The organism is Pseudomonas paralactis (assembly GCF_001439735.1).
GTDB lineage: Bacteria > Pseudomonadota > Gammaproteobacteria > Pseudomonadales > Pseudomonadaceae > Aquipseudomonas > Aquipseudomonas paralactis.
Genome location: NZ_JYLN01000005.1, coordinates 287,741 through 403,083, shown reverse-complemented (window position 1 = coordinate 403,083; position 115,343 = coordinate 287,741). Strand labels below are relative to the sequence as shown.

Below are 115,343 nucleotides of genomic sequence, written 5' to 3'. Positions count from 1 at the left end.
GCAAGCCCCCTCCCACAGGTCCGGCGTCGCCCCCAAACCCCCATGACAGGTATGGGGAGCCATACTGATTTGCTCACCCCTACAATGGCCAAGTGGCCATTCTGAACAATGGCCTTTTGCCTAATCCGCTGTAGGACATGATCCACGTCAAAATCAGGTAAAAGAACCGCCGAACGGGGCCAAAAAACTCACCTTGTACTTGCGAACGAATGCTATTTTTAAATTCTTCGATGTCTGGACCAACGAAGGTCCTGACCCCTGCCGCGAGCTAAAGGAAGCGCTCAATGAACAAGGTGGGCAACATGAACAAAGTGACTTTCCCCAATGCGTGCCAGTTGATGCGCTGGCATTTTCATCCGATGGGCTTCGAGGGGAGTATGGACGCCCCCGGCAGCATGGTCGCCCGCCTGTTCGACCGGGCCAGCGGTGAAACATTGATCGCCATCGCCGGCATTCCTTGCGCCACGGTGATGAACGCCGCTGATGTGGAGCGCATCATCGAGGCGGTGGAGGATGAACTGGAGTGTTTTGTACCGCCGTTGTCGTTGCGGGCCTGAATAGTATTTGTCAGCCGTCGATTACCTGATGTGGGAGGGCCAAGTTCCCAGGTCTGTAGGAGCGAGCTTGCTCGCGAAAAACCCATAGGCGCCGCGTTTATTCAGCAAACAGGCGTTATCGTTGACGTTTTTCGCGAGCAAGCTCGCTCCTACACACATTAGGGCCAGCCCTCTCCATATTTAGCGGTGTGTCAGTTGAAGGTTCAGCGCTGATCGTCGAAAAACGATTTTTTGCCATCCACTCGCTCAGAGGCCCTGGGCACATTCACACCCTGGCCTTCCGGCTTTTCCACATACCAGTAGCAGTGGCTGATCGCTCGGGTAATACCGACGTAGGCCAGGCGCAGTATTTCGTCCTTTTGCGCATTGTCGTACGGCTCGCTGTCACCGTCCTTGCCCAGGCCCGCCATGCGGTAGACCTGGTTTTTGTAGGGCGAGCTGGTGAGATGTTGACAGTCCCCAAGCAGAAAAACGGCGTCGGCTTGCAGGCCCTTGGCGCTGTGGTACGTCAACTGCTTCAAACGGCGCTCGTGGATCGGCAAGCTCGAATCCACATTAACTACAGATTGAATATGCTCTTGAATCAATAAGTTATCGCTACTTTTTCGATACAACATCAAGACCGTATCCCCGCGTTGATAATGCTCCATCAACCGCTGGCCCAGCGCCGCATCATCCCGCTCCAGCACGCTGACCGGCACTAATACCTTGGGCTCGCCACTGGCCTTGGCCTTCTTGCCGGGGATCGCCGGTGCGCTGCGCACGATATGTTCGGCCGCATCGATGATGTGCTGGTGGCTGCGGTAATTCTCGCCAAGCATCACGCGGGTAGTGCTCGGTGCGACAAATTCCTGGTTGAACTCCATGAAGTACTTGGGCGAACTGCCGCGCCAGCCGTAGATCGATTGCCAGTCGTCGCCGACGCACAGCAAGGATGAGCGCTGCGCCCCACGCCCCACGTGCATGGCCGGGCCGCGACTGCGGATTTCTCGCAGGGTGGCACGGATCCACGAGACGATCTGCGGTGATACATCCTGAAATTCGTCGATCATCAGGTGCGACATCGGCCGCAGCAGCGGATCACTGAGCAGCTTGAGGTTCTCCGGGGTATTTTCGCCAAACAGGGAAAACATCCGGTTGTAGGTCATGATCGGCGGTGATTGATCGAGCAGGTGGTCTTCCAGAGCCTTCCAGAAAATGCTCAGGGCCTCAAAGAACAACCGATCCGGGTCATCCTTGGCGAACCTCATTTGGCCTACTGCTGTCGGCACGTCCAGCCCGAGGTTCTCGATAAACCCCGCCGCCATGACAAAACTGTCCAGCAGTGGCGCTGAAGCGAGTTCGCCCTTGACCTTGTAATCAAAGCCGGGCCCAGCCATTGCATCGCCGGCTAGACTGCTTAAAAGGCGCTTTGATGACTCGTAATTATCAAGCCATATCAATGGCTTATTACAGAAAGCTTGAAACAGGGTGCGCTTTACCGCCCACTCTGCGCGCACCGATAGTTTTGAGTTTGGCCGACTGATCCCGGCGTTTTCCCGTGCGTCGAAACCCAGTACTACCCAGGCATCCAACTGCGGGATATAGCCGTGGCAATGAAATTTGGCGCCGTTGATTTCAAAGGTTTGACGGCTGGGTTCGATGCCTTTGATCGGCCAGGCGCCTGCGCGGAACCACAGGTCCTCGATCAAGTCGCAGAGTTCTTCATCACGCTTGGCCGCCAACTCAGTCACGGCCATGCGCTTTTGCACGTCCGGATGATCGCGCTCCAGTTCCTTAAGCTGCAGACCCTGGCGAGCCAGCGGCGCAATCAACTCGCGAAAACGCGCATGATGCCCCTGCAAACGGTGATAACAGGCGTTCATATGCTGACGCTGGGCATCACTGATACGTAGATCGAAGGCGTTGCTATCGGCGTCTTCAAAGCCGCCACTGAGGTTTTCAAAGGCTTGCAGTCGTTCGAAACCCGGCAGGCTGCGCACCATCGGCAGGATGCGCGAGTGAAACGTACGCACAACGGCCTGGGCTTGTTTGATGTCAAGGGGTTGGCCCCACAGGCTCAGAATCTCCATGAGCTTGTTGATGAAGTCCTTGCGCGACTCGCGGGTAAACGTCACCACGGTCATTGAGCTCAGCTCAAAACCCAGGTAATGGGTAAGCAGCAGGATACGCAACACCAGGGAGGTCGATTTACCTGCGCCGGCGCCGGCAATCACCGAGGTCGAGGGCGTGTCGCTGAAGATCATCTTCCACTGCGCTGTACTCGGCTGCGCGTGAGCTGGCAGCAGGCGCGCCACGTCCGCCTTCATGCGCTTTTTCACATCGGCGGTGAGCGGCAAACGCCAATCGTCGAACAGGCTGTCGTCCACGCCGGGCGCTCGGTGCTCATCAGGGCGAAAGTCGCGAATCAACAGGACTTGCCGGCCCTCTTCAAGACCCTCTGCCTTGCCTTCGCGATACCCATATTCCACACCGGCTTCATGCCCATTGCGAAAACCGTCGGCTTGGCCATGCAGCCAGGAATACCGGTGCTGCGCGCGCAAACGGGTGAGGCCATGGCCGAACAGGCGCGCGGCCAGCCGCTTCAATAAGGGCATTTCAGCCAAGGGGCGCAGTTCTGGGGGCAGATCAGGCTTTTGTTGCGGCACGCGAACTCCTGCGATGAGCTTGGCTTTGACAAGGGCGTCATGGTCGCCGGAATCGGCGCTCAGTTCCAGCCAATTGCTTTACTGTCATGCAGTTAGGCGATGAAGTGAAAGTTGAAGCAGCTTTCCATGATCGAATTAATGGATAGGAATTAGGCATTTTTTACGCTTTTTATCGATCATGCACTGCTGGATGATGGGCTCATTCACAGGAGACGATCATGCTTGAACTTCGACCTTTCAATACCCTCGGCGGCGCCCATCATGGCTGGCTCGACGCCCATCACCACTTTTCATTCGCCGAGTACCACGACCCCGAGCGTATGCACTGGGGCAATCTGCGGGTATGGAACGACGATATCATCGCGCCAGGCAGCGGCTTCCCCCAGCACCCGCACCGGGACATGGAAATCATCACCTACGTACGCGAAGGCGCAATCAGCCATGCCGATAACCTGGGCAACAAAGGCCGCACCGAGGCTGGCGATGTACAGGTAATGAGTGCTGGCACTGGGATCGCCCACAGCGAGTACAACCTGGAGGCCACCCCGACCAAGATCTTCCAGATCTGGATTATCCCGAATGAGGCCGGTTTGCCGCCGTCCTGGGGTGCCAAGCCGTTTCCGCAAGGCCATCGAGAAGGCTTTGTAACGCTGGCCAGCGGTAAGGCGGGCGACAGTGAAAGCCTGCGCATTCGTGCCGATGCGCGCTTGGTGGCGGCGAACCTGAAAGCCGGGGAAAGCGCCGAATACAGGCTGGACAGCGGACGCCGGGCGTACCTGGTGCCGGCCACCGGCGTGATTGAGGTCAACGGCTTGCGAGCACAGGCCCGAGACGGGGTGGCGGTAGAGAGTGAGCAGGTGTTGCGGGTAACGGCGATAGAAGACAGCGAGATCGTACTGGTCGACCTGGCCTGATCTCAAGCCCTGTAGGAGCGAGCTTGCTCGCGAAAAACCCACCGTCGCCGCGTTTATTCAGGAAGCACGCGTTATCGTTGACGTTTTTCGCGAGCAAGCTCGCTCCTACAGAGGACAATAATGCTGAGTGTCAGTTATTGGGAAATTGCACCATCTACCAATACCTGCGCCTCTTCCACCAGTTGTTTGAGGTGCTCTTCACCAATAAAGCTCTCGGCGTAGATCTTGTAGATGTCCTCAGTACCCGATGGCCGTGCGGCAAACCAGCCGTTTTCGGTCATGACTTTCAAGCCGCCAATCGCCTGGTTGTTGCCCGGTGCGTGGCTGAGAATCTGCTGGATGCTCTCGCCGGCCAATTGGGTGGACGTCACCTGCTCCGGCGCCAGCTTGCCCAGCAGGGCTTTCTGCGCCGGGGTCGCCTTGGCATCGACGCGGATGGCAAACGGCTCGCCGAGCGCGTCGGTCAGGCCACGGTAGATCTGGCTGGGGTCCTGGCCCTTGCGCGAGGTCATTTCTGCCGCCAGCAAGGCCGGGATCAGACCGTCCTTGTCGGTGCTCCAGACCGTGCCATCTTTGCGCAGGAACGAGGCACCGGCGCTTTCTTCACCGCCAAAGCCCAACGAGCCTTCAAACAAGCCATCGGCAAACCATTTAAAGCCGACCGGCACTTCATACAGACGCCGGCCAATACGTGCCGCCACGCGATCGATCAGCCCACTGCTGACCACGGTCTTGCCCACGGCAGCATCGGCTCGCCAGTCAGGACGGTTCTGGAACAGGTAGTCGATGGACACCGCCAGGTAGTTATTCGGTGCCAGCAGGCCGCCGGATGGCGTGACAATACCGTGGCGGTCGTGGTCCGGATCGCAGGCAAACGCCACGTCGAAGCGTTCCTTGAGACCAATCAGGCTCTGCATGGCGTAGCTGGAGGATGGGTCCATGCGGATCTGGCCATCCCAGTCCACGCTCATGAAGCGGAAGGTGGAATCCACTTCAGTGTTCACCACCTCCAGGTTCAGGCGATAGTGCTCGGCAATCGCCGACCAGTAGCGCACCCCCGCCCCGCCCAATGGGTCCACGCCCAGGCGCAGATCGGCGCTGCGGATCGCGTCCATATCGATCACGTTGATCAGGTCGGCCACATAGCTGTTGAGGTAGTCATGGCGATGGGTGGTGTCCGCCTTCAGCGCCTGGGCATGAGTGATGCGCTTGACCCCGGCGAGTTTGTTGGCCAGCAGTTCGTTAGCCTTGGCTTCGATCCACTTGGTGACGTGGGTATCGGCCGGGCCGCCATTGGGCGGGTTGTACTTGTAACCGCCACTTTGCGGCGGGTTGTGCGACGGCGTAATCACAATGCCGTCCGCCAGACCGCTGGTACGGCCGCGGTTGTAGCAAATGATCGCGTGGGAAATCGCCGGGGTCGGCGTGTACTCATCGCCCTCAGCCAGCATGACGTGCACGCCATTGGCAGCCAACACCTCCAGGGCGCTGGCACCGGCAGGCGTGGACAATGCATGGGTATCCAGGCCAACAAACAGAGGCCCGGTGATGCCTTGGGCTTCACGGTACAGGCAGATCGCCTGGCTGATCGCCAGCACATGCCACTCGTTGAAGCTCAGCTCGAACGAGCTGCCGCGGTGCCCGGAGGTGCCGAAGGCTACACGTTGGGTAGAGATTGCTGCATCAGGCTGGCCGGTGTAATAGGCCGTGACCAGTCGCGGGATATCCACCAGCAACTGGGCCGGCGCCGGTTTGCCCGCAAAAGGACTGATAGTCATGCATAAACCTCGAAAAATAAGGATTCGGAAAAAATGACAGTTTACTCAGAGTTGGACTACTGAGCGATGTTATCGATCCCACAATCCGCAGAGAAGTTTCATACATTAACCGGTCTGTGCCTGGAGCAGCGCCTGAGCCAGCGCATCCAGGGCAATATCCAGATTGGGGTGGCCGCTGAATGTATGGCTCAAGCGCATATGCTGATGATGCAAGCCACTGAGACTGAACAACTCCCCCGGCGCAATCACGACCTGCTGGGCGAGCATGCGCTGGAATACCTGGCGCATGTCCACCGGTGCCACCGACTGCAGCCAAAAACTTGCCCCGGCGATCGGCATTCGATAGCTCACACGCCCTTGCAGACGGCCATCCAACCGATGGTTCATGGCTTGTGCCTGCTCCTGGAGACGCTGGCATAACGTCTGCAAGTGCTGATCCAGCCGCCCGCTTTCATATAGCCGAGCAATGGCGCGTTGCCGAATGGATGAGAGTCGAAATGAGCGCAGCAAAAACTGGCGCTGTAACTCACTGCCCATCTGCTGTGCCAGCAGATACCCAAACGGCGCTTCCGGCCCCAGCACCTTTTCGAACGAAGAAAATACAATCAGCCGCTGCGGGTTGACCAGGTTGCGCAAGGCCGTCTGCGACGACGCGAAGCTCAGCTCACCAAACGTGTCGTTCTCCAGCAGCCAACAGCCGTGCCGCTCCAGCAAATGCGCGACTTGCAGCCGTTCGGGTACGGTCAGTGTGTTCCCCGCTGGCATACTGACCACCGAGGACAGCAGCACAAGCTGCACCGGTTCGTGTTTGAGCAGGTGCTCGAACGCAGCCAGGTCGAAGCTGCCATCGGCGTGCCAGGGCAGTTCGATAACTCGCACGCCGGCGCTCTGTAACAGGCGCAAGACCAGGTAATCGCAGGGCGATTCAGCCACTACCACCGTGCCCTTGAGGCCGAGTGCGTCGATCAGGATTTCCAGTACGCCCTGAAGATCGGCGCCGATATACACCTCATCAGCCTGCCAGCAATGGGTGGGCGAGGAGGTATAACGGGCCGCTAATGCCGCGCGTAATTCCCACACACCACAAGGTTGCGACGGTTGCAGGTGGTGTGGATACCTGCGCACGAGCTGACGCTCCAACGCCAGTAAAGCGCCATCCAATGAGCCCAACAACGCCGGTTCATCGCCACTGAGTACCACCATGGTCGGGCGTCGCGCTGCCGCATACAGGCGCTCAAGCAGGTCGGCGTCCGCCATGGCCGGCGGGTTTGCCGCCACCGGCCAGGCGAAGTAGCCGGACTTGGCCACCGAGTAGACCCGCCCTTCCTTTTCCAGCAACGAATAAGCGTACTGAATCGTCGAGATCGACACGTTCATTCGTGTCGACAACTGACGCAACGACGGCAACTTGACCGGCGTCTCCAGGCTGACTTCGTTGATCAGGTTGATCATGTAGCGGTACACCGCCTGATAGGCAAAGTCAGCCTGGCGCTCTCCCCTCAGGTTCATCGCCGTTCACCAGTATCTATACGCCACTCCACGCCGCTAGCGCCCCGACACTTGGGCGGTCCGGGCCTCGGACCGGCTAAACAGTTGTTTGTGGATACCAGAGCCGTGCGCAGCCTGCAGCGGTCGCTTGCGATACAGGTGCTGCAACAACTCCAGCGGCAACCCACTGGTGTCGACCAGCCACTGATTCAGCATGTCCGCAGCAGGCTTGCCCTGCAGCGCCTTGTGCAGTTCGGGCAGCGCTACCAACATGCCCGGATGGCATTGACGCAAGAAACCCTCCAGCCGTTCGCCATGCTGAACGAAAGGCGCGAACAACAGGCAGGTCAACTGACTTTCGTCCAGACCAAAAAACTCTTGGCCGTAGGTGTTCGACAATACCCGCCCATCCGGGCTGGACGCCTCGGTGATCAACTCAACAGGGACGCGTCTGCGCAGCATGTAGTCTGCCGCCTGACGAACAAACCCTTCGACGCCGTGCTCATAGGAGAGCTCACGCAGGCATTGGGCCTGCAAGCCATACAAATGGGCCATGAGCAATGGATTTGGATAGGCCGGATGGCTGAACTGGAACTCGAACGGGTCGCGCCGGTGAGCCAGAAACTGAGTAAGCAGTGGCGCTCGGGCTACGTCGACATCGTCGAGCAGGTCGGCAATACCGATATAGGCCAGATGCCGGTGCCCGCCTCGGCCGGGACTCTCGGTGCCCGCATAGTGCTCGCCATAGAGGTCGCGGTAGCAGCCGACGCTCCATTCTTCCATGCGTGCAAACAACCCGTTGAGCGATGTCGGCTTGCCGGGCGCGAACGCGAGCCCGGTTGCCAGGGCATTTTTCTTCAGCCACGCGATGTACTGGCTTTGCTTGCGCACTGAATCGCCACTGACCACGGCGTGCACACCGCCGTTCCAGGTCGCGACCCGCTGATAGAAATCCCCAAGGGCCAGATACGCGTCGTTGCACAGGATGGCGCGGATGTCCCCGGATGTCAGGTGCCCTATCATCCGCATATTGCGCTGACTGACTTCACGCCCGGCACTGGACGCCGGGCGCTGATGATTAAAGGGCAATACCTCATGGTTTTCGACCATCAGCAGCTCCACCCGAGAATCGTCATGGAAGAACAACGCGCCATAGCCGTGATGCAGTGAATCAAGCGTTGCCTGAGTCATGCCCGGGTGCCGCAGCGTTGCCACGCGCAGATGAAAAGTCTTGGGGGCACGCCCGGCGATGCTCAATTGCGCCGCACGCAGCAGCGCCAGTGTGTAGCTGCTGACCTCGCCCCCGCCGTGAGCAATTAACACTTTGTAGTTGCCTACTTGTTCCATGCCCCCGGCCGCTACCACAATTCGCTGAATCAACAGTTGCAGTGCGGTACGTTCGTCACGCGTAAAGTGCCCGACCAACCGTTGCAGAACTTGCTGGTAAACATAGTTCATGGCTTGCTCATGAATAGCGCTCATCGTTCTACTACCTGAATTGAAATATTAGTTCCAAGCAATTATCAATTGTCGTTGCTTGACCCATTACATCTATAGGTTTGTCGTCAATTGCATCGTGCGAGGTTGATTCAACATTAGCACCCTGCAACAAATTTGCAGGACCGCTCACAGAAGCGGTCAATGGCTCTCTCAATGCTGAATCCTGTGCCTGCAAGGCTTCCAGCGCGGCTGGCTGTGAGCCTTAGGAATATTCTGACAGCGTCCTACACCACTCTTACTAAGCAACTAACGAAACGTCCGACGCATATTAGTTACCCGCTCATTGTGGGCTCAGGCAAAGCGACTGCGTATTTGTTTTGCACTTTTGAAAAAGCGACCCGTGCATCGTTAGTTTCATAGGTGCGAGACGTTAATGTCAGGTATTCAATCATTGCTCAATCCTTGAGATGACAGCGAAGACACAATTATCGGCACTCAAATAATGATTAACAGATACAGAACAACGCCAGAAAGCAGTTCAGATGAGCAGGCCACCTAACTTTATTGGCGCACACACAACAACGCCGCGCTGGATTTCAGGGCGGCGTAAGGAAAAAAGGTATTGTTTGCGGGGCGCGACACCCTCGCGGCGGCTCAACCCCGGTGCGGGTTAAGCCCTGTCAAATGGCGTATTTGCCTCATAGGCTCGGACGCCAATGTATTCATTTGCGAATAGTCCTACAGCTCAAACAGCTTCAACCTGCAACGCCACACGCTCGCGGCACGGGCATTCGTCCATGTACCGATGCGCTTCCACGAACTTACCGAACGGAAACACCGTGGTTTTCAGTGGGACAAGCACCCGGTCGGCAGTCAGCTGGTTGATATCACGCAAGGCGCGCTGCACTGCCACCTGGTCCTGGATGATGCCCAGCTCAGGTTTGCCGGTGAAGTTACCGATACAGTGCACGAAGAACTGAATGTTCTTCTGAAACGCCGCGCAGGCCGGGAACGGCGTCTGGTTACCACCTTGCAGGCCATACAGCACCAGGCTGCCACGCGGTGCCAGTACGTCACCGAGCAGCGACATCTGCGGGCCGCCCAAGCCATCGAACACCACATCCACGCCACGGTTATCGGTGATCTTGTTGATCTGCATAAGCAGGTCTTGCTCTTCGGTAACGATGACCTTTTCCGCCCCAAGGGACAGCAGGTATTCGCGCTCGGAGCTGTCTTTGGTGGCAGCAATCACCCGCACGCCCAAGGCCTTGCCCAGTTGCACAAACGATGGGCCGGAACAATGGCTGGCATCAGTCACCAAGGCAAACTGCCCAGGTTTGACTCGCGCCAGATCCATGTAGGCAAAGTAGGCAATCAACAACGGCGTGTAGTGCACACTGGCTTCAATCGGGCTCAAGACATCCGGGTAACGGGTCAGGGCCGAACGGGGCAGGACGATCTGCTCGCCGTACACCGGGTAATCATTGGGGCTCTCGGCCGGAAAACTGGCCACTTTATCGCCCACTGCCAAATCATCCACGCCGTCACCGAGGGCGACCACCACGCCAGCCATTTCATGACCAAGGCCCGAAGGCAGGCGTGCATGGGAGGACGCCAGGTTCTGGCGCCACAAAATGTCGTACCAGCTGATGCCAATTGCCTCGACACGCACCTGCACTTCGCCCGGTGCGGGCTGCGCGGCTGCATGCTCTTCGCATTTGAGCACCTCGGCCGGACCAAACTTGTGAAAACGGATCGTGCGGGACATCGCAAACCTCGTCAAAGTAACCTCTAATGCCATGAACTTTATCTGGGCTTTCCAGGTAAGACCACCGGTCGCCGTTAATAGTCGACATGCCTGTCATTGATTCCGCGAAGGAGGAGCACACCTCAACTATCGAAGGAAAAATCAATTAGCCGGTGCAGAGTACCAGCCTTTCCCCGTAAGATTCATGCCGGTCACGCGTCTGATAGAACCTCATGGGTTTCTGTGTGGCCGCTCACATCAAGTTTGCAGACTCTTCCAGGACACAAGATGAACCGTAACGACCTGCGTCGTGTCGACCTTAACCTCTTGATCGTATTCGAAACCTTGATGCATGAGCGCAGTGTGACCCGCGCCGCCGAGAAATTGTTCCTCGGCCAGCCGGCCATCAGCGCGGCCTTGTCGCGCCTGCGCGGGTTGTTCGATGACCCGCTGTTCGTGCGCACCGGACGCAGCATGGAACCCTCGGCCCGCGCCGTGGAAATCTTCGCCCTGCTCTCCCCGGCCCTGGACTCGATTTCCACCGCCGTCAGCCGCGCCGCCGAATTCGACCCGGCCACCAGCACCGCAGTGTTTCGCATTGGCCTGTCCGATGACGTGGAATTCGCCCTGCTCCCGCAGCTGCTCAAACGCCTGCGCTCCGAAGCCCCCGGCATTGTGCTGGTGGTACGTCGCGTCAATTACATCCTGATGCCCAGCCTGCTCGCCTCCGGTGAAATCTCCATCGGCGTCAGCTACACCGCCGACCTGCCCGCCAATGCCAAGCGCAAGGTACTGCGCCGCAGCCTGCCAAAACTGCTGCGCGCCGACAGCGTACCCGGCTCACTGAGCCTGGACGACTTCTGCTCACGTCCTCATGCACTGGTGTCATTCGCCGGCGACCTGAGCGGGTTTATTGATGAAGAGCTGGAAAAGCTCGATCGCAAGCGCCACGTGGTACTGGCCGTGCCGCAGTTCAACGGGCTGGGCACCTTGCTGGCGGGCACGGACATTCTGGCGACGGTGCCGGATTATGCGGCTGAAGCGCTGACCTCGGCGGGCGGGTTACGCGCGGAAGACCCGCCGTTGCCGGTGCGCTCGTTTGAATTGCATATGGCGTGGCGCGGGTCGCAGGATAATGATCCGGGGGAGCGGTGGTTGAGGTCGCGGATTCAGATGTTTTTTGGGGATCCGGATAGTCTTTAGGCGTCGTATGGCACTGATCATTACCCCAGCCATTAACCAAAAAACATGCGCAGCTCATGCTGACTGGCCGAAACCAGATAGCAAAAACGCACTTCAATCCAAGCACGAGCGCGCACAGGGCTCATCACTGAGCGACTAAACTCATGACGCACGACCACTCCCACCAACTGTCAGTACCAAGGTTCGCGCCACAAGCGTCCGAGTACCAAATTACGCTCGACTCATCTCTATTTCGTTCAATCCTGAGTTCATAACGTATCTCGGATACGGGGCAGATTGCCCTGGCCAGAATCATTGAGGCCGATGTTCCAATAGCGCGAATGAGCCCCACGCCATCAAATGGTGAGGCGACCTATCCAGTAACCCAGCGAAACTAACAGTGCGCCACCTAGAGCGGCAAATACGATCGCCAATCGATTGATAGTATGGGCTGATTGGAGTTGTGTGCGTAGCTTGGCCAAGGTTGATGATATATCTTCAAGAGCCTTGTTCTGATCGGATTGTATGTCACGCAATGCTAAGCCGGTGAGGTCTATCGCGGGGCACTCAGTGGTACTCGGCGTACTTTCCACTCCCCTCGCAGCCACCCAACCTTTGTGGCCCAAGAACGTGATAATTGCCGTAGCTCCGTAGGTCATGCCCATCACTGCTTCGGTCGCTGCAACCACTTTTCCGGCAGTTCCGGACGGTAGAATGTCACCGAAACCCAATGTAGTGAAAACGGCAGTGGAAAAATACAAGCTTTCCAGACTTGTATAACCACCCAGAAGGCTAAACTGATCACTTCCAGCGCTGGACAGCCCGTGCTTATAATAAAGCGCTGAAAATAAAAATATAAACAACAGCGCTATCATTGTAAAAAACAGAAAAACGATACTCCCTTCCCAAGCGGAAGGCCTAATAATAGAAAATATGAGAACAGCAAACAAAACATACAGCACAATTATCGCAGAATAACCACAAATCCAACTATCAACTAAACCTACCGTATAGAACGCCACCGCCAGTGCAACTCCAATCACGACCATAATGATAGACTGAACAATCTTTGATAATTCTCTATCTTTCAAATCTCTATCGGCTTTCTTATTTAACGCACAACCACTCATACTTCATTCCTTTTTATGTTTTTTCTAACCAAACGGCAATGAGCCGAAAGCGTCCATTTGCAATGGTAACCACGTCACCTGAGCCATACCAAGAAACCACTGGTTGTGCCCTCAGGGCTGGAGATGAATTATTAAGGCGTAACAGATCATTCAGTCCTTGGGTGCCTCCGGCGTAATCCATATATTTGGTTCCCCACATCCCCCATCCATAGATATCCGGGTGAAGTGGTCAATTCGCAGGACCAATGGAAAACACCCCTTACGGAGCACGCCTTAAAGACGCTAAATCAGCATTGCGGGTCTGCGAGTCGAGCAAGCAGCCGAGCCCTACCCCACAAAAGGATACCAAAGAGAAAGAGGAGACGCTTGACGTGGTGAAGTCTGGCCGCTGTCAGAATGCCAGTGAAGTGATGAGGCGAAGATCAGCGACTTGGCCAGCAGGCGAACGCCTGCTCAGAAAATCAGATCGCCCCCCTCCGAGCCAAGCTGGTTTATGCTCAGGTCATCCCAAAAATGGAACACAGCCCATGTTCGACCTCAACGAACTCTTCCTCTACGCCAAGGTGGTCGAGCACGGCGGCTTTGCAGCGGCCGGCCGGGCGTTGAACCTGCCCAAGTCAACCTTGAGTCGCAGGGTCGGCCAGCTTGAGGCAAGGCTTGGGGCGCGGCTGATCCAGCGCTCAACGCGCCAGTTTCAGGTCACTGATGTCGGCCTGGCTTACTATCGTCATTGTGTGGCGATGATTGCCGAGGCCGAGTCGGCAGAAGAGGTGGTGGCCTTCAACCAGTCAGAGCCGCGCGGCTTGATTCGTTTGAGCTGCTCTACCGCGCTGCTCAACTATTGGGTGGCGCCGATGCTGGCGCAATTCATGGCGCAGTGCGGCAACGTCGAACTGAATGTGAAGAGCTTTAACCGTAAGGTCGATGTGATTGCCGAGGGCTATGACATTGCCTTGAGCCTGTGTTTTCCGCCGCTGGAAAGCAGTGAACTGGTGATGAAACTACTGGGTAAGAGCACCCAGGTGCTGGTGGCGAGCGCGGCTTTTTTGCAGGACTATGCCCTGCCCTCGCAACCTGCCGATCTTGCCGCGCTGCCTACTGTGCATTGGGGCAACCCGATGCTTCAGTACCTGTGGGAGCTGACCGGCCAGGATGGCATGACGACGCAGATTCAGCACACGCCGCGCCTGGTCAGCGATGATGTGCCGACCCTCAAAGACGCCACTCTGGCGGGTGTAGGCATCGCCAACCTGCCGTGGGTGGTGGTCAAAGAGGACGTCGCCGCTGGGCGCCTGGTTGTCGTGCTGCCTGAGTGGCAACCCGCACATGGCGTTATCACGGCGGTGTTTCCATCCAGACGTGGGCTGATGCCGTCGGTGCGCGCCTTGATCGATTTTCTGGGTGAAGCATTCGATGCGCCTTAGGCAACAGTGTTTTGTCATCAAGGCCATTGATAGCTCCCTAACGAGACCCCTATGCTAGAGGGCTGAATCCTCGCTTATATCATTCCGAATGATAGTTACCTTTGCTTCATTCGATTCGTGACATACCGCCTCCCCGCGCATGATCCGCCCATCTCAAATACATTGGCGGATGCACTTCATGGAACAGTCACTCAAACTTTTACGCTTCCCCCTGGCGATTCTGGCCGTGGTGGTGATGAGCGCGTGCGGCAAGTCTCCCGAACAAGCGACCGCCATGCCCCCTGCCAAGGTCAGTGTGGCCAAGGTATTGGAACAGCCGGTCAACGAGTGGGACGAATTTACCGGTCGGTTGGAAGCCCCGGAAACCGTGCAGATTCGTCCTCGGGTGTCCGGCCAGATTGACCAAGTCGCTTTTACTGAAGGCGCTTTGGTCAAGAAAGGCGACCTGCTGTTCCAGATCGACCCGCGCCCGTTCCAGGCCGAAGTACGCCGCCTGGAAGCCCAGCTGGCTCAGACCAAAGCCGCCGCCACCCGCAGCGAAAACGAAGCGCAACGTGGCGAACGCCTGCGCCAGAGCAACGCGATCTCCGCTGAACTGGCCGACTCGCGTACCACCGCCGCCCAGGAAGCCCGCGCCGCCATGGCCGGGATCCAGGCGCAGCTGGACCTGGCCCGCCTGAACCTGAGCTTTACCCGTGTCACTTCGCCGATCAGCGGCCGCGTCAGCCGAGCTGAAATCACTGCCGGCAACCTGGTGACCGCCGACACCACCGCGCTGACCAGTGTGGTCTCCACCGACAAGGTCTACGCCTATTTCGACGCCGACGAGCGTGTCTTCCTCAAGTACACAGAACTGGCCCGTGAAGGCCGTCGTGGCGCAACCACACCGGTGTACCTGGGCCTGTCCAACGAGACCGGCAACCCGCACCTGGGTCAGATGAACTTCGTCGACAACCAGGTCAACCCGTCCACCGGCACCATCCGTGGCCGTGCGGTGTTCGATAACAGCAAGGGCGAATACACCCCGGGTCTGTATGCGCGCCTGAAGCTGGTGGGCAGCGGCACCTACTCGGCCGTGTTGATCAACGACGAAGCCGTCGGCACTGACCTGGGCAAGAAATTCGTGCTGGTGATGGACGGCGACAAGCCGGCTTATCGCGCGGTGGAATTGGGGCCCAAGATCGAAGGTTTGCGCATCGTGCGCAGCGGCTTGACCAAGGATGACACCGTGATCGTCAAGGGCCTGCAACGCGTGCGCCCTGGCTCACCGGTGGCGCCGGAAACCATCCCGATGGCCAGCAAGGAAACCCTCGCCGCCTTGGCCCAACAACGACAAGCGCTTGAAGCCAGCAACCTGGAGCAAGTAGCGCCGGAAAAACCCGCGCCCAAGCTCGCAAGCGTCGCGACTCCACGCGGTTAAGGGATACGACTCAAGATGAATTTTTCCAAGTTCTTCATTTCACGGCCGATCTTCGCAGCGGTGCTGTCGCTGTTGATCCTGATCGCCGGTGCGATCTCGCTGTTCCAATTGCCGATCAGCGAATACCCGGAAGTGGTGCCGCCGACTGTGGTGGTACGCGCCAACTTCCCGGGCGCCAACCCCAAAGTCATCGGTGAAACCGTAGCGGCACCGCTGGAGCAAGCCATCACCGGTGTCGAGAACATGCTGTATATGTCCTCGCAGTCCACCGCCGACGGCAAGCTGACCCTGACTATCACCTTCGCCCTGGGCACCGACCTGGACAACGCGCAGGTGCAGGTGCAAAACCGTGTGACGCGCACCCAGCCAAAACTGCCTGAGGAAGTGACGCGCATCGGTATCACCGTGGACAAGGCGTCCCCCGACCTGACCATGGTGGTGCACTTGACCTCCCCGGATCAGCGTTACGACATGCTGTACCTGTCCAACTACGCGATCCTCAATATCAAGGATGAGCTGGCCCGTCTGGGTGGCGTTGGCGATGTGCAGTTGTTCGGCATGGGCGACTACTCCCTGCGCGTGTGGCTGGACCCGAACAAGACCGCCTCCCGCAACCTGACCGCCACCGATGTGGTCACGGCGATCCGCGAGCAGAACCGTCAGGTGGCTGCCGGTGCCCTGGGCGCGCAACCTGCGCCGAGTGACACCAGCTTCCAGTTGTCGGTCAATACCCAGGGCCGCCTGGTCACCGAGGAAGAGTTCGAGAACATCGTGATTCGTGCCGGCGCCAACGGTGAAATCACGCGCCTCAAAGACATCGCCAGGGTCGAACTGGGCTCCAGCCAATACGCGCTGCGCTCGTTGATCGATAACCAGCCGGCCGTTGCGATTCCGATTTTCCAGCGTCCCGGCTCCAATGCCATCGACATCTCCAACGATGTGCGCAGCAAGATGGCCGAGCTGAAAAAGAGTTTCCCGGCGGGCATGGATTACCGTATCGCCTATGACCCGACCATCTTTGTACGCGGCTCTATCGAAGCGGTGGTGCACACGCTGTTCGAAGCGTTGATCCTCGTGGTACTGGTGGTGATTCTGTTCCTGCAGACCTGGCGCGCCTCGATCATCCCCTTGGTGGCGGTGCCGGTATCGTTGATCGGTACGTTTGCGGTGATGCACCTGTTCGGGTTCTCGCTCAACGCCCTGTCATTGTTCGGCCTGGTGCTGGCCATCGGTATCGTGGTGGACGACGCCATCGTGGTGGTGGAGAACGTCGAGCGTAATATCGAGCTGGGCCTGGAGCCGTTCCCGGCGACCGAAAAAGCCATGAGCGAGGTTACCGGCCCAATCATCGCCACGGCGCTGGTGCTGTGTGCGGTGTTTATCCCGGCCGCCTTTATCAGTGGCTTGACCGGGCAGTTCTACAAGCAGTTCGCCTTGACCATTGCGATCTCCACGGTGATCTCGGCGTTCAACTCGTTGACGCTGTCCCCTGCCCTGGCCGCCGTGTTGCTGCGCGGTCACGACGCACCCAAAGATCGTTTTTCCAAGTTCCTCGACAAGGTCTTCGGGGGCTGGCTGTTCCGTCCCTTCAACCGCTTTTTCGAAAAGGCCAGCCATGGCTACGTAGGCACCGTGCGCCGTGTGATTCGCGGCAGCGGTATTGCCTTGTTCGTCTACGCGGGTTTGATGGTGCTGACGTTCTTCGGCTTTGCCCACACGCCGACCGGTTTCGTACCGGCGCAGGACAAGCAGTACCTGGTGGCCTTCGCCCAACTGCCCGACGCTGCGAGCCTGGACCGCACCGAAAACGTGATGAAGCGCATGTCGGAGATCGCCCTTAAACAACCCGGCGTGGAAGCCGCAATTGCCTTCCCGGGCCTGTCGATCAACGGGTTCACCAACAGCCCGAACAGCGGCATCGTGTTCGTGACCTTGAAGCCCTTTGATGAGCGTAAAGACCCGAGCATGTCCGCCGGTGCGATTGCCGGTGCACTGAACGGTCAATACGCCAATATCGAAGAAGCCTACATGGCGATCTTCCCGCCGCCGCCGGTACAGGGCCTGGGCACCATCGGCGGGTTCCGCCTGCAGATCGAAGACCGTGGCAACCTCGGCTATGACGAGCTGTACAAAGAAGTGCAGAACGTGATTGCCAAGAGTCACAGCGTGCCTGAACTGTTCGGCCTGTTCACCAGCTACACCGTGAACGTGCCGCAGGTCGACGCCGCCATCGACCGCGAAAAGGCCAAAACCCACGGCGTGGCGATCAGCGACATCTTCGACACGCTGCAGGTCTACCTGGGTTCGCTGTATGCCAACGACTTCAACCGCTTCGGGCGTACCTACCAGGTCAACGTGCAGGCCGAGCAACAGTTCCGCCAGGACTCCGACCAGATCGGCCAACTGAAAGTGCGTAACAACAAAGGCGAGATGATCCCGCTGGCGACCTTTGTCAAGGTCAGCGACACCTCGGGCCCGGACCGCGTCATGCACTACAACGGCTTCATCACCGCAGAAATCAACGGCAACGCCGCGCCGGGCTACAGCTCTGGCCAGGCTCAGGCCGCGATTGAAAAACTGCTCAAAGATGAATTGCCCAACGGCATGACCTACGAGTGGACCGACCTGACCTATCAGCAAATCCTCTCGGGCAATACCGCGCTGTTCGTGTTCCCGCTCTGCGTACTGCTGGCCTTCCTGGTACTGGCCGCCCAATACGAAAGCTGGAGCCTGCCGCTGGCGGTAATCCTGATCGTACCGATGACGCTGCTGTCAGCCATTACCGGGGTGATCATCTCGGGCGGCGACAACAACATCTTCACCCAGATCGGCCTGATCGTACTGGTGGGCCTGGCGTGCAAGAACGCGATTCTGATCGTCGAGTTCGCCAAGGATAAACAGCAGGAAGGCCTCGACCCGCTCGCCGCGGTACTGGAAGCCTGCCGCCTGCGTCTACGGCCGATCCTGATGACCTCGTTCGCGTTTATCATGGGTGTGGTGCCGCTGGTACTGTCCAGCGGTGCCGGTGCCGAGATGCGCCATGCCATGGGTGTGGCCGTGTTCTCCGGGATGATCGGTGTGACCTTCTTCGGTCTGTTGCTGACGCCAGTGTTCTACGTACTGATCCGTCGCTATGTTGAGCGCCAGGAAGCGCGCAAAGCGGCCAAGGCCTTGAAGCTGGAGACACAGCAATGAGTGTGAAAGTATTCCTGCCGAGCCTGTTGGTGCTGGCGCTCGCCGCCTGTGCCGTAGGCCCGGATTATAAGACCCAGCAACTGGAGGCGGCCAATATCACGGCCGCCGCCGACACCAAGAGCTACGACCACGCCAAATACGAAGGCATCTGGTGGCAGCAGTTCGAAGACCCAACCCTCAACCAACTGGTAACCCAGTCATTGAGCGGCAACCGCGATCTGCGCGTGGCCTTCGCCCGCCTACGGGCGGCACGGGCCATCCGTGATGATGCGGCCAACGACATCATGCCGGTGGTCACCTCCCGCGCCAGCAGCGATGTGGGCAAGGGCCAGATTCCGGGGCAGACCACCAAGCGTGTCAACAGCGAGCGCTATGACCTGGGCCTGGACATGGCCTGGGAAGTGGATTTGTTCGGGCGCATCCGCCGCAACCTTGAAGCCAGCGACGCTGACCAACAGGTGGCCGAAGCCGACCTGTACCAACTGCAAGTCACCATGATTGCCGAACTGGTGGATGCCTACGGTCAACTGCGTGGAGCGCAACTGCGCGAACGCATTGCCCTGGACAACCTTAAGAACCAGCAGGAATCGCGCACCATCACCGTCAGCCTGCGCGATGCGGGCGTGGGCGATCAGCTCGACGTGGAACGTGCCGATGCGCGCCTGGCGGCGGTGGAAGCCAGCGTGCCGCAACTGCAAGCCGAACAAGTGCGCGAGCGCAACCGCATCGCCACCCTCCTCGGCCAGCGCCCCGACAAGCTGAGCGTGGACCTGAGCCCGAAAGACCTGCCAGCGATTGCCAAGGCGTTGCCGATTGGCGACCCTGGGCAACTGCTGCAACGACGCCCGGACATCCTCAGCGCCGAACGCAAACTGGCCGCCGCCACCGCACGTATCGGCGTGGCCAAGGCCGACCTGTTCCCACGGGTCAGCCTCAGCGGTTTCCTCGGCTTCACCGCCGGGCGCGGTTCGCAAATTGGCTCGGCTGCAGCGAATGCCTGGTCCCTGGGCCCGAGCATTACCTGGGCCGCGTTTGACCTGGGCAGCGTGCGTGCGCGTTTACGCGGTGCGAATGCCGAGGCCGACGGCGCCCTGGCAACCTATGAACAGCAAGTGCTGCTGGCCCTGGAAGAGTCCGAAAACGCCTTCAGCGATTACGGCAAGCGTCAGCAACGCCTGGTCTCGCTGATACGCCAGAGCGAATCCAGCCGCGCCGCCGCTGACCTCGCCGCGATCCGCTACCGCGAAGGCACCGTGGACTTCCTCGTGCTGCTCGATGCTCAACGTGAGCGCTTGGCGGCTGAAGACGCCCAGGCCCAGGCCGAAGTGGACTTGTATCGCGGCATTGTCGCGATCTACAAGGCCCTGGGTGGTGGCTGGCAGCCGGACACGGTCGTCGCCAGCAGCAAGTGATGTAAAGAGCTCCTTTGGTTGGTCGCATCCAGCCAATTTTTAGCCCTGCGGCTCATTCGGTCGCGGGGCTTTTTTTGGGCTAATTGGAAAGGTATAGACATCAGAGACTGTTGCATTCCCTCACCCGTCATTTCCGAATATCAGTAGAAGCCCTAAACAGGGATGCATTGCATTCAAGAAGCCCCTAGGGTTAGTTCCCGGGAATTGGAGGGTAAAAGATGGCAGTTGCGTGGACCACCGAAACTTCACAACCGTTTAAGGAGAAAGTAAGAACCGGTTGCGGTGGGTGTGGCGACGAGAGGATTATGTCAATGTAACGTGTGCTACTTATTGGAACAGGCTCGTAAAGAGCATCCTTGCTCAACGCATAACTTAGGGGGGGGGGGGTTAAACTACCAATTCTGGGACAGAGCCGGACGACTCTTGCGGCAAGGGTTCACGATCATAAGCGTCTATGCCGATTGCGGTGTTCACCAAACCCGTGTTTTTCATTAGGTTTACTACTTCTTTGGATGCGCCATTATTAGATCCAAGCTTAATTATGTTCTGAGTATTACGGCAACCACCATGCGCCAAATTTTTGAGTGTCACAATACCTTTACCCAATGCTTTCGATGGCAGCCCCGCCAAGGTTTTAACCCCCATGGCGGAGAGCTTGAATACAGACTTACCTGTACCATAAACAGCCCCTGGAAGATTAAACATGGACATCGTCATCTTGGCAAAATGCATCGCCTTGGTGAGGAGTGTTGCACCTTTCCCCAAACTACGGATAGCCCCCCCGACTACGAACAGCGCGCCGACAAGCTCTAATCCAAGCCCAATAAGCCCCATGACAAGACGCTTACGATCACCCGAGGCAATATCTTCTATGCTCCCTTTAAAAGGTACAAGGGTATTAATGACAAATGTTTCTACGCCATCAGCTATCATTTTAAACCTCTCATTAGCTGTAAGGCCTTTAGCGTTCTTCAGCAAATCCTCGCGATTGATCAGCAACTTTTCATCCTGTAGCACTTTAATAATTGCATTGGTTCGGATGGAGGAATAGGTATCTGGAACAAATTCGTCAACATCACTCGGTCGTTCGCGCTTGGCAAAGTACCCTTTTATACTAATATCTACAGGCAATGACGGAGCATCTTTCTTTGGCAGGGTAATCAAAAAACGAATGGCTTCATTGTTATTTTCGGCCATACGCTGGAACCGGGCGAGCAACTCATGGCGTTCTACGTAACGATTTTCCAATGGAAAAAACTCGTAGCACTTGGCGCCGAATTCATCTTTGGCAAATATAATCTGGCCTATCTTTTTCTGAGCCTCCTCTGCAGTAATGTCGTCATCCTGTTCCGAGGAGGCGCCGCATATAAATACCTCGCCGAATTCAAGCCTGCGCCTGTCTTCGACGGGCAACTCGCTCAGCTGCGTTTTCATCGCCGTGACATTAAGTGCTTCCAAGGCCGTAGTAGCCCTTGAAAACGGGATATCAAAAACACTTTCGATCGGTGTCAACTGCTTGATGTTCTGAACGAGCGCCTTAAACCTTGCCTTGTCCTTGGAATCCAGGAGCTCCCAGTCTGTCTTATCAACATTTTGCGCCGTCAAGACACCAGACAGGTATAACTCGCTGATGGAGTAGCCACCTGTCAACAACGTTTCAGTATCGGTTTTCAACAGGAGGCCAAGGAGTCCCGCTGTATACTTACTGGATCCCGAAGACATTATTTTTTTATATAAAAAATCAGTCTCCCCCGGGCATTTAGCTTCGAGCTCTTTATTGCCCAACTCGCTGCGGGTATTAAAATTTGATTTTTCTTTTTCGTATTCCGCTACTGCGCCACTGTACTCCTCCATGCGTTGACTGTATGCACTCAGCGCTCGCTGAACGCCAGTATCCGAGTAATTGTCATCGGCCTCCACCACCCCTATACCTACCGCCCAATCATAAATTGGCCCTGCACTGGCCACCGCCACTACCTCGTCGTGATCGGAGGACGAAACCGTCATGAAACTTCTCTGACAAATCTGATCCACCGACATATCACGGGAACTGCCTGGCGACACCATTTCCACCAGTGCGGTTTGAATACGTAAGTTCACGTGCGCCGATGTCCCTACTCGAATATCTCCTGCCCCCTTGGCCAAAAATTCCGGCGCACTGGTTGCCAACATCATATGGGTGATCAGTTCCGCCTCAATCGTTGGCAGCTTCGTGGTAGTGGCAAGATGCTGTGTAAGCTCAGCACGCACATTGCTCAGTGTTTTTCCTGTGTTTGAGACAGAATAGAGGTTGTAGCCAGCAATATAATTACGTTTCGAACCCAGTTCTGGATCAATGCAGAGCAAATCGCGACTCGTGATCAATTGTTGACGATACTCTGGGGACACACTCTTGATTAGCGACGAATCGTCTTGCAATACAGCAAGAATCGGCTCGCAGCGCCTCTGTCCTGCGCCTTGAGTCAATGCCTGGCTAATGAGTTCGTCGGCATTATCGCGGATGTATTCCTGGCTCTGGCCTGCCCAGGGTTTGGGTGAGCAATCAAGCAGTGTCAACTGTGGCGGTATGCTGGCGCCGGGGGCTGACCGGCGGACTCTGATACGTTGCTCCTCGCTCAGGGAGTCGGGTGATTGCTTATCTTCCAAAAAATTGCGGGCATAGCCGCCCATTGCGGGTTCTGGTGGCAGCGGGTTGAGTTTCCAGTTCAAGATGTTGCGCAACTCGCCGGCCGTATTGATAGCGGGTAACTCCTTCCACGTTGCAAACCGAAGCAATTGCCACATATCGCCGACTGATTGTTGTCTGATTATTTGTCCGGTTGTTTGCGATTGCTCAATGGCAGTGTTGAGCAGTTGCGCAAGCGTTGGGTGGGCCAGCACTGACTCCGTCACCTCATGCCACGGGCCAGATGCGCCGTTGGCGCATACCATAAACAGCCCATTCTCCAAACGAAACTTCGCATTCACATCTATCCCTTTCTCACTCAAGATGGGTGCCATCAGCGGGTCACGCATCAAGCGCTTCAATATTCTGAGCCCCGAGCGATTGGCAATGCCAAGTGACGACCCCGGTGCAATTTTCTGGGAAATCGCTCTGAGGTCGATGTCCTCGTCATCTGGTTTGTCCTTGAGCTCATTGAGCAGCGTCTTTATCAATGCGCTTTCATTTTCTACATCCATAAACTCACGCTCTGCCAGCGCGCGCATTTCAGGTGAGCGCAGGGGGTCATCCTCCGGAAAACCGTTGGCTTTGAGTGCTTCTTCATCGGCCTTGTTGATCGGCCAGCGTACGCCGTAGAACGCCGCGATCTCAGCGGGAATAACCCTGGATCCGGGCATGCTCAGATCCTTTCCATGCGGATCAAGCATGGCAGCACTGGCGATCACTTGCCGTCCGATCGGCCACCAACCACTGCCATCAGAAGGGGTAAACGTAGTGATTTTGCCGGAATACTCTTTTACCGTCAGGGTGGTCCCCACTATGTGGAGCCTGGGCGCCTGGAAATTTTGCGCGCTGATCCACGCCTGCATGGCCGGCGAGCTCAACGCTTTATCAAAACGGCCTCTCCACTGGGCAAATGACGACTCCGGCGGCAAACGTTGAAAGCTCCAGTCGTCCTGGTGACTATCTGCCAGCATGGTGGCCAGTTCAGTGTCAGCTTCAGCGGTTGTTTTAACGGCAACAACTGGCTTGCCCGACTCAGGGGTTGACGTCGCCAGGTTCAGCTCAGCGGGAGGCGGATTTGATGAATACAAGCGCGGACTGTTACGTAAATCAGCAGAGGATAAGCTCATTAAAGTACTCCAGAAAAAAGGAGCCTAATGGTCTGAAAATCACGTATCGCAACGAGATAGGCTTTTTCCGAGGCCGCGTGGATCAAGTGTATGTACGAATTTCCTCCTGCGGGTCATTGCATGAGCCTGCTTCACAAAGGCGGCAACGCGTCACTCAGGATCAAGCTGCGGTAGTGCCCCGGGTTTGAACCGGACCATTTGCGAAAGGCTTTGTAGAATGAGCTGACATCAGCAAATCCAAGACGCGCAGCAATTTCAACAAAACTGATATCGGCCTCGGCAAGCCAGACAATCGCCAACTCCTTGCGCACGCTATCCTTAAGCCCCTGATACGTCTGGCCTTCATCTGCCAGCCGGCGACGCAGGGTCGACGCCGAAATACACAAGTTGGCGGCCAAGCCTTCAGTTTCCGGCCACGTATCGGCAGGCATATGGCGCAGATCATTTTTGATGCGATTGGCCAGGCTCGTCGGGTCGCGGTACTTGACCAGTATGTTGGCCGGCGCGTGTGCCAGGAACCGCTTGAGTTCTTCCGGGCTGCGCTTGACCGGCAGGTCCAGGCAGTCAGCGGAAAAGATCATGCGCGTGCGTGGCCGGTCGAAGCGCAGGTTGTCGGAGAACACCACACGATAATCGTCGCAAAACTCCGGTGGCGGGCAGCGCAGTTCAATGGCGAGGATCGGAATCCGCCGACCCGCCAGCCAACAAGCGACGCCGTGGACGATCATCCAATAGGTGAAATAGGTAAACGCGCGTTTAGGTTCGGGTTCGAGCAAGACGACTTCCGCGACGCTCTGTTGGCGAATCAGTTGGGCTGGCATGTGCTCCAGCATCAACGAGAGAAAACCCAGGCCGGTTTCAAGGCCCGCCGCCAGGTTCGGTTGCGCCATGGCTGCACGGCACAGAAACGCCAAACTGCCGGATTTGAGCGCGCGCGGGTCCATGCCAAAAAACTCATCGTCCCTGCGCCGCGCCAGCAAACGCCAAAGGCGCGCGTAGGCCGCGGCCGGGACACGGGCGTCTAGCTGTTCAAGCAACGCAGGGTCAATCCCGACTTTGCTCAATGCCTCAACGGTGGGCGCTCCAGGCGCACAGCTTTGCAGCAAGGCTTCGCGCACAAGATGGATGGAGATGGTGTCTTTTTCTGACATGGGGGTGTTGGCCAATCCGACGTGTACCTACGTGGCCTGCATCATAAGGGCGGTTGCGCTTCGCCACCACTGTTCAGCCCACGTTCAGCAAAGGTCAATATTTCTTGTTTAGCAATGAGTATCATTATGTTACAACTTAGCTTCCTAACTAGTTACGCCCCGGTGCCCGATGCTCGTTCCTTTTTTAATCATGCTGCGCGAAGGCATTGAAGCCGCCTTGATCGTTGGCATCATCGCCAGTTACTTGCAGCAGACCGGGCGCGGCCAGTGGATGCCCGCCGTGTGGATCGGCGTCTTCCTTGCCGCTGCCCTCGCTTTGCTGGTCGGTGGCGGCCTTGAGTTGGTCAGCGCCGAATTCCCGCAAAAGCAGCAGGAATTGTTCGAAGGCATTGTAGGCCTCGTCGCCGTGGGCATTCTCAGTTCCATGGTGTTCTGGATGCGCAAGGTGGCGCGCTCAATCAAACACGCGTTGCATGAGTCCCTCGACCATGCACTGGCCGGCTCCCGGCACCAGGTATTCGCGCTGATCGCCATGGTGTTCTTTGCCGTGGCCCGCGAAGGGTTGGAGACGGTGTTCTTTCTGCTGGCGGTGTTCCAGCAGAGCGAAGGCATGGGCGCGCCGATAGGTGCCCTGCTCGGCCTGGTTCTGGCCATTGTCATAGGCTTTCTTATTTACTCCGGCAGCATGCGCCTGAACCTCGGCGCGTTTTTCCGCTGGACCGGCTTGTTCATCCTGGTGGTGGCGGCCGGCATTCTCGCCAATTCGGTGCAAGCGCTGCATGAAGCCGGTGTGTGGAACCACTGGCAAACCGTGCTGTTCGATTTCAGCGCTGCGTTGCCCATGGACAGCCCGTTGGGCTCGGTACTGGCCGGCATGTTCGGTTACCAGGAAGCGCCAACCGTCAGCACCCTGGGTGCCTATGTGATTTACCTGGTGGTGGCCCTGGTGATGTTCTTCCTGCCCGCAGCCCCCGCCAAGCCCGTCGCCACGACTTCTTCCGTTTCCAGCCAGTAAGGACCGTCTCTTGTCCAAACCAACCCCTCAATCGGCCCCACCCTCCCGCGCCTTGCGTTGGGGTGTGGCCGGCTCGGTGGTGGTGATGATCGCCGCCGGTGGCCTGTTCTACTACGCCTCACAATTGGCCGCGACCAAGCGCCAGACCAACCACAATGAAATCGCGGTGACCATCCACGCCCACGCCTGCGAGCCCAACGCCCTCACCGTGCCGGCCGGGCGTGCAAGCTTTCGCATCATCAACCGCTCCGATCGCGCAGTGGAGTGGGAAATCCTCGACGGTGTGCTGGTGGTCGAGGAACGGGAAAACATTGCGCCGGGCCTGAGCCAGGTGATCAACGCCAACCTGTTGCCCGGTGACTACGCCATTACCTGTGGCCTGTTGAGCAACCCGCGTGGCACCTTGCATGTCACCCCCACCGCAGCGTCCGACGCCCAGGCCAAAGCCAAGCCGTCGATGGTGGCGTTTATCGGCCCATTGTCGGAGTTCCGTGTGTACCTGAGCGGCCAGGGCAGTGCGCTGATCAAGGCCGTGACGGCGCTGCAACAGGCTATCGACGCCGGTGATCTGGCCCAGGCGCAGGCCCTGTATGTGCCAGCCCGTGAGGCATATCAGCGCCTGGCGCCTGCCTCTCAACGCCTGGCCGAACTGGATAACGCAATCAACGCCCGCGCCGACTACTTCGAAAAACGTGAGCAGGACCCCGCTTTCAGCGGCTTTCACCGCCTCGAATACGGCCTGTTCCAGCAGCACAGCCTCGACGGCCTGGCGCCGGTCGCGCAACGGCTGGTGGCCGACGTCACCACGCTCAAGCAACAGTTGCTGGCGCAATCGCTGCCCCCGGAGCAACTGGTGAGCATTGTAGTGCGCAACCTCAACAGCCTGGCGCAGGTACGTGCCAGCAGCGGCGAAGAGGAGCGCTACAGCCATATCGACCTGAACGGCTTTGCCGCCAACCTGGACGTCGCTCGTAAAGTGGTCGACCTGATGCGCCCGCTCCTGGGCAAGTCCGCAGCAGGCTTGTTGCCCACTATCGACAGCGCGCTGAATGCCTTCGACGCCCAACTTGCTGCATTCAAAGTCGGCAATACCTATAGCACCTACGACAGCATTACCGCCGATCAGCGCCAGCAGATCGCCGACAAGGCCAAGGCACTGGCCGCCGCACTCGATGGAATCGACCCCGCCCTTGGCCTTTCCGGCCTGCAGTGAGACGAACACATACATGAGTGATTCAGAACAGCTAAACCTTGGGCGCCGTCGTGTACTGCTGGGCATGGCCGCCACCGGCGCGGCCATCGCCGGAAGCACCTTGACCTGCCCGGCCATGGCCGCAGCGGCCGAGCAAGTCACCAGCGCACCGCGCAGTGACAAGACCCACGACCACCAGGCTTTTTTCGGTCAGCATCAGAGCGGCATTGTCACCCCGCGCCCGGCCTGCGGCATGGTGGTGGCCTTCGACGTACTGGCTAGCGACCGTGAGGATCTGGAGCGTTTGTTCCGCACCTTGAACGAGCGCATCGCATTCTTGATGAGCGGCGGCACCGTGGCGCAGGTCGATCCGAAACTGCCGCCCACCGACTCCGGCATCCTCGGCCCGGTGGTTACGCCAGATAACCTGACCATCACCGTGTCGGTCGGCGAATCATTGTTCGATGAGCGCTTCGGCCTCAGCGCCGTCAAACCAAAGCGCCTGAGCCGCATGGTTGGCTTTCCCAACGATGCATTAGAGCCGGCGCAGTGCCATGGCGACCTGAGCCTGCAGTTCAGTTCCAACACGCCCGACACCAACATCCATGCCCTGCGCGATATCGTGAAAAACCTGCCCGACTTGCTGCTGGTGCGCTGGAAACAGGAAGGCAGCGTGCCGCCCCAGGCCCCGGCCAAGCCCGGCGAACCGGCACAGAGTGCGCGTAACTTTCTGGGCTTTCGCGACGGTTCGGCCAACCCCAACTCCAACGACGCCAAGGCCATGGACCAGATCGTCTGGGTGCAACCGACCAGCGACGAACCGGCCTGGGCGGCCCATGGCAGTTACCAGGCCGTGCGCATCATCCGCAACTTTGTCGAGCGCTGGGACCGCACCCCACTGCAAGAACAGGAAAGCATCATCGGCCGCGTCAAACCTACCGGCGCGCCCATAGATGGTCAGCATGAAACCCAGGTGCCGGATTACAGCAAAGACCCGCACGGCAAGTTGACCAAGCTCGATGCGCACATCCGCCTGGCCAACCCGCGCACCCCGCAGACCCAGGCCAACCTGATCCTGCGGCGGCCGTTCAACTACTCCAACGGCGTCAATAAAAATGGTCAGCTGGACATGGGCCTGTTGTTCATCTGCTATCAGGCTGACCTGGAGAAAGGCTTTATCAGCGTGCAAACGCGGCTCAACGGCGAACCTCTGGAGGAATACCTCAAGCCGGTCGGCGGCGGCTATTTCTTTACCTTGCCCGGCGTCACCGGACCTGAGGATTTCATCGGGCGCACGCTGCTTGCTGCAACGCACTCACCTACCCCTGCCAAGACCTGAACACACCAGAGCGGAATGCACCCCATGAAGAAGTCGTCTATCGCGTTGTCGTTGTTAATGAGCCTATCCCCGCTGGCAGCCTTCGCCGCTACCGCGCCGCTCGACCTGGTAGGCCCGGTATCGGACTACAAGATCTACGTCACCGAAGAAATCGGTGAACTGGTGACCCAGACCCAGGCGTTTACCGACGCCATCAATAAAGGCGACCTGGCCACCGCCAAGAAGCTCTACGCACCGACCCGCGTGCACTATGAAGCCATCGAGCCGATTGCCGAGCTGTTCAGCGACCTTGACGCATCCATCGACTCGCGGGTCGACGACCATGAAAAAGGTGTGACGGCCGAAGACTTCACCGGCTTTCATCGGATTGAATATGCACTGTTCGCGCAGAACTCGACCAAGGGCCTGCAAGCCCTCACCGCCAAGCTCAATACCGATGTGAACGATCTCAAGACGCGGGTCGATGGCCTGACCTTCCCGCCGGAAAAAGTCGTCGGCGGCGCCGCGGCGCTGTTGGAAGAAGTCGCTGCCACCAAGATCTCCGGCGAAGAAGATCGCTACAGCCATACCGACCTGTATGACTTCCAGGGCAACATCGACGGCGCAAAGAAAATCGTCGATCTGTTCCGTGGCCAGATCGGACAGCAGGACCAGGCTTTCCTGGCCAAGGTCGACAAGAACTTCGCAACCGTCGACAAGATCCTGGCCAAGTACAAGACCCAGGATGGCGGCTTTGAAACCTACGACAAGGTCAAGGACAACGACCGCAAGGCCTTGGTAGGCCCGGTCAATACCCTGGCTGAAGACTTGTCGATGCTGCGCGGCAAACTGGGTTTGAACTAAAGATTACCGTGCAAAAAAACACCCAGGCCCTGTTGAAGAGCCTGGGTGTTTTTTTGCCTGCGCGATAACGACTACAAAATGCGGTAGAGCAAACGCTCGATGCGCACTCGGCTGACTCGACGCAGGAACTTACCCACTGCCGGCGGGTAATCCACCAATGTCTGCAATTGCTGATAGCCCTGGATGCGCGTGGTGTGCTGGAAGATCTGCGCCAGCTCGGTACGCCGCGGCTCCAGCCATTGGCCTTTGGGGTCGTCGATCAGCAAACCGTTTTCCAGATCGAGGCGAAAGGCCCTGGGGTTGAGGTTGTTGCCGGTCAGCAAGGTGTAGCGCTGGTCAACCCACATGCCCTTAAGGTGGTAGGTGTTGTCGCCATCGCGCCATAGGTGCAGGTTCAACTGGCCGCTGTCGATCATCGGCTGGTGGCGCTTGGCGAAGCGCCGCAGACTGATCTCATACAGATAAGGCAAGGCTGCGATCACCTTGAACGGCTCGCTGGGCGGAATATAGAAATCGTTGGCGGTCTTGTCGCCGACCACGATGTCGATCTTCACCCCTCGCGCCAGAGCGCGGTTGATCTCGCGGGTCACCGGCAACGGCAGGTTGAAATACGGTGTGCAGATGGTCAGTTGCTGCTGGGCGCTGGCGATCAGTTCCAGAATCACCCGGCTCAGGGGGTTGTTCTTGCCGACGCCGAGCAACGGGCTGACCGAGAGGTGACCATTGGGCAACTGCCCTGCGGTAGTGTCGTAGGCCGCGTGCTTGAGACGGCTGCGCAGGTCGCCGATATCGTTGCGCAGGCTGCGGGTGGTCGGCGGGTTGGGCAGGTCCAGGCGGTGCACGGCCTTGGAGGCCACCAGGCCGTGCTCGATCAGGTGTTGCATGGAGTCGGCGAGCACTGGGCTGTGGATCAGGTGGTAACGATCGAAGCGGTACTTGTCGAACTTGTGCAAATACACATTGTTCAGACTGGCGCCGCTGTACAGCACGCTGTCATCGATCACAAAGCCCTTGAGGTGCAACACGCCAAACAGCTCGCGGGTTTGCACCGGCACGCCATACACCGGCACTTCGCTGGCGTGGCTTTGCGTCATGGCCTGGTACCAGGCGCTGTTGCCCGGCTGCTTGCCGGCGCCAATCAAGCCGCGCTGGGCGCGCAACCAGTCGACCATGACCACGATGTCCAACTCCGGCCGTGCAGCCTTGGCGGCGTGCAGCGCGTCGTAGATCTCCTGCCCCGCTTCGTCGTGTTGCAGATACAACGCAACGATGTAGATGCGACGCGTCGCCTGGGAGATTTTTTCCAGCAGGCAGCGACGATAGGCATCGGCGCCGGACAACACCTCGATGGCCTCCGGGGACAGCGGGAAACCGCGCAGTTTGGGCAACAGGGAGCGTTTGAAGAACGACGGCATAGGGCTCGCAATGGGTCGAATCCGAAGAGGTCCAAAGCTTACACCATGGGACTGCTCAGGTCTCGCCGCACGGGATGGAAAAAGTCGGTTGGCCAAGAAGAACGATCGTTCTACTGTAATAAGCATGAACGACATAACCCGCGACATTATCCTCGACGTCACCGAAAAACTGATCTATCGCCATGGCATTGCCGCCACCGGTATGGACCTGCTGGTAAAAACCGCCGGCGTGTCGAGAAAAAGCATTTATCGCTATTTCGCCAACAAGGATGAGTTGGTGATTGCCGCCCTGCAGCGCCGCGACGAACGCTGGATGCAGTGGCTGCGCGGCGAAGTGGAGCACAGCGACGACAGCGGCGAGCGCCTGCTGGCAGTGTTCAGCGCCCTGAAGGGCTGGTTCGGTTCCGCGGATTTTCGTGGCTGCGCCTTTATCAATACCAGTGGCGAAACCGGCGACGCTCAAGACCCGGTACGCCTGCTGGCCAAGGCCCATAAACACAAACTGTTCGAGTACGTACTTGAACTGTGTCAAGCACATGGCACCCCCGATCCGCAACGGCAGGCCGCGCAACTGCTGATCCTGATCGACGGCGCCATTACCGTTGCCCTGGTCATGGGTGATTCAACGGCTGCCGATAATGCGCAATGCATGGCGCGAACGTTATTGGGGCTTTGAACACTCGGAACCGGCAATTTCGTACTAACCCTACTGTTTACAGGAGCCACCCCATGTCAGCACATGCAGAAGTTCGCCCGCCCCTGCCGCCCTTTACTCGCGAGTCGGCCATCGAAAAAGTTCGCCTGGCCGAAGACGGCTGGAACTCCCGCGACCCGGAACGGGTGTCCCTCGCTTACACCCTGGACACTCAGTGGCGTAACCGCGCCGAATTCGCGCACAACCGCGAAGAAGCCAAGCAGTTTTTGAGCCGTAATGGGCCAGGGAACTGGATTATCGCTTGATCAAGGAGTTGTGGGCGTTCACCGGCAACCGCATCGCCGTGCGCTATGCCTATGAGTGGCATGACGACTCCGGCAACTGGTTTCGTTCCTACGGAAATGAAAACTGGGAGTTTGATGAGAACGGCCTGATGGCCAACCGCTTTGCCTGCATCAACGACAAGCCGATCCAGGAAAGCGAACGCAAGTTCCACTGGCCGCTGGGACGTCGACCGGATGATCACCCTGGGCTGTCGGACCTGGGCCTGTAGCTCTCTTACCCTCTGTAGGAGCGAGCTTGCTCGCGAAAAACCTCAACGATAACGCGTGCTTCCCGAATGAACGCGGCGCCTATGGGTTTCTCGCGAGCAAGCTCGCTCCTACAAAAAGCGATTACCGAAAGGCATCAGTCCTGATTTAGCCCGACCCGATACAACACTCCGTTATCCTCATCCGTCAGCACATACAGAAACCCATCCGGCCCCTGCCGCACATCACGTATCCGCGCTTTCAACTCGCCCAACAAGCGCTCCTCGTGAACCACCCTGTCACCGTCGAACTGCAACCTGATCAACTCCTGGGTGCCCAGTGCACCGATAAACAGGTTGTGCTGCCACGCTTTGAAACGGTCGGCGTCGTAGAACGCCATGCCGCTGATGGCCGGGGACTTCTCCCAGACATGATGAGGTTGAACCGTACCTTCTGCCGTTTTGCCCTTGGCTTCGGGAATCGGTAACAGGGAATAGTTGATGCCGTGGGTCGCCAGCGGCCAACCGTAATTCTTGCCGCGCTCGATGATGTTCACTTCATCACCCCCACGTGGCCCATGTTCGTTTTCCCAGATTGTGCCGCTCCACGGGTTCAGCGCCAGGCCCTGTGGGTTGCGCTGGCCGTAGGACCAGATTTCGGGACGTACACCGGGTTGACCGACAAAGGGGTTGTCATCGGGTACGCGGCCATCCGGATAGATGCGCACCACCTTGCCTTGCAGCTTGTCCAGGTCCTGGGCGGTCGGGCGGTCGTTGTTCTCGCCCAGGGTCACGAACAGGTAGCCGTCACGGTCGAACGCCAGACGCGAGCCAAAGTGGTTGCCGGTAGACAGTTTGGGCTCCTGGCGCAGGATCACCTTGAAGTTCTCCAGGCCGCTCAAGTCGGCAGACAGGCGCCCACGTCCCACGGCGGTTCCGGCTTTGCCATCCTGGCCGCCGCCTTCGGCATACGACAGGTAAACCATACGGTCCTGTTTGAAGTCGGGCGACAACGCCACATCCAGTAACCCGCCCTGCCCTTTGGCCCACACTTGCGCAACCCCCGTCAACGGCGCGGAAAGCTTACCGTCGGGGCTGACAAATCGCAGGTGGCCGGGGCGCTCGGTGACCAGAAAGCCCTGCTGATCCGGCAGAAACGCCAGGGCCCATGGATGATCCAGGCCTTTAGCGATCGGCGTGACGGTGATGCTGCCTTGTTCGCTGGGGAATTGCTGGCTATCGGCGGCGTAAACGGTGGTCAGCGGCAGCAGCGTGGCAACACATGCGGCCGCCAGTAGAGTTTTGCGTAGCAACATAAGGCGAAGTCCTTACCGGCGATTGCCGTTGGCATCATAGGTGGGTGCTTTGGTTTCGGTGGCCGGGCGACTGGGAGCCACGTCGCGCTTGGGATATGTATTGCCGACCCCACGGTTTTCCACGGTCGGCCGCGGGCTGGTGGGCGCAGTCTGGATACCGCGTACCGCCGGCGCGTTGGGCTGGGTGCCCTGCATGCTGTTGGGGTTGGCCCGGTGAATCGGGCTGTTGTTGGTGTCATATTGGCCCGGCAGGTTTTGCGCCTGGGCCCAGGGCGCCAGGGCCAGGCCCAGCGCGAGTACTGCAAGATGACGTACATAACCATTCATGACGAAGCCTCTCTATGCCGAGTACTACGTGCGTTCGATAACACGCTACGCCATGGGTTCGGCTCGCGACACTAAATAGTTTTTCAGCAGGTGTAACACGATCTGTCCGAGTATCTGCCCGCCGAAACTTTTGCCGCGGCCTGCGAGTCACCAGAACAGGCTCACTGTTTAAGGAATCGAAGTTATGCCACGGGCAATCTGGAAAGGTGCCATCAGTTTCGGTCTGGTTCATATCCCGGTGTCGCTGGTCTCGGCGACGTCTTCCCAGGGCGTTGATTTCGACTGGCTGGACAAACGCAGCATGGACCCGGTCGGCTACAAGCGCATCAACAAAACCACGGGCAAGGAAGTCACCAAGGAACATATCGTCAAGGGCGTGGCCTTCGAGAAGGGCCGCTATGTGGTGCTCAGCGAAGATGAAATTCGCTCGGCCCACCCCAAGTCGACCCAGACCATCGAAATCATCGCGTTTGTCGCCAGCGACCAGATCCCCCTGCAGAACATCGACACGCCCTACTTCCTGGCCCCCGACAAGCGCGGCGGCAAGGTCTATGCGCTGCTGCGCGAAACCCTGAAAAAAACCGGCAAGGTCGCCCTGGCTAATGTGGTGCTGCACACCAAACAGCACCTGGCCGCGCTGATGCCGCTGGAATCGGCTCTGGTTCTGGTAATGCTGCGCTGGCCCGCCGAGGTCCGCAGCCTGGACGAGCTGGAGCTCGGTGCCGATGTCACCAAACCAACCCTCGCCAAGGGCGAATTGGACATGGCCAAGCGCCTGGTTGAAGACATGAGCGCAGACTGGCAACCCGACGAATACCGCGACAGTTTCCAGGACAAGATCATGGCGCTGGTGGCGAAGAAGGCCAAGGCCGGCAAGATCAAAGACGTGGAGTCGAGCGAAGACAGCGAAGAGCGCAAATCCGCTGACGTGATCGACCTGACCGAACTGCTCAAACGCAGCCTGGCGGGCAAACCCGCGGCGAAAAAAACCGCCGCGAAGAAATCCAACAAAAAGGCCTCTTGAGCCTGCCATTGACTGGAGACTGCCATGGCAAAGCCCCTGAGCGAATACAACCGCAAACGCGATTTCAAGATCACCGCTGAACCCGCCGGCAGCTCACCCGCCAGCAAGCGCAAAGCCTCGGCGTTGAGCTTCGTGATTCAAAAGCATGATGCGCGCAACCTGCATTATGACTTTCGTCTGGAACTCGACGGTGTGTTGTTGAGCTGGGCGGTGCCCAAGGGGCCCAGCCTGGACCCAAGCCAGAAGCGCCTGGCGGTCCACGTTGAAGACCACCCCCTGAGCTATGGCGGTTTCGAAGGCAGTATTCCGGCCGGCCAATACGGCGCAGGCGACGTAATTGTATGGGACCGAGGTATTTGGCAACCCCACGACGAGCCGCGCAAAGCCTATGCAGCCGGCAAGCTCAAGTTCACCCTGGTAGGTGAAAAACTTGCCGGGGATTGGACCCTGGTACGCACACGGCTCAAGGGCAGTGGCGATAAGGAACAGTGGCTGCTGATCAAGGAAAAAGACCAGCAGGCACGCCCGGCTTCTGAATACGATATCGTCGAGGCCGAGCCTGCCAGCGTGCTCAGCGACGCGGTGGTCGGCAAGCCCAAGGCCTCCGCCAAAAAAAAGGCCGCGCCAAAGGCCAAGGCCCCCACGCAAGTGAGCGCCATACCTGACGAATTCGCCCCGCAGTTGGCAACCCTGGTCGATCGCGCCCCCGAGGGCGATTGGAGCTACGAGATCAAGTTCGACGGCTATCGCATTCTGGCGCGCATCCGTGACGGTGAAGTGCGCCTGTTCACCCGCAATGGCCACGACTGGACCGAACGCCTGCCGCGCCAGGCCAAAGCCTTGCAAGCCCTCAAACTCAAGGACAGTTGGCTTGATGGTGAGGTGGTCAGCCTCAACGGCGAAGGCTTGCCGGATTTCCAGGCGTTGCAGAATGCCTTCGATATCGGCCGCAGCCTGGACATTGTTTACTACCTGTTTGATGCGCCCTTCCTGAACGGCCGTGATCAACGCGAGGACCCGGTCGAAGAACGTCGGGCTGCTCTTAAATCGGCGCTCGCCGGCAGCAAAAGCAAACTGCTGCGTTTCTCCGAAGCCTTTGCCGCCAACCACCGTGATATTTTCGAAAGCGCCTGCGACCTGGCGCTCGAAGGCGTAATCGGTAAGCGTGCCGGAAGCGCCTATGTATCCCGGCGCAGTGCCGACTGGATCAAGCTCAAATGCCGCCTGCGCCAGGAATTCGTAATTGTCGGTTACACCCGCCCCCAGGGTTCGCGCAGTGGGTTTGGCGCGCTGCTTTTGGCGGTCAACGATGAAACCGGGCTGGTGTATGCCGGTCGTGTGGGCACGGGATTTGATCAGGCCGCGTTGAAATCCATCTACGCCAAGCTCACGCCACTGGAGCGTAAAGACTCACCCTTGCAAAAGCCGTTGACCAGCGCCCAGGCCCGTGGCGTGCATTGGGTTGAACCGCGCCTGGTCGGTGAAGTGCAGTTTGCCGAATGGACGCGTGAAGGTGTGGTGCGCCAGGCCGCCTTCGTAGCATTGCGCACCGACAAGCCAGCAGCGCAAATCATTCATGAACAGCCGCGTGCGGCCAAGTCGGTCAAGGCCGCGAAGACGCAGAAAGTCGGTAAAGCCGGTAAAGCGGTGAACAACGTGAAGATCACCCACCCCGATCGCATCATCGACAAGCACAGTGGCACGCAAAAACAGCAGTTAGCGCAGTTCTATGCCGACATCAGCGAATGGATCCTGCCATTCCTGCGCGGCCGCCCCGTGTCGCTGCTGCGGGCGCCCGAAGGCATCGAAGGGGAGCAGTTTTTCCAGAAGCACTCCGAGCGCATGGCCATTCCCCACATCAAGCAACTGGATCAGGCGCTGGATCCCGGCCATGCGCGCCTGATGGAGGTGGACAGCGCAGAGGCGCTGGCCGGTGCCGTGCAAATGGGCACTGTCGAGCTGCATACCTGGGGCGCCACCACGGACAAGATTGAAACCCCTGACCTGTTCGTTCTGGACCTTGACCCGGACCCGGCCCTGCCCTGGAAGTCCATGCTGGAAGCGGCCGAGCTGACCCTGTCGGTGCTCGATGAACTGGGATTGCAAACCTTCGTCAAGACCAGCGGTGGCAAGGGTTTGCACCTGATTGTGCCGCTGGCACGGCGCGATGGCTGGGACGCCGTCAAAGCGTTCGCCAAGGCCATTGCGCAGTTTATGAGCCAGCAACTGCCCGAACGCTTTACTGCCACCAGTGGCCCTAAAAACCGCGTGGGCAAGATCTTTATCGATTACCTGCGCAACGCCCGGGGTGCCAGCACCGTCGCGGCGTATTCCGTGCGTGCAAGGCCGGGCTTGCCGGTATCAGTGCCGGTCAGTCGAGAAGAATTGAAAGGATTGCGTGGGGCCCAGCAGTGGACGGTGGCGAACCTGCATGAGCGTCTGCACGGGTTGAAGGGCGACCCGTGGGCCGGCTATGCCAATCGGCAGAAGATCAGCAAGAAGATGTGGGACAAGCTGGGCGCAAAACCACCGCAGTGATTCGCGCCCGGCAAAGGGTTTAGATAAGAATAAAGATCAGTGCCAGGCCCGCGAAAATCGCCCACTTTTCCAGGTAGTAGCGCGTGCGATTACGCTTTTTGAGCTCTTTGCCGCGCAGGCGAATCTTGTACAAGCGGGTAAAGGCGCGGTTGAGGCCGCCCGTCTTGTCGCCATCATCATTGGGCGAGCCCGCAGCGGCCATCACATTGCGACTGAACCAACGGTTGAACGCCGCCGCCCAGCGGTACTTCATCGGGCGTTCGATATCGCAGAACAGAATGATGCGGTTCTGTTGGGTGGTGTTTTCTGCGTAGTGAATGTAGGTCTCGTCGAACATCACCGGCTCGCCGTCGCGCCAGTAGTAGCTCTCACCATCCACATTGATGTAGCACCCTGGGTCGTTGGGCGTATCCAGACCCAAGTGATACCGATAGGAGCCCGCATACGGGTCACGGTGACGCACCAGCTTGGAGCCCGGTGGCAGTTCGGCGAACATCGCGGCCTTGATCGCACCGATGCCTTGCACCAACTCAGTGGTGCGTGGGCACAGCTTCATCGCCGAAGGGTGGCTGTCACCGTACCACTTGAGGTAAAAACGCTTCCAGCCCGACTTGAAAAACGAGTTGAAACCCACGTCGTTGTACTGGTCCGAACGCTTGATCTCCCCTGCCCGCATCAGGTTCTGGCCTTCCTCGCGGATCTCTTGCCAATGTTCCTGCAAGGGGCTCAGGTCCGGAAAATCACTGGGTGAAAGAAAGGGACGGCTGGGCTGCCTGGAGAACAGGTACAGGAAACAGTTGATCGGCGCCAGGAACGTCGAGTGGTCGCTAAGCTGGCGACCCAGCTTATGTCGCACCCGACCGCGCAGGTGTACATACGCAATGGAGGCAACGTAGAGAGCAACAATGATGAGTTTCAAGGGATTCGTCACAAGTCAGGGAGAGAACAGGCTGCTCCTGCGGGCCCACAACGGCCGAGGATGGATATGCAGCACCTGAAATCACAATTCACGTACAGGTGACACGCCAGGCCTGGCGACCTTGCGGCGTGTAACCATTGGCCGTTATTTAGCCATACTTTGTAACCAAAGGTTAACTAAGAATTGTGAAAAGCTGTCTACTGAGTGTGCTGGGGGCGGGAACAGGCGGGCTTGTGTGCCCGCCTGTTTGAAGGCTTTACTGCGTTATTGCGGGGCGTCCTTACCCTCGCGGCGGGGCAAACTGGCGTCTGCCAACGCGGTATAGGGGACCACCTGGCTGCGACTGCGGATGAAGTGGCGGATCAGCGCGATCATCAGACCCAGCAACAGGCCGCCGACCAAACTCAACGCAATGACCAGCGGCTTTTTCGGCTTGATCGGCGCCAAAGGCTCCTGAGCGCGGCGGTCGATCGTCACAAGCTTCAGGTTGCTCATGTCGATGTTCAAGCCACGCAGCCTGGCGACTTCAGCACGAAGCGGCTCGACATCCTGCAAGAAGATGTCCTCATTACCACGCTTGCGCAGCACCTCGACTTCGCGGTTGCTTTCCAGCAGTTGCAAATCCTTGCCGATCTCGGCAATGCGCGGGTTGGTGAAGTCATCACTGGTGCGCTGTTGCAACGCGGCACGCTCGGCTTCCAGCGCCTCGGTGCCCATGAAGTACAGCGGGATCTTCTGATTGTTGACCTCTGTGCGCATGACCTGGCTGGAACCACTGCGTGTGGAGTCCGCCATGGAAGACGGCGTCGTCGGCGTACGGATGCCCATGGACTTGGCAATGGAAATGGCTTCCGCCAGCTCGGCCAGGCGATTGGTACGCTCCATCTTCATCTGCAGGCGCAGCGCGCTGAGCTCATCCTGCAGTTGGGCACGCTTGAGTCGGTCAGCCTCAAGCAGCTTGGCGATCTTGGATTCCTTGTCGGTATCGTAGTTGGAACGGGCAGCGTCGATCTTGCCCTTGAGCTCGGTCAGACGGTTGTTGACGATGACTTTGAGGTCAGCGCCCACCTGCTGACGCTCGGCGGCAATGGCGTAATCCACAAAGCCGTTGAGGATGGCGACACCGTCGACGTCGGCCGGGTATTGCAGCTCCAGACGAATATAGCTGCTCAGCGAATCGGATTTTTTGGGGTCGGGCAGAATCAGGTTGACGGAATTACGGTTGAACGCCTCAAAGCTCTGCTCAAGGGTCTGCCCTGGTTTCTTGAACGCCTTGAACAACTCTTCATGGTCCTTGAAGAACCCCAGGCGTGCATCATAGGAATCCAGCTGAGCGCCCACTTTGAGCAGCGCATCGGCAGGCGGCAACTTATAAACTTCTGAACGATTCAAGGCGTCTAGCTCGTTGATTGCCGCAGGCCGTAACACACTGCTGACTTCATACGTCTTGGGTGCCAGGAACGCATACCCCGCCCCTAATACGCCTGCAAGAAGCGTACAACCGACTACCAGCTTTTTTTGCCGCCAGATGGCGTGAAACAATTCAAACAGATCAATTTCATCGGAAGCTACGGAAGGCGGAAGCGGGGAAGTGCGATTCAAAATAAGAACACCTTAAAATAATACTAAAAGGCCATCATTCTCAGAAGCCTGAATGACTTCAAAAATCAGGGACAACGCCCTTGATACGCCGGACCAGTGGCGATGTGACCACTTCGCCAGCTGAAATATCCCACGATGTCGGGGATTATTTCGATTTTTAAGTCGTCGCGTAGTACAAACGTCGCAACCCTGTGGGAGCAGCGTCGTTGCAAGCGTAGTCAATACAACATGAAAATGCTGTCAAATACCTGTCCTATAAAGAAAAAAACTTAGCGCGCTGTTAGTTGCGAACACTTCTCTTCTACAAAAAGGAACTTGTATGTCACCGCTTTCAACCTCGGATCTTCAAGCCCTGCAAGGCACTTGGGAGCAAACAGCTCTTGAAGACAGTGGCGTTCTCAACCCTGCGGACATTCACAGTGCCCCCGGGGCCTTGACCACAATTATTGAAGATCGCTTCGAAGTCACCACGGTAAGTGGCGAAATATTGCTCTCGGGTCGGTTCGTGCTGGACGCCGGCACGCATCCCAAAAGCATCACCTGGACGGACGACATGGGTGACGATGCAGGCAAGCAGCTCCCCGCCAGTTACCGGCTGGACGGCGATGACTTCGTATTTATCGCAGCGGATGAAGGCATGCCCAGGCCCACCGTGTTCAGCACCGGCCCCGGGCAAACCATGCGCACCTTCGTACGGCGCTTGTAAGAGCGAGCTTGCTCACGAAAAACTCACAGACGCTGCGTTCATTCAGGCAACACGCGTGATCGTTAACGTTCTTCGCGAGCAAGCTCGCTCCTACAGTGAATCACTTGGCCCGCCCTCTCCTCGCGGGCCTTTTTTGTGTGCGCAAACCTTGATCAGCTATCACGCCTGATCGCTGTCATGGTAAAGCACAGGGGCAGTTGCGCGGCCTGATGCTCATATTGATCGTAGAGTTCTTCCCGGTTGGAATGCGGGTATTCCTGCAAATGAGCGATCTGCAACTGCGCTGCGATAGCCCCGCTGACCACACTGCCCAGGGTATGTACATACCAATAGGAGGTCGGCCCGGGCCGCTCGTCCTTCCCTTCATAGACAATGGCCTCCTGCAGCACAAAGGGTTCACGCTGGAAGTAAGAACTGGCAGGCAGCATCGGGTTGCCCCCACAGGGGTCAAACACCTCAAGAAAGGGATGGGTTTCGTACATGACCAACGTACCGCCGGGCTTCAGCACACTGGCGACCTGGCGCATGAACAACGCCACATCCGGCATCCAACCCAGCACGCCAATGGTCACCAGGGCAATATCGAACCGTGCCTGCAAACGATCGGGCAAATGGTGGATATCGGTCTCAATGAACTCAGGGCTGTGTGGCGAGACCTCGGCCAATTCCCGCGCCTGTTCAAGAAACGCCCGGGATTGATCAACCCCCACCACCGAACGGGCGCCCAAGCCATACAACGAAAGGCTTTCGCGTCCGTTGTTGCAACACAATTGCACCACGTCCTTGCCCACCACGCCCACCTCTTGCAGCAAGGTGGTGATGGTCGGGTCAAGGCAGGAAAAATCAGGCGCGGCTACCGAGGCCACCAGTGCCGCCCAGGTCGCGGTATTTTTGTGCAACCCGGCGGATTCGTCCCAAGCGTTTTTATTGCTGGCGATCGCCTCTTGCGCTGAGGGCATGTCCATTGCGTCTCCAGAAAGTCAATACAGCGAGCTTAGGAACATAAGCCAAATATCTGCCAGATAAAACCCGCAGTACCAGCGAAACTTATGGCCAAGCCTACCGGTCATTAAGCCATCGCGTGTTCAGCCCCTGAACGCCGCTCTTGAAGGTCGCACTGTGGCCCATCATTCAGATCTGCGTACCGCCCTTTCCCTGGACAGCCTGAACTTCTTCCTCGCGGATGTTCGCGACGGTCTCGGGCCGTATCTGGCGATCTACCTGCTGGCGGTCCATAAATGGGACCCGGCCAGTATCGGCGTAGTCATGACCCTGGCCGGTATCGCCGCCTTGATCACCCAGGGCCCGGCGGGTGCGCTGATCGACCGAACCCGCAGCAAGCGTGCAGTCATCGCGATTGCCGCGCTGCTGGTCACTGGCAGTTGCCTGATACTGCCCTTCGTCAGTTCATTTGGCTGGGTAGCGCTGACCCAGGCCGCCAGCGCCGTTGCCGCATCGGTATTCGCCCCGGCCATTTCTGCCATCTCTCTTGGTATTACCGGCCCCCGTGCTTTCACTCGGCGTACCGGGCGCAACGAAACCTTCAACCACGCCGGCAACGCCGTGGCCGCACTGCTGGCCGGGGGCCTGGCGTATCTGTATGGGCCGGTGGTGGTGTTTTACCTGATGGCGTTTATGGCAGTCGCCAGTGTCATTGCGGTCAGTTGTGTTTCTGGCAAGGCGATTGATCATGAGGTCGCCCGTGGCTTCGATCCCGCCCATCACAGCGACCACGAGCAGCCATCGGGCCTGACCGTCTTGCTGGCTAACCGCCCGTTGCTGCTGTTCGCCGTCTGCTGCGCGCTGTTTCACCTGGCCAATGCCGCGATGCTGCCACTGGTCAGCCAGAAGCTGGCGCAGATCAACCTGCAGATGGCCACGCCCCTGACCTCAGCCTGCATTGTCGCCGCACAGTTGGTCATGGTCCCGATCGCCTGGCTGGTCGGGCTCAAGGCAGATATCTGGGGGCGCAAGCCGCTGTTGCTTGCCGGTTTCCTGATACTGCCGCTGCGTGGCGTACTCTATACCCTGTCCAGCGACCCCTACTGGCTGGTGGCCGTGCAGATGCTCGACGGTATCGGCGCCGGCATTTTCGGCGCCCTGTTCCCGGTGATCGTCAAAGACCTGACCCAAGGCACCGGGCGCTTCAACGTCAGCCTGGGCGCCCTCTCCACCGTATTCGGCCTGGGCGCGGCACTCAGCAACAGCCTGGCCGGTTTCGTGGTGCAGCAAGCTGGCTACAACGCGGCTTTCCTCACGTTGGCGGCGGTTGCAGCCGTTGCCTTGATGCTGTTGTGGCTGGCCATGCCGGAGACCTTGGCAAAACCATCCTTAGCTCGCCATACAACTGTCGCCTGACATATGCGACAATGCGCGCCAAATTCCAACACACACCCCAAATTTTCCGCTCAGCGACCGGGTTTCGTGCCTTGATGTCGCTGTTGACGTATGCCTGAAGGCACCTGCCGTCACGCTCGCAACCCATTGATAGGTAAAGTAATTGATCTCCACAGCTAACATCACCATGCAGTTCGGCGCCAAGCCGCTCTTCGAGAACGTCTCGGTCAAGTTCGGCGCCGGCAACCGCTATGGTTTGATCGGTGCCAACGGTTGCGGCAAGTCGACCTTCATGAAAATCCTCGGTGGCGACCTCGATCCGTCCGGCGGCCAGGTGATGCTGGAGCCGAATGTGCGCCTGGGTAAACTGCGCCAGGACCAGTTCGCCTACGAAGAATTCACCGTGCTCGATACCGTGATCATGGGCCACGAGGAACTGTGGAAGGTCAAGGCTGAGCGTGACCGCATCTACTCGCTGCCGGAAATGAGCGAAGAAGACGGCATGGCCGTGGCCGAGCTGGAAACCGAGTTCGCCGAAATGGACGGCTACACCGCCGAATCCCGCGCCGGTGAGTTGCTGCTGGGCCTGGGTATTCCCCTGGAGCAGCATTTCGGCCCGATGAGCGAAGTCTCTCCAGGCTGGAAGCTGCGTGTATTGCTGGCCCAGGCGCTGTTCTCTGACCCGGAAGTGCTGTTGCTCGACGAACCGACCAACCACCTGGACATCAACACCATCCGCTGGCTGGAAAACATCCTGACCCAGCGCTCCAGCCTGATGATCATCATCTCTCACGACCGTCACTTCCTGAACAGCGTGTGCACCCACATGGCTGACCTGGACTACGGCGAGCTGCGCCTGTTCCCGGGCAACTACGACGAGTACATGACCGTGGCGACCCAGTCCCGCGAGCAGTTGCTGTCGGACAACGCCAAGAAGAAAGCGCAGATCTCCGAGCTGCAATCCTTCGTCAGCCGCTTCTCGGCCAACGCCTCGAAAGCCAAGCAGGCCACATCCCGTGCCAAGGCGATCGACAAGATCCAACTGGCTGAGGTCAAGCCTTCGAGCCGTGTGAGCCCGTTCATCCGTTTCGAGCAGAACAAAAAGCTGCATCGCCAGGCGGTCATGGTCGAAAAGATGGCCAAAGGTTTTGACGGCAAGCCGCTGTTCAAAGACTTCAGCTTCCAGGTTGAAGCCGGCGAGCGCGTGGCGATCATCGGCCCCAACGGTATCGGCAAGACCACCCTGCTGCGCACCTTGGTCAACGAGCTGACCCCGGACGCCGGCAGCATTAAGTGGACCGACGCCGCCGAGCTGGGCTACTACGCCCAGGACCACGCCCACGACTTCGAAGACGACGTGAGCCTGTTCGACTGGATGGGCCAGTGGACCCAGGGCGAACAAATGATCCGTGGCACCCTGGGCCGTATGTTGTTCTCCAACGACGAAATCCAGAAGTCGGTCAAAGTGATCTCCGGTGGTGAGCAAGGTCGTATGCTGTTCGGCAAGCTGATCCTGCAAAAGCCGAACGTGCTGATCATGGACGAGCCGACCAACCACTTGGACATGGAATCCATCGAGGCGTTGAACCTGGCGCTGGAGAACTACCCGGGCACGCTGATCTTCGTCAGCCACGACCGCGAGTTCGTATCGTCCCTGGCCACCCGCATCATCGAGTTGAGCCCAAGCGGCGTGATCGACTTCAGCGGCACCTATGACGACTACTTGCGTAGCCAGGGTGTGGTGTTCTAAGAACAGCACTTAGCTGCAAGCAAAAGCCCTGTCCCTGTGACAGGGCTTTTTTGCATACGCTCTACTACTGTAGGAGCGAGCTTGCTCGCGAAAAACCTGAGGACGCCGCGCAGAATCAGGCAACCCGCGTTATCGTTGACGTTCTTCGCGAGCAAGCTCGCTCCTACAGTAATGCGGGATATGCCATGATGCTTTACCGCCCGCCAGCGATTGAGTACTCATGCCTGCCGCCCCCTCCTCCCTGTCGATCACCCTGCAGATCGTTTCCATCGTTTTCTACACCTTCATTGCCTTTATCTGCATCGGCCTGCCGATAGCGGTGATTCCAGGCTATGTGCACGAGCAACTGGGTTTCAGCGCCGTGGTGGCCGGGGTGACCATCGGTTCGCAGTACCTTGCCACACTGCTCAGCCGTCCGATGGCCGGGCGGATGTCGGATAACGTCGGTACCAAACGCGCGATCGTGCTAGGCCTGGCCGGCATTCTGATCAGCGGTGTACTGACCTTTATCGCCACGCTGCTGGAAAGTCTGCCGAGCTTGAGCCTGGGTATTCTGATCGCCGGTCGCCTGTTACTCGGCGTGGCCCAGGGCCTGATTGGCGTGGGTACCATCAGTTGGTGCATGGGCGCCGTGGGCACTGAACACACCGCGCGCTCGATCTCCTGGAATGGCATTGCCTCCTACGGCGCCATTGCCATTGGTGCGCCAGTCGGCGTGGTGATGGTGGCGGAGTATGGCTATACCAGCCTGGGAATTGCCCTGTCAGTGTTGGCGGGGTTGGGGCTGGTGCTGATCCGTAATAAGCCTTCAGTGCCGGTGGTGCGCGGTGAGCGGCTGCCGTTCTGGGCAGTGTTCGGGCGCATCGCGCCGTTTGGCACCAGCTTGTGCCTGGCGTCGATTGGCTACGGCACGCTGACGACCTTCATTACCCTGTATTACCTCAATCGTGGCTGGAGCGGCGCGGCGTATTGCCTGACGGTATTTGGCGTGTGTTTTATTCTGTCGCGCCTGCTGTTCATTTCTGCCATCAGCCGCTTTGGTGGTTTTACCGCCGCCATCGCCTGCATGAGCATCGAAACCCTGGGCCTGGCGCTGTTATGGCTGGCACCGTCCACCGGCGTCGCCTTGATCGGTGCGGGGTTGACCGGCTTTGGCCTGTCACTGGTGTACCCGGCACTCGGCGTTGAAGCCATCAAGCAAGTACCGGACAGCAGCCGAGGTGCGGGGCTGAGTGCCTATGCGGTGTTTTTCGACCTGGCGTTGGCGATTGCCGGGCCGTTGATGGGCGCCGTGGCGTTGAACCTCGGCTACGGCTGGATTTTCTTCTGCGCCGCGTTGCTGTCGGTCAGCGCACTCGCCCAGACTGTGCTGCTCAGGCGCCGCGCCTACTGATCAGCCGTTTGCAGGCCGGCACGCGTTGCCTCACCGAGGGTGCGGCTGAAAAAGCGCCCGGCCTCGGAGACCATATCGCGGTGAATCCCTTCGCGATCGACGCCATCGGCATCAGTGCAGATGCCCGGCATTGTCGCCAACTGATCACTGTCGCACGGGGCCATGAATACAAAGTGCCCTGCCCCGGCCAGCAACTTGAAGTCCGGTGGCTCTGGCAGTTTGCGCGCCAGGGCGGCGGCGTTTTTGTCCACCGCTACCAGTTGGTCGCCATCGCCGCTGTACAGCAATACCGGTACGTGCACGTCAGCCAGGGTGTGGCGGCCAAACATCAGGCTCAGTGGCGCCATCAGCATCAGCGCATGGATGCGTGGGTCCGCCTGGGGCTGCAAGTCGTCACGGTCGACCACCAACTCACCCTTGGTGGTGCAGGCATCGCGGTCCTGCGGGCGTTGCTGGCAGTATCGCCGCAGACGCTCGAAATCCGGCTTGGCGCCCGCCAGGATCAGCGCGGTTTCACCTCCGGCGGAATAACCGATGACACCAATCTGATCGACATCGACGAAGGGCGACAGCATCGGATCGGCAAGGGTCGCGGTGATCGCCTGGGAGATCTGGATTGGCCGGCCATATAGATTACTCACGGTGCCCAGGCGGCTGTGGTCCTTATAGTTGTCGCCGGGGTGCAGGACCGCCACCACCACAAAGCCCTTGCGCGCCAATGAGGTCGCCAGATCGTGCAAGGCCAGGGGCGTGCCGGTGTTGCCATGCGACAGCATCAGCATGGGAAAACGGCCGATGGCGACCTTGGCGTCTTCACTGGCCGCGACCTGATAGGCGCCCAGTGGCGTGGTGCGCTCGGTATCGGTGGAGGGGTAAAACGCGATGGCCTTCATCGGCTGCGAATCCAGCGGGTCAAGCACACTCATGCGATGAAACCCCACACTCCAATGCGGGTGCGGTGCCGGTGCGGCGTGCACTGAAATCAGGCCGCCAAGCAGCGAAAGAACCAGAACAGCACTAAGACGCATCATGGGGATGTCCACCTTTGCTGCGTAAGAACCGGCATGTCGAATAAACGTCCAGGTATCGGCTCCATATCTGCAGAATCTGGGCCACAAACGAAAAAACTCCGTATTCCGCTCGCGCTCAGGCGATCAGAATACAGAGTTTAGGCGCCCGGCTTCAGAATGAAACCGAGCAACGGCTTAATTTACACAAGCCTTACGCCGCGGCGAACAACTGTTGGTTGATACGCACGTTGGCATCGCTCAAGGCCTTGCTGCGCACTTCATCACCGTAGGCCAGGCCTTCAGCGCGAACGATTTCAATGTTGGTGATGCCGAGGAAGCCGAACAGCAGTTTCAAGTAGCCTTCATGGGCGGCGCCAGACGCCTGGTCTGCGTGCAGACCACCGGCGGTGGACACGATAATCACCTTCTTGTTACCGCACAGGCCTTCAGGGCCGGCTTCGGTGTAGCGAAAGGTCTGGCCGGCGACCGCGATCCGGTCGATCCAGGCTTTCAGCTGGGTAGGAATGGTGAAGTTGTACATCGGCGCACCGACCACGATGGCATCGGCGGCGAGGAATTCAGCCAGCGACGATGCACTCAGTTCAGCTTCGTGCTGTTGCGCGGCGTCACGCAAGTCGGCCGCGGTGCCCAGTGCCCCCAGGGTCGCGCCGGAGAAGTGGTTGATGCCTTCACTGGCCAGGTCACGGTAAGTCACCTGCACGCCCGGTTCAGCCGCTTGCCATGCCTTGACCACACCGGCACTGAGTTGGCGGGAAGCGGAGTTGTCGCCGAGGATGCTGGAATCGATATGCAACAGTTTCATGGTGGATCTCCGAGGTGGGATCGACAGTGGCGATCAGATGGTGGTGATGCTACGCATGAAACCAATAGTCGATAAGTCATCTGAAATGCGATAGTTTGTCCCACTGACAGGACAATAGGCCGACCATGCAAGACCTCAACGATCTCTACTATTTCGCCAAAGTCGTCGAAGCCGGCGGTTTCGCCGCAGCGGGCCGGCTGCTGGGGATTCCCAAATCCAGGCTGTCGCGGCGCATTGCCGAGCTCGAAGAACGCCTGGGCGCGCGCCTGTTGCAGCGCACCACCCGGCAATTGACCCTGACCGCCGTGGGTGAGCGTTACTTGCGCCATTGCCAGGCCATGCTGTTGGAAGCGGAGATGGCCGACGAGGCCGTGGCCAGCATGTCCAGCGAGCCGCGTGGGCGCCTGCGGGTCAGTTGCCCGGTGGGCCTGGCCCAGCAGATTCTGCCGGAATTGGTGGCTGGATTTCTTGCTGCACACCCGTTAGTGCAACTGGACATGACCCTGGTCAATCGTCGCGTCGATCTGGTCGCCGAGGGCATTGACGTGGCGTTGCGCGTACGCGAGCTGGGTGATGAAGACCCGTTGCTGGTGACCAAACGCCTGCGCCAGGCGCATACCGTGCTGGTCGCCAGCCCCGGCTTTATGCGTGATCGGCAGGTCGAAACCCTGGAAGACCTCAAACAACTGCCCATACTCGGCGCACTGGAGGCGGATCGCATGGTGCATCAGCGCATCATTGACCCGCAGGGTAACGCTCACGAACTGGTCATGGAGGCTCGCCTGGGCATCGAGGACTTTATCGTGCGCAAGACCAGCGCCTTGCTCGGCGTCGGCTTCACCGTACTGCCGATGATGTACTGCGAAGAAGAACTGGCCAGCGGCCGCCTGGTGCAACTGCTGCCGCAGTGGTCATTGCCAGGTGGCTGGTTGCAGGCCGTATACCCGCATCGGCGCGGCGTGCTGCCGGCCATCCGCGCGTGGATCGACTACCTTGAGGAAGGCTTCAAAGGCTGTGGAGATCGACTGTTATGAGCATGACCGAAGCACAAGTGGCCGCGTTCTGCCTGGCCCTGCCCGGTACGCGCGAAGACTATAAATGGGGCGGCGTGCGGGTGTTCTCGATTGCCGGCAACAAGATGTTCGCCTTGCAGAACCTGCGCGGCGAGTCGCTGGCGTTCAAGGTCGACAAGGAACTATTCCTGGGCCATGTCGATCGCCCCGGCATCCACCCCGCACCGTATCTGGCGCGGGCACAGTGGATCATCATGAATACGCCCTACCCGCTGGGCGCCGACGAGCTGCGTGGTTTGTTGCAGCGCTCCCACCAACTGGTGGTGAGCAAACTGCCCAAGCGCACGCAGGTCGGTTTGTTGCTAGAGGATTGAAAGCAGCGTACCGCCGAGGAACAGCTGGTCCAGCCAGAACACCTGATGCAGCAGCACGATCACCCAGAACAGCACCTGGTAAGACACCTTGCGCGTCTTGTGCCGAAACACCTGCTGGGCAATCAACGCCCCCGGCCAACCGCCTGCCAGCTCGACCGCGTGCAGAATGTTTTCCGGGGTGCGCCAGCCTTCGGTCTGCGCCTTGCGCTTGTCGCTCCAGTACAGGAAAAACGCCACCACGCTGACCACGCCGTAGGCCATCAACGGGATCACCGTTTCCCCGCGATACCAAAGCAGCGCCGAGCCCAGCAGTGGCGCGGCACACAGCAGCACAAAGATCAGCGCCTTCAGGCGCGGATGCTGAATGCTCATGGCTTGACCGCGGTCCAGTCGATCCAGCCGAATTGCCAGGTCGCCAGGATGACCAGGCCAAAGGCAATCCGGTACCAGGCAAACACCGCGTAGCTGTGGCTGGCGATGAACTTGAGCAAGCCCTTGACCGCGATCATTGCGAAGATGAACGAAGTGACAAAGCCAATGGCGAACACTGGAAAGTCCGCCGGCTGGAACAAATCGCGGTACTTGTAGCCCGAGTACACCGCCGCCCCGACCATGGTCGGCATGGCCAGGAAGAACGAAAACTCGGTAGCCGTCTTGCGCGACAGGCCGAACAACAGGCCGCCGATGATCGTTGCACCTGAGCGCGAAGTGCCTGGGATCATCGCCAGGCACTGGGCCAGGCCGACCTTGAGGGCGTCTTTCCAGGTGATGTCATCCACCGTTTCAGCACGCACGGCATGTTGACGGCGCTCGGCCCACAACATGATCACACCACCGACCACCAGGGCAGTCGCTACAGTGATCGGGTTGAACAGGTAGTGCTTGATCAGGTCGGCAAAAATCACCCCCAGTACCACCGCCGGCAACACAGCGATGATCAGGTTGACAGTGAAGCGCCGGGCCTTGGGCTGGGTCGGCAGGCCGATGACCACATCGAGGATCTTGCGGCGAAACTCCCAGACCACCGCCAGGATCGCGCCCAGCTGGATAATGATATTGAAGGCTTCGAAACGCTCGCCGCCGAAATTGATCAGGTCGGCGACGATGATCTGGTGGCCAGTGCTGGAGATCGGCAGGAACTCCGTCAGCCCCTCGACGATGCCGAGAATCAATGCCTGTATGGCGGTCCAAAAATCCATGCTCTCTCCAAAGGTCATGCGCGTGGCATGCCTCTTAGTCTTTTTTAAAGTTCACTGACGACGAGCGCACTCAAGCGCCCGCAGTTGATTCTCAACGCCGGTCTGCAAAAATTCCGTGAAAAATCAGGCAGTACTCAGGTTTTTCGATTCCGGGCCGAAAGCCTATCAGACACGCCGGAAATCTCGAAGCAGCACCACAATTATAAAGAGCATGGAGTGACAGGACGATGAACAGTTTGCGCAGCATGTCGATCAGCCGCCGCCTTTGGCTGATCCTGATAGTCGCCGTGTTGATGCTGCTGGCCTTGGGGGTGCTGATGCTGAACCAAATCCACGGCGAACTTTACCAGGCCAAACGCCAGCAGACCCAGCACGTGGTGCAAACCGCCAGCGGCGTGCTCGCGTATTACCAGAACCTGGAGAAAACCGGGGTACTGACCCGCGACGCCGCGCAGCAGCAAGCCCTGAGCGCGGTGCGTGGCCTGCGTTACGATCACGATGACTATTTCTGGATCAACGACCTCACCCCCGTGATGATCATGCACGCGGCCAACCCCAAACTCGATGGCCAGAACCTCTCGGCGATTCGTGACCCGGATGGTTTCGCCGTGTTCAATGAGTTCGTGATCCTGGCCAAGGCCAAGGGCGCCGGCATCGTCAACTATCGCTGGCCGAAACCGGGCGCCGACGCACCGGTGGAAAAAACCTCCTATATCCAACTGTTCGAACCCTGGGGTTGGATTATCGGCTCCGGCGTCTATGTGGATGATGTGCAGGCCGAGTTCAAAGCCCAGGTATGGAAAGCCTCGGCGATCGGCCTGGGCATTGCGCTGATGATGGCCGTGCTGGTGGTGCTGATCGCCCGCAGTATCGTGCAGCCGTTGCAGGCGGCGGTGAATGCCATGGGCAATATTGCCAGCGGTGAAAGCGACTTGACCCGCAGCCTCGACACCCACGGCAGCGATGAGCTCACCCAACTGGCCCGCCACTTCAATGGCTTCACCGCCAAGTTGCGCCAGGTGGTCGGCCAACTGCAGGCGTGCGCGAACGCACTGGGCCAGTCATCCACCGAGTTGGGCCACAACGCCAGCCAGGCCCACGACCGCAGCCAGCAGCAATCGCAGCAGATGGAACTGGTGGCCACCGCCATCAACGAAGTCACCTACGGCGTGCAGGACGTGGCCAAGAACGCCGAGCACGCAGCCAGCGAAATGCGCGATGCCCAGGCCCAGGCGCAACAGGGCCAGGTGAATATCGACGGCAGTTTGCAGCAGATCGATCAGCTCTCCAGCACCATCAACCAGGCCGTGGAGGTGATCCGCACGCTCTCCAGCGAAAGCACGCAAATCGGCGGGGTACTGGAAGTGATCCGCTCCATCGCCGACCAGACCAACTTGCTCGCCCTCAACGCCGCCATCGAAGCCGCCCGTGCGGGTGAGCAAGGCCGTGGGTTTGCGGTGGTCGCCGATGAAGTGCGCCTGCTGGCCCAGCGCACGCAAAAATCCACCGCCGAAATCCAGGTAATGATCGAGCGCCTGCAAGGCCACTCGGAAGCGGCGGTCAAGGTCATCAGCGACAGCCACAGCGCCTCGCAACTGACCATCGAACAGGCCGGCCAGGCCGGTGCCAGCCTCACCGCTATCGGCCAGGCCCTGCACAACCTCAACGGTTTGAATGCGTCGATTGCCAGCGCCACCCTGCAACAGGCCCATGTAGTAGAAGACATCAACCAGAACGTCACCCAGGCGGCCGGGTTGTCCCACAGCACAGCGCTGGCGGCGGAGCAATCCAGCGTAGCGAGTGCGCAGTTGCGGGGCTTGAGTGAACAGCTTGACGGGCTGTTGCGTCAGTTCAGAATCTAGCACTGGGCAAATTGTAGGAGGGGGCTTGCTTAGCCTCATGTAGGAGCGAGCTTGCTCGCGAAAAACGTCAACGGTAACGCGTGCTTCCTGAGTAAGCGCGGCGCCTCTGGTTTTTTCGCGAGCAAGCTCGCTCCTACACAGGGCATGGCGCAAGCCCCCTCCCACATTTGTATTGCTGTGTTTTGAGGATCGGTGAGCTCTGGGTACAATCACCGCCCTCTCCCACTCTCCCAAGGATCCACCATGTCCGGGCTTGAACTGTTCGCCGCCGCCCTGGGGGTGATCGCTGTGTGGCTGACGGTCAAACAAAACCCTTGGTGCTGGCCCATCGGCCTGGTGATGGTGCTGCTCTATACCTGGGTGTTTTTCGAGGTCAAGCTCTACTCCGACATGCTGCTGCAAGTGGTCTACGCCGCCTTGCAAGTGTATGGCTGGTGGCAATGGACCCGTGCCGGCGAGGTAAAACAGGGCCGTCAGGTCACCAGCTTGCGGGCGCCTGCGATCATGGCCAGCCTGGCGGCGGGCGCGGTCGGCAGCCTGTTGCTTGGCGCCGCCATGGCCCACTGGACCGACGCCGCCCAGCCCTGGCTCGACGCGGCCCTCACCGGTTTCAGCCTGGTGGCGCAGATGTGGATGGCGCAAAAACGCGTGCAGTGCTGGGCGCTCTGGATTGTCGTTGACGTGATTTTTGTCGGCCTTTTCCTCTACAAAGGCCTCTACCTCACCGCCGCGCTCTATGCATTGTTTACCGTGATTGCCGTACAAGGCTGGCGCGAATGGCGCGCCGACCCGGCGTTGCACGCATGAAGGTGGTGGTACTGGCAGGCCCCGAATCCAGCGGCAAAAGCTGGCTGGCTGCGCAGCTGCACGCGCACTTCGGCGGGTTGATGGTGGGTGAATACGTGCGGCATTTCATCGATCACCATCAGCGTGACACGAGCCTGGCGGATATCCCCGCCATCGCCCAAGGCCAGTTAGCCTGGGAGGATGCCGCCCGCGCCAAATGCCCCGCGCTGCTGATCCTCGACACCCACCTGCTGACTAACAAGCTCTGGAGCCAGACCCTGTTTGGCGACTATCCCGGCTGGCTTGATGACGAGCTGCTCGCCCGGCATTACGACCTGCACCTGCTGCTGTCCCCCGAGGACGTGGAATGGAGCGCCGACGGCCAGCGCTGCCAGCCTGAACTGGCCGATCGCCGGGCGTTTTTCCAGGCCAGCCTGGAGTGGATGCAAGAGCATCAACAGCCGGTGGTGGTGATTCGCGGGGATTGGGAGCAGCGTCGCCAGGCGGCATTTTCCGCAGTAGAGCAGTTGCTCAAGCGCTGACACACTTCCCCTGTGGGAGCGGGCTTGCCCGCGAATGCTCTGTATCAGCTAGCACATGCATAGACTGACCCACCGCTTTCGCGGGCAAGCCCGCTCCCACATTTTTTACCGTACCAGGCTTTAGTAACCCAACGACAACCCCGTATTGCGCCGTGGGTCATTGGCCCCATAGAAGCGGTTGTTACCCACCGGCTTGCCATCCAGAGAAGGCGCACCGACCAGGATCGCGGCCAAATGGTTGGCATCTTGGGGACCTGCAAACTTATGGCCCCAGCTTTCCAGGATCTTCTGGGTGTCCGGGCTGACGGCGAACGTCTCAAGGTTGGTGGTCTCGGGCATCCATTGCTGATGGAAGCGTGGCGCGTCCACCGCTTCCTGGATATTCATCTTGTAGTCGATCACATTCAGGATGGTCAGCAAGGTCGCCGTGATGATGCGACTGCCGCCCGGCGTGCCGACTACCATCACCGCCTTGCCGTCCTTGGTGACGATGGTCGGGCTCATCGACGACAGCGGCGCCTTGCCCGGTGCGATGGCGTTGGCTTCACCCTGGACCAGGCCGTACATGTTCGGCACGCCAACCTTGACGGTGAAGTCGTCCATTTCATCGTTCAAAATCACCCCGGTCTTGCTCGCCATCACCCCGGCACCAAACCAATCGTTGAGGGTGTAGGTCACCGAGACCGCGTTGCCCCATTTGTCGACGATTGAATAGTGAGTGGTGTTGTTGCCTTCATGGGGCGACACGCCCGGTTTGATCGCCTGGGAATCACCGGCCTTTTGCGGCTCGATGGCGGCACGCAGCTGGGTGGCGTAGTTCTTGTCCAGCAGATGCTCGATGGGGTTCTTCACGAAATCCGGATCGCCGAGGTAGCTGTTGCGGTCCACGTAGGCATGGCGCATCGCTTCAATCTGGTAGTGCAAGCCCTGGGCCGAGTGATAACCGAGGTCGGCCATCGGGTAGCCTTCGAGGATGTTCATAATCTGGCAGATCACCACGCCGCCCGAACTGGGTGGCGGCGCCGAGACCACATGGTAGCCACGGTAATCGCACTCGATGGGCGCCAGTTCGCGGGTCTTGTACTTGTCCAGATCCGCCTGGGTGATGATGCCATTGCCGGCCTGGCTGGAATCCACCAGGGCCTTGGCCACCCAACCTTTATAGAAACCGTCGCTGCCCTTGGCAGAGATTTCCTTGAGGGTCTTGGCCAGGTCTTTCTGTACCAGCTTGTGGCCCACCTGCAAGGGTTGGCCGTTGTGCAGGAAGATCCCGCGCAAATCCTGGTCTTTCTCGAATTCGCCGGTGGCCGTGTGCAGCAGGTCGATATCGCCCTGCTCCAACTCGAAGCCGTTTTCCGCGAGTTTGATCGCCGGGGCAATCACCTGGGCACGCTTGAGAGTGCCGTATTTGCTCAGGGCCAATTCCATGCCGGAAACGGTGCCCGGCACGCCGACCGCCAAATGGCCTTTGGCGCTGAGGCCCTCGACCACGTTGCCGGCCTTGTCCAGATACATGTCGGCCGTGGCCGCCAATGGGGCTTTTTCGCGGAAGTCGAGGAAGGTCTTGCGCCCGTCCGCCAGCTGCACGGTCATGAAGCCGCCACCCCCGAGGTTGCCCGCCGCCGGGTACACCACCGCCAGCGCGTAGCCAACGGCAACGGCTGCATCCACTGCGTTACCGCCGGCCTTGAGCACATCCACGCCGACATGGGTGGCCAGATGCTGGGCCGTCACCACCATGCCATTTTCACCGGCCACCGGGGCCTGGGACGCGGCTTGTACACCGTTGACCGTCAACACCAACGCGGTGGCGATCAGGGTACGGCTGAAAGGTTGGTATTTCATCCATGGCTACTCTGGTTATTGAGATGCACCAAAATAGCCCCTCCCCGATTCAATCCCCAGTGCAGTGGCGTTTTTGTTACAGAACTTGTCGGTCATGGAACGGACTGGCAAAAAAACGGTGGATAGATCCAACGTGGCAGGGAGCAAGCCCCTCCCACATCTATATCGTTAATGGCGCTAGAATCAGCGCCACTTTTTCGCCGCCGCTTTGATACGAGCCTTTTTCATGAGCTTTGATTTCGACACGATCCACCCACGCCTCGGTACCGGCAGTACCAAGTGGAGCCGTTACCCGCAAGACGTTCTGCCGATGTGGATCGCCGACATGGATATCGCCGCACCGCCCGCTGTGTTGCAAGCCCTGCGCACGCGCCTCGACCAACAGATTCTGGGCTACAGCGTGGCTGGCCCGGATGTGCGCGAGGCCATCATCGCGGACCTTTGGGCCAAGTACGCCTGGCGCGTGCAACCCGAAGAACTGCTATTCCTGCCTGGCGTCGAGCCTGGTTTCAACATGGCCCTGCACGCATTCGTTCAACCCGGCCAGGCGGTGGTGCTGCAAACCCCCAACTACCGGCCGATTCGTCTGGCTCCCGGCAACTGGAACCTGCCGCGCATCGAAATGCCGTTCGAGTTGATCAACGGCGAATACGTCACGCCAATGCCCGCGATGCGCCAGGCATTGAGCGGTGCCGGTGCGTTGCTGCTGAGTAACCCGCACAACCCCATCGGCAAGGTATTCCCCCGCGAAGAACTGCTGGCCGTGGCCAACGCCTGCCTTGACAGCGGCGCGCTGATCATCAGCGACGAGATTCACGCCGAGCTGTGCTTCGATGGTCGTCGGCATATCCCCACCGCCAGCCTCAGCCCCGAGATTGCCCAGCGCACCATCACGCTGATGTCGGCGAGCAAGGCGTATAACGTGGCCGGTTTGAAGACCTGCTTCGCCGTGGTGCAAAACGCCGAGCTGCGCGAGCGCTTCACTAACGCGCGCTGCGGCATGGTCGACAGCGTCAGCCCCCTGGGTCTGGAAGCCACCCGCGCCGCCTACAGTCAATGCGGCGACTGGCTCGCTGCGCTGTTGCAGTACCTGCAGGCCAACCGCGACTACCTGCTCGATGCGCTAAAGACCCGCCTGCCTGGCGTGGTGATGCACGCACCGCAAGGCACCTTCCTGGCGTGGCTCGATTGCAGTGCATTGGGCCTGGATGACCCGCAACAGTTCTTCCTGGAACAGGCCAGGGTCGGCCTGAGTGCGGGGATTGAATTTGGCGATGACAGCCAACAGTTCGTGCGCCTGAACTTCGGTTGCCCAAGGGCGATGCTGGAGGAAGGTATACAGCGCATGGAACGTGCCTTGCGCCAGCGCTGACTTGCCCAGCGAAACATTCGTGGGAGGGGTAAGCAATCCCCTCCCACATTATTCATTCACAACTTGGCGATGGACACTTCCGTCGACTTAACAAAGGCAATGACTTCACTGCCCACCTTCAATTCCAGGTCACGTACCGAGCGCGTCGTAATCACCGAAGTCACAATGCCGGACGCCGTCTGCACGTCGATTTCCGACACCACTTCCCCCAGCAGAATTTCCTTGATGACGCCTTTGAACTGGTTGCGCACGTTGATCGCTTTGATGGTCATGTCGGCTTTCCTTTTGGCTGTTGGGTCAATCCGCACGAATGCGCAGGCCCCCAAAATGCGCTTCGCGAGATAACATTAAAAGGAATAAATAACTATTTATCTATTCCTTTAGGATATATGAGAGAAATAACCTTCCATGCCCACCTGACCGGCGCCTCAGGTTTGACAGCGACTTATGACCGCACATCTTGTGCGTTGACCAACCTTGTTACACACCATATAGTGTGCCCACAAACAAAACAGACCACTACATAGTGTGCAGAACCGGTATATACCGACCACACTCAGCGCAGTATTTCAATGCCTGGTAGCCTGCAAATCGCACATTTTTTGGACGGGTTGAACACCGTCAGAACAGATCAGAAGGGAGTATTTCAATGCTGAGTTGGGATGAAGTCGACAACGAAGACACCGGTGCAGCGGTGATCAAAGGCGCCAACGCCGGCCATGCAAGCGAAGCCAACATGGACCGTCTCGACGGTGCCGGCGCCGCTGCTGCCCTGGAGGCGCGCAACGTGACCTCCAACGACTCCGCCGCGATTATCCGCGCCAAGGCTGCCCTGGACAAACTCGACGTTGCCGAAGGCCTCGCCGAGCTGGAAGGCGCCTCCGCCCGCGTCGCCGTTGACGAAAAACGCATGATCAACTGCCGCGCCGACCTCAACCAACTCGTGCCCTTCAAGTACGACTGGGCCTGGCAAAAATACCTCGACGGCTGCGCCAACCACTGGATGCCGCAAGAGGTCAACATGACCGCCGACATCGCGCTGTGGAAAAACCCTGAAGGCCTGACCGACGACGAACGTCGCATCGTCATGCGCAACCTGGGCTTCTTCTCCACCGCCGACTCCCTGGTTGCCAACAACCTGGTGCTGGCCGTGTACCGCCTGATCACCAACCCGGAGTGCCGCCAGTACATCCTGCGCCAGGCCTTCGAAGAGGCGATCCACACCCACGCCTACCAGTACTGCATCGAATCGTTGGCCATGGATGAAGGCGAGATCTTCAACATGTACCACGAGATTCCATCGGTCGCCAAAAAGGCCGCCTGGGGCCTGAAGTACACCCGCTCGATCTCCGATCCGAAGTTCGAAACCGGCACCGTTGAAACCGACAAGGAACTGCTGCGCAACCTGGTCGCCTACTACTGCGTGCTGGAAGGCATCTTCTTCTATTGCGGCTTCACCCAGATTTTGTCCATGGGCCGCCGCAACAAAATGACCGGCGTGGCCGAGCAGTTCCAGTACATCCTGCGCGATGAGTCGATGCACCTGAACTTCGGTATCGATGTGATCAACCAGATCAAAATCGAAAACCCACACTTGTGGGATGCCGAGATGAAAGAAGAAGCGACCCAGATGATTCTGCAGGGTACGCAGTTGGAGATTGAATACGCTCGCGACACCATGCCGCGTGGGGTGTTGGGCATGAATGCGGCGATGATGGAGGATTACCTCAAGTTCATCGCTAACCGTCGTCTGTCGCAGATCGGCTTGAAAGAAGAATACCCAGGCACGACTAACCCGTTCCCGTGGATGAGCGAGATCATGGACTTGAAGAAAGAGAAGAACTTCTTTGAGACCCGTGTGATCGAGTATCAAACCGGCGGTGCGTTGAGCTGGGACTGACGTAACCCTGTAGGAGCGAGCTTGCTCGCGAAGATCTCAAGAGCGCCGCGTTCATTCAGCATGATCGCGTTATCGTTGACGTTCTTCGCGAGCAAGCTCGCTCCTACAGTCAACGGTTTCAGTTCGACACCTGCTCCAGGAAAATCAACTGCAACGGCTCGCTGAGCAAAGTGTCCGCCGTGGCGGCAAAGCGCTGGAAGTATGGCGTAGCAAAATGCTCATCCAGTGCCGCCTGGTTCTTGAACGCCTCGCGCATATAGAACGTTCCGGGCTCATCACGCCGCTCGAACAACACGTAATCCAGATTGCCAGGTTCGGCTCGTGTCGGTTCGATCAGGCTCAATAAGCCGGCTTTGAGAGCGTGCTGTTGGCCAGGCTTGGCCTTGAGTACGGCGAGGGATACCAGGGGTTTGTGCATGGCGATGTCTCTTTGAGTGGGTTGACTGGAACAGCCGGCAACAGCGGTGAACATCACGGCATACAGCCAGGGTTTGATCGGAGTTCTCATGGGTGTCGCTCGCAATGGATTGAAGCCATCGTTGCCCACTTGGCGACAAAGAAACACCGACTAAACACGCTTACACTTTCTTCAAAGGCTTGAAAATGCCGCACTCCATCAAGACCCCTTGCGTCGGCCTGTGCTCCACCGTCTACGGTGACCTGATCTGCCGGGGCTGCAAGCGCTATCACCACGAAGTGATCCAATGGAATGGCTATAACGCCGAGGAAAAACAGGCGGTGTGGCTGCGTCTGGAGCAATTGCTGGTGCAGGTGATGGCCAGCAAGCTGGAAGTTTTTGACGCGCACTGCCTGCGACAGCAGTTGGAGGCGCGCAAGATACGTTTTATGCCGCACCAGTCGCCATATTGTTGGGCATACCAGTTGATCGCACGGGGGGCGCGGGTGATTTCCAGGCTGGATGCCTATGGGTTGGCGCTGTTGCCGGAGTTTCGTGAGCGCCACCTGGCGGATTTGCGCGATGCGATAGATCGGGAGTTTTTTCTGCTGTCCGAGGCGCATTACGAGCGCTATATCGCCCCGGTTTTCTTGAAAGAGTCATTCGGCCCGGCGCTGATTGCCACGCGCTAACTGACGCCCCACGATCCAAATGGGCAGTGTCGGGTAGATAAGCGTCGACTATCAGGCCGTCATCGCAGCATGGGTATCTACACAACTTTTGTAGCCACCGCCGACGGTAACCACGATGCGAAGCGAGCCGCTTTTGATCTGCTTTTGATCTGCTTTTGATCTTAGGCGCCCCGTCAAACCACGCTGGCCGGAATTCGACAGGGATTTGGGGGGTAAACCGGCAGGGATGCCGGTTTAGCCGCCCCGCGCCATGGATGGCGCGTGGCGGCGGCCCCCCAAATCCATGGCGGATTACGGGCACACCGAGCCTAAGCGAGGTGCCGAGTGGTGGGGCAAGAGCGCTTTGCTTACTTTCGCGCTTTTCGAAAGTGAGCCGCCGTCAGGGCGGAACCCTAAGTGGCCGTTACCGCAGGAATGGATATGTACTCGATCTGATCCAACATCCTGACCGGCTGCCAGGCCGCCATCGGGGGCAAGCCCCCTCCCACAGGTCCGGCGCCGCACCAAAGAGTTGTGTAGATACCTATGGTCATCACAAGCAAGCCAGTTCCCACCCAATTGTGTTTAAAATGCCGCCCGCCCGATGACTGACGCACAACGATGAACCCAGACGCACTCGCTACCCTGCATGCCCACTTGCTGACCGCCCTGGCTGATGCGCCGGCGGAAACCCGGCGCCTGTTCCATGGCCGTGGCCGGTGCTGGCCGGGCCTGGAACAACTGACGGTGGACTGGCTGCAAGGGGTGGTGCTGGTGGCCTTGTTCAAGGAAACCGAGCAACTGCAAGCCCTCAAGCAGACGCTGCTGCACATCGATTGGGCCGCTTTCGGCGTGCGCACTGTGGCCCTGCAACACCGCTACCTGCCGCAAAGCACCACCGAATGGCTGGTGGGCGATGCCATCGATGAGCTGACCATCACCGAGGGCGGCCTGCGCTACCTGATCGACCTGGGCAAAAAGCAGAACAGTGGGCTGTTCCTCGACATGCGTTACGGGCGCAACTGGGTACGCGAACAGGCCAAGGGCCAGCGCGTGCTGAATTTGTTTGCCTATACCTGTGGTTTTTCGGTAGCCGCCATCGAAGGCCTCGCCGACCATGTGGTGAACCTGGACATGGCCCGGGGCGCCCTCGGCCGTGGCCGCGACAACCATCGCCTGAACGGGCATGACCTGGGTAAAGTCACTTTTTTGGGCCACGACCTGTTCAAGTCCTGGGCCAAGGTCACCAACAGCGGCCCATACGATCTGGTGATCATCGACCCGCCGTCGTTCCAGAAAGGCAGCTTCCTTTTGACCAAGGACTACCAGCGCGTGCTGCGCCGCTTGCCGGACTTGCTCACCACCCAGGGTACGGTGCTGGCGTGCATGAACGATCCAGCCTTCGGCGAAGACTTCCTGATCGACGGCGTGACCCGCGAAGCACCGGGCCTGCGCTTTGTGCAGCGCCTGGACAACCCGCCGGAATTTCCCGATGTTGATGCGCAAAGCGGGTTAAAGGCCCTGGTGTTCCGTCAGGGTTGATGCCGAATCGTCCTACGCTTGCTACGCTTACGCAGACACCGGGCGGTGAACCTTATCCCCCCCTTCCCGGTCGATACCTGCATTCCCCGGCCAGACTCGACGGCGCTACGTTGTCGGCTGCCCCGTTTGACCTTTTGGAGAACCGCCCGTGATATCGACCCTGCATGTAGCCAGACTCAAAGCCTGGGGCGCCCACGGCTTTACCGCCACCGGTGTGGTACTGGCCTTTCTGGCCACCCTGGCGCTGCTGGAAAACTCCCCCAAGGCGTGCCTGCTGTGGCTGGGCCTGGCGCTGGTGGTGGATGGCGTCGATGGTTCGCTGGCGCGACGGCTGAATGTCAGCACGGTATTGCCCAGCTTTGACGGCTCGGTTCTGGACCTGGTGATCGATTACCTCACCTATGTGTTTATCCCCGCACTGTTTATCTACCGCTATATCGACCTGCCGGAATTCACTCACCTGTTTACGGTGTCGGTGATTCTGGTGTCTTCGCTGTTCTGCTTTTGCAATGTGAACATGAAGAGCAAGGACAACTACTTCGTCGGCTTCCCCGCCGCCTGGAACGTGGTCGCCCTGTGCGTGTACATCATCCAGCCTGACGCCTGGGTCACCTTGCTGACCGTGATCGGCCTGGCCCTGCTGACCGTGACACCGATGAAGTTTTTGCACCCATTCCGGGTCAAGCGCTTCATGCCGATCAATATTGCGGTGACTACGATCTGGTTACTGTGCAGCTTCTTGATGGTGGTGGACTATCCCAACACCAACCCGTGGACGTTCGGATTGTGGTCGCTGATGTCGGCGTATTTCCTGGGTATTTGCATTTGGCGCACGGCGCTGGAGTGGCTGGGAACCCACAAATAGCCAAACGGGTACAGCTTGCCCGAATGCCTGTAGGAGCGAGCTTGCTCGCGAAAAACATCAACGATAACGCGTGGTTCCTGAATAAACGCGGCGCCTATGGGTTTTTCGCGAGCAAGCTCGCTCCTACAGGCGCTAGCGCCAGCCGCCTCCACACTTGGTTCTGCGTGCATTCGGCAGGTAAGATGGCGGCCTTCGCATAGCGCACCTCCAACAATAAGCCCTGCCCATGCCCTTCGAACTCAGCGTTGACCTCGCCACCCTGGCCATCCTGGCCGTCGTTGCCTTTATCGCCGGTTTTATCGACGCCATCGCCGGCGGCGGCGGGCTGCTGACCACTCCGGCTCTGCTCACCGCCGGTATGCCGCCGCACCTGGTACTGGGCACCAACAAACTCAGCTCCACCTTCGGCTCGGCCACCGCCAGTTTCACCTTTTACCGGCGCAAGCTGTTCCACCCGCGCCAATGGGTGCACGCCATCGTCGGTACATTGATCGGCGCGCTGACCGGTGCGGTGGTCGCCCACTACCTGCCCGCCGAAACCCTGAACAAGATGCTGCCGGTGATCGTCTTTGCCTGCGGGGTGTACCTGTTGTTCGGCGGTACGCCAAAGGCGCCGGTGGATGCCGAAGCACCGATCAAGAAGAAATGGCAGGCCACCCAGGGCTTTGGCCTGGGCTTCTACGACGGCGTGGCCGGGCCTGGCACCGGTGCCTTCTGGACCGTCAGCACGATGCTGCTGCACCCCATCGACCTGGTGAAGGCCAGCGGCGTCGCGCGCAGCATGAACTTCGTCAGCAACGCGGCGGCGCTGACGGTGTTTATCATCAATGGCTCGGTAGACTGGATCGTCGGGCTGGCGATGGGCGTGTCAGTGATGTGTGGCGCGTTCTTTGGCGCACGCAGCGCAATCAGCGGCGGCGCCAAATTCATTCGCCCGGTGTTTATCACCGTGGTGCTGGGCCTGACCGTGCGCCTAGCCTGGCAGCACTGGTTCAGCGTGGCCTAAGCGGCGGGCCACATAGAGATCGATCAGGTAACGCGCAATCGAACGTGACGCCGGCAACGGCGGCAGTTCGTGGATGTTGAACCACTGCGCATCCTCGATCTCGTCGGCCTGGGGCACGATGTCGCCACCGGCATACTCGGCGTGAAACCCCAGCATCATCGAATGGGGGAACGGCCAGCACTGGCTGCCCATGTACTGGATATTCTTCACTTCAATCTGCACTTCCTCGCGCACTTCGCGGATCAGGCAGTCTTCGGCCGATTCACCAGGTTCGGCAAAGCCGGCCAAGGTGCTGTAGACCCCTGTGACGAAGCGTGGCGAGCGCGCCAGCAGAATCTCGTCGCCACGGGTTACCAGCACGATCATGCTCGGCGAAATCCGTGGGTAGCTGCGCAGGTCGCAGGGCGCGCAGTGCATCGCCCGCTCCCGCGGGACCTGAACCATGGCCTGGCCGCAACTGCCGCAAAAGCGATGCTCACGCGCCCAGGTACCGATCTGCGCGGCGTAGCCCAGCACTCGGTAGAGGGTGTGATCGCCCTGTAGCATGAAACCGCGCAGCCCCTGCCAACTGCACTCCGGCACGTCGACAGCGCTGTCCAGTTCCAGCAAATACACCGGTTCACCATCGAGGTGGCCGATGCCGTGTTCAGCGAACACCGGCAGGTCCTGGCGTTTAAGCCACGCCCGAGGGAACAGAGGACCGTTGGCGTCGTGCAAAAAGCCCTCACGGCTGCGGGCCACGGCCCAGCCGCCGACGGCGTCGTTATCCAGCAGCGTTGTGGTAATCCAGCCTGGGGTCATATCAATCAATCCACGAATTCGGGTTTCTGCTTGCTCATATGGGCCGCAATGGCCACGCGCAAGTCGTTGGATTGCAACATAGCCGAGTTCCAGGTGGCAACGTATTCCAGGCCATCATTGACTGTGTGGTCACGCATGTAGCTGATCATGGCTTTGGTGCCGGTCACGGCAATCGGCGACTTGGCGGCGATTTCATGGGCAATTTCCATAACGCCGGCCAGCAGGCTGTCCTGATCGGCATACACACGATTGACCAGGCCGATGCTGCGCGCTTCTTCAGCGCAGAACTGGCGACCGGTGTAGGCCAGCTCACGCAACATCCCGTCGCCGATGATGCGCGGCAGGCGCTGCAGGGTACCCACGTCGGCGGCCATGCCGATGTCGATTTCCTTGATCGAGAACTGCGCGCCCTCGGCCGCGTAGCGCATATCGCAGGCGCTGATCAGGTCGATCGCCCCGCCAATGCAATAGCCCTGGATCGCCGCGAGTACCGGCTTGCGGCAATTGTCGACCGCATTGAACGAGGCTTGCAGCTCAAGGATCTTGCGCCTCAACAAGCGTGCATTGCGCCCCACATCCTTGCTGAACTCATTGGCTATCGAGGCCAGCATCATCAGGTCGATACCCGAGGAGAAATGCTTGCCCGCACCACTGAGCACCACGGCGCGCACGGCATCGGTATCGTCGATCCACTGGAAGATGTCGATGATTTCGGTCCAGAACGCCGCGCTCATGGCGTTGATTTTTTCCGGACGGTTGATCTGCACATGGGCAACGTTGCCGCTCAGTTCAACGACAAAGGCTTGGTATTCGGACATGGCAGTGATCCCTGACTGGCGATTGAGAAAGGCCAGACTATATCAAGGGTGCGCCACGGCGCATCGGCCAAAAGCGGGACTGGCCACGGTGAGGGAAAAGCCGCTGGATAAAACCCGGTGCACAGGCCATCCTTTGCGCTTTAAGCCGCCCTGTCAGCGGCGCTCGACGTTTTAAGGATATGCCATGCACACCCAACCCCTCGCTCCCGCCGATTTCGACTTCATTGACGCCACCTTGCTCAAATACGGCGAAGACCATTCGGTGCTGAACATGGCCGAACTGGACGGTTATTTCACCGCCCTGGTTTCCAGCCCGGCCAAGGTAGACGTGGCCGAATGGTTCCCGGCGATCTGGGGTGGGCAAAACCCTGAATGGGACAATATGGACGAGGCCCAGGCTTTTCTCGAACTGTGTGTACGCCATATGAATACCCTGGCCGCGCAATTGGCCACTGACTCCCAGGCATTCAAAGCCCGTTTCGATGAAACCGACCATCGAGACCAGGCGGTGACGCTGGCTGAAGAATGGTGTTTTGGTTACGTGCGTGGCGTGACGATTGGCAACTGGCCGCAACTGCTTGCTGAACAAGCCGAGCAACTGGAGAAAATCACCGGGTGCGCCGAACAGGACAATTTCGAGCTGCCGGCGGACCTGGATGTAAACGCCCATCAACAGCAGGTCAGCGAAATCGAACCGGCTGCGCGGGCGCTGCATGACTACTGGCTGAGCCAGCGGTAAGGCGGGCTTGCCCTTGTAGGAGCGAGCTTGCTCGCGAAAAACTTACAGGCGCCGCGTTCATTCAGCAAATACGTGTTTTCGTTAACGTATTTCGCGAGCAAGCTCGCTCCTACATTTGAATCGGAGCACATGTCAGAAAATTCACGCAGATCACCTGCTCGCTCGACAAGCATGGCGTGTTTGCCTGATTATTCGGGTCCGCACGTCGGCCACTCCACGCCACCTCGCCTTGACCAGGAGCCTTGTACCTTGAGTTCGCAAAAAACCGTGACCGTTACACCGCCCAACTTTCCTCTCAATGGCAAGGTCGCGCCCCCCGGCTCCAAATCCATTACCAACCGTGCCCTGTTGCTGGCGGCATTGGCCAAGGGCACCAGCCGCTTGAGCGGTGCGTTAAAGAGCGATGACACTCGCCACATGTCGGTAGCCCTGCGTCAGATGGGGGTGAGTATCGATGAGCCAGACGACACCACCTTCGTCGTCACCAGCCAGGGCTCGCTGCAATTGCCGGCCCAACCGCTGTTCCTCGGTAACGCCGGGACCGCCATGCGCTTTCTCACCGCCGCCGTGGCCACGGTGCAAGGCAGCGTGGTACTGGACGGTGACGAGTACATGCAAAAACGCCCGATTGGCCCGCTGCTGGTCGCTCTCGGCCAAAACGGAATTCAGGTCGACAGCCCCACCGGCTGCCCACCCGTGACCGTGCATGGCACGGGCAAGGTACACGCCAAGCGCTTCGAGATTGATGGCGGCTTGTCCAGCCAGTATGTATCGGCCCTGCTGATGCTCGCCGCCTGTGGCGAGGCGCCGATTGATGTGGCGCTGACCGGCAAGGACATTGGCGCCCGTGGCTACGTGGACCTGACCCTGGATTGCATGCGCGCCTTTGGCGCCCAGGTTGAAGCCGTGAACGACACCACCTGGCGCGTGGCCCCGACCGGCTACACCGCCCATGATTACCTGATCGAACCCGACGCCTCCGCCGCCACTTACCTGTGGGCCGCCGAAGTGCTGACCGGTGGCCGTATCGACATCGGTGTGGCGGCCCGGGATTTCACCCAGCCGGACGCGCAGGCTCAGGCCGTGATCGCCCAGTTCCCGAACATGCAGGCCACGGTGGTCGGTTCGCAAATGCAGGATGCCATCCCGACCCTGGCGGTGCTTGCCGCGTTCAACAACACCCCGGTGCGTTTCACTGAACTGGCGAACCTGCGCGTCAAGGAATGTGACCGCGTACAGGCCCTGCACGACGGCCTCAATGAGATCCGCCCGGGCCTGGCGACCATCGAGGGCGACGACCTGCTGGTGGCGAGCGACCCAGCTCTGGCCGGCACTGCGTGCACTGCCTTGATCGACACCCACGCCGACCACCGCATCGCCATGTGCTTTGCCCTGGCCGGGCTGAAAGTCTCGGGAATTCGCATCCAGGACCCGGACTGCGTGGCCAAGACTTACCCTGGCTACTGGAAAGCCTTGGCCAGCCTGGGTGTTCAATTGAACGACTGACACACAAACCTGTAGGCGCGAGCTTGCTCGCGCCTACAACTGAACCTTGCCGGGAGCGTCAATGAGCATTCGACAACCCTGCCCACCCGGCGCCTGTGTCTGCAACCGTGAACAACTGCTGGAAACTCCCGGCGCTGATCTGCGCATTCTTCAGTTGACGCGACAGCAGGAGAAAATCCTGCTCGATCGCCTCGAAAGCCTCAAGAGCCTGCAAGACCTGGAACACATGCAGCAGCGAATGTACGAGCAATTGGGCATCCGCGTGCATATTGCGCCGGGGCATACCGAGGTCAAGAGTATGCGCGGGATCCAGATCGTGATCGACGAGCTGCCGGGCATGTGCCGCAAGACTCGTCAATCGATCCCGACGGCGATCCGCCGCGGCCTGGAGAAACGCCCCGAGATTGCCTATCGCTTGCTCGATGCCCACGACCTGTTTCGCGACACCTGAATCAACCCGCAACCGTCTCGCGCTCGAATACCCCCTGCCCTACAGCTCTGGCCGTTTGCAAATGCGCCTGAGCGCCCCCGCTTTCCGAGTCCAGCAACAGCTTGGATGTCAGCACCTGCGCCCCGCAGTAATCAAAGATGCCGTAGTCGATCTGGGTGTGCATGGCCTTGGCATAACCGTGTCGATCGAAGGCGCTGTCATCTGACCACCAATAGATCGGGAAGGCTATCACCAGCGCGTCGGCGCGCTCGATACGGGCCTGTTCAGCCAGCACATCGACCGGCGGGGTTGCATGAGCGCGGTGCACCCGATGGTCGGCAGTGGTGTAACGTGGTTCGAACCCTTCGGCGGCAAGGTCGGCAATTTCGAAGGTATGGCCGGCGGCGGTCAAACCGGCGCCCACCTGAGCCGCCACGCTATGGGTGAGCGATTGCGGGCAAGCGGGTCAAGTCGCAGGAAAACGCTCCTGAATGAACAGCTGGACCTTGCGCGTCAATTGATCCAGATGCCGGTCACGCTGTTTTTCGGCGTCCACCATGGCGCGCTTGCCGTGCTTTTGCAGTAGGTAAGTGTGGATCTGGCGCACTTCCAGCGAGCGATAAATCGCTGCCACATCCAACACGCCCATCAAGCCATCGGTGCCATAGTCCCGGGTGTTCATCAGTACTTGAGGGCCACGTGCGCCGCGCACTTGAAACCCCATGGCCTCGAATACCGGAACCTTCTCCACCGCGCAGGCCAGCTCGGCGTGGGGATAACGCGCCAGCACCTCGCCCAGCATTTTCGTCGCCACACCCTGGCGACGAAAGCCGGCCTGCACCGCCATAAAGGCAATGCCACAGGCTTGAGGATCGTCCTTGACCGGTAGATACAGGCAAAAGCCAACAACGGTTTCGTCGCGCATCGCCACAACCAGCTCGACGGCAATGCCCTTTTCGCCATTCAAGGCTTCAAGGTACAGGTGCACCTCAAAACCGATGGCGTACTGGTAGATGTTGTAGAGCAAGTTGCTGGGTGCCAGCGCGACGCTGCTGATGTCGGTGAGGTTGTCCACCACCATCTGCAGGATCTGGCTATTGACCGGTTCGGGGCACGGCGTGGTGTAACGGGTAAGGCTGAACATGCAAATTCCTGGAGTTTCGCGTCAAGGCAGCGGCGATTGTACCCGTTGCGGGCCGCTCATGGCCCGCACACCTCACGCAAACAAGCGCGCAGCCAACGATGTGCCAGGTCGGCATCCTGACGGGGGTGCCACAGCATCGCCACGGTGAAGGTGGGTACCGTGACCGGCAATTCGAAGCAATTTAGCCCCTGAGCCGCTGCGCTGATGTAACGCTGCGGCACGCTGGCGATCAGGTCGGTGTCGCGCGCCAGGGCGATGGCGGTGTTGAAGCCGGCGACCACGGTGCTGATCTGTCGAACCAGACCTTGAGCTTCAAGTGCAGCGTCGATCTGGCCGCGCTCCTGCCCACGCCGCGACACGTAAACATGCTGTCCCTGGGCAAACCGTGCGGCGCTGATCGGGCCGCGGCTCAGGGTATGGCCAGCGCGGACCACGCCTACCAGGCGGTCACGAAACAGCGCCTGGGTCAGCAGCTCGGGGCTGGCACCGGCATCGACCACGCCGATGTCCAGGTCGACGCTACCTTGACGCAACAGCACGCTGTCTTTGTCGCTTTTATTGACGAAACGCAAGCGCACGTCAGGCGCCTCCCGTGCGATACGCGCCAGCAAGGCCGGGCCGAAGCGTTCGACAAACTCTTCGCTGGTGCGCAGGGTAAAGGTGCGCAGCACCTCGGCCATGTTCAGGTCGTGAGCCGGACGCAGCACGGCGTGGGCATCCTGGACCAGTTGGCTGACCTGCTCGCGCAACTGCAGCGCCCGTGGCGTCGGCACCAGGCCACGACCGGCGCGTACCAGCAACGGGTCACCGGTGGCCGCCCGCAAGCGCGCCAGGGCCCGGCTCATGGCCGAAGGGCTCAAGCGCAGCCGCTGGGCGGCACGGGCGACGCTGCCTTCGGCGAGCAAAACGTCCAGGGTAATCAGCAGATTGAAGTCGGTCATGCAGGCTCCGCTTGCCTCGTGTGGGAGGGGGCTTGCCCTCGATGGCGGCCTAAGAGCCGACCTGGATGCTGGGCTTTGATCGAGTACATATCCGTTATTTGGGTAACGGCTGCTATGGGTTCCGCTTTTACAGCGGGTCACTTTGGAAAAGAGCCCCAAAGTAACCAAAGGGCTCTTGCCCCACCACTCGGCACCTCGCTTAGGCTCGGTGTGCCCGTAATCCGCCATGGATTTGGGGGGCCGCCGCCACGCGCCATCCATGGCGCGGGGCGGCTAAACCGGCATCCCTGCCGGTTTACCCCCCAAATCCCTGTCGAATTCCGGCCAGCGTGGTTTAACGGGGCGCCTAAGATCAAGATCAAAAGCAGATCAAGAGCAAGAGCGGCTCGCTTCGCATCGTGGTTAGCGTGGGCAGTGGCTACGAAAGTTGTGTAGATACACGAGGCGTTACGTGCAGTTATAACCTGCAACCCATGCGTCTTCCGCCATGTTAGGCCACGCCGTAGATTTGTGACAGTCGCATTCAGTCAAGGAAATGCTCATGTACACCTCCACGCGCGGCAGCCTCATTGCCTTGTCGCTCTCCATGCTGTTGGCCGCGTTGGGCACCAGCATTGCCAATGTCGGCCTGCCCACCTTGGCGCAAGCCTTTGGGGCGTCCTTTCATGCGGTGCAGTGGGTGGTGCTCGCCTACCTGTTGACCATCACTGCGGTGATCGTCAGCGCCGGGCGACTGGGCGACTACCTGGGCCGCCGGCGCCTGCTGCTGGCCGGGTTGCTGCTGTTTGCGCTTGGGTGCGCAGGGTGTGCGGTCTCGCCCTCCCTGCCCTGGCTGGTCGGCGCACGCGTGCTGCAGGGCCTGGGCGCGGCGATCATGATGGCGATGACCCTGGCGATGGTCGGCGACACGGTCAACAAACAAAGCACCGGCCGGGTCATGGGGCTACTCGGCACGATGTCGGCGCTGGGCACCGCCATGGGCCCCAGCGTCGGAGGCGTACTGCTCAGCCTGTGGGGCTGGCAGGCGCTGTTCTTGATCGGTATGCCCCTGGCCGGGTTGGCCGCCGCCCTCGCCTGGCGCTATTTACCGGTGGATGCCAACCGCCGCAGCGGGTCACCCCGCGATGCGTTCTGGACGCCTTTAAGTGATGCGGGGTTGCGCGCAGGCTTGATCATGAGCGCCCTGGTGTCGGCAGTGATCATGGCCACGTTTGTGGTGGGCCCGTTCTATCTGTCCCGTGGCCTGGGCCTGGAGCCTGCCTGGATGGGCCTGGCAATGGCAGTTGGCCCGGGGGTTGCTGCGATTACCGGCCTACCGGCGGGCTACCTCACCGACCGCCTCGGCAGCCAGCGCCTGACTCGCGTGGGGCTGGGTGTGATGCTGTGCGCAGCCCTGTGGCTATCGCAGGTAACCGGCCTTGCTACCTACCTCGCTGCGCTGATTGTGTTGACGGCGGGATACAGCCTGTTCCAGGCGGCCAACAATACCGCGGTGATGAGCAATGTTCCGGCGGCACGCCGCGGCACCGTGTCGGGCCTGCTGAATCTGTCACGCAACCTGGGCCTGATTTTCGGTACCTCGGCGCTCGGTGCGGTATTCGCCAGGAGCAGCCCTGATATCACTCACGCAGCGCCCCACGCGGTCGCTGCCGGCCTGCACATCACCTTTGCCATGGCAGCAGGGATGATCCTGCTGGCCAGCGTGATTGCCTGGAACCGCGCTCGCACGCGCTACCACTCGGAGCAAAAAAACTGACAGGCTAAAATCGTACCGACGCTTGGCCAATTCAAGAACTGAAGAAAAAAGTTCGGATCAACGGGTGCATGCAAGCACCTGGATCGCGCATCATGGGCACTTTCAAGTTCAAGGGTAACGTCCATGCGCGTTCTGTCATTGATGATGGGTCTTACGACGCTGGCCGCCACTACGGTGTTCTGCGCCAGCGCGATGGCGAATGAAGAAAGTCAGTTAGTCCAACAAATCAACCAATACCGCAGCCAGGTGCAACGCTGCGGTGACCAGGGCTCCCAGGAGCTGCCACCGCTGACCAACGACACACGGCTGGTGCTGCCGGCCTCCAATGTCGGCGATTTGCAGCAGTCGCTGGCGCGGGCTGCGTACCCGATGGTCAACGTGCAGGCCATCAGCCTGTCCGGGCCCAAGGATGCCGACGCTGCCATGAAGGCGGTGCGCGAAAGCTTCTGCCGGGTCGTACTGGACCCGCAATTTGTCGACATCGGCGTCAGCAACAGCGGCCAGGATTGGCGCATCGTGCTGGCCCGCCCGCTGCTGACCAGTGGCCTGGGCGACTGGCAGACCGAAGGCAAGCAACTGCTCAACCTGGTCAACGCCGCACGCGCCGAACCCCGCCAATGCGGCACTCAGGCCTTCAGCGCGACCACACCGTTGTCGTGGAACGACACCCTGGCCAGCGCGGCCAACAGCCACACGCGCAACATGGCCAACGGCAACTTCTTCGACCACCTGGACCACGACGGTCGTACACCTGGTGACCGCGCCGAGCTGGCCGGGTATATCGCGAAGAACATCGGCGAAAACATCGCTGCCGGGCTCGACACACCGCGCAAGGTGGTGGACGGTTGGCTGGCCAGCCCTGGCCACTGCGCCAACCTGATGAACCCGCAATTTCGCGAATTGGGCGCGGCCTACGCGATGGACCCCAAGAGCGATGCGGGCATCTATTGGACAGGTGTATTCGGTGCTCAATGACTTGGATACTCGCGCTGAACTGGTTGCGGTCAGACAGGTCTGTTGCTTGGCAACCTGACGTTTCAGGCAACCGTCGAACCGCGGTAGATAAGGTGTTGACCCCATGATGAATTGGCTGCAGGGCAGCAGCGATATGGCCGAGCGGGTCCGCCAGCATGATTGGGCCAGTACGCCCCTCGGGCCGCTGGAGCAATGGCCCGATGTATTGAAGACCACCGTCGCACTGTGCTTCGCTTCCAGATTTCCCCAGGCCATCGTCTGGGGACCTGAGTTGATTACGCTCTACAACGATGCATTCAGGCCGATCCTGGGCAACAAGCCCGAGGCGTTGGGCCGCCCGTTCAGCGAGGTGTGGCAGGAGGCGTGGAGCGAAATCAGCCCCATCGCCAGCGCCGCATTCGCCGGGCATGCCACCTATATTGAAAACTTCCCGCTGGTGATCAAGCGCAATGATGCGCCTGAACAGGCGTACTTCACTTTTTGCTACAGCCCTATCCGCGACCCCCAAGGCAACGTGGTGGGCATGCTCGATACGGTGACCGAGACCACCTCCACCGTATTCCTCGCCCGCCGTCTGGCGGTGCTGGACGCGATCGGCAGCGCCGTGACCAGTGCCACCGACGCTGAAGCCATCATGAAGTCGACCACCCAGCTGTTGGCGCATCACCTGCAAGTGTCAATTTGCGCCTACGCGGACATGGATGACGACGAAGACGGCTTCACCATCCGTGGCGACTGGGCGGCACAGGGCTCGCCCAGCATCATTGGGCATTACAGCCTGGCGGCGTTTGGCCAAGGCGCCGTGAGCTGTCTGAGCGCCGGTCAGCCCCTGGTGATTTGCAATAACCTCACTGAACTGCCCGCCGATGAAGCGGCAACCTTTCAGGCACTGGGTGTTACAGCCACCATCTGCGTGCCGCTGATCAAGGATGGGCGCCTCACGGCGTTGATGGCCGTGCATGACAAACAGCCGCGTCACTGGTCGTCTTATGATCTGGCTCTGGTCGGTGAAGTCACCGAACGTTCCTGGGCGCACATCGAACGCGTGCGCGCCGATGCCGCCGTACGCGAGGGCCTGGCGGCCTATACCGAACTTAACGCTACGCTGGAGCAGCGCGTGGAAGAACGTACCCTCGCGCTGGCCCAGGCCGAGGCTGCGCTACGCCAGTCACAGAAGCTTGAAGCCATCGGCCAACTGACCGGCGGCGTCGCCCATGACTTCAACAACCTGCTGACCATCATTCGTTCGTCCGTGGACTTCCTGCGCCAACCGAGCCTGTCGGAAGAGCGTCGCCAGAGCTACATGAGCGCCGTCTCCGACACCGTCGAGCGGGCCAGCAAGCTCACCAGCCAATTGCTCGCCTTTGCCCGTCGCCAGCCGTTGAACCCACAGGTGTTGGATGTCAGCCAGCGGGTACGCAACATCGGCGAGATGCTTGAAAGTGTCACCGGCGCACGTATTCATGTTCAGGTGCAGTTGCCCGATCAGCCGTGCTATGCACGCATTGACCCCAGCCAGCTCGAAACCGCGTTGATCAACATAGCCCTCAACGCTCGCGACGCGATGGACGGCCAGGGCACCCTGACCCTCAAGGTCGCCGCGCAGCAGGCGCTGCCGCGCATCCGTGGGGACGCCGAGTCGCGCCTGCCTTACATCACCATCTCGCTGGCCGACAACGGTACCGGTATTGCTGCCGACACTATCGACCGTATCTTCGAACCGTTCTTCACCACCAAGGCCGTTGGCAAAGGCACCGGGCTGGGCCTGTCGCAAGTCTTCGGCTTTGCCAAACAGTCGGGCGGTAACATCGATGTGGCAAGTACCCTAGGCCAGGGCACTGTGTTCACCTTGTATCTGCCACAAGTGGAAGGCGAAGCCGCCCCGCAGCAGGACGAACAGGAGCAACTTGCACCGCCGCAGGATGCTGCCCAACGGCATGTGCTGATCGTGGAAGACAACCTGGAAGTGGGACGTTTCGCCAGCCAGATCCTCAAGGATCTGGGTTACAAGACCACCTGGGCGACCAACGCCGAACAGGCACTGGCCCTCGCCGGTGGCGACGCGCAAGCCTTCGACGCGATTTTTTCGGACGTGGTCATGCCGGGAATGACCGGCGTTGCGATGGCCAAACTGCTGCGTGAGCGGCGTAAGGACCTGCCGGTGGTACTTGTCTCGGGCTACAGCGAAGAGCTGGCGGACAGTGGTTATGAAGGGTTCGAGTTCGTCGCCAAGCCCTACTCCGCCGAACAGGTCGCCAGGGCGTTGGTAAGGGCGATGTCCAATGATCCCCCCGCCACGGCCATTTGATGGCGGTTTTGAGCCTCAGCGGTGTTGATCATCAAACCCGGCGCGCTCATCGTTTTGGGCCGCGCGGGTTGAAAGGCTGTGTGTGCGCTCCATTTGCCGAGTCAGGCGAAAGGCTTTCTCCAGCGCGTCGGACAATTTACAGGTGGCCCCAACCACAAAAGACGAAAACACCAGCACCGCCAGGGCCACCCCCACTTGCATCGGCGCCGGCTGGAACAACAGCCACAGCGTACAGGGCAGCAGCACCAACGCCATTGAACTGAGGGTCATGTAGCGATAGGCCGAATAGCAGGACACCGCACTGACTGACATCCCTACGGTAAAGAGCATGACCAGCACCTGGGACACGCGATCGTCAACCGGCATCAGTGCCAGCGCCCCGCCGCCCCAGATACCTGCCGACACCATCAGTGTGATCCAATAACGTCGCTCCCAACGCGCTGGAGTGCGCTCGCTCTCAGGGCACCCAAACCACTGCACAAACAGGTGCAGACGCACCAGTGACGAGCACCCCAGCAGCACCAGCCATATCAGAATGATCCGGTGATCGAAGCGATCCCAGCACAGCCAGCAAAGCATGGCGGCACCCAGGTAACTGCCGAAGATGGCCGAAAACGACTGGCGAAACAGCTGGTGCAACCGGTCGGTTCGCACCTGCTGCTCGATGACGCGATCCTGATCTTGCCCATGCCCAAGGCTGTTCATGCAATGCGCCTGTGTCGAGTACGACGGCAAAGACGCCATTGTGGCACCTTGCCATTAGCGAGAACAACTGCGTCCGGCAATCCAGCGCCCCTACGCTCCCTGCGGGCGCAGAATCAGCACACCCAGCGGCGGCAGGTTCAACGACAGCGACACCGGTTGCCCATGGCGCGGCTCATCCTGGGTGAACACCTCTCCCCCATTGCCAAAGTTGGAACCGGCATAGGTGTCCGCATCGCTGTTGATCACCTCGCTCCAGCGCCCGGCGAACGGCACCCCCACCGCATAGCCTTCACGGGGCACCGGGGTGAAGTTGGCAACCACCAGCACCGGCCGGCCGTCCTTGCTCCAGCGCAGCCAGGCGTAAACACTGTTGATTGCGTCGTCGCCAATCAACCACTGGAAGCCTTGGGGCGCGTCATCCTGTTCATGCAGCGCCGGCTCTTCGCGGTACAGGCGGTTCAAATCGCCCACCAGCTTCTGCACGCCACGGTGCTCGGGATATTGCAGCAGGTACCAGTCCAGTTGCTGGTCGTGGTTCCATTCGCGCCACTGGCCGAATTCGCAGCCCATGAACAACAGCTTCTTGCCCGGATGCATCCACATGAAACTCAAATAGGCGCGCAGGTTGGCAAACTTCTGCCAGCGATCACCGGGCATCTTGTCGATCAGCGAGTGCTTGCCGTGCACCACTTCATCGTGGGAGATCGGCAAAATAAACCGCTCGGACCAGGCGTATACCAGGCCGAAGCTCAGCTCATTGTGGTGATGGGCGCGGTATACCGGGTCTTGCTGAATGTAATGCAGCGAGTCATGCATCCAGCCCATGTTCCACTTGTAGTTGAACCCCAGGCCACCTTGTTGGGTAGGCTGGCTGACTCCCGGCCACGCCGTGGACTCCTCGGCGATCACCAGCGCACCGGGCGCTTCCAGGGCGACCACGTCGTTCAAGTGCCGCAGAAAATCGATCGCCTCCAGGTTCTCGCGCCCGCCATGGCGGTTGGGCACCCACTCGCCGGCCTTGCGCGAATAATCGCGGTACAACATCGAGGCCACCGCATCCACCCGTAGCCCATCCACATGAAAATGCTTGAGCCAGTGCAGGGCCGACGCCAGCATAAAGCCGTGCACTTCCGTGCGGCCCAGGTTGTAGATCAGCGTGTCCCAATCCTGGTGAAAGCCTTCCAGCGGGTTGGCGTACTCGTACAGTGCCGTGCCGTCGAATTGCGCCAGGCCGTGGGTATCGGTGGGGAAATGCGCCGGCACCCAGTCGAGGATCACACCAATATCCGCCTGGTGACAGGCATTGACGAACCAGGCGAAGTCCTCGGGCGATCCAAAGCGCGCACTCGGGGCGAATTGTGACAAGGCCTGATAGCCCCAGGAACCACCGAAGGGGTGCTCCATGATCGGCATCAGCTCGATATGGGTGAATCCCAATTGCTGCACGTAGGGGATCAAGCGCTCGGCCAGTTCACGCCAGCCATACTGGCGGGCCACCTCGCCGACCTCGTCCAGCTCGCACTGCCAGGAGCCTACGTGCAGCTCATAGATCGACAACGGCGCCGTGGCTTTCTGCTTGTCACCCCGGGCTTGCATCCACTCATGGTCTTGCCAGTCCACCTGCAACGGTGCGGCGACCCTGGAGGCCGTGTCGGGCGGCAGTTGGGTTGCCAACGCCACCGGGTCGGCCTTGAGCGGCAGGATCCCATGGGCACCCAGTATTTCGTATTTGTAGGCGGCACCTGGCTGCAAACGCGGGATAAAAATCTCCCACACGCCGGAGGGATGACGCAGGCGCATGGGATGGCGGCGACCGTCCCAGATATTGAAATCGCCCACCACCGAAATCCGCCGCGCATTGGGTGCCCACACCGCAAAGCGCACACCCTGAACGCCATCGACGCTGGTCACCTGGGCCCCCAGGCAATTGCCCAGGTCGCGGTGATTGCCTTCGGCAAACAGGTAAAGGTCCATTTCCCCCAGCAGCAATTGACTGAAACTGTAGGGGTCTTCGGTGATCTGTTCACCGCCGGCCCACTGGATTTTCAGCAGGTACGGCTGACGCGTGCTGAACTGCCCGACAAACAAACCGGGCACCTGGGTTGCGTCAAGGCTGCCTAGAACTTCGTTGCCCTCTCGGCTGAGCACTTGAACGCTCAGCGCTTCCGGCACAAAGGCGCGAATAAACTGGCCGCCCTGCTCGTCATCGTGAGGGCCCAGGATTGAAAAGGGATCCGGGTGTTCGGCGCGCACCAGCGCTTCGACGTCCCTGGACGCCGGCAATGCAGTCAACTTGGGCTGCAGCGGTTCTTTATGTGTAAAACTCATGACGTCTCCCCACCGCGTACAGGTTTCGATATAGGTGTAAGCCCGCTCAGTAAACCGTGCAGCCCTTGCAAGGGCACCGGCAACCAGGTCGGGCGATTTTCCGCTTCGTAGGCCACTTCGTACGCGGCCTTTTCCAGGCTGAACAACGTCAGCGCTGCGTCCTGGCCGTTGGCATCCTGCCAGTCATGCGCCAGTGTAGACGTCGCCGTCTGATAAGCCTGGGTAAATGCCTGGCGGGCTTCACTCAGGTAGCGGTCCGTGACGCGCTTGCGTGCACTGTTGGCTTGCGGCGTCTGATCCACTGCTTGCACATTCAGGGCCATGGCTGCCGCATAATCAAAGGAGCGCAGCACACCGCTCACGTCTTTATAGGGGCTGTGCTTGCCGCGCCGCTCATGCAGCGGTCGCGCCGGTTCCCCTTCAAAGTCGATCAGGTAAGCATCGCCCTTGACCACCAGCACCTGCCCCAGGTGCAAGTCACCATGGACACGAATCCGCAGCCCGCCGAGCGTGGCCTTCGCCAACGCCTGGACATGCCCGGCGATGGCTTTTTTGTTTGCCAGTAACTCACTGACCAACGCCTGGTCAGCGGGGTTCAACTGGCTTTGATGAAGCTTGAGCAATTGCAGGGCTCGTTCAATCTGCGCGCCGACATCCTTGGCCCAGGCCTGAGTATCCTTGGCCGTGGTGACTTCGGGTTTGAAGTCCTTGTCATCCGTTGGCGCACCCAGCACCCCATGCATTTCCCCCAGGCGCTGGCCGAGCGCCGCAGCGAAATCCGCCAGTTCGCCCAGGGCGTTGTAGTGCTGCTCCTGTTCAGAGATGGCCTCGGCCAGCTCGTCCCGGATCGCCCGCTCCAGGTTGTTCTGGGTCCAGGTCCAGGCATCACCCTGGTTGCTCAGATAGCCCTGGGCAATCATCAGCAGGTTGTCCTGCCCCTGCCCGTCGCGGCGGCTCATAAAGCCCAGCAATGGCGAGATATTCGGGTAACCCGCAGCGGTCAGGTAGGCGCTCATTTCCAGCTCTGGGTGTACCCCGGCGCTGACTTTGCGAATCAGCTTGAGCACCAGGCTCTCGCCCACCACCACTGAACTGTTGGACTGCTCAGCAGACAAGTAACGCACCGGCGATTCATGAGTCAGTTGCAGCCCGGCCAGGTGTTGCGTGGCCTCAAACCGCAGGTCGCCCTCACTGCAATTAAGCACGGTGCCCGCCTGCATGGCCTGGATGACTTCACGAATAAAAGGCTCAAGGCTGAAGGCATCGGTCACCAACCCGACCTGGCGGGTACGGCGCACTCGGGCCAGGGCCAATTGCTGGGGCAAGGCGCTGGTCGCTTGATCTTCGCCCAGAAAGCCCAACGGCAATTGATAACGGCTGACCTGACCGCCGCTGCTGACCTCGATTTCGCTAAGCAATACCGGGTGCTGCGGGTCGCCAAACCTTACGCCGTAAGCGATGTGCACACTGTCGATCGCCGTGTCTTTGCCGGCAAACCAGCGACGTTTGGGCAACCAGGCCGGCAATGAGGTTTGCTCCAGGCTGGTGCGGCAAGGGTCTTCGAGTAATTCTTCCATGCGTTTTTTCAGTACCAAAGTGGTGAAGTCGGGCATGCTCTGCGCCGGTTCCACATGCCAGCTCGGCATCTGGTTTTCCGTCGCCAGCACAAACCAATAGAAACCATAGGGCGCCAGGGTCAGCAGGAAATTCAGCTGGCCAATCGGTGGGAAGGCATTCCCACCGAGCATTTCCACCGGCACCATGCCGGCGAAGGCAGACAGGTCCAGCTCCGCCGCCTGGGCGCTGCGCGACACGTTGGCCACGCACAGGATGATTTCGGTGTGGCCGTCTTCCCCGGTGTATTCACGGGTGTAGGCCAGGATGCGTCGGTTGGTCGGCGAGAGCATTTTCAGGCTGCCACGGCCGAAGGCCTTGGACTGCTTGCGCACCGCGAGCATCCGCCGGGTCCAGTTGAGCAATGAATGCGGGTCCTGGGCCTGGGTCTCGACGTTGACCGATTGATACCCGTATTGCGGGTCCATGATCGGCGGCAGCACCAGACTGGCCGGGTCGGCACGGGAAAAGCCGCCGTTGCGGTCGATGGACCATTGCATCGGCGTACGCACACCGTCACGGTCGCCCAGATAGATGTTGTCACCCATGCCGATCTCGTCGCCGTAATACAGGGTCGGCGTGCCGGGCATCGACAGCAACAGGCTGTTGAGCAACTCGACACGGCGCCGATCGCGCTCCATCAGCGGCGCCAGGCGTCGACGAATACCCAGGTTGATTCGGGCACGGCGGTCGGCGGCATAGTAGTTCCACAGGTAATCACGCTCCCTGTCGGTGACCATTTCCAGGGTCAGCTCATCATGGTTACGCAGGAAAATCGCCCACTGGCAGTTGGCGGGAATCTCCGGGGTCTGGCGCAGAATATCGGTGATAGGAAAGCGATCTTCCTGGGCCAGCGCCATGTACATGCGCGGCATCAGCGGGAAGTGGAAGGCCATATGGCATTCATCGCCGTCATCGCCTTTGCGCTCACCAAAATACAGCTGCGTGTCTTCCGGCCATTGGTTGGCTTCAGCCAGCAACATACGGTCGGGGTAATGGGCATCGATTTCGGCGCGAATCTGCTTGAGGACGTCGTGGGTTTCAGCCAGGTTTTCGTTATTGGTGCCGTCGCGCTCGATCAGGTAGGGGATGGCGTCCAGGCGCAGGCCGTCGATACCCAGGTCCAGCCAATAGCGCATCACCGACAGTACCGCCTTCATGACTTGCGGGTTATCGAAGTTGAGGTCGGGCTGGTGAGAGTAGAAGCGGTGCCAGAAGTACTGGCCGGCGACCGGGTCCCAGGTCCAGTTGGATTTTTCGGTATCCAGGAAAATGATGCGCGTACCGTCGTACTTCTGGTCATCGTCCGACCACACGTAAAAATCCCGCGCCGCCGAGCCTGGCTTGGCCTTGCGCGCCCGCTGGAACCAGGGGTGCTGGTCGGAGGTGTGGTTGATCACCAGTTCTGTAATTACCCGCAGCCCGCGTTTATGCGCCTCGGCGATGAAGCGTTTGGCATCGGCCATGGTCCCGTAGTCGCTGTGCACGCCACGGTATTCGGCAATATCGTAGCCGTCATCGCGGCGTGGCGAGGGGTAGAACGGCAGCAGCCAGATGGTGTTCACGCCAAGGTCGGCGATGTAGTCGAGCTTGGCAATCAGCCCGGGGAAGTCACCGATGCCATCATTGTTGGAGTCAAAGTAGGATTTGACGTGAACCTGGTAAATCACCGCGTCCTTGTACCAGAGCGGGTCTTTGATGAAGGTGGCTGTCTTGGGTTTCTTCGCCATCGGGAACTCCTGAAAACACTAAAGTTCTGCAGACGGAATGCGCTCCAGTGTGGGAGCTGGCTTGCCTGCGATAACGGTCTGTCAGTACCTGAAATGGCGGACAAATCGCTATCGCAGGCAAGCCAGCTCCCACAGGGGATCTCCATCAGCCTGGGGAATGGGTGATGCGCCAGATCCCAAAGGGCATCTGCGGCTCTAGCCGTGTCCATTGGGTCTTGCCGTACCAGGTCCAACGATGGCCGTTCATCAAGTCTTCACCCTGGGTCTGGGCGTCATCCGGCAGGCCCATCTCCCACAGCGGGAGTTCAAAATGGGCTTCCTGAGCGTTATAGGGATCGAGATTGACGGCCACCAGGATGAAGTTACTGCCATCTTCGCTGCGCTTGCCGAAATACAGGATGTTGTCGTTCCAGGCGTTGTAGAGCTTCAGGCCCAGATGGGTATGCAACGCCGGGTTTTGCCGACGAATACGGTTGAGCTGCGCAATCTCGGCAATGATGTTGCCGGGGGCGGTGAAGTCCCGTGGCCGAATCTCGTACTTCTCCGAATCCAGGTATTCCTCTTTGCCCGGCACCGGCGCGGCTTCGCACAGTTCAAAACCCGAATACATGCCCCACAGGCCCGACCCCATGGTGGCCAACGCTGCACGAATCAGGAACCCGGGGCGTCCGGACTGGTGCAAAAAGCCTGGGTTGATATCCGGCGTATTGACGAAGAAGTTCGGCCGGTAGCATTCGCGCCACGGCGACTGGTTCAACTGCGTCAGGTACTCGCTCAACTCGGCCTTGGTATTGCGCCAGGTGAAGTAGGTGTAGCTCTGGGAATAGCCGACCTTGCCCAGGCGCGCCATCATCGCCGGTGTAGTAAAGGCTTCCGCCAGAAAGATCACCTCAGGGTATTTGGACCTGACATCACTGATCAGCCATTGCCAGAATGGCAGCGGCTTGGTGTGCGGGTTGTCGACGCGAAAGGTCTTCACGCCCTCTTCCACCCAGCCCACCACAATGTCGCGCAGTTCTGTCCATAAGCCCGGAATCGCATCCGCCGCATAGAAATCGACGTTGACGATGTCCTGATACTTTTTCGGCGGGTTCTCGGCGTACTTAATCGTGCCGTCGGGGCGCCAGTTGAACCAGCCAGGGTGCTGTTCAAGCCATGGGTGGTCCTGGGAGCACTGGATGGCGAAGTCCAGGGCAATTTCCAGGCCGTGGTCGGCAGCGGCCTTGACCAGGCGACGGAAATCCTCGCGGCTGCCCAGTTGCGGGTGAATCGCCTCATGCCCGCCCTCCGCGCTGCCGATGGCATACGGGCTGCCCGGATCATCGGGGCCGGCGGTGAGTGAGTTGTTCTTGCCCTTGCGATGGCTGCGGCCGATAGGATGGATCGGCGGGAAGTACAGCACGTCAAAACCCATGTCGTGGATCATCGACAAGCGCGAGTGCACGTCGTTGAATGTACCGTGGCGGGCCGGATCATCGGTGATCGAGCGGGGAAACAGCTCATACCAGCTGGCGAACTGCGCCGCCTCACGCTCTACGTCAATCGGGTAGGCGGGGCTGATGCTCAGATACGCGCGATGATCGGCCTGAGTCATCAGGTGTGCACTGTCTTCGTGCAGGAATAACGCCACCTGCTCGGTTTCCAGCAGGCCCGACAGTTCGTGGTGCAACAACATCAAACGGTCGCGCAATTCGTTGTCACTGCGCTCGGCAGCCTGCAACACCAGGCTGCGGCCCTCCTGCAATTCCAGGCTGACGGGCACCCCGGCCTCGTGTTTCTTGCGCAGTTCATAGCAGAAGCTGGCGAAGGTATCGATCCATGCCTCGATGCAGTATTCATGCGGGCCAAGATGGGCGACGGTGAACGCGCCTTCCCAGCCATTGTTACCGACATCGGTCATGACCACGCTGTGCCAGCTTTCATCCTCCAGCGCGCGCCAGCGGATCAGCACCGCCAGTTTGTCGTGCCCATCGGCGAACACTTTACTGGTGACATTGACGCGCTGGCCGACCACGGCCTTAACCGCAAACTCACCATGGTCGATCACCGGCATGGTGTTTTCGATAGCAATCCTGGGTAACAACAGCGCCTGCGACAGTGGCAGTACCGAGCCTTCTGGAGCCAGTGTTTCAGCAGTCATCGAGCATCTTCCCCTTACGCCCCGTGGACGCTCTTTGCTTGATCCGAATTCAAGTACGGCGACGCTCTCCCTGAGCAGAGCCGTTTAAAGTCCGAGCCTGGGCGCGCGACAAAAGTTCAGGTGGATATGTCGCCACCGGGCGGGGAATCAATTGCCTGAGGCAATGGTCCACCCATAGAGCCAAGCACAAAGGAGGCCACACCGATGAATATCCCAATTCCCCCTGCGCCTGAAGATCCGAATATCGACGATCCACCCTTGCCGCCTGCGGAGCCGACGCCGCCGCCCAGGCAGGAACCACCGGAAGATGAGCCACCGCCAGCGCAGGAGCCCCCTGCGACCACGCCGCCGGTCATCGTCTGAGCCACAATGATAGAGGTTCGCTCGGGAGCGGCCAGGCTGTTCATCAACTCGAGCGAGCCACAAAAACTGAACTCTCCTACAGACACTGGAAACAAGCCTGAATGCTCGCCTGAACGCAGGTTTATATATTTACCTCGCACTCAACCCATCTTCCGATGGGAAGTTCTGACCCTATCGCGAGGACACCATGTCGACCATTAACCCTCAACACGCTTTGAGCACGCCGCCATCGCCACCGCAACCCTCCATCGGCGCACACATTCAGGGCCTGCCAACATCACAACAGCTGCAAACCCTGCTCAAGGCTGGCCCCAACTGGTCCGCTGAGCCCAAGGCACCAGACCGTTCAGAGCAATCGCCTGACACGCGCGCCAATCAGATCTCCCCAGAACAACACACAGACGCGACCAAACGCGTGAGTGATGCTCGTACACTATTGACCCCGGAAACAATCAACGCACTGCAGAGCAATCCGGACTCTGCCCAATCTCAGGTAATCAAATCCGAACTGGAATGGATTTTTCAGCCCGAAAACAGGCGCGCAGCGTTACGTGGCCCCGACGCTAAAGCGAACCGCCAGAAACTTGAAGAGATGAACGTGCTGCTCGATGAGGGTGCCAAAAACCTGAATTCGGCCAGGCATAAAACAACAGAACAGGTGATGAATAGATTCACCTTCAAGAATATTGAGGCTCTGCTCGGGGCATTCGACAGCGATGCCTCGATCTCTGTTGGCCGTCTCGATCACTCACTCGCAGAGTTAACCAAAATCGAGCAAAACTATTCCAGAATGGATTCGACCTATAAAACCTTAAGCAATACCTGCAATTCGCTGGCCAAAGACAAACTTGATGCATCGCAAGCCGACACAGCGTCAATGCCATCGGCCAGCGACACTCACAACGACACCTGCGCTACCTATAGCTTCAGCTCTGCCAGTGAATCCACACTCGAATCGCCTCAAGAGGTCCGCAACTTCAAATCGCAAGATAAACTGAACCTGGCCGGCATCCAGAAGCAGTTGAACACCTCACTGCGAACGGTTGAGCGCACGCCAGAGTCGAGCGGGGAAATACAGATTCAATATTTGCCCAATAACAATGCCAGCGTGGTCGTCATTGCTGATGCTCCAGGCAAGCCAGCCTTTGTGTTGAAGGTGTTTGGTGAGGTGCGCCAAAGCAATATCGTGACCTGATCGAGAGGTTAGCCGGTTATCACTTTTCCACTAGCTTGACGATTCTCGGCATGATGCTGAATACCATCAGGGCCAGCAATGTACTGAGTACCGCCGTCGATTCACGCCCCATGCCTGCCGCCACCCCGATGGCGGCGGTCATCCACAGCCCGGCAGCCGTGGTCAGGCCCTTTACATGCTGGCCCTCTTCGTCTTCCTTGCCCTTGAGAATAGTGCCGGCGCCCAAAAAGCCGATGCCTGCAATCACCCCCTGAACCACCCGGCTCATGGCGTCTGCCTGGTTACCGGACATCTGCGGCACCAGCACAAACAGCGCCGCGCCCAGCGCCACCAGCATATGGGTGCGCACGCCTGCCGCCTTGCCCTTGTGTTCACGTTCAAAACCCAGAATGCCCCCCAGGATCGCAGCGATCAGCAGGCGCACCGTCACTTGGGTGAGTTGTCGGGCGTCGGCAAGGTCGGCGAATTCGGCTTGCAGGGTTTGCCACACTTGATGCCACCAGGCGTCCATGAATGCGCTCCTTTTATTATGAATAAAGAATAGACCGCACAGACCGCCAGTCAGTTGCCCGGAACCCGTGCGCATGGCGGTCGCCTAACATTGCACAGTTCACAAAACGGAGATCGTCATGACCGTACGCATCGAAAATCATCTGTGCTACTTCACGCTCGACGACAACGGCCAGGAACAAAGCCTGCCAGCCACCCGGGTGACCATCCTTACCGATCACGACAAAGCCATGTCTTATCTGGAATTGGCGGGTGCGCGTATCTACATCACCGAAGCCGAGGCGGACGCCCTGACGGTTGAAGGCGCAACCGATGGCCGTCAGCATGTAAAGGCCGACGAACCGGGTTCAGTGATTTAATTGATCTGCGTCAGCAGCTGCGATCTATCGCTGCACCCCATTGAGTCTGGGGTGCAGCAGATTGACGCAGACTGAGATGTCCAGCCCATCTGATCCGCTTTTTATCGCCATACCTGAGTCTGTTATGCAAACAGCCCGTCGCCCATAGTGCATTGGCCTGATGGAGGCTGATGAGCGAACGACCATGAGCGAACGAATCCCAACCGTGGAAACCTTTGAGCCCATACACCCAAAGAAGGTGAAGGCCAAATCCAGTGACAACCTGATCCATACCCGCAGCTTCACCGGCCTGTTCCGCACCTTGCGTGTCAGCGGAGCGGCGTTGCTGTTCCTGGCCTTTTTCGGCACCGTGTGGCTGAACTGGGATGGGCGCCAGGCCGTGCTGTGGGACCTGGCCGAAAGCAAGTTCCACATTTTCGGCGCGACCTTCTGGCCGCAGGACTTTATCCTGCTCTCGGCGCTGCTGATCATCTGTGCTTTCGGGCTGTTTGCGATCACGGTGTTTGCCGGCCGCGTGTGGTGCGGCTATACCTGCCCGCAAAGTTCGTTCACCTGGCTGTTCATGTGGTGTGAAAAGATCACCGAGGGCGAACGCAACCAGCGCATCAAGCTGCAGGCAGCTCCCTGGAGCCTGAACAAACTCGCGCGGCGCTCAGCCAAACATTCGCTGTGGCTGGGTATCAGCGTGCTGACCGGGCTGACCTTTGTCGGTTACTTCACGCCCATCCGCCCGCTCGCCGTCGAACTGCTGACCTGGCAAGCAGGCGGGGTGAGCCTGTTCTGGGTGCTGTTTTTTACCGGCGCTACCTACATCAATGCTGGCTGGTTACGCGAGGCGGTGTGCATGCACATGTGCCCGTATGCGCGGTTCCAGAGTGTCATGTTTGATAAAGACACCCTGACCATTTCCTACAATGCTGCGCGCGGTGAACGCCGTGGCCCGCGCAAACGTGAGGTGCAGCCAGCCGATGTCGGGCTCGGCGATTGCATTGATTGTCAGCTGTGTGTGCAGGTTTGCCCTACCGGTATCGATATCCGCGACGGCCTGCAAATGGAATGTATCGGCTGCGCGGCCTGCATCGATGCCTGCGACTCGATCATGGACAAAATGGGCTATGCCCGTGGCTTGGTGAGCTACACCAGTGAACACCAACTGCAGGGCGGCAAGACTCAGCTGCTCAGGCCACGCCTGATCGGCTACAGTGCCGTGCTGCTGGTCATGATTGCCGCGTTGGTGGTGGCCTTGATTGAACGGCCGATGGTGTCGCTGGATGTCACCAAGGACCGCGGCATGTTTCGCGAAAACAGCCAGGGTTTGATCGAGAACATCTACAGCCTCAAGGTAATCAACAAGACCCAGCAGCGCCAGGAATACCGCCTGGAACTGGTGGAGGCCGAGGGGTTCCAGTTGCAAGGCAAGACCCAGGTCAGCCTCGCGCCCGGGGAAATTGTCGATATACCGGTGTCGGTGGCGTTGCTGGCGGACACACCGGCCAGCAGTTCTCAAACTATCCGTTTTAAAGTCACTGATGTGGATGAACCCTGGGTCTATACCGCAGCTGACAGCCGATTTGTTGCCCCTTTGAATCGCTGATATAGAGATCAAATGCAGGAGCGCGCTTGCTCGCGAAAAACTCACAGGCACCGCGTGCATTCAGGAAACACGCGTTATCGTTGACGTGTTTCGCGAGCAAGCTCGCTCCTACAGTTTTGCCCTGCGTACACATTCAAAAAGCTAATTAGGCCGCCATGAAACGCTACGAAAAATTTGCCGATGACATCGCAGAACTGATCCGCTCCGGCGTCCTTGGCCCAGGTCAGCGGGTGCCGTCGGTGCGCTATGCCAGCCAGACTTACGGCGTCAGCCCGTCTACCGTGTTCCAGGCGTACTACTTGCTGGAACGTCGTGGCCTGATTCGCGCACGGCCGCGCTCCGGCTACTTCGTCAACACCCATGCGCCGAGCCCGTTTTCCGAGCCGGTCGTGAGCGAGCAAGTGCATGAGTCCACCCATGTGGATGTGAGTGAATTGGTGTTTTCGGTACTGGACTCGATCAAAGACCCTAATACCGTGCCCTTCGGCTCGGCCTTCCCCAGCCCGATGCTGTTCCCGTTGCCGCGCCTGGCGCGCTCCCTGGCCAGCGCCAGCCGCGAAATGGACCCGCGCCTGGTGGTCACCGACATGTCGCCGGGCAACCCGCAACTGCGTCGGCAGATTGCCCTGCGCTATATGGTCGGCGGCCTGATGCTGCCCATGGAGGAATTGCTGATCACCAACGGCGCCCTGGAAGCGCTGAACCTGTGCCTGCAAGCCGTGACTGAACCGGGCGACCTGGTTGCGATCGAGGCACCAGCGTTCTACGCCTGCCTGCAAGTGCTGGAGCGCCTGAAACTCAAGGCCGTGGAAATCCCGGTACACCCGCGCGATGGCATTGATCTGAACGCTTTGGCACAAAGCCTTGAGCGCTACCCGATCAAAGCCTGCTGGACCATGACCAGCTTCCAGAACCCCATGGGCGCCACCCTGCCCGAAGCAAAAAAGCAGGCGCTGGTAGAACTGCTACGCAGCCATCAGGTGCCGTTGATCGAAGATGATGTCTACGCCGAGCTGTACTACGGGCAACACGCGCCAAAACCGGCCAAGGCGTTTGATACCGAAGGGCTGGTGATGCATTGCGGCTCTTTTGCCAAGAGCCTGGCACCGGGTTACCGCGTTGGCTGGGTCGCAGCCGGACGCTTTGCGCAAAAAGTCGAGCGCCTGAAACTGATGACCTCGCTGTGCCCCTCGATGCCGGCCCAGGCGGCGATTGCCGACTACCTGCAACACGGCGGCTATGACCGCCACCTGCGCAAGTTGCGCTATGCCCTGGAAGAACAGCAAAGCGCCATGCTGGCGGCCATCGCCCGCTACTTCCCGGCCCAGACACGGGTCAGCCAGCCGGCGGGCGGCTACTTCCTGTGGTTGGAATTGCCGGAGCAAACCGACTCGCTGAAGTTGTTCCAGATGGCCCTGGCGCAAGGCATCAGCATCGCACCGGGGCCGATTTTTTCAGCGACCCAACGCTTCAGAAACTGCATACGCTTGAACTATGGCAGCCCCTGGAACGAGGCGTCGGAAAAGGCCATGGAGACGCTGGGGCGGATTGTGCGATCTTTTTAAAGGCGCCCCCCTCGCCTATGGAACTCGGCGCCATCAGGGCACCACCCAGTGAGGTCCAGTTCCACGTTGAGGCCGCCATGCGCATCAGTCCGTTTCATACACCGCACCGCTATCGGCCCGACGAAGGCCGCCCTGAAAATAACTGGCTCGTCGTACCGACTGCAGCCGAAGATCCTCCCGCCGGTGACCATCGTACCGCCCGGCAAATCATCAACGCGAATCCCGCGTTGAAGCATCTGCTCAAACGTCGGGACCGCTACCCAGTGACAGACTTGCTCAAGCGCCGGGTTGGCGACTGGACGTCCGCCAACCCTGTCGCAAGGGCCAGGGCCCATGCGGCCTATAACCTGGCACGGGTGATCAACGTTCTCGACAATGTGAATGATCGCCGCGTCGGCAATAGCGAACCTCACGACGGCAAGATCAACGGCTTCCACAACGCGGGCTATAGCACCCGAAAGAACTCTGAGGCTCGTCTACTTGTAGCATTCGCAGAAAATGGCTACGACACGCTGCAAGACCTTGGCCGTTGAGCTGCAGCTATTAGCGTCCGCCCCCCAGGTCCACGAAAGTGCCAGTGGCGTATGAAGCCTTATCCGACAACAACCAGATAATCGCCTCCGCCACTTCATCCGGGCGCCCGCCACGCGCCATGGGAATACCGGATTCCAGCTTGCTGACCCGATCCGGGTCGCCGCTCAGGGCGTGGAAATCGGTAAAGATATAACCAGGGCGTACCGCGTTGACTCGAATGCCTTCACCCGCCACCTCTTTGGACAAACCCAGGGTGAAGGTATCCAGAGCGCCCTTGGACGCCGCATAGTCCACATACTCACCGGGCGACCCCAGCCGCGCCGCCACCGACGACACGTTGACGATACTGCCGCCCTGCCCGCCATGCCGGGGCGACATGCGTAGCACCGCGTGCTTGGCGCACAGGATCGGGCCCAGCACATTGGTCTTCATGATCTTCAGGATACGAAACTCGGACATCTCGTCGACCCGCGACTTTTGCCCCACGGTACCGGCGTTATTAACCAGCGCCGTGACACGCCCCAATTCGGCATCCACACGATTGAACAGCGCAATCACTTCATCTTCGATGCTGACATCGGCGCGCACCGCGATGGCCTGCGCACCGAGACCACGCACTTGTTCAAGCACGGCCTGGGCTGCCTTCTCGTCCGACTGATAGTTAATGCAGATGCGATAACCTTCGCGAGCGGCCAGCAAGGCCGTCTCGGCGCCAATCCCGCGGCTGCCCCCGGTGATGATGACGACTTTGTCCATGGCTGCGGTCTCCTGATTCAACCTGACGGTTAGGGTTGGATCCAAGAATACTCGTCACTGACCGCTTTTGTCAGGCGCTGACGCATCCTCGCCACTGCGGATGTTTGCCATGAAACTATCAGCCGGCAATGGATGCCCCAACAGATAGCCTTGCAAGGAATCACACCCCAGGCGGGTGAGGAAGTTTTGCTGCGCATCGGTTTCCACGCCTTCGGCGACAATCCGCAAGTCCAGAGCCTGGCCGAGGGCCACGATGGCCGAGACGATGGCGGCGTCGTCGCTGTCGTGTTCCAGGTCGCGTACAAAGCCGCGGTCGATCTTCAACTCATTGGCCGGCAGGCGCTTGAGGTACATCAGGCTTGAGTAGCCGGTGCCAAAGTCATCGATAGACAGGTCCACACCCATGTCCGATAGTTGCTGCAATACCTTCATGCTCGCGTCGGCATCGCTCATGGCGGTGGTCTCGGTGATCTCCAGCGTGAGGCTGTTGGCGGGTAATCGGTGGCGCTCCAGGGCAGCCGCAACACTGTTGACCAACCCGGCATGGCAGAACTGCAGCGCCGAAAGGTTCACCGCGATGCGCCAGCTCTCATAGCCCTGGGCGTACCACAGGCTCATCTGGCGGCAGGCTTCGTCGAGTACCCATTCGCCGATGGCAATGATCAGCCCGGTTTTCTCCGCCAGTGCAATAAAAGTTGCCGGCAGCAGCAAGCCTTGTTGCGGATGCTGCCAGCGCAACAACGCCTCCGCCCCCACAGCGTTACCGCTCACCGCATCGAACTTGGGCTGGTAATACAAACGAAACTCGCCGTGTTCGAGGGCATTGCGCAGGTCCTGCAACAATTGCAGTTGCTTGCGCGCGTTGGTGTTCATTGACGCATCGAAGAAGCTATAGCCGTTCTTGCCCATGCCCTTGGCGTGATACATCGCCGCGTCGGCGTTCATCAACAGTTCCTGGGGGTTGTTGCCGTTGCCCGGGAACATGGCGATACCGATACTGGCGGAGATTTTCAGCTCATGCTCGGCCACCGTGAAAGCGCGGTTGATCAGGCCGACCTGACGCTCGGCCAGGCCCATGGCATCGTCCGGTTGGGTCAACTGCACGAGCAACACGAACTCGTCGCCGCCGATACGGGCCAGGGTGTCCTGGCTGCGCAAGTCTTCGCGCAAACGCAAGCCCACTTCGCGCAGCAGTTGGTCGCCCATGTGATGGCCAAAGGCGTCGTTGACCGGTTTGAAGCCGTCCAGGTCGATAAACATCAGTGCAAAGCACCCGCCCTGTTCGTACACCGCCTGAATGCCTTGTTGAATGCGATCGGCCAACAGCGTGCGATTGGGCAAGCCTGTAAGCATATCGTGCAGGGCCAGGTGGGTCAGTTCCTGGTTGGCCAGGGTCAAGGAGTCGGCGAGCACCGCCGTGCGTGCTTCCAGGCGGGCATCCAGCAAAGAGGTCAACAAGGCGATGACCAACACTGCCAGGGAAGTCACCAGAACCAGGTTATCCAGGCCCTTGCCGCTCAAGCCCGTCAGGGCGGCACCGCAGAAACTGTCATCGGCAAACTGCGCCGCGGCCATGCCGGTGTAATGCATACCGACGATGGCCACGCCCATCACCACCGCCGCCCCACCCCGCGCCAGGCGCACGTAGGGCGTATTGCGGCGCAGGTTGAAGGCGATCCACAGCGCAGCGCCGGAGGCCACCACTGCGATCAACAACGAAGCGCCGAACAACGTGGGGTCGTAGTCGATGCCGGGGGTCATGCGCATCGCCGCCATGCCGGTGTAATGCATGCTGGCGATACCGGCGCCCATCACCAGCGCGCCGAACGCCAGTTGCCAGGCCGGCAGGCGTGGCTGGCTGACCAGCCATAAGGCAAAGCCACTGGACAACACGGCGATCAGCAACGACAACGCGGTAATGCCCAGGTCAAACCCCAGGGCAAACGGCAGCCGCAGCGCCAACATGCCGATAAAGTGCATGGACCAGATACCCACGCCCATCGCCCCTGCACCGCCGGCGATCCATAGGTAAACGGCACGCCCCTTGGCGGTAGCGATTCGCCCGGCCATGTCCAACGCGGTGTAGGACGCCAGCATCGCGACGCACAGGGAAATCACGACGAGGGAGGTTGAATAGCTACCGATCAACATGGGGCTTCTCGCAGGCTACAGGGCGTAAAAACCCATGCCGGGTGGTAAAGCGGGCGATTGTAGCGAGAATGAATCTTAGGCAGGTGATTAATTAATCAGTTGGCCATTAGTGAGTTTTTGGCGTCAATCGGATGGCTTCGCCAGGCTGTTTTCAACGACGTCATGAACATCAAAATGTGGCCTGCGCAGATCCCCTGTGGGAGCGGGCTTGCCCGCGAAGGCGGTGTGTCAGTCACCGCAACTACTACTGCACTAACGCTATCGCAGGCAAGCCAGCTCCCACAGGGTACTGTGCTTAACTGACTGGCATTGGGGCAAGCCCACACAGTTGATCTTGCTCCCCCAGGATGCGCGGCGCATCCGGTTACTCCTTTTCAGCCAGAGAGGTCTGGCCGTCCCAGCCACCACCCAACGCCGCAATCAACTGCACACTCGCCACCAACCGCGACTGCAACAAGGTCAATACGGTGCGCTCGTTACTCAGGGCCGTCGCCTGCACAGTCACCACATCCAGGTAAGCGATCAACCCCGCTTTGTACTGGTTCTCGGTCAAGCGCAACGACTCGCGCGCCGACTCCAGTGCTTCATTGCTGACCACAGCCTCGTCCGCCAGGACCTTGAGCTGGACCATGTAGTTTTCCACTTCACGGAACCCATCCAGCACAGTCTGGCGGTACTTGGCCACGGTCTCGTCATAGCTGGCCACGGTGCGGTCGACTTCCGCCGAGCGCTGGCCGCCATCGAACAGGGTCATCGCCAGTTTCGGCCCTACCGACCAGAAGCGGTTAGGCAGGCTGATCCAATCTTCATAAGTGCTGCTGGAATAACCGCCCTGCAGGCTCAGGCTGAGGTCCGGGTAATAAGCTGCCTTGGCCACGCCGATATTGGCGTTGGCGGCAATCACCGAGCGTTCGGCCGAGGCAATATCGGGGCGACGTTCCAGCAACTGGGACGGCAGGCTCACCGGTATCTGCGGCAACGCCGGAATATCATTGCTGACAGCCAGATTGAAGTTGGCCGGGGCTTCGCCGATCAGCACGGCAATGGCGTTTTCCAGCTGGGCGCGTTGCCAGATCAAGTCGATCAGGCTGGCCTGGGTGGTCTTGAGCTGGGTTTGCGCCTGGGCAATGGCATCCTTGCCGGCCACACCGGCGCGGTACTGGTTTTCGGTCATTTTCAATGAACGCTGGTAGGTATCCAGAGTGGCCTGCAACAGGCGCGTCTGTTCGTCCATGACCCGCAGTTGCAGGTAGCTCTGCACCAGTTCCGACTGCTGGCTCAGGCGCATCGCAGCCAGATCCGCCGAGCTGGCCTCGGCGCTGGCTTCATTGGCCTCCAGCCCGCGGCGTAACTTGCCCCAGATATCGGCTTCCCAACTCACGCCCAACTGCGCATTGAGGGTGTCGCGAATACCACTGCTGGAGCTGCTGAGGCTGGCGCTGCTGCTGCCGGTGCCCTGGCTGGCGCGGGTTTTGCCAACGCTCAGGTCGACACTGGGGTAAAACGCCCCGCGGGAGCTGCGCACCAGGGCCTGGGCCTGGCGAAAGCGTGCTTCGGCCTGGGCGACGGTCTGGTTGGAGGTGTTGAGGCGCTCTACCAGCCCATTGAGTTGGCGGTCGCCATACAGCTCCCACCAGGCGCCACGGGCCAGGGAATCGCTGGGGTTGGCCTGGCGCCAGCCCTGGGCCTCCTTGAACTGCACCGGCTCGATGACGTCCGGGCGTTTGTAGTCAGGGCCAATGGCGCAGGCGCTGAGCAACAGGGCCAGGCCCACTGTAGGAGCGAGCTTGCTCGCGAAGGCCGTCAACGATAATGCGTTCATTCTGGATGAGCGCGGCATCTGGGCTTTTTTCGCGAGCAAGCTCGCTCCTACAGGAGTGGTTGAATCGGTCATAGCGCAGTGTCCAGGGCAGCATCGGTACGCACGCCGCGCCAGGCATTGAAGCGGTGGCGCGCGCGGTCGAGATAGAGGTAAACCACCGGGGTGGTGTAAAGGGTCAGGATCTGGCTGAAGACCAGGCCGCCAATGATGGTCAGGCCCAATGGATGACGCATTTCCGCGCCATCGCCGCTGCCGAGCAGCAACGGCAAGGCGCCGAGGATCGCGGCCAGGGTGGTCATCAAAATCGGCCGCAGGCGCAACAGGCAGGCACTGCGGATCGATTCCAGCGGGCTCATGCCGTCGTTGCGCTCCAGTTGCAGCGCCAGGTCGATCATCAGGATCGCGTTTTTCTTCACTACGCCGATCAGCAGGAACAAGCCCAGCAACGAAATGAGGCTGAACTCGCCGCCCAGCAGGTAGATCGCCAACAACGCACCGACACCGGCCGACGGCAGGGTCGAGAGGATGGTCAGCGGGTGAATATAACTCTCATACAAAATGCCCAGCACCAGGTACACCGCCACCAGCGCACCCAGAATCATGAACGGCTGGCCCTTCTGCGTGGCCGCAAAGGCGTCGGCGGTGCCGGCCATCTTGGCAATCACATCTTCTGGCAGGCCGACCTTGGCAATCGCCCGCTCGATGGCGGCGGTGCCCTGCTCTACCGTGACCCCGGGCGCCATGTCGAAGGCGATATTTTCCGAGGCAAACTGGCCTTCATGGCTGACGCGGTCGTCGGCCAGGCTGTTCTCGTAATGGGCAATGGTCGACAACGGCACCCGTGCGCCATCGGCAGTAATCACCTGGACCTGGTTCAGGGTGTTCGGGTCCTGGGCATACTTGGGGTTGACCTCCATCACCACCTGATACTGGTTGAGGCTGTCGTAGATGGTGGAAATCTGCCGCTGGCTGTAGGCGTTGTTGAGCACCGACGTAACCATGTCCATGTCGATGCCCAGGCGCTTGGCCTGATCACGGTCGACGATCAGCGTGACCTGCGCCGCGCCCCTGCCCTCACGAGCATCGATGGCGGTCAGCTCCGGCAACTCACGCATCGCCGCGACCACTTTCGGGTACCACAGCCGCAACGCGGCCAGGTCGCCGCTTTGCAGGATGTAGGAATACTGTGCGCTGGTCTGGTCGCGGCTGCCGCCGAATTGCAGGTCCTGGTCGGCCATCAGGAACAGGCGCCCGCCCGGCACCAGCGGCACGTCCTTGCGCAGGCGCTCGATCACCGCCTGGGCAGAGATCTTGCGCTCGCTGATGGGCTTGAGCCGCACCAGCATCACCGCGTTGTTGGTGCCGCTGTTGCCGCCGATAAAGCCCGCCACGCTGAGCACCGCCGGATCCTTGAGCACCGCCTGGCGGAAGATTTCCATCTTCGGCTGCATCACGCTGAACGACAGGCCATCGTCGCCGCGCACAAACCCGATCAACTGGCCGGTGTCCTGCTGGGGCATGAAGGTTTTTGGCACCACCACATACAGCGCGATATTCACGCCCACGGTGATCAACAGGCTGAGCAGGGTCAGACGCCGATGACGCAACACCCAGTCCAGGCTGGTGGCGTAGCCGGCGACCATGCGGTCGTTGATCTTCTGGCTCCAGCGCTGCAAGCCGGTCTGCCTGGACTTGTCATGAGGCTTGAGCCAGCGCGCGCAGAGCATCGGCGTGAGGGTCAGCGAGACGATCAGCGAAACAATGATCGCTGCCGACAAGGTGATGGAAAACTCGCGGAACAGGTTGGTGACGATCCCGCCCATAAACAGAATGGACAGGAACACCGCCACCAGTGACACGTTCATCGACAACAAGGTAAAGCCGACTTCCTCGGCGCCCAGGTACGCAGCCTTCATCGGCGGCACACCTTCGTCAATGTGCCGGGAGATGTTCTCCAGCACCACGATGGCATCGTCCACCACCAGCCCGGTGGCCAGGATCAGCGCCATCAACGAAAAGTTGTTCAGCGAGAACCCGTACAGGTACATCACCGCGAAGGTACCCACCAGCGATACCGGCACCGCCAGGGTCGGGATCAGCGAAGCGCGGAAATTGCCCAGAAACAGGTACACCACCAGGATCACCAGCCCTACTGCAATCAGCAGGGTCATTTCCGCCTCATGCAGGGTCGCGGCGATCACGGGCGAGCGGTCCATGGCCAGGCTGAGCTTGACGCTGGACGGCAGCACCGCCTGCAACGCCGGCAACTGGGCCTTGATCTGCCTGACCGTCTCGATGATGTTGGCGCCGGACTGGCGGTTGATCACCAGCAGCACCGCCGAATCATTGTTGAAGAAGCCGCTGTTGTAGCGGTCTTCCACACCGTCGGTGATCTTCGCCACATCCCCCAGGCGCAGGGCCGCGCCGTCCTGGTAGCGAATCAACAGCGGCGCGTAGTCCTTGGCTTTTTCCAGCTGGTCGTTGACTTGAATCTGCCAGTTGCGTTCGCCATCTTCCAGGGAGCCCTTGGGTCGGCGCTGGTTGGCATTGGCGATGGTATTGCGCACATCGTCCAGGGCCACGCCGTACTGGTCCAGAGCCTTGGGCTCCAGCTCGATGCGCACCGCCGGCAGCGAGCTGCCGCCGATCTGCACTTCGCCCACGCCCGGCACCTGGGACAGGCTCTGGGACAGGATGGTCGACGCCAGGTCATACAGCTGCCCCTTCTGCAACACATCGGAGGTCAGCGACAGCACCATGATCGGCGCCTGGGACGGGTTGATCTTCTTGTAGGTCGGCATACTGCGCATACCGCTGGGCAGCAGGTTGCGCGACGCGTTGATGGCCGCTTGCACTTCGCGCGCCGCGCCGTTGATGTCACGGTCGGAATCAAAGGCGAGGATCACCCGCGTCGAGCCCTGGCTCGACGAACTGCTCATGGTGGTGATACCGGCAATCGAGCCGAACGAACGCTCCAGTGGCGTCGCGACGCTGGACGCCATCACCTCGGGGCTGGCGCCGGGCAAGCTGGCCGACACCACGATCACCGGGAAGTCGATCTGCGGCAGCGGCGACACCGGCAGCAGGTTGAAGCTGACGCCGCCGAGCAACATGATCGCCAGGCTCAGCAGCATGGTCGCTACCGGCCGGCGAATGAACGGTCCGGACAGGTTCATGGCTCAACCGGCTCCAGGCGTTGCGGCTCTTTGCGCCAGCGGCGGCCAAGACGGTCGAAATACAAGTAAATCACCGGCGTGGTAAACAGCGTCAACACCTGGCTCACCAGCAAGCCACCGACCATCACCAGGCCCAGCGGTTGGCGCAACTCCGCGCCGGAACCGCTGGCGAGCATCAGCGGCACCGCACCGAACAAGGCTGCCAGGGTGGTCATCAGGATCGGCCGGAAACGCAACAGCGCCGCCTGGTAAATTGCCGTCTGTGGATCCAGGCCCTGATTACGTTCGGCATCGAGGGCGAAGTCGATCATCATGATCGCGTTCTTTTTCACGATACCGATCAGCAGGATAATGCCGATGATCGCGATCATGCCCAGGTCATTGCCACTGAGCAGCAAGGCCAGCAAGGCCCCCACCGCCGCCGACGGCAAGGTCGACAGGATGGTGATCGGGTGGATATAGCTCTCGTAGAGCACGCCCAGCACGATGTACATGGTGACCACCGCCGCCAGGATCAGCAGCAAGGTGCTCGACAACGACGCCTCGAACGCCTGGGCCGCGCCCTGGAACTGGGTCTGCACGCCCACCGGCATACCGATGTCCTTCTGCGTCTGGTTGATCAGCTCAACGCCTTTGCCCAGGGCGACGCCGGGGGCCAGGTTGAACGACATCATCACCGCCGGGAACTGGCCGATATGGGCAATCGCCAACTGCGCCTGGCGCTGCTCGACGTGGGCCAGGCTCGACAGCCGCACCTGGCCGCCGTCGGTGGTCTTCACATGGATCTGGTTGAGCGCGGCCGGGCCGAGGGTTTCGCCGGACTGGGCCTGCAGCACCACGCGGTATTGGCTGGCTTGTGTGTAGATGGTCGAGATCTGGCGCTGGCCGAAGGCGTCATACAACGCGTCGGTAATGGTCGAGACACTCACGCCCAGGCGCGAAGCCGCGTCGCGGTCGATCACCAGGTACACCTGCAAGCCTTTATCCTGCAAGTCGCTGGCGACATCGGTGAGTTCCGGATGCTGGCTGAGGGCGTGCACCAGCTTGCCGCTCCACAGTGCCAGCAATTCGGCGTCCGGCGACGACATGCTGAACTGATACTGGGTACGACTGACACGGTCCTCGATGGTGAGGTCCTGCACCGGCTGCATGAACAGGCGGATGCCCACCAGCTTATCGATGTGCGGTTGCAAGCGGGTGATCACCTCGGCTGCGCTCAAATCGCGCTGGCCGTGGGCCTTGAGGTTGATCAGCAAGCGCCCGCTGTTGAGCGTGGCGTTATCGCCGTCCACACCAATGTAGGACGACAGGCTCTCGACTGCCGGGTCGGCGAGGATGATCTTCGCCAGTTCCTGCTGCCGCTGGCTCATCGCCGCAAAGGAAATCGATTGCGGCGCTTCGGAAATACCCTGGATCACCCCGGTGTCCTGCACCGGGAAAAAGCCCTTGGGCACCACCAGGTACAGCACCACCGTAAGCCCCAGGGTGGCGATGGCCACCAGCAGAGTCAGCGGCTGGTGCTTGAGCACCCACTGCAATTTGCGGCCATAGGCCTGGATCAGCCAATCGATCCAGGCACCACTGGCCTTGTAGAAACGCCCCTGTTCTTCTTCCTTGGGTTCGCGCTTGAGCAAACGCGCGCACATCATCGGCGTGAGCGTCAGGGACACTACCAGGGAAATCAGGATCGCCACCGCCAGGGTGATGGCGAACTCGCGGAACAGCCGCCCAACCACGTCAGCCATGAACAGCAGCGGGATCAATACCGCAATCAGCGACAAGGTCAGGGAAATCAGAGTGAAACCGATCTGCTTGGCGCCCTTGAGCGCCGCCGCCATCGGCGTCTCGCCCTCTTCGATATAGCGGGAAATGTTCTCCAGCATAACGATGGCGTCATCCACCACGAACCCGGTGGCGATGGTCAGGGCCATCAGCGTCAGGTTATTGATGGAGAAGCCCGCCAGGTACATCACGCCAAAGGTGCCCACCAGGGACAGCGGCACGGCGATGGACGGAATGATCGTGGCGCTGACCCGCCGCAGAAACAGGAATGTCACCATCACCACCAGGGCGATGGCAATCAGGAGCTCGTGTTGTACGTCTTTTACCGAGGCGCGGATGGTCTGGGTGCGGTCAGTGAGCACCGTCACGTCCAGGCCGGCGGGCAGGTTGTCGGTGATGCTCGGCAGCAGCGCCTTGATGCGGTCGACCACCTCGATCACGTTGGCGCCCGGTTGGCGCTGGATATTGAGCAGTACCGCCTGGTTTTCGTTGGCCCAGGCCGCGAGGCGCTCGTTTTCGGCACCGTCGACGATCTGCGCCACATCCTTGAGGCGCAACGGTGCGCCATTGTTGTAGGCCAGGATCAGTTCGGCATATTGCTGGGGCGAAACCAACTGGTCGTTGGCATCGAGCATCGACACGCGGGTGGGGCCGTCGAAGTTGCCCTTGGGCTGGTTGACGTTGGAGGCGGCGATCAGCGCACGCACGTCCGACAGGTTCAAACCATTGGCCGCCAGGGCCTCGGGGTTGACCTTGATGCGCACGGCCTGGCGCTGGCCACCGGCAATGCTGACCATGCCGACGCCGCTGATCTGCGCGATTTTCTGCGCCATGCGCGTGTCGACCAGGTCATTGAGCTTGGGCAACAGCATGGTTTTGGAGGTGATCGCGAGGGTCAGCACCGGGGTATCCGCGGGGTTGACCTTGTTGTACACCGGCGGCGCCGGTAAATCCTTGGGCAACAGGTTGGTGGCGGCGTTGATCGCGGCCTGCACCTGCTGCTCGGCAACGTCCATATTGATGTCGAGGTTGAAACGCAGGGTCAGCACCGAGGCACCGCCCGAGCTGGTGGACGCCATCTGCGTCAACCCCGGCATCTGCCCGAACTGGCGCTCCAGCGGTGCCGTGACCGCGCTGGTCATTACGTCGGGGCTGGCGCCGGGGTACAGGGTCATGACCCGGATGGTCGGGTAGTCCACCTGGGGCAAGGCCGATACCGGCAACAAGCGGTACGAGATAATCCCGGCCAATACAATCGCCAGCATACTCAGCGTGGTGGCGACCGGGCGCAGGATAAACAGGCGTGACAGGTTCATGAACCGACCTTTTGCGCCTTGCCGGCGTCAGCGCCGGTCTCCCCTTTTGCCGCAGGCTTGCCTTGCAGGTGTTCGGTCGGCGTGGTTGGCACTTCGCTGCTTTGGTTGACCACTTCGATTTCGCTGCCGTCCTTGAGGCGGTCGGTGCCTTCCAGTACCACGCGGTCGCCTGCGACCAGGCCTTCCTTGACCACGGTGTTCTCACCGTCGGAATCACCCAGCACCAACGGCTGGACCTTGACCTTTTTGTCACCGTCGAGTTTGTAGACAAAGGTGCCGGTATTGCCGAACTGGATCGCCGCCGACGGTGCCAGCACCACGTTGTGCAAGGTGTCGGCAAGCAAGTGCACATTGACGAACTGGTTGGGGAACAGCGCCTGGTCCTTGTTATCGAAGCGCGCCTTGAACTTCAGGGTGCCGGTGGTGACGTCGATCTGGTTGTCCAGGCTCTGCAGCACGCCGACCGCCTGTTTTTTCACGTCGCTACGGTCCCAGGCTTCCACGGGCAGTTTGTTGCCCGCGTGGTAACGGGCGAGTACGGTTTCCAGGGTATTTTCCGGCAGGGTAAACGCCACGCTGATAGGTTGAGTCTGGGTGATGACCGCCAGGGCGGTGGTGTCATTGGCGGCGACCAGGTTGCCGACATCGAGCTGGCGCAGACCCACGCGGCCGCTGATCGGTGCGCGGATCCTGGTGAATTCAAGGTTGAGCTTGGCGTCATCCACCGCGCCCTGGTTGGTCTTGACCGTGCCCTGGTACTGCAACACCAGCGCCTCGGCGGTGTCCAGAGTCTGCTTGGCGATACTGTCCTGGGCATACAGGCCGCGATAACGCTCGACGTCGACCTGGGCGTTTTTCAGCTGGGCCTGGTTCTGCAACAGCGTGCCCTGGGCCTGGAGCAAGGCGTTCTGGTAGCTGCGCGGGTCGATTTCCGCCAGCAGGTCGCCGGCCTTGACCATCTGCCCTTCTTCAAAGGCGATCTTCACCAGCTCACCGCCCACCCGGCTACGCACATTAATGGTGTTGAGCGCGGTGACCGTGCCCAGCGCCTTGTAGTACACCGCAAACTCCCCCTGCACCACCGGCGCCACGCGCACCGGCACCGGGCCGGTGGAACCACCGAACCCCGGGCGCGCCATGCCGGTCTTGCCCGTGTGCCCCGCTGGCGCGTCCTTGTGGGCCGCGCCGCCGGGCCAGAATTTCCAGCACAGGCCGGCGATAACCAGCAGCACAAGCAGGCCAAACAGCCAGCGGCGGGAGTTGCGGGAGGAGGATTGCATGGAGTGATCAACCATTGGGGATGAGAGCTTCTTCTTCGGGAGGCTGAAAGATAAGCACTGGGGGGCGTTTAGAAAAGCACCTTTACCGGCTATTTACCTTGGGCTTACAACTTTTAACGTCTGGTCTTGGTCCGCCAGCTATTTCGCTAAACCGCTGACGCTCAAATAAAAACGGCCTGGACTAGGCCAGGCCGCAATCATGCATCATACGTGTGACTGCCAAACGACAGTTACGCGCAGAAACAGTTACTTCAACACTGCCAGAGCAGCATCGTAGTTTGGTTCTTCAGCGATTTCCTTGACCAACTCGCTGTGCAGCACGTTGTCGTTTTCATCCAGTACCACCACAGCGCGTGCGGTCAGGCCTTTGAGCGGGCCGTCGGCAATCGCCACACCGTAATCAACGGCGAAATCCGAATCACGGAAGTCCGAGAGGTTTTTCACGTTTTCCAGGCCTTCGGAGCCGCAGAAACGCGCCTGGGCAAATGGCAGGTCGGTGGAGATGCACAGCACCACGGTGTTGGCCACATCGTTGGCCTGGGCATTGAACTTGCGCACGGACGTGGCGCAGGTTGGGGTATCAACGCTTGGGAAGATGTTCAGCACTTTGCGCTTGCCGGCAAAGGTGGCCAGGGTGGCGTTGGACAGGTCGCCGGCGGTCAGGGTGAAGTCTGCGGCTTTGGTGCCGACTTTCGGCAGTTCGCCTTCAACCTGGACCGGGTTGCCTTTAAGGGTGACTTGAGCCATGAACGGAATCCTTATGCTGGGTTTGGTTAAACGAATTCGAGAGGCGGAAGTTAACCACAAACTGCCGACGCTACCTACCGCCAGACACAAATTGTCATGTCGCCGGGCATGGTCAACATGGGTGCGGATTCAGTTCGATAGACTGAGCACCGCACCTGGCCCCAAGTACGGCGCTTCTGGAGCGTTGACTAGATTGCGGCGGTATGTTTAGCCTCCACCCTGGGATCGGTGCCGGATGTATCAAACACGAATTCTGCTGTGAATGTCACCAGATGCGCACCGCTTTTAAGCGGTAAGTCTCGCTCATTTTTCCAATCATGCCAGACATTGTCCTGCCTCCTGTCATCCGGTGAACGCCAACTAAATTGTTGATGCGTGGTGGTGACCACGGTAGAAAAATTGATGTTGGCTTTGTTACGTGAGCCGTTGCCGGTGATTCTGTATCGCTCGGTCCTCACCCTCAGCCAATCGCCCTCCCGCTTCCAGCGAATTTCCAGGAAACCGGTATGGCCACCGGCACCGTTTGTCAGTGTGAAGCTCTGCCAGTCAGCCTCAACCGCGTGGTCTTTGTTGGTTCGTTCGTTGGCATCCATGGTATGTACCTCCTGAAACGATTTGGTAAATCTGCAATAAACCTACATCCGTAAAGCTGCAGCAAACCTAACACCCCGCTCGGTCCGAGATAACTGTGAAAGTTGACAGGCGACAAGCTCATTTCGAAATTAGAAACCCCACGCTAATCAGTATTCCCTCGATAGGCATGTTGCGACAGAAAAGTGTGATTTAATCAGCCGTTTTTTTGAGCCCGCCTGCGGGACTAAGGACGCATTCATGAATCAGCCCGCCATCAAAGTCCTGGTCATTGGTTACGTCTGGCCAGAGCCCCGCTCTTCCGCCGCGGGCGGGCATATGATGCAAATCCTTGAGAGTTTTCTTACGCAAGGTTGGGACATTACCTTCAGCAGCCCCGCCACCATCGGCGAACACAAGGCCGACTTGCCGGCACTCGGGATCGCCGAACGCGCCATCGAATTGAACAACAGCAGCTTCGATGACTTTATCCGCGAACTGGCCCCGGATATCGTGCTGTTCGACCGTTTCATGATGGAGGAGCAATTTGGCTGGCGCGTAGAACAATGCTGCCCCGACGCGCTGCGGGTACTGGAGACCTCCGACCTGCAAAGCCTGCGCGACGCCCGCCACCAGCGTTTCAAGGAGCATGTAAAAGCCAACCCCGACAGTGACGACTTCAGCGCCCTGTTCGCGCCGGCGCTGGAGGACGAGTTCCAACGCATGGCCGATACCGACCTGGCCAAACGCGAAATCGCCGCGATTTACCGCTGCGACATCAGCCTGATGATCTCCGACGTGGAAATCCGTCTGCTCACCGAACAGTTCAAGGTGCCCGCCGCCCTGCTCCACTGGTGCCCGTTGATGCTGCAACCGCCCATGGCCGCGTTTGCGCCGTTTGAAGACCGCGCGCATTTCCTCAGCATCGGTAACTTCCGCCACGCGCCCAACTGGGACGCGGTGCTGTGGATGAAGCACAACCTGTGGCCGCTGATTCGCCAACAACTGCCGGGCGCGCAGTTGCACATCTACGGTGCCTACACGCCGCCCAAGGCCACCGCCCTGCACAACCCGGCGCAGGGTTTTCATGTGATGAACTGGGCTGAAGATGCATTGCAAGTCATGACGGCGGCGCGTATTTGCCTGGCACCACTGCGCTTTGGCGCCGGCATCAAGGGCAAGCTGGTGGACGCCATGCTGTGCGGTACACCCAATGTCACCACCCCCATCGGCGCCGAGGCCATGGGCGATGACCAGCCCTGGCCCGGCGAGATCGCACAGGACGCCCCGACCCTGGCCGCCGCTGCCGTGGCCCTTTACCAAAACCGCGAGCGCTGGACCCAGGCTCAGGAACAAGGGCGCCAACTGCTGGCCCAGCGCTATGACCAGGACCTCCACGGGCCCGCCTTGGTGGAATGCCTGGAACGTTGCCGCAACAACCTCACCGCCCATCGCCGGGACAATTTCACTGGCAGCATGCTGCGCCACCACGCGCATAAAAGTACCCAGTACATGTCCCAATGGATCGAGGCCAAAAACCGCACCCTATAAACACTGCTGCTGGCGAGGTCGCGCGCGACGGGGCATTATCCTACGCAGCGACCACAATAAAGCGACGGCAGCATGACCCGAGCAACGCGCATCACCGACCCTTCCTACGAACTGATGGACGATCACAACGGTCTGTCCATCATCTATCGTCAGCATGGCTTCCCCTGCCCGTTGGTGCGCTGGCACTTCCACAAGGAATATGAACTGCACCTGATCGTCGCCAGTTCCGGCAAGGTGTTTATCGGTGACTACATCGGCAACTTCTACCCGGAAAGCCTGTTCCTCACCGGCCCCAACCTGCCCCATAACTGGATCAGCCAGGTGGAGGAGGACGAAGTGGTTCCCAAGCGCGACATGCTGGTGAACTTCACCGATGAACTGTTCGAACATGGCAGCCATATCTTCACCGAGCTCAAACGCCTGGCGCCGTTGCTCGAACGCGCCCAATACGGCATCGAATTTCGCTGCAAAAAAACCATCGCCCAAGCCATGAGCCTCATGCAGAACATCGAGGACGCCAACGGCATAGCGCGCCTGGGGCACTTTTTTATCCTGCTGGAAGTGTTGAGTGCCTGTGAGGACTACCAACTGCTGTCCGGCGTGACCACCTCGCAGCAAGCCGACGAACACAGCATCGACCGCACCAACCGCGCAGTGGACTACATCTTCGCCCACTACGCCCGAGAGCTGCCGCTGGAGGAAGTGGCAGAGTACCTGGGGATGAAGCCGACGTACTTTTCCCGGGTATTCAAGCAGGCCACCGGGCGGACTTTTATTGAATTCGTCAATCGGCTGCGCATCAGCAAGTCGTGCGAGCTGCTGGCCGATGGCAATAAGGCGGTGACGGATGTGTGCTTTGAGTCGGGGTTCAATAATATTTCCAACTTCAATCGGCGGTTTCAGCAGCTTAAGGGGATGACGCCGTCTCACTATCGGCGGTTGGCGGTGCAGCGGTTGACGGAGCAGAATTTGGCTTGAACGTCATCGCGCCCACATTCGCGGGCGAGAACGATTTTACTTAAGAAATGCTAATCGAGGAGAGCGAAAACTACAGTACTAACTTGATAATCCTGCGCGCACTTGAATAACACTTTGGCACTCGTATGAATCAAGGAGTCGAGCTTATAGGCATCCCATCCGCCTGTTTTGCTATTAAGGGGAAGTGAGGTCGGACCTTTCGACTCTGAGGGCATGCCGAATGACGTCTTTACATCGGCCTGAGTCATCGATAGAGCTTGCGGCAACGGCAATTGATCTCGATACATTGTCTGCCCCTCGACGGTTCTAGCAAGAGTAATGTATAGAGTTTCCAAACATCGGCTCCAAACTGCGCACATCGTTTTCCCACAGCAGTAACGACCGACATATTCAGCGAATAGCGTTGCAAGCTACTTCAGACCCGATGGAGAAATATTGCGACGTGAAGTTAGCCAGTCTGCCGCAACAACCGGCGGTGCAAGCCCCCCCCCTAGATGCCAGGATGATCTGTTGGCAAATCAAGCAATGCAAAACTCCTCAGGTCACCGGAATATTGTGGAGGTGTGCAATGGCGTCGTGAAAATGGAAACACCTGATGGTTAGAGGAGGATCCTGCCCCTGCCCTAAAAAATCTAAATCCAGAACTCCCCGACACACTTCCCGCAGAGTCAAGCTTGACCTCATGACGCTGCTAGGCGAAACGCCTGAGCAAATTAGCGATTTCAAATGGAAAAATATGTCGCCTGCTGGCCATGAGTTTCTTTTGAGGCCGGCTATAGGGTCACCCCCTAGTTTTTTGTCCTAAGCAAATTCGCGTCGGCGAAGGTAGCATGGCTAACCAGCTCCAGCGCATGCTAAATAGGCTTCCGTGCACATTCGGCACGGTTGATGGGGAAAGGGAATGCAATTTGTAACTGATGGACCAGATATCCCGGACGATCTGCTCCAGGCCCACGAGGAGGGCCGCGTGGTGTTCTTCTGCGGAGCAGGTATTTCTTATCCAGCAGGTCTAACCGACTTCAAAGGCCTGGTGGAACAGATCTATGAAGAAGTCCACGATGAGCTTGGCGGTGCCGAAGAAAAAGCCTTCAATAATTACCAATTTGACGCGACTCTTGACCTGCTCGAACGACGAATAAATGGAGGCCGTTTCGCCGTCCGACAAGCTCTTTGCAGGGCTCTAAAACCAAACTTACGTAAGAAAGGTGCTATTGACACACACGCAGCATTGCTGAGGCTCGCCCGTACCCGGCATGGCAAGCTTCGTCTAGTGACTACAAACTTCGACCGCATTTTCGATACCGCAGCGAAAAAAATCTCTCAGAAATTTCAATCCTATTCGGCCCCGATGCTGCCTATTCCGAAAAATAGTCGCTGGGACGGATTGGTCTACTTGCATGGTGTATTGCCTAAAATTCCTGATGAGGCAGGCCTGAACCGTCTCGTAGTCACAAGTGGCGATTTCGGTCTGGCCTACTTGGTCGAACGGTGGGCGGCTCGATTCGTAAGCGAACTCTTTCGTAACTATGTCGTTTGCTTCGTTGGGTATAGCATTAATGACCCCGTTCTCAGATACATGAGGGATGCGATAGCTGCTGACAGGATGCAGGGTGAGATCACCCCAAATGCATGGGCCTTTGGCTCAAGCTCTCCTGGAGAAGAGGAAGCCCGGCAAGAAGAGTGGGAAGCGAAAGGTGTTACCCCGATACTCTACAACGTACCGGCTGGTACCTATGATCATTCGGCGCTGCACTTGACGCTCCAAGCTTGGGGAGAAGTATATAGAGACGGGGTAATGGGTAAGGAGCGCTTTGTCGTCACTCATGCTCAAAGTCGCCCATCGGCCAGCACAAGGCAGGATGACTATGTAGGGCGGGTGCTGTGGGCCCTTTCTGATAAATCTGGTTTACCTGCTCGTCTTTTTGCCGATTTCAATCCGGTCCCTCCTCTTGACTGGCTTGAGGCTTTTGCAGACCACCGATACCGCCATACCGACTTGAATCGGTTTGGTGTAACTCCCCAAAATGAAACTGATAAAAAACTAAAATTTAGCCTCGTACAACGACCGGTGCCCTACCCACTCGCTCCCTCCATGTCACTGGTTTCGTCGAATGATTCCGGCTCACAGTGGGATGATGTAATGGGTCACATCGGCCGTTGGCTGGCTCGGCATCTAGATAATCCCGACCTACTTCTATGGATAGTGGATCGCGGCGGGCGAATGAATGAGCAGTTCCGCTGGAGAATAGAGGAGCGGTTGGGCTTCTTTTCTCGACTAGAGACCGGGGGACAAACCTCTGAGCTGGCAGAAATCAAAAAAAATGCTCCAAAAGGACATCCAAGCCGGTTGATGCAGATCCTATGGCGGCTGTTGTTAACTGGTAGGGTCAAACAGCCATGGCACGATTCAGCCCTTTACGATTGGCAAGAGCGTTTCAAACGGTATGGATTAACGCTGACTGCACGGTTTCAGCTACGCGAGTTACTCGCTCCAATGATCACGTTATCGAAACCATTTCGCTGGCAAGAAGAGTCCGACCAGCCCACCGTACCTAGAGGAATTCGTGACCTTGTTGAATGGAAATTAACCCTGGCATCGGACGACATCTATTCGGTGTTTCGTAATTTCACGAGCAGCCGATGGCGAGCTGCATTGCCTCTGCTACAGAGAGATCTCCAGCAGCTTTTAACGGATGCACTGGAATTGCTTTGTGAACTGGGCGAAGCGGACGAAGAAAACGATCGATCTCATTGGGATCTTCCATCGATCACACCCCATACTCAGAACCGCAAAAATCGTGATTGGGTGGCTTTGGTCGAACTCCTGCGGGACTCCTGGCTATCCGTCTACGACCAGAATATCCCGCGGGCCCACCATATTGCGAATGAATGGTCCGAACTTCCGTTTGCGACTTACAAGCGTCTCGCACTATTCGCTGCCAGTCAGAAAAACTGCATCCCACCCCATCAGTGGATCGAGTGGCTTTTGGAAAATCATGCGTGGTGGCTGTGGTCTGTGGCTACGAAGCGCGAAATGTATCGACTCATCGTGTTGCAGGGATGCTTCTTAGCACCCGCAGATCAGAAACGGCTTGAGAACGCAATATTGGTAGGCCCGCCACGTCGCATGTATCGCGATGACATCCTGCCTGAGGCATGGAAAGACCTCGCAGACAGCGCCGTATGGCGTAGGCTCGCCAAGTTGCAAAGCTCAGGCGTATCGCTGGGTAAAGCAGCATGTGCAAGATTGAAAGCCTTGTCACGTGCGTATCCGAAATGGCGCCTTGCATCCAACGAAAGCGACGAGTTCTCTCATTGGATGAGCATGAGTGGTGAACCTGACCACGAAGAAATTCAGAGCATTGATGTCGCACCAAACAAAAGAGATGAGTTAGTTCAGTGGCTTAAAGCCCCTCCCTCTGAATCAGGACATCACGAAGACACCTGGCGCGAAACCTGCCGTAAGCATCCATTGAACGCAGTGTACGCATTGAGAGATCTCGCGGAAGAAGGGGTATGGCCAGCTAATCGATGGCGGCAGGCTATTCAGACTTGGGGCGAGAAAGGTCGTACCAGGAGGTCGTGGCAGTATTCAGCTCCCTGGATACTGACCCTGCCAGATGACCTGCTGACAGAGATCGTCCGCAGCGTTACATATTGGATCGATGCTGTGTCCAAGGTTATCAAACATGATGAATCGACCCTTTTAGAATTGTGCGGGCGGATTATGGCTCTGCCGCTTGAGCCAAATTCAGGAATTACAAGCAGCGGCGAGCCGCTGAACGATCCAGTGACCGATGCCATTAACCATCCAATTGGTCACGTCACCCAGGCGCTGTTGAGTCTCTGGCTGGCCAAACAACCCAACGATAACGATGGTCTACCGATTCAGATCAAAGACCTTTTCACCGAGCTGTGTGACACCACTATAGAAAAACACCGTCATGGCAGAGTGATTCTCGGTTCGAGGTTGATCGTCCTATTCCGTGTTGATCGCCCCTGGACAGAATCGTGCTTGCTCCCATTGTTCGACTGGAGCACTTCTCCATTTGAAGCAAAGGGCGTATGGGAGGGCTTCTTGTGGTCGCCTCGTTTGTATCGTCCTCTATTACTTGCATTTAAAAATCAATTCTTGGATACAGCCAATCATTTTGAAGAATTGGGAGAGCACGCACAGCAATTCGCAGCCTTTCTCACTTACGCAGCGTTAGGCCCGCTTGAGGGCTATACCGCCATGGAGTTTAGATCTGCATTCAAAGAGTTGCCTAAACGAGGCCTCGAAGACGCAGCGCAAGCTCTAACACAAGCTTTAGAGGGCGCTGCCGAGCAAAAGGAAACTTACTGGGAAAATCGAGTTCTCCCTTTCTGGCGAGATATCTGGCCGAAGTCAAAGCAACTCGTAAGCCCAGCCATGGCCGCCTCACTGGCACGCCTAACCATTGTATCTGGCGAAAAATTTCCTGCGGCCTTGGCTTCAGTTCGAGATTGGCTCCTGCCCATCGAGCATCCACATTCGTTGCTTCACGAAATGAATGAAAGCACCGTTTGCACCGACTTCCCGGTAGAAGCCCTGTTACTCCTGAACCTCACGATAGAGGATCAACAATGGATTCCATCGGACCTCAAATCCTGTCTCAGCAAAATTATTCAAGCCGCTCCAACACTCACCGAAGATGCTAGGTACCAAGAATTGATGGTGAGGATGCGTCGTCGCGGTGGATGACAGCGGACGCATGCATCCGTCATACGTGGCTCAGGCCAACATGCCATCAATAATTCGAAAGTGGCGCAAAAACTATAAAAAAGAGATTATTCGACAGCGATAAGTCGGCCAACACCAAGAACAAATTAGGAAATGTAGCAAAAAAACCGTTTCAGACCTAGGCAAATCCATACGCCGTTCAGAGTGGTGAATCATTATACGATTTCACTCCATTAATAACCATTTGAGGTGATTGTGCGCTGTTTATTCTGCAAGGAAGAAAGTCATGACACCAAGGGTGTCGAGCATCTAATTCCCGAATCCATAGGAAGCAAAAGACTGGTCCTGCCAAAAGGACTGGTTTGCGACAAGTGCAATAATTATTTCGCTAGAAAAGTAGAAAACCCCGTGCTTTCCCATTCATCGATACGAAACCTCAGAGGTTGGTATCAAGTCCCAAATAAGAAGGGCACTTACCCATCCGTTTTAGGATGGATTGCTGGAACTGATATAAAAATTAATTTGCGAAAAAGCACAGATGGAAAATTGCAGATAATCGCTGAAAAGCTATCTGAGCAAAAACTCGTTGACGCATATCATTCTGGCATAAGTACAGATTCCGACTTTTCACCATTTTTATTTAAGATTGAGATTGATCCACCACAAAAAGAGATGTCTCGTTTTTTAGCAATGATGGCTTTGGAAGCTTTGGCTCTGCGCTATGTGAAACTAGGAGACGTCAATGTTATTATTGACCACCCAGCTTACGACGCAATTAGACGTTTCGCAAGATACGGTGAGGGCGTGAAACATTGGCCTTACCACCGGCAAGTACTGTTTTCGATGGATGCACAAATGAAGCGTCCAGATTCAGGCCAGTGGGTTCAGGCTGGCTTTGGGCATGATTTGATTGTTACTCCTCACCCCGAAACATACTTTACATTTTTACTATACGGTGTCAATTTCACTATCAATTTAGGAGGCCCCTCAATTGATGGATATGCGTTGTGGCTTCAAGAACATGACCCACTAAAACGCATCGGTGTGAAATTGATAAAAAAGGTCGTTGACGGAAAGGAAGTAGATTTTCTCGAAGGCAGCTTTAGCTCTAACGCTGGAGCCAATTATGATCGAAAGGCTCAACTAATGAAAAGCAAACAAAGACTCTAAGAAAAAGCAATTGACAATTGAAATGGAATAAATACAGATGAGCTTTGATTTACTCTCGGTCCCGGAAGGATATCAACTGGATTTGGCGCTGGTTATCGCGCCTTACGTAGACGTGAAATTCATGGATGCGCTGGTTAAACGCATGAATCCCCGGCGGCTCTGTTTGTTAGTGGATGATGGTGTCAGACCCGAGGACCTACAAGGTTTACATAAAGCTCGCCGCAAAGGTGTAAAGCTTCAGGTTCGTCTAGGCCGGACAGCAGGCCTCATGCACATGAAAGCCTTTTATTTCGAATTCATCCGCAAGGAGGCACCGAAAAGACGAAAGCGCAGATTGTTATTCGGTTCGGCGAACGCTACGAATGCAGCATTTCTCGGCCACAGGAATGCGGAGCTGTTCGCAAACCTCGACTTAGCGATTCAACACGATGCGGATATTGCGGATTATTTTTCTAGAATCCTCGCAACTTTCGATACCGAATTTACAACAGTGATTGAGGGTGCGGAGGTCTGGCCGAGCCAAATACCAAAGCTCTACCTTCCAAGATTCAAGAGCATCGTGCCTGGCGCGATGCCTTTTGGATTCGACACCTGGCTGCAACGTGGCCTGCTTGCCGCTCAATATAGAAACGCCCCGCAGTTCGCGATATTGAATATTCAGCTAAAAAAGGTTTTACCTCAAGAGATGGTTGCAAAGATCTTCGCCAGTCGCAACTTCACCGAGAAAGGTGATCGAGACATTGTACGGTACGGCTACATGAACGGCAGCAGCGACATCGCTATGGATGGAACTGAAATGCCTCGCTGGAAATCTCGGTATGGCGTGTGGACCCACTTGGGCGACTGGATTTCGTATGAATGCTACAAGTCACATAGTACACGCATGAAGTCGAAAGCCTCATCTGCCCGTCATGCAAAAATATCCAAGCTATTAGGCAGTGCGCACGATGCTGGCTGGCGTCGGGAAAAGATTGATGCTTTGCTGAGAGCGCTAGCGGAGGTATGGAGCGATTTGGAGGCATCTGAAGTTGTCCCTAACCTTTACCTTGAAAGCAAAAACGGAAAATTGAACTCAACCTTTTATGAGCAACGGCTGATACAAAAATTAGAGCAGGACATACATCTTGCCCAAGACGAAGACTTTAAAAAGCGGTATGTAAACGGGTACGACTTTCCGGACGTTCCCCGATTTAGGCAAGATGTAATTGCATGGGAACGCTTTGTATATTCTTGGTGTGAGTCGATTGCAGTTGAGGCGGTAAAAAAACTAACACCATCGTTAGTAGCTCGACGAATCCGCTACGTTATGGAGCGCGAGGGGCTCAACCTTTTTGATTTGGAGCCAAAAGAAATCGGTGGCTTTCTGAGAGCGAACTGGGAAAAGGAGTGGGAGGATTATGATATGACCGTGGGGGAATGGATAATTGCTTACCATGAACAAAATTGACCTGGGCAAAATCAACAAAGAAAAGGAACCTTTTTGATGAATTTCTTGGCACAAGTAGCGGCAAAAATCAATAAAAAATCAAAATTATATAAGGTCGGAAAATTACAACACGCACGACAAAAGATTAATAATTTTTCAAGAATTCCCTCCAGCCAACTATTTGATCACAGAACTGTATTTGAAAATTGGGGGTGGCACTATGGAGGACGGAAAGAGCTTCAGTTTAACATCGGAATTGAGGGGGAGTACGTAAGGTACGGTGTCGCCTTTTCCCTAGAATGCAGCCAATCGCTTCCTAATATCGATGTGCTTGTTCCCAAAATAGCGCGGTTTAATGAGTACCTAAGCGAGTTCTGCGAAATCTTTTCTGACTTGCGTATGTGGCATTACGAAAATGATGTCCGAAGCTCCGAATACATGCCCTCCTCCATTCCTCAAGAACGAGTGAAAGAAGGTGTTTTTATATTCCTTGGTGCGAGGTCAGAAAAGAGTGCTATCGACTATGACCAGATATTGGGAATTCTTGATCGACTACTTCCACTCTATTTGTTCACTGAGGGAGGACTTTCTGAGCTTTCTTTAGAAAATAAGCTAAACGATTTTAGATTTAGTGCGGGCTGTACAAAAAAACCATCGCAAACTTCAGGTCTGCTCACCCAAAGAAAACTGGATATTCGATTGAAGCATAATGACTATCAAAGTAATCTCTATATAGAGCTATCAACCTTACACGGAAAAGATAATGTTGGCACAGAAATATACGCGAACGGTTTAAGCATAGATTTGGTAGTAAAAAAGGGTGAAAGTTATTGGTTTTACGAAATTAAGACAGCATCTACTGCCAGAGCCTGCATTCGACAAGCACTTGGCCAGATAATGGAATATTCTTACTGGCCTGGTCATCAACGCGCCGCAAAACTGGTTATCGTCGGCTCTGCAGCGGCGACTTCGGAGGAAATTTCGTACATTGAGTATTTACAAAAAACATTTAGCCTGCCACTCGAATACAAGGCGGTTAGCTGATAGTCAACTCGATGCTTTACTTTTTAAAACCTTCAAATCAGCGGGCCTCGCTAGCACAAACTAAGATGGTACGTTTACAATTCATCCGTTCTTCCTCGACAACTCATCCGCGATTTAACCAACGGCTGGTTGGGAATTTTCCCGTCGGCTACAAATCGGTGAAACCAAGCTAAACTCTCCCCCGAAAACTTAATCGTTGGCGCGCCCGTCAATACCACCCCTGAATTTTTTTGATGCCATGTAATTGTTGACGAGCGCCCTCGATACCAAACTCAGCGCCTCTTCTCATTCGCGCTTGATTGCATCCAAGGGCATAACACCGTCCCACTATCGACAGTTAACGGAGCAGCGGTTAACTGAGCAGGGTCTAGCTTGACGTGATCATTCCCACGCGCTGAGCTTGGGAACTTTACTATTTATTAGTCGAATTTAACTTTCAGAGCAATTTCAATTATGCTGTGTACTTCTCAAACAGAATCCCATGCTACACACCATATCGTCATTACGATATTGAAATCCGAGGTGAACACCGGGATAACCAAAGCCGTCCATGCGGTAGATGTCGCTACCACCGTACCCCCGATATTTTAAAATTTTAACCGGCTCCTTCGACTCGAAAGGCGCCCCAAACAATCTATGGACGTCGATTCGACTCATTTTAATTGTAAGAGGCGGAGGTAACTCACCGGTATAAGAGGGAATACCACCAGCCATGTTAATTAAAGAAAAAAGAACCTCAGTGAGGACTCTATTTTCCGCTCTAAACCAAAGTTCAACACCAGACTCTGGCTTTTGGATCAAATATTCATTATCGTGACCCTCTAATGAAGGTGCCAGAGGCTTGCTCGTAATCACACCCTCCGCTAGAAGGTTTGCATGAGTAGATCCAAGCCCGGCCAGCAAGCGTTTGATCGTCAAAGCATCCATTAGTACCACCCTTGTTCTTGATTGATCTTATGCATTTTGGCGCGAGCCTCTTCCAAGTTTTTTTGAGTAAAGCCTTCCTCAATCATGTAAGGTCTAATCACGTCGAAATTACTGTCTACAGCCGCCCGAAGATCAGCGGCGTCAAAGTGCTGCTTAACTTTATTGTTACGCCCTCCGTACGTCTCGCTATATTTTTGATGGATATGAGCAGGAATAGCAATGCTGGCTACTCGCATGAGCAACTCGTTGATTTCGTAATCCATAAACGCTGTGGATACGTTTTTCAGATATCGCCTGATCGCCGCCTGCGAAGGCATATGATCCACATGCAAACCGCGCCTTGATCGGCCACTGAAAGCCCCATAGATGTCGACCTCCAACGGCCTGACCGCCGGCTTGGCAAACACCAAATACAACGGCGGCACACCCGAATCAGCCGGAAACGAAATGATCGTATCCTGCCAGGTGATGTTTTCTGCATCCCGCCCTGGATAGTGACTGA

General features: G+C 58.7%; 87 protein-coding genes and 3 pseudogenes (1 of these 90 cut by a window edge). 48 read left to right on the top strand and 42 right to left on the bottom strand.

Annotation, left to right across the window (positions count from 1 at the left end):
* Nucleotides 1–284: 284 nt before the first annotated feature.
* Complete coding sequence (locus tag TX23_RS15840; RefSeq protein WP_026013572.1) at nt 285–557, top strand: DUF1652 domain-containing protein; 273 nt, start codon at nt 285–287, stop codon at nt 555–557.
* 203 nt (nt 558–760) lie between these two features.
* Here the strand turns inward: TX23_RS15840 and TX23_RS15835 are convergent, their stop codons facing one another.
* A complete protein-coding gene (locus TX23_RS15835; protein WP_057702994.1) occupies nt 761–3,205 on the bottom strand; it encodes a UvrD-helicase domain-containing protein in 2,445 nt (814 codons plus the stop codon).
* A gap of 218 nt (nt 3,206–3,423) precedes the next feature.
* On the opposite strand from TX23_RS15835, the gene TX23_RS15830 reads away from it, so the two are divergent.
* Nucleotides 3,424–4,119, top strand: a complete 696-nt coding sequence (locus tag TX23_RS15830; RefSeq protein ID WP_057702993.1) for a pirin family protein — start codon at nt 3,424–3,426, stop codon at nt 4,117–4,119.
* 134 nt (nt 4,120–4,253) lie between these two features.
* Here TX23_RS15830 and pgm read toward each other — a convergent pair whose 3' ends face one another.
* From pgm to TX23_RS15810, 4 genes are all read right to left on the bottom strand, one after another.
* Nucleotides 4,254–5,897 (bottom strand): phosphoglucomutase (alpha-D-glucose-1,6-bisphosphate-dependent), encoded by a 1,644-nt coding sequence (pgm, locus tag TX23_RS15825; protein ID WP_005788462.1) that lies wholly within the window; start codon nt 5,895–5,897, stop codon nt 4,254–4,256.
* 105 nt (nt 5,898–6,002) lie between these two features.
* Nucleotides 6,003–7,406: an aminotransferase-like domain-containing protein gene (locus TX23_RS15820; RefSeq protein ID WP_057702992.1), complete on the bottom strand. Its 1,404-nt coding sequence runs from the start codon at nt 7,404–7,406 to the stop codon at nt 6,003–6,005.
* A gap of 36 nt (nt 7,407–7,442) precedes the next feature.
* Entirely contained in the window at nt 7,443–8,867 is a 1,425-nt protein-coding gene (locus TX23_RS15815) for a hypothetical protein (protein WP_209445919.1), read from the bottom strand.
* Between the two features lie 703 nt (nt 8,868–9,570).
* Complete coding sequence (locus TX23_RS15810) at nt 9,571–10,593, bottom strand: zinc-dependent alcohol dehydrogenase family protein (RefSeq protein ID WP_057702990.1); 1,023 nt, start codon at nt 10,591–10,593, stop codon at nt 9,571–9,573.
* Between the two features lie 267 nt (nt 10,594–10,860).
* On the opposite strand from TX23_RS15810, the gene TX23_RS15805 reads away from it, so the two are divergent.
* Nucleotides 10,861–11,775 (top strand): LysR family transcriptional regulator, encoded by a 915-nt coding sequence (locus TX23_RS15805; protein ID WP_057702989.1) that lies wholly within the window; start codon nt 10,861–10,863, stop codon nt 11,773–11,775.
* Between the two features lie 335 nt (nt 11,776–12,110).
* On the opposite strand, the gene TX23_RS15800 is transcribed toward TX23_RS15805, so the two are convergent.
* Nucleotides 12,111–12,884: an ion channel gene (locus TX23_RS15800; protein ID WP_057702988.1), complete on the bottom strand. Its 774-nt coding sequence runs from the start codon at nt 12,882–12,884 to the stop codon at nt 12,111–12,113.
* 527 nt (nt 12,885–13,411) lie between these two features.
* Here TX23_RS15800 and TX23_RS15795 point away from each other — a divergent pair.
* The 4 genes from TX23_RS15795 (at nt 13,412) to TX23_RS15780 (ending at nt 20,335) form a co-directional block, all read left to right on the top strand.
* Nucleotides 13,412–14,308 carry a LysR substrate-binding domain-containing protein gene (locus TX23_RS15795; protein ID WP_057702987.1) on the top strand — a complete coding sequence of 299 codons (897 nt, stop codon included), beginning with the start codon at nt 13,412–13,414 and terminating at the stop codon, nt 14,306–14,308.
* Between the two features lie 178 nt (nt 14,309–14,486).
* Nucleotides 14,487–15,728, top strand: coding sequence for a multidrug efflux RND transporter periplasmic adaptor subunit MexE (mexE, locus tag TX23_RS15790; RefSeq protein ID WP_057703086.1), 1,242 nt, complete (start codon nt 14,487–14,489; stop codon nt 15,726–15,728).
* A gap of 15 nt (nt 15,729–15,743) precedes the next feature.
* Complete coding sequence (locus TX23_RS15785; protein WP_057702986.1) at nt 15,744–18,923, top strand: efflux RND transporter permease subunit; 3,180 nt, start codon at nt 15,744–15,746, stop codon at nt 18,921–18,923.
* Nucleotides 18,920–20,335 (top strand): efflux transporter outer membrane subunit, encoded by a 1,416-nt coding sequence (locus TX23_RS15780; protein ID WP_057702985.1) that lies wholly within the window; start codon nt 18,920–18,922, stop codon nt 20,333–20,335. The genes TX23_RS15785 and TX23_RS15780 overlap by 4 nt, the downstream gene beginning before the upstream one ends.
* 387 nt (nt 20,336–20,722) lie before the next feature.
* On the opposite strand, the gene TX23_RS15775 is transcribed toward TX23_RS15780, so the two are convergent.
* Nucleotides 20,723–24,130: a hypothetical protein gene (locus TX23_RS15775; protein ID WP_157243921.1), complete on the bottom strand. Its 3,408-nt coding sequence runs from the start codon at nt 24,128–24,130 to the stop codon at nt 20,723–20,725.
* Between the two features lie 131 nt (nt 24,131–24,261).
* Nucleotides 24,262–25,281, bottom strand: coding sequence for an AraC family transcriptional regulator (locus tag TX23_RS15770; RefSeq protein WP_057703085.1), 1,020 nt, complete (start codon nt 25,279–25,281; stop codon nt 24,262–24,264).
* A gap of 169 nt (nt 25,282–25,450) precedes the next feature.
* Between TX23_RS15770 and efeU the strand changes: the two genes are divergently transcribed.
* Genes efeU through efeO (TX23_RS15750) form a run of 4 tightly spaced genes read left to right on the top strand, consistent with a single transcriptional unit; the run spans nt 25,451 to nt 29,670 of the window.
* A complete protein-coding gene (gene efeU / locus TX23_RS15765; RefSeq protein ID WP_057702983.1) occupies nt 25,451–26,296 on the top strand; it encodes an iron uptake transporter permease EfeU in 846 nt (281 codons plus the stop codon).
* Between the two features lie 10 nt (nt 26,297–26,306).
* On the top strand, nt 26,307–27,509 hold the full coding sequence (efeO, locus tag TX23_RS15760) for an iron uptake system protein EfeO (protein WP_057702982.1): 1,203 nt from the start codon (nt 26,307–26,309) through the stop codon (nt 27,507–27,509).
* A 13-nt stretch (nt 27,510–27,522) separates the two neighbouring features.
* Entirely contained in the window at nt 27,523–28,827 is a 1,305-nt protein-coding gene (efeB, locus tag TX23_RS15755) for an iron uptake transporter deferrochelatase/peroxidase subunit (protein WP_057702981.1), read from the top strand.
* Between the two features lie 24 nt (nt 28,828–28,851).
* The gene (efeO, locus tag TX23_RS15750) at nt 28,852–29,670 is read left to right on the top strand and encodes an iron uptake system protein EfeO (RefSeq protein ID WP_057702980.1); all 819 of its coding nucleotides are present in this window, start codon (nt 28,852–28,854) and stop codon (nt 29,668–29,670) included.
* Between the two features lie 71 nt (nt 29,671–29,741).
* Here the strand turns inward: efeO (TX23_RS15750) and pssA are convergent, their stop codons facing one another.
* A complete protein-coding gene (pssA, locus tag TX23_RS15745; RefSeq protein ID WP_057702979.1) occupies nt 29,742–31,085 on the bottom strand; it encodes a CDP-diacylglycerol--serine O-phosphatidyltransferase in 1,344 nt (447 codons plus the stop codon).
* Between the two features lie 124 nt (nt 31,086–31,209).
* Between pssA and TX23_RS15740 the strand changes: the two genes are divergently transcribed.
* Nucleotides 31,210–31,761 carry a TetR/AcrR family transcriptional regulator gene (locus TX23_RS15740; protein ID WP_057702978.1) on the top strand — a complete coding sequence of 184 codons (552 nt, stop codon included), beginning with the start codon at nt 31,210–31,212 and terminating at the stop codon, nt 31,759–31,761.
* Nucleotides 31,762–31,814: 53 nt separating this feature from the next.
* Nucleotides 31,815–32,293, top strand: a pseudogene (locus TX23_RS15735) (nuclear transport factor 2 family protein).
* 134 nt (nt 32,294–32,427) lie between these two features.
* On the opposite strand, the gene TX23_RS15730 reads toward TX23_RS15735, so the two are convergent.
* Nucleotides 32,428–33,585, bottom strand: coding sequence for a PQQ-dependent sugar dehydrogenase (locus TX23_RS15730; protein WP_057702977.1), 1,158 nt, complete (start codon nt 33,583–33,585; stop codon nt 32,428–32,430).
* 12 nt (nt 33,586–33,597) lie between these two features.
* Nucleotides 33,598–33,912 (bottom strand): hypothetical protein, encoded by a 315-nt coding sequence (locus TX23_RS15725; RefSeq protein WP_057702976.1) that lies wholly within the window; start codon nt 33,910–33,912, stop codon nt 33,598–33,600.
* A 184-nt stretch (nt 33,913–34,096) separates the two neighbouring features.
* On the opposite strand from TX23_RS15725, the gene ku reads away from it, so the two are divergent.
* Complete coding sequence (gene ku / locus TX23_RS15720) at nt 34,097–34,936, top strand: non-homologous end joining protein Ku (RefSeq protein ID WP_057702975.1); 840 nt, start codon at nt 34,097–34,099, stop codon at nt 34,934–34,936.
* 24 nt (nt 34,937–34,960) lie between these two features.
* On the top strand, nt 34,961–37,474 hold the full coding sequence (gene ligD, locus TX23_RS15715) for a DNA ligase D (protein WP_057702974.1): 2,514 nt from the start codon (nt 34,961–34,963) through the stop codon (nt 37,472–37,474).
* Between the two features lie 19 nt (nt 37,475–37,493).
* On the opposite strand, the gene lpxO is transcribed toward ligD, so the two are convergent.
* Together lpxO and TX23_RS15705 are read right to left on the bottom strand one after the other, a co-directional pair.
* Nucleotides 37,494–38,393: a lipid A hydroxylase LpxO gene (lpxO, locus tag TX23_RS15710; RefSeq protein WP_057702973.1), complete on the bottom strand. Its 900-nt coding sequence runs from the start codon at nt 38,391–38,393 to the stop codon at nt 37,494–37,496.
* 264 nt (nt 38,394–38,657) lie between these two features.
* On the bottom strand, nt 38,658–39,995 hold the full coding sequence (locus tag TX23_RS15705; protein ID WP_057702972.1) for a Wzz/FepE/Etk N-terminal domain-containing protein: 1,338 nt from the start codon (nt 39,993–39,995) through the stop codon (nt 38,658–38,660).
* A 319-nt stretch (nt 39,996–40,314) separates the two neighbouring features.
* Between TX23_RS15705 and TX23_RS15700 the strand changes: the two genes are divergently transcribed.
* The gene (locus TX23_RS15700) at nt 40,315–40,701 is read left to right on the top strand and encodes a TIGR03067 domain-containing protein (RefSeq protein ID WP_057702971.1); all 387 of its coding nucleotides are present in this window, start codon (nt 40,315–40,317) and stop codon (nt 40,699–40,701) included.
* Nucleotides 40,702–40,853: 152 nt separating this feature from the next.
* On the opposite strand, the gene TX23_RS15695 is transcribed toward TX23_RS15700, so the two are convergent.
* Complete coding sequence (locus TX23_RS15695) at nt 40,854–41,666, bottom strand: class I SAM-dependent methyltransferase (RefSeq protein WP_057702970.1); 813 nt, start codon at nt 41,664–41,666, stop codon at nt 40,854–40,856.
* A 154-nt stretch (nt 41,667–41,820) separates the two neighbouring features.
* Between TX23_RS15695 and TX23_RS15690 the strand changes: the two genes are divergently transcribed.
* From TX23_RS15690 to TX23_RS15680, 3 genes are all read left to right on the top strand, one after another.
* Nucleotides 41,821–43,059, top strand: coding sequence for an MFS transporter (locus TX23_RS15690; RefSeq protein ID WP_057702969.1), 1,239 nt, complete (start codon nt 41,821–41,823; stop codon nt 43,057–43,059).
* Nucleotides 43,060–43,201: 142 nt separating this feature from the next.
* Nucleotides 43,202–44,788, top strand: coding sequence for an ABC-F family ATPase (locus tag TX23_RS15685; protein WP_003191057.1), 1,587 nt, complete (start codon nt 43,202–43,204; stop codon nt 44,786–44,788).
* 220 nt (nt 44,789–45,008) lie between these two features.
* Entirely contained in the window at nt 45,009–46,181 is a 1,173-nt protein-coding gene (locus tag TX23_RS15680; RefSeq protein ID WP_057702968.1) for an MFS transporter, read from the top strand.
* Here the strand turns inward: TX23_RS15680 and TX23_RS15675 are convergent.
* The gene (locus TX23_RS15675) at nt 46,175–47,212 is read right to left on the bottom strand and encodes an alpha/beta hydrolase family protein (RefSeq protein WP_057702967.1); all 1,038 of its coding nucleotides are present in this window, start codon (nt 47,210–47,212) and stop codon (nt 46,175–46,177) included. The two genes, TX23_RS15680 and TX23_RS15675, sit on opposite strands and share 7 nt — an antisense overlap.
* Nucleotides 47,213–47,402: 190 nt before the next feature.
* Complete coding sequence (locus TX23_RS15670; RefSeq protein ID WP_057702966.1) at nt 47,403–48,014, bottom strand: FMN-dependent NADH-azoreductase; 612 nt, start codon at nt 48,012–48,014, stop codon at nt 47,403–47,405.
* A 125-nt stretch (nt 48,015–48,139) separates the two neighbouring features.
* On the opposite strand from TX23_RS15670, the gene TX23_RS15665 reads away from it, so the two are divergent.
* On the top strand, nt 48,140–49,048 hold the full coding sequence (locus TX23_RS15665) for a LysR substrate-binding domain-containing protein (RefSeq protein ID WP_057702965.1): 909 nt from the start codon (nt 48,140–48,142) through the stop codon (nt 49,046–49,048).
* Nucleotides 49,045–49,401 carry an MmcQ/YjbR family DNA-binding protein gene (locus TX23_RS15660; RefSeq protein ID WP_057702964.1) on the top strand — a complete coding sequence of 119 codons (357 nt, stop codon included), beginning with the start codon at nt 49,045–49,047 and terminating at the stop codon, nt 49,399–49,401. Before TX23_RS15665 ends, TX23_RS15660 begins: the two co-directional genes overlap by 4 nt.
* Here TX23_RS15660 and TX23_RS15655 read toward each other — a convergent pair.
* A complete protein-coding gene (locus TX23_RS15655) occupies nt 49,390–49,773 on the bottom strand; it encodes a DUF1294 domain-containing protein (RefSeq protein WP_032892008.1) in 384 nt (127 codons plus the stop codon). The two genes, TX23_RS15660 and TX23_RS15655, sit on opposite strands and share 12 nt — an antisense overlap.
* Entirely contained in the window at nt 49,770–50,600 is an 831-nt protein-coding gene (locus TX23_RS15650; protein ID WP_057702963.1) for an undecaprenyl-diphosphate phosphatase, read from the bottom strand. Before TX23_RS15650 ends, TX23_RS15655 begins: the two co-directional genes overlap by 4 nt.
* Nucleotides 50,601–50,827: 227 nt before the next feature.
* Here TX23_RS15650 and TX23_RS15645 point away from each other — a divergent pair, with 227 nt between their 5' ends.
* The 3 genes from TX23_RS15645 (at nt 50,828) to TX23_RS15635 (ending at nt 53,790) form a co-directional block, all read left to right on the top strand.
* Nucleotides 50,828–52,462, top strand: a complete 1,635-nt coding sequence (locus tag TX23_RS15645) for a methyl-accepting chemotaxis protein (RefSeq protein ID WP_057702962.1) — start codon at nt 50,828–50,830, stop codon at nt 52,460–52,462.
* Nucleotides 52,463–52,705: 243 nt separating this feature from the next.
* Nucleotides 52,706–53,269, top strand: coding sequence for a nicotinamide riboside transporter PnuC (pnuC, locus tag TX23_RS15640; protein ID WP_057702961.1), 564 nt, complete (start codon nt 52,706–52,708; stop codon nt 53,267–53,269).
* The gene (locus TX23_RS15635) at nt 53,266–53,790 is read left to right on the top strand and encodes an AAA family ATPase (RefSeq protein ID WP_057702960.1); all 525 of its coding nucleotides are present in this window, start codon (nt 53,266–53,268) and stop codon (nt 53,788–53,790) included. Before pnuC ends, TX23_RS15635 begins: the two co-directional genes overlap by 4 nt.
* A gap of 120 nt (nt 53,791–53,910) precedes the next feature.
* Here TX23_RS15635 and ggt read toward each other — a convergent pair whose 3' ends face one another.
* Entirely contained in the window at nt 53,911–55,635 is a 1,725-nt protein-coding gene (gene ggt, locus TX23_RS15630) for a gamma-glutamyltransferase (RefSeq protein WP_057702959.1), read from the bottom strand.
* 226 nt (nt 55,636–55,861) lie between these two features.
* Between ggt and TX23_RS15625 the strand changes: the two genes are divergently transcribed.
* Nucleotides 55,862–57,007 carry a MalY/PatB family protein gene (locus TX23_RS15625; protein WP_057702958.1) on the top strand — a complete coding sequence of 382 codons (1,146 nt, stop codon included), beginning with the start codon at nt 55,862–55,864 and terminating at the stop codon, nt 57,005–57,007.
* A gap of 56 nt (nt 57,008–57,063) precedes the next feature.
* Here TX23_RS15625 and TX23_RS15620 read toward each other — a convergent pair whose 3' ends face one another.
* On the bottom strand, nt 57,064–57,279 hold the full coding sequence (locus TX23_RS15620) for a TOBE domain-containing protein (RefSeq protein WP_003173733.1): 216 nt from the start codon (nt 57,277–57,279) through the stop codon (nt 57,064–57,066).
* Between the two features lie 377 nt (nt 57,280–57,656).
* On the opposite strand from TX23_RS15620, the gene TX23_RS15615 reads away from it, so the two are divergent.
* Complete coding sequence (locus TX23_RS15615; RefSeq protein ID WP_057702957.1) at nt 57,657–58,907, top strand: ribonucleotide-diphosphate reductase subunit beta; 1,251 nt, start codon at nt 57,657–57,659, stop codon at nt 58,905–58,907.
* Between the two features lie 118 nt (nt 58,908–59,025).
* Here TX23_RS15615 and TX23_RS15610 read toward each other — a convergent pair whose 3' ends face one another.
* Nucleotides 59,026–59,325, bottom strand: coding sequence for a putative quinol monooxygenase (locus TX23_RS15610; protein WP_057702956.1), 300 nt, complete (start codon nt 59,323–59,325; stop codon nt 59,026–59,028).
* A 185-nt stretch (nt 59,326–59,510) separates the two neighbouring features.
* Between TX23_RS15610 and TX23_RS15605 the strand changes: the two genes are divergently transcribed.
* From TX23_RS15605 to TX23_RS15590, 4 genes are all read left to right on the top strand, one after another.
* A complete protein-coding gene (locus TX23_RS15605; protein WP_057702955.1) occupies nt 59,511–59,996 on the top strand; it encodes a DUF1289 domain-containing protein in 486 nt (161 codons plus the stop codon).
* Nucleotides 59,997–60,596: 600 nt separating this feature from the next.
* On the top strand, nt 60,597–61,517 hold the full coding sequence (locus TX23_RS15600; protein WP_057702954.1) for a class I SAM-dependent methyltransferase: 921 nt from the start codon (nt 60,597–60,599) through the stop codon (nt 61,515–61,517).
* A gap of 148 nt (nt 61,518–61,665) precedes the next feature.
* Complete coding sequence (gene pcsA / locus TX23_RS15595) at nt 61,666–62,382, top strand: phosphatidylcholine synthase (protein WP_057702953.1); 717 nt, start codon at nt 61,666–61,668, stop codon at nt 62,380–62,382.
* Nucleotides 62,383–62,608: 226 nt separating this feature from the next.
* Nucleotides 62,609–63,388, top strand: a complete 780-nt coding sequence (locus TX23_RS15590; protein ID WP_057702952.1) for a TSUP family transporter — start codon at nt 62,609–62,611, stop codon at nt 63,386–63,388.
* Here TX23_RS15590 and nudC read toward each other — a convergent pair.
* Nucleotides 63,356–64,189, bottom strand: coding sequence for an NAD(+) diphosphatase (gene nudC, locus TX23_RS15585; protein WP_057702951.1), 834 nt, complete (start codon nt 64,187–64,189; stop codon nt 63,356–63,358). The two genes, TX23_RS15590 and nudC, sit on opposite strands and share 33 nt — an antisense overlap.
* A gap of 5 nt (nt 64,190–64,194) precedes the next feature.
* Nucleotides 64,195–65,007 carry a crotonase/enoyl-CoA hydratase family protein gene (locus tag TX23_RS15580; RefSeq protein WP_057702950.1) on the bottom strand — a complete coding sequence of 271 codons (813 nt, stop codon included), beginning with the start codon at nt 65,005–65,007 and terminating at the stop codon, nt 64,195–64,197.
* Between the two features lie 184 nt (nt 65,008–65,191).
* On the opposite strand from TX23_RS15580, the gene TX23_RS15575 reads away from it, so the two are divergent.
* The 3 genes from TX23_RS15575 (at nt 65,192) to TX23_RS15565 (ending at nt 67,703) form a co-directional block, all read left to right on the top strand.
* The gene (locus TX23_RS15575) at nt 65,192–65,746 is read left to right on the top strand and encodes a UPF0149 family protein (RefSeq protein ID WP_057702949.1); all 555 of its coding nucleotides are present in this window, start codon (nt 65,192–65,194) and stop codon (nt 65,744–65,746) included.
* A gap of 249 nt (nt 65,747–65,995) precedes the next feature.
* Nucleotides 65,996–67,252, top strand: coding sequence for a 3-phosphoshikimate 1-carboxyvinyltransferase (gene aroA / locus TX23_RS15570; protein WP_057702948.1), 1,257 nt, complete (start codon nt 65,996–65,998; stop codon nt 67,250–67,252).
* Between the two features lie 61 nt (nt 67,253–67,313).
* A complete protein-coding gene (locus TX23_RS15565) occupies nt 67,314–67,703 on the top strand; it encodes a hypothetical protein (protein WP_057702947.1) in 390 nt (129 codons plus the stop codon).
* Between the two features lies 1 nt (nt 67,704).
* On the opposite strand, the pseudogene TX23_RS15560 reads toward TX23_RS15565, so the two are convergent.
* The 3 genes and pseudogenes from TX23_RS15560 to TX23_RS15550 form a co-directional block, all read right to left on the bottom strand.
* Nucleotides 67,705–68,139: pseudogene (locus TX23_RS15560) on the bottom strand (NAD(P)H-dependent oxidoreductase); the annotation flags it as partial.
* Nucleotides 68,140–68,148: 9 nt separating this feature from the next.
* A complete protein-coding gene (locus TX23_RS15555; protein ID WP_057702945.1) occupies nt 68,149–68,826 on the bottom strand; it encodes a GNAT family N-acetyltransferase in 678 nt (225 codons plus the stop codon).
* 56 nt (nt 68,827–68,882) lie between these two features.
* On the bottom strand, nt 68,883–69,767 hold the full coding sequence (locus tag TX23_RS15550; RefSeq protein ID WP_057702944.1) for a LysR family transcriptional regulator: 885 nt from the start codon (nt 69,765–69,767) through the stop codon (nt 68,883–68,885).
* A gap of 541 nt (nt 69,768–70,308) precedes the next feature.
* Between TX23_RS15550 and TX23_RS15545 the strand changes: the two genes are divergently transcribed.
* From TX23_RS15545 to TX23_RS15535, 3 genes are all read left to right on the top strand, one after another.
* Entirely contained in the window at nt 70,309–71,523 is a 1,215-nt protein-coding gene (locus TX23_RS15545) for an MFS transporter (protein ID WP_057702943.1), read from the top strand.
* A 123-nt stretch (nt 71,524–71,646) separates the two neighbouring features.
* A complete protein-coding gene (locus tag TX23_RS15540; protein ID WP_057702942.1) occupies nt 71,647–72,498 on the top strand; it encodes a CAP domain-containing protein in 852 nt (283 codons plus the stop codon).
* A 103-nt stretch (nt 72,499–72,601) separates the two neighbouring features.
* On the top strand, nt 72,602–74,806 hold the full coding sequence (locus tag TX23_RS15535; RefSeq protein WP_057702941.1) for a GAF domain-containing hybrid sensor histidine kinase/response regulator: 2,205 nt from the start codon (nt 72,602–72,604) through the stop codon (nt 74,804–74,806).
* 36 nt (nt 74,807–74,842) lie between these two features.
* Here TX23_RS15535 and TX23_RS15530 read toward each other — a convergent pair.
* From TX23_RS15530 to TX23_RS15515, 4 genes and pseudogenes are all read right to left on the bottom strand, one after another.
* Nucleotides 74,843–75,511: pseudogene (locus TX23_RS15530) on the bottom strand (GGDEF domain-containing protein); the annotation flags it as partial.
* Between the two features lie 90 nt (nt 75,512–75,601).
* On the bottom strand, nt 75,602–77,839 hold the full coding sequence (glgB, locus tag TX23_RS15525; RefSeq protein WP_057702940.1) for a 1,4-alpha-glucan branching protein GlgB: 2,238 nt from the start codon (nt 77,837–77,839) through the stop codon (nt 75,602–75,604).
* Entirely contained in the window at nt 77,836–81,183 is a 3,348-nt protein-coding gene (gene treS, locus TX23_RS15520; RefSeq protein WP_057702939.1) for a maltose alpha-D-glucosyltransferase, read from the bottom strand. The genes glgB and treS overlap by 4 nt, the downstream gene beginning before the upstream one ends.
* A gap of 145 nt (nt 81,184–81,328) precedes the next feature.
* Nucleotides 81,329–83,323, bottom strand: a complete 1,995-nt coding sequence (locus TX23_RS15515) for an alpha-1,4-glucan--maltose-1-phosphate maltosyltransferase (protein ID WP_057702938.1) — start codon at nt 83,321–83,323, stop codon at nt 81,329–81,331.
* A 204-nt stretch (nt 83,324–83,527) separates the two neighbouring features.
* Here TX23_RS15515 and TX23_RS28185 point away from each other — a divergent pair, with 204 nt between their 5' ends.
* Together TX23_RS28185 and TX23_RS28460 are read left to right on the top strand one after the other, a co-directional pair.
* Nucleotides 83,528–83,686, top strand: coding sequence for a hypothetical protein (locus tag TX23_RS28185; protein ID WP_167346936.1), 159 nt, complete (start codon nt 83,528–83,530; stop codon nt 83,684–83,686).
* A 187-nt stretch (nt 83,687–83,873) separates the two neighbouring features.
* The gene (locus TX23_RS28460) at nt 83,874–84,881 is read left to right on the top strand and encodes a M10 family metallopeptidase C-terminal domain-containing protein (RefSeq protein WP_244885960.1); all 1,008 of its coding nucleotides are present in this window, start codon (nt 83,874–83,876) and stop codon (nt 84,879–84,881) included.
* A 19-nt stretch (nt 84,882–84,900) separates the two neighbouring features.
* Here the strand turns inward: TX23_RS28460 and TX23_RS15505 are convergent, their stop codons facing one another.
* Nucleotides 84,901–85,392, bottom strand: coding sequence for an MgtC/SapB family protein (locus TX23_RS15505; protein WP_057702937.1), 492 nt, complete (start codon nt 85,390–85,392; stop codon nt 84,901–84,903).
* A 118-nt stretch (nt 85,393–85,510) separates the two neighbouring features.
* Between TX23_RS15505 and TX23_RS15500 the strand changes: the two genes are divergently transcribed.
* The 4 genes from TX23_RS15500 to TX23_RS15485 all read left to right on the top strand — a co-directional run bounded on the left by TX23_RS15500 (nt 85,511) and on the right by TX23_RS15485 (nt 89,442).
* Nucleotides 85,511–85,750 carry a DUF3203 family protein gene (locus TX23_RS15500; RefSeq protein WP_057702936.1) on the top strand — a complete coding sequence of 80 codons (240 nt, stop codon included), beginning with the start codon at nt 85,511–85,513 and terminating at the stop codon, nt 85,748–85,750.
* Between the two features lie 184 nt (nt 85,751–85,934).
* The gene (gene ccoG, locus TX23_RS15495) at nt 85,935–87,344 is read left to right on the top strand and encodes a cytochrome c oxidase accessory protein CcoG (protein WP_057702935.1); all 1,410 of its coding nucleotides are present in this window, start codon (nt 85,935–85,937) and stop codon (nt 87,342–87,344) included.
* A 155-nt stretch (nt 87,345–87,499) separates the two neighbouring features.
* Nucleotides 87,500–88,909 carry a GntR family transcriptional regulator MpaR gene (gene mapR, locus TX23_RS15490; protein ID WP_005788562.1) on the top strand — a complete coding sequence of 470 codons (1,410 nt, stop codon included), beginning with the start codon at nt 87,500–87,502 and terminating at the stop codon, nt 88,907–88,909.
* Between the two features lie 77 nt (nt 88,910–88,986).
* A complete protein-coding gene (locus TX23_RS15485; protein ID WP_057703083.1) occupies nt 88,987–89,442 on the top strand; it encodes a hypothetical protein in 456 nt (151 codons plus the stop codon).
* Nucleotides 89,443–89,452: 10 nt separating this feature from the next.
* Here TX23_RS15485 and TX23_RS15480 read toward each other — a convergent pair whose 3' ends face one another.
* The 8 genes from TX23_RS15480 to TX23_RS15445 form a co-directional block, all read right to left on the bottom strand.
* Nucleotides 89,453–90,199 carry an SDR family oxidoreductase gene (locus TX23_RS15480; RefSeq protein ID WP_057702934.1) on the bottom strand — a complete coding sequence of 249 codons (747 nt, stop codon included), beginning with the start codon at nt 90,197–90,199 and terminating at the stop codon, nt 89,453–89,455.
* Nucleotides 90,200–90,253: 54 nt separating this feature from the next.
* On the bottom strand, nt 90,254–92,350 hold the full coding sequence (locus TX23_RS15475; RefSeq protein WP_057702933.1) for a putative bifunctional diguanylate cyclase/phosphodiesterase: 2,097 nt from the start codon (nt 92,348–92,350) through the stop codon (nt 90,254–90,256).
* 364 nt (nt 92,351–92,714) lie between these two features.
* Nucleotides 92,715–94,172 carry an efflux transporter outer membrane subunit gene (locus tag TX23_RS15470; RefSeq protein ID WP_057703082.1) on the bottom strand — a complete coding sequence of 486 codons (1,458 nt, stop codon included), beginning with the start codon at nt 94,170–94,172 and terminating at the stop codon, nt 92,715–92,717.
* A gap of 68 nt (nt 94,173–94,240) precedes the next feature.
* A complete protein-coding gene (locus TX23_RS15465; protein WP_057702932.1) occupies nt 94,241–97,348 on the bottom strand; it encodes an efflux RND transporter permease subunit in 3,108 nt (1,035 codons plus the stop codon).
* Nucleotides 97,345–100,446, bottom strand: coding sequence for an MdtB/MuxB family multidrug efflux RND transporter permease subunit (locus TX23_RS15460; protein ID WP_057702931.1), 3,102 nt, complete (start codon nt 100,444–100,446; stop codon nt 97,345–97,347). Before TX23_RS15460 ends, TX23_RS15465 begins: the two co-directional genes overlap by 4 nt.
* Entirely contained in the window at nt 100,443–101,741 is a 1,299-nt protein-coding gene (locus TX23_RS15455; RefSeq protein ID WP_057702930.1) for an MdtA/MuxA family multidrug efflux RND transporter periplasmic adaptor subunit, read from the bottom strand. The genes TX23_RS15460 and TX23_RS15455 overlap by 4 nt, the downstream gene beginning before the upstream one ends.
* A 231-nt stretch (nt 101,742–101,972) precedes the next feature.
* The gene (gene tpx, locus TX23_RS15450) at nt 101,973–102,473 is read right to left on the bottom strand and encodes a thiol peroxidase (RefSeq protein WP_057702929.1); all 501 of its coding nucleotides are present in this window, start codon (nt 102,471–102,473) and stop codon (nt 101,973–101,975) included.
* Between the two features lie 188 nt (nt 102,474–102,661).
* Nucleotides 102,662–103,066, bottom strand: coding sequence for a hypothetical protein (locus TX23_RS15445; RefSeq protein ID WP_057702928.1), 405 nt, complete (start codon nt 103,064–103,066; stop codon nt 102,662–102,664).
* Between the two features lie 238 nt (nt 103,067–103,304).
* Here TX23_RS15445 and TX23_RS15440 point away from each other — a divergent pair, with 238 nt between their 5' ends.
* Together TX23_RS15440 and TX23_RS15435 are read left to right on the top strand one after the other, a co-directional pair.
* Nucleotides 103,305–104,594 carry a glycosyltransferase gene (locus tag TX23_RS15440; RefSeq protein WP_057702927.1) on the top strand — a complete coding sequence of 430 codons (1,290 nt, stop codon included), beginning with the start codon at nt 103,305–103,307 and terminating at the stop codon, nt 104,592–104,594.
* Nucleotides 104,595–104,666: 72 nt separating this feature from the next.
* Nucleotides 104,667–105,572 carry an AraC family transcriptional regulator gene (locus tag TX23_RS15435; protein WP_057702926.1) on the top strand — a complete coding sequence of 302 codons (906 nt, stop codon included), beginning with the start codon at nt 104,667–104,669 and terminating at the stop codon, nt 105,570–105,572.
* Between the two features lie 50 nt (nt 105,573–105,622).
* Here the strand turns inward: TX23_RS15435 and TX23_RS28455 are convergent, their stop codons facing one another.
* A complete protein-coding gene (locus tag TX23_RS28455; RefSeq protein WP_280513736.1) occupies nt 105,623–105,931 on the bottom strand; it encodes a DUF6392 family protein in 309 nt (102 codons plus the stop codon).
* Between the two features lie 542 nt (nt 105,932–106,473).
* Here TX23_RS28455 and dsr1 point away from each other — a divergent pair.
* From dsr1 to TX23_RS15410, 4 genes are all read left to right on the top strand, one after another.
* Nucleotides 106,474–110,295, top strand: a complete 3,822-nt coding sequence (gene dsr1, locus TX23_RS15425; RefSeq protein WP_057702924.1) for an anti-phage defense-associated sirtuin Dsr1 — start codon at nt 106,474–106,476, stop codon at nt 110,293–110,295.
* Nucleotides 110,296–110,529: 234 nt separating this feature from the next.
* Nucleotides 110,530–111,444, top strand: a complete 915-nt coding sequence (locus tag TX23_RS27280) for an HNH endonuclease (RefSeq protein WP_157243920.1) — start codon at nt 110,530–110,532, stop codon at nt 111,442–111,444.
* A 37-nt stretch (nt 111,445–111,481) separates the two neighbouring features.
* Nucleotides 111,482–112,891 (top strand): phospholipase D-like domain-containing protein, encoded by a 1,410-nt coding sequence (locus TX23_RS15415; protein ID WP_057702922.1) that lies wholly within the window; start codon nt 111,482–111,484, stop codon nt 112,889–112,891.
* Nucleotides 112,892–112,927: 36 nt separating this feature from the next.
* Nucleotides 112,928–113,914, top strand: coding sequence for a hypothetical protein (locus TX23_RS15410; RefSeq protein WP_057702921.1), 987 nt, complete (start codon nt 112,928–112,930; stop codon nt 113,912–113,914).
* Nucleotides 113,915–114,361: 447 nt separating this feature from the next.
* Here the strand turns inward: TX23_RS15410 and TX23_RS15405 are convergent, their stop codons facing one another.
* Together TX23_RS15405 and TX23_RS15400 are read right to left on the bottom strand one after the other, a co-directional pair.
* Nucleotides 114,362–114,841: a DUF6392 family protein gene (locus TX23_RS15405; protein WP_057702920.1), complete on the bottom strand. Its 480-nt coding sequence runs from the start codon at nt 114,839–114,841 to the stop codon at nt 114,362–114,364.
* Nucleotides 114,841–115,343, bottom strand: the 3' end of a protein-coding gene (locus tag TX23_RS15400) for an S-type pyocin domain-containing protein (protein WP_057702919.1). The gene runs 961 nt beyond the window's last position; only the last 503 of its 1,464 coding nucleotides appear in the window; its start codon lies off the right edge, out of view — the gene reads right to left on this strand; its stop codon occupies nt 114,841–114,843. Before TX23_RS15400 ends, TX23_RS15405 begins: the two co-directional genes overlap by 1 nt.

What these genes read in the sequence shown, in the direction of transcription:
- TX23_RS15840 (WP_026013572.1), top strand. Translation starts at nt 285, where the DNA reads ATGAACAAGGTGGGCAACATGAACAAAGTGACTTTCCCCAATGCGTGC.
- TX23_RS15830 (WP_057702993.1), top strand. Translation starts at nt 3,424, where the DNA reads ATGCTTGAACTTCGACCTTTCAATACCCTCGGCGGCGCCCATCATGGC.
- pgm (WP_005788462.1), bottom strand. Translation starts at nt 5,897, where the DNA reads ATGACTATCAGTCCTTTTGCGGGCAAACCGGCGCCGGCCCAGTTGCTG.
- TX23_RS15820 (WP_057702992.1), bottom strand. Translation starts at nt 7,406, where the DNA reads ATGAACCTGAGGGGAGAGCGCCAGGCTGACTTTGCCTATCAGGCGGTG.
- TX23_RS15815 (WP_209445919.1), bottom strand. Translation starts at nt 8,867, where the DNA reads ATGAGCGCTATTCATGAGCAAGCCATGAACTATGTTTACCAGCAAGTT.
- TX23_RS15810 (WP_057702990.1), bottom strand. Translation starts at nt 10,593, where the DNA reads ATGTCCCGCACGATCCGTTTTCACAAGTTTGGTCCGGCCGAGGTGCTC.
- TX23_RS15805 (WP_057702989.1), top strand. Translation starts at nt 10,861, where the DNA reads ATGAACCGTAACGACCTGCGTCGTGTCGACCTTAACCTCTTGATCGTA.
- TX23_RS15800 (WP_057702988.1), bottom strand. Translation starts at nt 12,884, where the DNA reads ATGAGTGGTTGTGCGTTAAATAAGAAAGCCGATAGAGATTTGAAAGAT.
- TX23_RS15795 (WP_057702987.1), top strand. Translation starts at nt 13,412, where the DNA reads ATGTTCGACCTCAACGAACTCTTCCTCTACGCCAAGGTGGTCGAGCAC.
- mexE (WP_057703086.1), top strand. Translation starts at nt 14,487, where the DNA reads ATGGAACAGTCACTCAAACTTTTACGCTTCCCCCTGGCGATTCTGGCC.
- TX23_RS15785 (WP_057702986.1), top strand. Translation starts at nt 15,744, where the DNA reads ATGAATTTTTCCAAGTTCTTCATTTCACGGCCGATCTTCGCAGCGGTG.
- TX23_RS15780 (WP_057702985.1), top strand. Translation starts at nt 18,920, where the DNA reads ATGAGTGTGAAAGTATTCCTGCCGAGCCTGTTGGTGCTGGCGCTCGCC.
- TX23_RS15775 (WP_157243921.1), bottom strand. Translation starts at nt 24,130, where the DNA reads ATGAGCTTATCCTCTGCTGATTTACGTAACAGTCCGCGCTTGTATTCA.
- TX23_RS15770 (WP_057703085.1), bottom strand. Translation starts at nt 25,281, where the DNA reads ATGTCAGAAAAAGACACCATCTCCATCCATCTTGTGCGCGAAGCCTTG.
- efeU (WP_057702983.1), top strand. Translation starts at nt 25,451, where the DNA reads ATGCTCGTTCCTTTTTTAATCATGCTGCGCGAAGGCATTGAAGCCGCC.
- efeB (WP_057702981.1), top strand. Translation starts at nt 27,523, where the DNA reads ATGAGTGATTCAGAACAGCTAAACCTTGGGCGCCGTCGTGTACTGCTG.
- efeO (WP_057702980.1), top strand. Translation starts at nt 28,852, where the DNA reads ATGAAGAAGTCGTCTATCGCGTTGTCGTTGTTAATGAGCCTATCCCCG.
- pssA (WP_057702979.1), bottom strand. Translation starts at nt 31,085, where the DNA reads ATGCCGTCGTTCTTCAAACGCTCCCTGTTGCCCAAACTGCGCGGTTTC.
- TX23_RS15740 (WP_057702978.1), top strand. Translation starts at nt 31,210, where the DNA reads ATGAACGACATAACCCGCGACATTATCCTCGACGTCACCGAAAAACTG.
- TX23_RS15730 (WP_057702977.1), bottom strand. Translation starts at nt 33,585, where the DNA reads ATGTTGCTACGCAAAACTCTACTGGCGGCCGCATGTGTTGCCACGCTG.
- TX23_RS15725 (WP_057702976.1), bottom strand. Translation starts at nt 33,912, where the DNA reads ATGAATGGTTATGTACGTCATCTTGCAGTACTCGCGCTGGGCCTGGCC.
- ku (WP_057702975.1), top strand. Translation starts at nt 34,097, where the DNA reads ATGCCACGGGCAATCTGGAAAGGTGCCATCAGTTTCGGTCTGGTTCAT.
- ligD (WP_057702974.1), top strand. Translation starts at nt 34,961, where the DNA reads ATGGCAAAGCCCCTGAGCGAATACAACCGCAAACGCGATTTCAAGATC.
- TX23_RS15700 (WP_057702971.1), top strand. Translation starts at nt 40,315, where the DNA reads ATGTCACCGCTTTCAACCTCGGATCTTCAAGCCCTGCAAGGCACTTGG.
- TX23_RS15695 (WP_057702970.1), bottom strand. Translation starts at nt 41,666, where the DNA reads ATGGACATGCCCTCAGCGCAAGAGGCGATCGCCAGCAATAAAAACGCT.
- TX23_RS15680 (WP_057702968.1), top strand. Translation starts at nt 45,009, where the DNA reads ATGCCTGCCGCCCCCTCCTCCCTGTCGATCACCCTGCAGATCGTTTCC.
- TX23_RS15675 (WP_057702967.1), bottom strand. Translation starts at nt 47,212, where the DNA reads ATGATGCGTCTTAGTGCTGTTCTGGTTCTTTCGCTGCTTGGCGGCCTG.
- TX23_RS15670 (WP_057702966.1), bottom strand. Translation starts at nt 48,014, where the DNA reads ATGAAACTGTTGCATATCGATTCCAGCATCCTCGGCGACAACTCCGCT.
- TX23_RS15665 (WP_057702965.1), top strand. Translation starts at nt 48,140, where the DNA reads ATGCAAGACCTCAACGATCTCTACTATTTCGCCAAAGTCGTCGAAGCC.
- TX23_RS15660 (WP_057702964.1), top strand. Translation starts at nt 49,045, where the DNA reads ATGAGCATGACCGAAGCACAAGTGGCCGCGTTCTGCCTGGCCCTGCCC.
- TX23_RS15655 (WP_032892008.1), bottom strand. Translation starts at nt 49,773, where the DNA reads ATGAGCATTCAGCATCCGCGCCTGAAGGCGCTGATCTTTGTGCTGCTG.
- TX23_RS15650 (WP_057702963.1), bottom strand. Translation starts at nt 50,600, where the DNA reads ATGGATTTTTGGACCGCCATACAGGCATTGATTCTCGGCATCGTCGAG.
- TX23_RS15645 (WP_057702962.1), top strand. Translation starts at nt 50,828, where the DNA reads ATGAACAGTTTGCGCAGCATGTCGATCAGCCGCCGCCTTTGGCTGATC.
- pnuC (WP_057702961.1), top strand. Translation starts at nt 52,706, where the DNA reads ATGTCCGGGCTTGAACTGTTCGCCGCCGCCCTGGGGGTGATCGCTGTG.
- TX23_RS15635 (WP_057702960.1), top strand. Translation starts at nt 53,266, where the DNA reads ATGAAGGTGGTGGTACTGGCAGGCCCCGAATCCAGCGGCAAAAGCTGG.
- ggt (WP_057702959.1), bottom strand. Translation starts at nt 55,635, where the DNA reads ATGAAATACCAACCTTTCAGCCGTACCCTGATCGCCACCGCGTTGGTG.
- TX23_RS15625 (WP_057702958.1), top strand. Translation starts at nt 55,862, where the DNA reads ATGAGCTTTGATTTCGACACGATCCACCCACGCCTCGGTACCGGCAGT.
- TX23_RS15620 (WP_003173733.1), bottom strand. Translation starts at nt 57,279, where the DNA reads ATGACCATCAAAGCGATCAACGTGCGCAACCAGTTCAAAGGCGTCATC.
- TX23_RS15615 (WP_057702957.1), top strand. Translation starts at nt 57,657, where the DNA reads ATGCTGAGTTGGGATGAAGTCGACAACGAAGACACCGGTGCAGCGGTG.
- TX23_RS15610 (WP_057702956.1), bottom strand. Translation starts at nt 59,325, where the DNA reads ATGCACAAACCCCTGGTATCCCTCGCCGTACTCAAGGCCAAGCCTGGC.
- TX23_RS15605 (WP_057702955.1), top strand. Translation starts at nt 59,511, where the DNA reads ATGCCGCACTCCATCAAGACCCCTTGCGTCGGCCTGTGCTCCACCGTC.
- TX23_RS15600 (WP_057702954.1), top strand. Translation starts at nt 60,597, where the DNA reads ATGAACCCAGACGCACTCGCTACCCTGCATGCCCACTTGCTGACCGCC.
- TX23_RS15590 (WP_057702952.1), top strand. Translation starts at nt 62,609, where the DNA reads ATGCCCTTCGAACTCAGCGTTGACCTCGCCACCCTGGCCATCCTGGCC.
- nudC (WP_057702951.1), bottom strand. Translation starts at nt 64,189, where the DNA reads ATGACCCCAGGCTGGATTACCACAACGCTGCTGGATAACGACGCCGTC.
- TX23_RS15580 (WP_057702950.1), bottom strand. Translation starts at nt 65,007, where the DNA reads ATGTCCGAATACCAAGCCTTTGTCGTTGAACTGAGCGGCAACGTTGCC.
- TX23_RS15575 (WP_057702949.1), top strand. Translation starts at nt 65,192, where the DNA reads ATGCACACCCAACCCCTCGCTCCCGCCGATTTCGACTTCATTGACGCC.
- TX23_RS15565 (WP_057702947.1), top strand. Translation starts at nt 67,314, where the DNA reads ATGAGCATTCGACAACCCTGCCCACCCGGCGCCTGTGTCTGCAACCGT.
- TX23_RS15555 (WP_057702945.1), bottom strand. Translation starts at nt 68,826, where the DNA reads ATGTTCAGCCTTACCCGTTACACCACGCCGTGCCCCGAACCGGTCAAT.
- TX23_RS15550 (WP_057702944.1), bottom strand. Translation starts at nt 69,767, where the DNA reads ATGACCGACTTCAATCTGCTGATTACCCTGGACGTTTTGCTCGCCGAA.
- TX23_RS15545 (WP_057702943.1), top strand. Translation starts at nt 70,309, where the DNA reads ATGTACACCTCCACGCGCGGCAGCCTCATTGCCTTGTCGCTCTCCATG.
- TX23_RS15540 (WP_057702942.1), top strand. Translation starts at nt 71,647, where the DNA reads ATGCGCGTTCTGTCATTGATGATGGGTCTTACGACGCTGGCCGCCACT.
- TX23_RS15535 (WP_057702941.1), top strand. Translation starts at nt 72,602, where the DNA reads ATGATGAATTGGCTGCAGGGCAGCAGCGATATGGCCGAGCGGGTCCGC.
- glgB (WP_057702940.1), bottom strand. Translation starts at nt 77,839, where the DNA reads ATGAGTTTTACACATAAAGAACCGCTGCAGCCCAAGTTGACTGCATTG.
- treS (WP_057702939.1), bottom strand. Translation starts at nt 81,183, where the DNA reads ATGGCGAAGAAACCCAAGACAGCCACCTTCATCAAAGACCCGCTCTGG.
- TX23_RS15515 (WP_057702938.1), bottom strand. Translation starts at nt 83,323, where the DNA reads ATGACTGCTGAAACACTGGCTCCAGAAGGCTCGGTACTGCCACTGTCG.
- TX23_RS28185 (WP_167346936.1), top strand. Translation starts at nt 83,528, where the DNA reads ATGAATATCCCAATTCCCCCTGCGCCTGAAGATCCGAATATCGACGAT.
- TX23_RS28460 (WP_244885960.1), top strand. Translation starts at nt 83,874, where the DNA reads ATGTCGACCATTAACCCTCAACACGCTTTGAGCACGCCGCCATCGCCA.
- TX23_RS15505 (WP_057702937.1), bottom strand. Translation starts at nt 85,392, where the DNA reads ATGGACGCCTGGTGGCATCAAGTGTGGCAAACCCTGCAAGCCGAATTC.
- TX23_RS15500 (WP_057702936.1), top strand. Translation starts at nt 85,511, where the DNA reads ATGACCGTACGCATCGAAAATCATCTGTGCTACTTCACGCTCGACGAC.
- ccoG (WP_057702935.1), top strand. Translation starts at nt 85,935, where the DNA reads ATGAGCGAACGAATCCCAACCGTGGAAACCTTTGAGCCCATACACCCA.
- mapR (WP_005788562.1), top strand. Translation starts at nt 87,500, where the DNA reads ATGAAACGCTACGAAAAATTTGCCGATGACATCGCAGAACTGATCCGC.
- TX23_RS15485 (WP_057703083.1), top strand. Translation starts at nt 88,987, where the DNA reads ATGCGCATCAGTCCGTTTCATACACCGCACCGCTATCGGCCCGACGAA.
- TX23_RS15480 (WP_057702934.1), bottom strand. Translation starts at nt 90,199, where the DNA reads ATGGACAAAGTCGTCATCATCACCGGGGGCAGCCGCGGGATTGGCGCC.
- TX23_RS15475 (WP_057702933.1), bottom strand. Translation starts at nt 92,350, where the DNA reads ATGTTGATCGGTAGCTATTCAACCTCCCTCGTCGTGATTTCCCTGTGC.
- TX23_RS15470 (WP_057703082.1), bottom strand. Translation starts at nt 94,172, where the DNA reads ATGAACGCATTATCGTTGACGGCCTTCGCGAGCAAGCTCGCTCCTACA.
- TX23_RS15465 (WP_057702932.1), bottom strand. Translation starts at nt 97,348, where the DNA reads ATGAACCTGTCCGGACCGTTCATTCGCCGGCCGGTAGCGACCATGCTG.
- TX23_RS15460 (WP_057702931.1), bottom strand. Translation starts at nt 100,446, where the DNA reads ATGAACCTGTCACGCCTGTTTATCCTGCGCCCGGTCGCCACCACGCTG.
- TX23_RS15455 (WP_057702930.1), bottom strand. Translation starts at nt 101,741, where the DNA reads ATGGTTGATCACTCCATGCAATCCTCCTCCCGCAACTCCCGCCGCTGG.
- tpx (WP_057702929.1), bottom strand. Translation starts at nt 102,473, where the DNA reads ATGGCTCAAGTCACCCTTAAAGGCAACCCGGTCCAGGTTGAAGGCGAA.
- TX23_RS15445 (WP_057702928.1), bottom strand. Translation starts at nt 103,066, where the DNA reads ATGGATGCCAACGAACGAACCAACAAAGACCACGCGGTTGAGGCTGAC.
- TX23_RS15440 (WP_057702927.1), top strand. Translation starts at nt 103,305, where the DNA reads ATGAATCAGCCCGCCATCAAAGTCCTGGTCATTGGTTACGTCTGGCCA.
- TX23_RS15435 (WP_057702926.1), top strand. Translation starts at nt 104,667, where the DNA reads ATGACCCGAGCAACGCGCATCACCGACCCTTCCTACGAACTGATGGAC.
- TX23_RS28455 (WP_280513736.1), bottom strand. Translation starts at nt 105,931, where the DNA reads ATGTGCGCAGTTTGGAGCCGATGTTTGGAAACTCTATACATTACTCTT.
- dsr1 (WP_057702924.1), top strand. Translation starts at nt 106,474, where the DNA reads ATGCAATTTGTAACTGATGGACCAGATATCCCGGACGATCTGCTCCAG.
- TX23_RS15415 (WP_057702922.1), top strand. Translation starts at nt 111,482, where the DNA reads ATGAGCTTTGATTTACTCTCGGTCCCGGAAGGATATCAACTGGATTTG.
- TX23_RS15410 (WP_057702921.1), top strand. Translation starts at nt 112,928, where the DNA reads ATGAATTTCTTGGCACAAGTAGCGGCAAAAATCAATAAAAAATCAAAA.
- TX23_RS15405 (WP_057702920.1), bottom strand. Translation starts at nt 114,841, where the DNA reads ATGGATGCTTTGACGATCAAACGCTTGCTGGCCGGGCTTGGATCTACT.